Annotated in this window: 88 protein-coding genes; 45 read left to right on the top strand and 43 right to left on the bottom strand. The window is 55.3% G+C overall.

What is annotated here, in order from left to right; translation table 11 throughout:
• Positions 1 to 340: 340 nt before the first annotated feature.
• The 3 genes from FVB43_RS10050 to FVB43_RS10040 are packed head-to-tail and all read left to right on the top strand — an operon-like array spanning position 341 to position 4,169.
• On the top strand, positions 341 to 1,408 hold the full coding sequence (locus FVB43_RS10050; protein ID WP_167863886.1) for an ABC transporter ATP-binding protein: 1,068 nt from the start codon (positions 341 to 343) through the stop codon (positions 1,406 to 1,408).
• A 40-nt stretch (positions 1,409 to 1,448) separates the two neighbouring features.
• Complete coding sequence (locus tag FVB43_RS10045) at positions 1,449 to 2,426, top strand: ABC transporter substrate-binding protein (RefSeq protein WP_159337370.1); 978 nt, start codon at positions 1,449 to 1,451, stop codon at positions 2,424 to 2,426.
• A gap of 3 nt (positions 2,427 to 2,429) precedes the next feature.
• Complete coding sequence (locus FVB43_RS10040) at positions 2,430 to 4,169, top strand: ABC transporter permease (protein WP_167863885.1); 1,740 nt, start codon at positions 2,430 to 2,432, stop codon at positions 4,167 to 4,169.
• Between the two features lie 152 nt (positions 4,170 to 4,321).
• Here FVB43_RS10040 and abgT read toward each other — a convergent pair whose 3' ends face one another.
• The 3 genes from abgT to FVB43_RS10025 form a co-directional block, all read right to left on the bottom strand.
• Positions 4,322 to 5,845 carry a p-aminobenzoyl-glutamate transporter gene (abgT, locus tag FVB43_RS10035; protein WP_133843727.1) on the bottom strand — a complete coding sequence of 508 codons (1,524 nt, stop codon included), beginning with the start codon at positions 5,843 to 5,845 and terminating at the stop codon, positions 4,322 to 4,324.
• 100 nt (positions 5,846 to 5,945) lie between these two features.
• Positions 5,946 to 7,394, bottom strand: a complete 1,449-nt coding sequence (locus FVB43_RS10030) for a M20 family metallopeptidase (RefSeq protein ID WP_242462131.1) — start codon at positions 7,392 to 7,394, stop codon at positions 5,946 to 5,948.
• Positions 7,394 to 8,710, bottom strand: a complete 1,317-nt coding sequence (locus FVB43_RS10025) for an amidohydrolase (RefSeq protein ID WP_159337371.1) — start codon at positions 8,708 to 8,710, stop codon at positions 7,394 to 7,396. Before FVB43_RS10025 ends, FVB43_RS10030 begins: the two co-directional genes overlap by 1 nt.
• Before the next feature lie 129 nt (positions 8,711 to 8,839).
• Between FVB43_RS10025 and FVB43_RS10020 the strand changes: the two genes are divergently transcribed.
• The 7 genes from FVB43_RS10020 to FVB43_RS09990 all read left to right on the top strand — a co-directional run bounded on the left by FVB43_RS10020 (position 8,840) and on the right by FVB43_RS09990 (position 16,832).
• Positions 8,840 to 9,754, top strand: a complete 915-nt coding sequence (locus FVB43_RS10020) for a LysR family transcriptional regulator (protein ID WP_133843723.1) — start codon at positions 8,840 to 8,842, stop codon at positions 9,752 to 9,754.
• Positions 9,755 to 9,864: 110 nt separating this feature from the next.
• The gene (locus FVB43_RS10015) at positions 9,865 to 10,986 is read left to right on the top strand and encodes a porin (RefSeq protein ID WP_242462130.1); all 1,122 of its coding nucleotides are present in this window, start codon (positions 9,865 to 9,867) and stop codon (positions 10,984 to 10,986) included.
• 139 nt (positions 10,987 to 11,125) lie between these two features.
• Entirely contained in the window at positions 11,126 to 11,644 is a 519-nt protein-coding gene (locus FVB43_RS10010) for a GNAT family N-acetyltransferase (protein ID WP_133843721.1), read from the top strand.
• 89 nt (positions 11,645 to 11,733) lie between these two features.
• On the top strand, positions 11,734 to 12,861 hold the full coding sequence (locus FVB43_RS10005; protein ID WP_133843718.1) for an ABC transporter substrate-binding protein: 1,128 nt from the start codon (positions 11,734 to 11,736) through the stop codon (positions 12,859 to 12,861).
• Between the two features lie 230 nt (positions 12,862 to 13,091).
• Positions 13,092 to 13,817 (top strand): gluconate 2-dehydrogenase subunit 3 family protein, encoded by a 726-nt coding sequence (locus tag FVB43_RS10000; protein WP_133843716.1) that lies wholly within the window; start codon positions 13,092 to 13,094, stop codon positions 13,815 to 13,817.
• On the top strand, positions 13,814 to 15,592 hold the full coding sequence (locus FVB43_RS09995; protein WP_167863884.1) for a GMC family oxidoreductase: 1,779 nt from the start codon (positions 13,814 to 13,816) through the stop codon (positions 15,590 to 15,592). Before FVB43_RS10000 ends, FVB43_RS09995 begins: the two co-directional genes overlap by 4 nt.
• A gap of 13 nt (positions 15,593 to 15,605) precedes the next feature.
• Positions 15,606 to 16,832 (top strand): c-type cytochrome, encoded by a 1,227-nt coding sequence (locus tag FVB43_RS09990; protein WP_159337374.1) that lies wholly within the window; start codon positions 15,606 to 15,608, stop codon positions 16,830 to 16,832.
• A gap of 58 nt (positions 16,833 to 16,890) precedes the next feature.
• On the opposite strand, the gene ftnA is transcribed toward FVB43_RS09990, so the two are convergent.
• Entirely contained in the window at positions 16,891 to 17,400 is a 510-nt protein-coding gene (gene ftnA / locus FVB43_RS09985) for a non-heme ferritin (protein WP_133843710.1), read from the bottom strand.
• 395 nt (positions 17,401 to 17,795) lie between these two features.
• A complete protein-coding gene (locus FVB43_RS09980) occupies positions 17,796 to 18,773 on the bottom strand; it encodes a sugar-binding transcriptional regulator (RefSeq protein ID WP_227535700.1) in 978 nt (325 codons plus the stop codon).
• A gap of 198 nt (positions 18,774 to 18,971) precedes the next feature.
• Between FVB43_RS09980 and FVB43_RS09975 the strand changes: the two genes are divergently transcribed.
• From FVB43_RS09975 to FVB43_RS09950, 6 genes are all read left to right on the top strand, one after another.
• Positions 18,972 to 19,901, top strand: coding sequence for a tagatose-bisphosphate aldolase (locus FVB43_RS09975; RefSeq protein WP_159337375.1), 930 nt, complete (start codon positions 18,972 to 18,974; stop codon positions 19,899 to 19,901).
• Complete coding sequence (locus FVB43_RS09970; protein WP_166653728.1) at positions 19,894 to 20,475, top strand: P-loop nucleotide/nucleoside kinase family protein; 582 nt, start codon at positions 19,894 to 19,896, stop codon at positions 20,473 to 20,475. Before FVB43_RS09975 ends, FVB43_RS09970 begins: the two co-directional genes overlap by 8 nt.
• A 232-nt stretch (positions 20,476 to 20,707) precedes the next feature.
• Positions 20,708 to 21,151 carry a PTS sugar transporter subunit IIA gene (locus FVB43_RS09965; RefSeq protein WP_133843704.1) on the top strand — a complete coding sequence of 148 codons (444 nt, stop codon included), beginning with the start codon at positions 20,708 to 20,710 and terminating at the stop codon, positions 21,149 to 21,151.
• Between the two features lie 83 nt (positions 21,152 to 21,234).
• Positions 21,235 to 21,534, top strand: coding sequence for a PTS sugar transporter subunit IIB (locus FVB43_RS09960; protein WP_133843702.1), 300 nt, complete (start codon positions 21,235 to 21,237; stop codon positions 21,532 to 21,534).
• A 113-nt stretch (positions 21,535 to 21,647) separates the two neighbouring features.
• Positions 21,648 to 22,949: a PTS sugar transporter subunit IIC gene (locus tag FVB43_RS09955; RefSeq protein ID WP_340139005.1), complete on the top strand. Its 1,302-nt coding sequence runs from the start codon at positions 21,648 to 21,650 to the stop codon at positions 22,947 to 22,949.
• 16 nt (positions 22,950 to 22,965) lie between these two features.
• Positions 22,966 to 23,268 carry a hypothetical protein gene (locus FVB43_RS09950; RefSeq protein ID WP_133843698.1) on the top strand — a complete coding sequence of 101 codons (303 nt, stop codon included), beginning with the start codon at positions 22,966 to 22,968 and terminating at the stop codon, positions 23,266 to 23,268.
• A 146-nt stretch (positions 23,269 to 23,414) separates the two neighbouring features.
• Here FVB43_RS09950 and FVB43_RS09945 read toward each other — a convergent pair whose 3' ends face one another.
• Positions 23,415 to 25,601 (bottom strand): TonB-dependent siderophore receptor, encoded by a 2,187-nt coding sequence (locus FVB43_RS09945; protein WP_133843696.1) that lies wholly within the window; start codon positions 25,599 to 25,601, stop codon positions 23,415 to 23,417.
• 455 nt (positions 25,602 to 26,056) lie between these two features.
• Between FVB43_RS09945 and FVB43_RS09940 the strand changes: the two genes are divergently transcribed.
• Genes FVB43_RS09940 through FVB43_RS09920 form a run of 5 tightly spaced genes read left to right on the top strand, consistent with a single transcriptional unit; the run spans position 26,057 to position 30,860 of the window.
• The gene (locus FVB43_RS09940) at positions 26,057 to 26,902 is read left to right on the top strand and encodes an ABC transporter ATP-binding protein (protein ID WP_167863883.1); all 846 of its coding nucleotides are present in this window, start codon (positions 26,057 to 26,059) and stop codon (positions 26,900 to 26,902) included.
• On the top strand, positions 26,899 to 27,924 hold the full coding sequence (locus FVB43_RS09935; RefSeq protein ID WP_159337377.1) for a FecCD family ABC transporter permease: 1,026 nt from the start codon (positions 26,899 to 26,901) through the stop codon (positions 27,922 to 27,924). The genes FVB43_RS09940 and FVB43_RS09935 overlap by 4 nt, the downstream gene beginning before the upstream one ends.
• Positions 27,921 to 28,973: a FecCD family ABC transporter permease gene (locus FVB43_RS09930; RefSeq protein WP_167863882.1), complete on the top strand. Its 1,053-nt coding sequence runs from the start codon at positions 27,921 to 27,923 to the stop codon at positions 28,971 to 28,973. Before FVB43_RS09935 ends, FVB43_RS09930 begins: the two co-directional genes overlap by 4 nt.
• 40 nt (positions 28,974 to 29,013) lie before the next feature.
• Positions 29,014 to 29,970: an ABC transporter substrate-binding protein gene (locus tag FVB43_RS09925; RefSeq protein ID WP_167863881.1), complete on the top strand. Its 957-nt coding sequence runs from the start codon at positions 29,014 to 29,016 to the stop codon at positions 29,968 to 29,970.
• Positions 29,967 to 30,860 carry a MurR/RpiR family transcriptional regulator gene (locus FVB43_RS09920; RefSeq protein ID WP_133843687.1) on the top strand — a complete coding sequence of 298 codons (894 nt, stop codon included), beginning with the start codon at positions 29,967 to 29,969 and terminating at the stop codon, positions 30,858 to 30,860. Before FVB43_RS09925 ends, FVB43_RS09920 begins: the two co-directional genes overlap by 4 nt.
• 319 nt (positions 30,861 to 31,179) lie before the next feature.
• Here the strand turns inward: FVB43_RS09920 and FVB43_RS09915 are convergent, their stop codons facing one another.
• Both FVB43_RS09915 and FVB43_RS09910 read right to left on the bottom strand, forming a co-directional pair.
• The gene (locus FVB43_RS09915; RefSeq protein ID WP_133843686.1) at positions 31,180 to 32,622 is read right to left on the bottom strand and encodes a 6-phospho-beta-glucosidase; all 1,443 of its coding nucleotides are present in this window, start codon (positions 32,620 to 32,622) and stop codon (positions 31,180 to 31,182) included.
• A 92-nt stretch (positions 32,623 to 32,714) separates the two neighbouring features.
• Positions 32,715 to 34,142, bottom strand: coding sequence for a glycoside hydrolase family 1 protein (locus FVB43_RS09910; RefSeq protein WP_167863880.1), 1,428 nt, complete (start codon positions 34,140 to 34,142; stop codon positions 32,715 to 32,717).
• Positions 34,143 to 34,196: 54 nt separating this feature from the next.
• Here FVB43_RS09910 and FVB43_RS09905 point away from each other — a divergent pair, with 54 nt between their 5' ends.
• Positions 34,197 to 34,706, top strand: a complete 510-nt coding sequence (locus FVB43_RS09905) for a hypothetical protein (protein WP_167863879.1) — start codon at positions 34,197 to 34,199, stop codon at positions 34,704 to 34,706.
• A gap of 24 nt (positions 34,707 to 34,730) precedes the next feature.
• On the opposite strand, the gene FVB43_RS09900 is transcribed toward FVB43_RS09905, so the two are convergent.
• From FVB43_RS09900 to FVB43_RS09890, 3 genes are read right to left on the bottom strand one after another with little or no spacing between them, the layout of a single operon-like run.
• Entirely contained in the window at positions 34,731 to 35,054 is a 324-nt protein-coding gene (locus tag FVB43_RS09900) for a PTS lactose/cellobiose transporter subunit IIA (RefSeq protein WP_133843684.1), read from the bottom strand.
• Positions 35,055 to 35,056: 2 nt separating this feature from the next.
• Positions 35,057 to 36,376 carry a PTS sugar transporter subunit IIC gene (locus tag FVB43_RS09895; RefSeq protein ID WP_133843683.1) on the bottom strand — a complete coding sequence of 440 codons (1,320 nt, stop codon included), beginning with the start codon at positions 36,374 to 36,376 and terminating at the stop codon, positions 35,057 to 35,059.
• On the bottom strand, positions 36,373 to 36,696 hold the full coding sequence (locus FVB43_RS09890; RefSeq protein WP_133843682.1) for a PTS sugar transporter subunit IIB: 324 nt from the start codon (positions 36,694 to 36,696) through the stop codon (positions 36,373 to 36,375). Before FVB43_RS09890 ends, FVB43_RS09895 begins: the two co-directional genes overlap by 4 nt.
• A gap of 336 nt (positions 36,697 to 37,032) precedes the next feature.
• On the opposite strand from FVB43_RS09890, the gene FVB43_RS09885 reads away from it, so the two are divergent.
• The gene (locus FVB43_RS09885) at positions 37,033 to 38,058 is read left to right on the top strand and encodes a LacI family DNA-binding transcriptional regulator (protein ID WP_159337380.1); all 1,026 of its coding nucleotides are present in this window, start codon (positions 37,033 to 37,035) and stop codon (positions 38,056 to 38,058) included.
• A gap of 237 nt (positions 38,059 to 38,295) precedes the next feature.
• The gene (gene wzz(fepE) / locus FVB43_RS09880; protein ID WP_167863878.1) at positions 38,296 to 39,423 is read left to right on the top strand and encodes an LPS O-antigen length regulator Wzz(fepE); all 1,128 of its coding nucleotides are present in this window, start codon (positions 38,296 to 38,298) and stop codon (positions 39,421 to 39,423) included.
• A gap of 65 nt (positions 39,424 to 39,488) precedes the next feature.
• Here the strand turns inward: wzz(fepE) and FVB43_RS09875 are convergent, their stop codons facing one another.
• Genes FVB43_RS09875 through FVB43_RS09865 form a run of 3 tightly spaced genes read right to left on the bottom strand, consistent with a single transcriptional unit; the run spans position 39,489 to position 41,924 of the window.
• The gene (locus FVB43_RS09875) at positions 39,489 to 40,784 is read right to left on the bottom strand and encodes a cytosine permease (protein ID WP_133843679.1); all 1,296 of its coding nucleotides are present in this window, start codon (positions 40,782 to 40,784) and stop codon (positions 39,489 to 39,491) included.
• 19 nt (positions 40,785 to 40,803) lie between these two features.
• Positions 40,804 to 41,493: a helix-turn-helix transcriptional regulator gene (locus tag FVB43_RS09870; RefSeq protein ID WP_133843678.1), complete on the bottom strand. Its 690-nt coding sequence runs from the start codon at positions 41,491 to 41,493 to the stop codon at positions 40,804 to 40,806.
• Between the two features lie 20 nt (positions 41,494 to 41,513).
• Complete coding sequence (locus tag FVB43_RS09865) at positions 41,514 to 41,924, bottom strand: GNAT family N-acetyltransferase (RefSeq protein ID WP_167863877.1); 411 nt, start codon at positions 41,922 to 41,924, stop codon at positions 41,514 to 41,516.
• 517 nt (positions 41,925 to 42,441) lie between these two features.
• On the opposite strand from FVB43_RS09865, the gene FVB43_RS09860 reads away from it, so the two are divergent.
• Positions 42,442 to 43,893 carry a methyl-accepting chemotaxis protein gene (locus FVB43_RS09860; protein WP_133843675.1) on the top strand — a complete coding sequence of 484 codons (1,452 nt, stop codon included), beginning with the start codon at positions 42,442 to 42,444 and terminating at the stop codon, positions 43,891 to 43,893.
• A 6-nt stretch (positions 43,894 to 43,899) separates the two neighbouring features.
• On the opposite strand, the gene FVB43_RS09855 is transcribed toward FVB43_RS09860, so the two are convergent.
• The 9 genes from FVB43_RS09855 to gatZ form a co-directional block, all read right to left on the bottom strand.
• Positions 43,900 to 44,238, bottom strand: a complete 339-nt coding sequence (locus tag FVB43_RS09855) for a hypothetical protein (protein WP_167863876.1) — start codon at positions 44,236 to 44,238, stop codon at positions 43,900 to 43,902.
• A gap of 94 nt (positions 44,239 to 44,332) precedes the next feature.
• Complete coding sequence (locus FVB43_RS09850; RefSeq protein WP_167863875.1) at positions 44,333 to 46,465, bottom strand: putative bifunctional diguanylate cyclase/phosphodiesterase; 2,133 nt, start codon at positions 46,463 to 46,465, stop codon at positions 44,333 to 44,335.
• A 243-nt stretch (positions 46,466 to 46,708) separates the two neighbouring features.
• Positions 46,709 to 47,458, bottom strand: coding sequence for an NAD-dependent epimerase/dehydratase family protein (locus FVB43_RS09845; protein ID WP_167863874.1), 750 nt, complete (start codon positions 47,456 to 47,458; stop codon positions 46,709 to 46,711).
• Positions 47,459 to 47,574: 116 nt separating this feature from the next.
• Positions 47,575 to 48,429, bottom strand: a complete 855-nt coding sequence (locus FVB43_RS09840; RefSeq protein ID WP_167863873.1) for a tagatose bisphosphate family class II aldolase — start codon at positions 48,427 to 48,429, stop codon at positions 47,575 to 47,577.
• 15 nt (positions 48,430 to 48,444) lie between these two features.
• A complete protein-coding gene (locus FVB43_RS09835; protein WP_167863872.1) occupies positions 48,445 to 49,494 on the bottom strand; it encodes an alcohol dehydrogenase catalytic domain-containing protein in 1,050 nt (349 codons plus the stop codon).
• 38 nt (positions 49,495 to 49,532) lie between these two features.
• A complete protein-coding gene (locus tag FVB43_RS09830) occupies positions 49,533 to 50,903 on the bottom strand; it encodes a PTS galactitol transporter subunit IIC (protein ID WP_133843663.1) in 1,371 nt (456 codons plus the stop codon).
• Positions 50,904 to 50,907: 4 nt separating this feature from the next.
• Positions 50,908 to 51,192 (bottom strand): PTS galactitol transporter subunit IIB, encoded by a 285-nt coding sequence (gatB, locus tag FVB43_RS09825; protein ID WP_133843661.1) that lies wholly within the window; start codon positions 51,190 to 51,192, stop codon positions 50,908 to 50,910.
• Positions 51,193 to 51,228: 36 nt separating this feature from the next.
• Complete coding sequence (gatA, locus tag FVB43_RS09820) at positions 51,229 to 51,687, bottom strand: PTS galactitol transporter subunit IIA (RefSeq protein ID WP_133843659.1); 459 nt, start codon at positions 51,685 to 51,687, stop codon at positions 51,229 to 51,231.
• Positions 51,680 to 52,975, bottom strand: coding sequence for a tagatose-bisphosphate aldolase subunit GatZ (gene gatZ, locus FVB43_RS09815; RefSeq protein WP_159337389.1), 1,296 nt, complete (start codon positions 52,973 to 52,975; stop codon positions 51,680 to 51,682). The genes gatA and gatZ overlap by 8 nt, the downstream gene beginning before the upstream one ends.
• A gap of 185 nt (positions 52,976 to 53,160) precedes the next feature.
• On the opposite strand from gatZ, the gene FVB43_RS09810 reads away from it, so the two are divergent.
• Positions 53,161 to 53,946, top strand: a complete 786-nt coding sequence (locus tag FVB43_RS09810) for a DeoR/GlpR family DNA-binding transcription regulator (protein ID WP_133843655.1) — start codon at positions 53,161 to 53,163, stop codon at positions 53,944 to 53,946.
• 16 nt (positions 53,947 to 53,962) lie between these two features.
• On the opposite strand, the gene FVB43_RS09805 is transcribed toward FVB43_RS09810, so the two are convergent.
• The 3 genes from FVB43_RS09805 to FVB43_RS09795 all read right to left on the bottom strand — a co-directional run bounded on the left by FVB43_RS09805 (position 53,963) and on the right by FVB43_RS09795 (position 55,221).
• Positions 53,963 to 54,235, bottom strand: a complete 273-nt coding sequence (locus FVB43_RS09805; RefSeq protein ID WP_133843653.1) for a type II toxin-antitoxin system RelE/ParE family toxin — start codon at positions 54,233 to 54,235, stop codon at positions 53,963 to 53,965.
• Positions 54,236 to 54,237: 2 nt separating this feature from the next.
• Positions 54,238 to 54,672 carry a hypothetical protein gene (locus FVB43_RS09800; protein ID WP_133843651.1) on the bottom strand — a complete coding sequence of 145 codons (435 nt, stop codon included), beginning with the start codon at positions 54,670 to 54,672 and terminating at the stop codon, positions 54,238 to 54,240.
• An 81-nt stretch (positions 54,673 to 54,753) separates the two neighbouring features.
• Entirely contained in the window at positions 54,754 to 55,221 is a 468-nt protein-coding gene (locus tag FVB43_RS09795; RefSeq protein ID WP_133843649.1) for an Lrp/AsnC family transcriptional regulator, read from the bottom strand.
• A 145-nt stretch (positions 55,222 to 55,366) separates the two neighbouring features.
• Here FVB43_RS09795 and FVB43_RS09790 point away from each other — a divergent pair, with 145 nt between their 5' ends.
• The 3 genes from FVB43_RS09790 (at position 55,367) to FVB43_RS09780 (ending at position 57,111) form a co-directional block, all read left to right on the top strand.
• Complete coding sequence (locus tag FVB43_RS09790) at positions 55,367 to 55,789, top strand: DUF2000 domain-containing protein (protein WP_167863871.1); 423 nt, start codon at positions 55,367 to 55,369, stop codon at positions 55,787 to 55,789.
• Positions 55,790 to 55,797: 8 nt separating this feature from the next.
• Complete coding sequence (locus FVB43_RS09785; RefSeq protein ID WP_133843645.1) at positions 55,798 to 56,250, top strand: acyltransferase; 453 nt, start codon at positions 55,798 to 55,800, stop codon at positions 56,248 to 56,250.
• A 288-nt stretch (positions 56,251 to 56,538) separates the two neighbouring features.
• Complete coding sequence (locus FVB43_RS09780) at positions 56,539 to 57,111, top strand: MepB family protein (protein WP_197931272.1); 573 nt, start codon at positions 56,539 to 56,541, stop codon at positions 57,109 to 57,111.
• A gap of 88 nt (positions 57,112 to 57,199) precedes the next feature.
• On the opposite strand, the gene FVB43_RS09775 is transcribed toward FVB43_RS09780, so the two are convergent.
• Positions 57,200 to 57,526, bottom strand: coding sequence for a helix-turn-helix domain-containing protein (locus tag FVB43_RS09775; RefSeq protein WP_238337068.1), 327 nt, complete (start codon positions 57,524 to 57,526; stop codon positions 57,200 to 57,202).
• A complete protein-coding gene (locus tag FVB43_RS09770; protein WP_242462129.1) occupies positions 57,513 to 57,905 on the bottom strand; it encodes a type II toxin-antitoxin system RelE/ParE family toxin in 393 nt (130 codons plus the stop codon). The genes FVB43_RS09775 and FVB43_RS09770 overlap by 14 nt, the downstream gene beginning before the upstream one ends.
• A 532-nt stretch (positions 57,906 to 58,437) precedes the next feature.
• On the opposite strand from FVB43_RS09770, the gene FVB43_RS09765 reads away from it, so the two are divergent.
• The 6 genes from FVB43_RS09765 (at position 58,438) to FVB43_RS09740 (ending at position 63,759) form a co-directional block, all read left to right on the top strand.
• On the top strand, positions 58,438 to 59,676 hold the full coding sequence (locus FVB43_RS09765; RefSeq protein ID WP_133843643.1) for an urea ABC transporter substrate-binding protein: 1,239 nt from the start codon (positions 58,438 to 58,440) through the stop codon (positions 59,674 to 59,676).
• 9 nt (positions 59,677 to 59,685) lie between these two features.
• A complete protein-coding gene (locus tag FVB43_RS09760) occupies positions 59,686 to 60,555 on the top strand; it encodes a branched-chain amino acid ABC transporter permease (protein ID WP_133843641.1) in 870 nt (289 codons plus the stop codon).
• Positions 60,555 to 61,577 carry a branched-chain amino acid ABC transporter permease gene (locus FVB43_RS09755; protein WP_167863870.1) on the top strand — a complete coding sequence of 341 codons (1,023 nt, stop codon included), beginning with the start codon at positions 60,555 to 60,557 and terminating at the stop codon, positions 61,575 to 61,577. The genes FVB43_RS09760 and FVB43_RS09755 overlap by 1 nt, the downstream gene beginning before the upstream one ends.
• Positions 61,574 to 62,305: an ATP-binding cassette domain-containing protein gene (locus tag FVB43_RS09750; RefSeq protein ID WP_192933189.1), complete on the top strand. Its 732-nt coding sequence runs from the start codon at positions 61,574 to 61,576 to the stop codon at positions 62,303 to 62,305. The genes FVB43_RS09755 and FVB43_RS09750 overlap by 4 nt, the downstream gene beginning before the upstream one ends.
• Positions 62,298 to 63,005 carry an ABC transporter ATP-binding protein gene (locus FVB43_RS09745; RefSeq protein WP_133843637.1) on the top strand — a complete coding sequence of 236 codons (708 nt, stop codon included), beginning with the start codon at positions 62,298 to 62,300 and terminating at the stop codon, positions 63,003 to 63,005. Before FVB43_RS09750 ends, FVB43_RS09745 begins: the two co-directional genes overlap by 8 nt.
• Positions 63,006 to 63,156: 151 nt before the next feature.
• Positions 63,157 to 63,759, top strand: a complete 603-nt coding sequence (locus tag FVB43_RS09740; protein ID WP_167863869.1) for an ANTAR domain-containing response regulator — start codon at positions 63,157 to 63,159, stop codon at positions 63,757 to 63,759.
• Here the strand turns inward: FVB43_RS09740 and FVB43_RS09735 are convergent.
• Together FVB43_RS09735 and FVB43_RS09730 are read right to left on the bottom strand one after the other, a co-directional pair.
• The gene (locus FVB43_RS09735) at positions 63,740 to 64,690 is read right to left on the bottom strand and encodes a helix-turn-helix domain-containing protein (protein WP_133843633.1); all 951 of its coding nucleotides are present in this window, start codon (positions 64,688 to 64,690) and stop codon (positions 63,740 to 63,742) included. The two genes, FVB43_RS09740 and FVB43_RS09735, sit on opposite strands and share 20 nt — an antisense overlap.
• Before the next feature lie 209 nt (positions 64,691 to 64,899).
• Positions 64,900 to 66,294 carry an amidase gene (locus FVB43_RS09730; RefSeq protein ID WP_167863868.1) on the bottom strand — a complete coding sequence of 465 codons (1,395 nt, stop codon included), beginning with the start codon at positions 66,292 to 66,294 and terminating at the stop codon, positions 64,900 to 64,902.
• Positions 66,295 to 66,330: 36 nt separating this feature from the next.
• Between FVB43_RS09730 and FVB43_RS09725 the strand changes: the two genes are divergently transcribed.
• Positions 66,331 to 66,597: a hypothetical protein gene (locus FVB43_RS09725; RefSeq protein ID WP_133843629.1), complete on the top strand. Its 267-nt coding sequence runs from the start codon at positions 66,331 to 66,333 to the stop codon at positions 66,595 to 66,597.
• 166 nt (positions 66,598 to 66,763) lie between these two features.
• Here FVB43_RS09725 and lldD read toward each other — a convergent pair whose 3' ends face one another.
• The 5 genes from lldD to FVB43_RS09700 all read right to left on the bottom strand — a co-directional run bounded on the left by lldD (position 66,764) and on the right by FVB43_RS09700 (position 73,424).
• Complete coding sequence (lldD, locus tag FVB43_RS09720; protein WP_159337394.1) at positions 66,764 to 67,909, bottom strand: FMN-dependent L-lactate dehydrogenase LldD; 1,146 nt, start codon at positions 67,907 to 67,909, stop codon at positions 66,764 to 66,766.
• On the bottom strand, positions 67,906 to 68,676 hold the full coding sequence (gene lldR / locus FVB43_RS09715) for a transcriptional regulator LldR (protein WP_133843625.1): 771 nt from the start codon (positions 68,674 to 68,676) through the stop codon (positions 67,906 to 67,908). The genes lldD and lldR overlap by 4 nt, the downstream gene beginning before the upstream one ends.
• Positions 68,673 to 70,325 carry an L-lactate permease gene (lldP, locus tag FVB43_RS09710; protein ID WP_133843623.1) on the bottom strand — a complete coding sequence of 551 codons (1,653 nt, stop codon included), beginning with the start codon at positions 70,323 to 70,325 and terminating at the stop codon, positions 68,673 to 68,675. The genes lldR and lldP overlap by 4 nt, the downstream gene beginning before the upstream one ends.
• Positions 70,326 to 70,577: 252 nt before the next feature.
• Complete coding sequence (locus FVB43_RS09705; protein ID WP_167863888.1) at positions 70,578 to 71,012, bottom strand: DoxX family protein; 435 nt, start codon at positions 71,010 to 71,012, stop codon at positions 70,578 to 70,580.
• 210 nt (positions 71,013 to 71,222) lie between these two features.
• Positions 71,223 to 73,424 carry a TonB-dependent siderophore receptor gene (locus FVB43_RS09700; protein WP_167863867.1) on the bottom strand — a complete coding sequence of 734 codons (2,202 nt, stop codon included), beginning with the start codon at positions 73,422 to 73,424 and terminating at the stop codon, positions 71,223 to 71,225.
• Positions 73,425 to 73,770: 346 nt separating this feature from the next.
• Here FVB43_RS09700 and FVB43_RS09695 point away from each other — a divergent pair, with 346 nt between their 5' ends.
• The 7 genes from FVB43_RS09695 to FVB43_RS09665 all read left to right on the top strand — a co-directional run bounded on the left by FVB43_RS09695 (position 73,771) and on the right by FVB43_RS09665 (position 80,636).
• Positions 73,771 to 74,712, top strand: coding sequence for a siderophore ABC transporter substrate-binding protein (locus tag FVB43_RS09695; RefSeq protein WP_133843618.1), 942 nt, complete (start codon positions 73,771 to 73,773; stop codon positions 74,710 to 74,712).
• Positions 74,713 to 75,672: an ABC transporter permease gene (locus FVB43_RS09690; RefSeq protein WP_167863866.1), complete on the top strand. Its 960-nt coding sequence runs from the start codon at positions 74,713 to 74,715 to the stop codon at positions 75,670 to 75,672.
• On the top strand, positions 75,662 to 76,624 hold the full coding sequence (locus FVB43_RS09685; protein ID WP_133843614.1) for an iron chelate uptake ABC transporter family permease subunit: 963 nt from the start codon (positions 75,662 to 75,664) through the stop codon (positions 76,622 to 76,624). The genes FVB43_RS09690 and FVB43_RS09685 overlap by 11 nt, the downstream gene beginning before the upstream one ends.
• Positions 76,621 to 77,379, top strand: coding sequence for an iron ABC transporter ATP-binding protein (locus FVB43_RS09680; protein WP_167863865.1), 759 nt, complete (start codon positions 76,621 to 76,623; stop codon positions 77,377 to 77,379). The genes FVB43_RS09685 and FVB43_RS09680 overlap by 4 nt, the downstream gene beginning before the upstream one ends.
• 320 nt (positions 77,380 to 77,699) lie before the next feature.
• Positions 77,700 to 78,335, top strand: coding sequence for a maleylacetoacetate isomerase (maiA, locus tag FVB43_RS09675; RefSeq protein WP_167863864.1), 636 nt, complete (start codon positions 77,700 to 77,702; stop codon positions 78,333 to 78,335).
• Positions 78,336 to 78,359: 24 nt separating this feature from the next.
• Positions 78,360 to 79,322, top strand: a complete 963-nt coding sequence (locus tag FVB43_RS09670) for a VOC family protein (RefSeq protein ID WP_133843609.1) — start codon at positions 78,360 to 78,362, stop codon at positions 79,320 to 79,322.
• Positions 79,323 to 79,385: 63 nt separating this feature from the next.
• Positions 79,386 to 80,636 (top strand): MFS transporter, encoded by a 1,251-nt coding sequence (locus tag FVB43_RS09665; RefSeq protein ID WP_167863863.1) that lies wholly within the window; start codon positions 79,386 to 79,388, stop codon positions 80,634 to 80,636.
• A gap of 91 nt (positions 80,637 to 80,727) precedes the next feature.
• Here FVB43_RS09665 and yddG read toward each other — a convergent pair whose 3' ends face one another.
• The 8 genes from yddG to FVB43_RS09630 all read right to left on the bottom strand — a co-directional run bounded on the left by yddG (position 80,728) and on the right by FVB43_RS09630 (position 88,042).
• Positions 80,728 to 81,612 carry an aromatic amino acid DMT transporter YddG gene (yddG, locus tag FVB43_RS09660; RefSeq protein WP_133843605.1) on the bottom strand — a complete coding sequence of 295 codons (885 nt, stop codon included), beginning with the start codon at positions 81,610 to 81,612 and terminating at the stop codon, positions 80,728 to 80,730.
• Between the two features lie 77 nt (positions 81,613 to 81,689).
• Positions 81,690 to 82,523, bottom strand: a complete 834-nt coding sequence (locus FVB43_RS09655) for a PRD domain-containing protein (protein WP_167863862.1) — start codon at positions 82,521 to 82,523, stop codon at positions 81,690 to 81,692.
• Between the two features lie 19 nt (positions 82,524 to 82,542).
• On the bottom strand, positions 82,543 to 84,009 hold the full coding sequence (locus tag FVB43_RS09650) for a glycoside hydrolase family 1 protein (RefSeq protein ID WP_133843601.1): 1,467 nt from the start codon (positions 84,007 to 84,009) through the stop codon (positions 82,543 to 82,545).
• Positions 84,006 to 85,838 (bottom strand): beta-glucoside-specific PTS transporter subunit IIABC, encoded by a 1,833-nt coding sequence (locus tag FVB43_RS09645; RefSeq protein ID WP_159337402.1) that lies wholly within the window; start codon positions 85,836 to 85,838, stop codon positions 84,006 to 84,008. The genes FVB43_RS09650 and FVB43_RS09645 overlap by 4 nt, the downstream gene beginning before the upstream one ends.
• Positions 85,839 to 86,018: 180 nt before the next feature.
• A complete protein-coding gene (gene mdtI, locus FVB43_RS09640; RefSeq protein WP_133843596.1) occupies positions 86,019 to 86,348 on the bottom strand; it encodes a multidrug/spermidine efflux SMR transporter subunit MdtI in 330 nt (109 codons plus the stop codon).
• Positions 86,335 to 86,679 carry a multidrug/spermidine efflux SMR transporter subunit MdtJ gene (mdtJ, locus tag FVB43_RS09635; RefSeq protein ID WP_133843594.1) on the bottom strand — a complete coding sequence of 115 codons (345 nt, stop codon included), beginning with the start codon at positions 86,677 to 86,679 and terminating at the stop codon, positions 86,335 to 86,337. The genes mdtI and mdtJ overlap by 14 nt, the downstream gene beginning before the upstream one ends.
• Before the next feature lie 91 nt (positions 86,680 to 86,770).
• Positions 86,771 to 86,857, bottom strand: a complete 87-nt coding sequence (locus tag FVB43_RS24945; RefSeq protein WP_478280025.1) for a protein YdgV — start codon at positions 86,855 to 86,857, stop codon at positions 86,771 to 86,773.
• 174 nt (positions 86,858 to 87,031) lie between these two features.
• Positions 87,032 to 88,042: a LacI family DNA-binding transcriptional regulator gene (locus tag FVB43_RS09630; RefSeq protein WP_340139004.1), complete on the bottom strand. Its 1,011-nt coding sequence runs from the start codon at positions 88,040 to 88,042 to the stop codon at positions 87,032 to 87,034.
• A 151-nt stretch (positions 88,043 to 88,193) separates the two neighbouring features.
• Between FVB43_RS09630 and FVB43_RS09625 the strand changes: the two genes are divergently transcribed.
• Positions 88,194 to 89,312: an ABC transporter substrate-binding protein gene (locus tag FVB43_RS09625; protein ID WP_133843592.1), complete on the top strand. Its 1,119-nt coding sequence runs from the start codon at positions 88,194 to 88,196 to the stop codon at positions 89,310 to 89,312.
• 65 nt (positions 89,313 to 89,377) lie between these two features.
• A partial coding sequence (locus tag FVB43_RS09620) for an iron chelate uptake ABC transporter family permease subunit (RefSeq protein ID WP_167863861.1) occupies positions 89,378 to 89,645 on the top strand: 268 nt, incomplete at its 3' end.

The following is an 89,645-nucleotide window of genomic DNA, read 5'->3' as shown; positions in this document are numbered from 1 at the left end:
ATTATCAGGGTCGACCCGGCATAAAAGTGTTACCTGTGTGCCCGGTCTGATCTGTTACCTATGTACCCGGTCCTACACACGCCTGGCCCATTCCAACAACCCGCAGCATTCCGCAGGGGTCAGGCACGTCCGGCCCATTCCAACAACCCGCAGCATTCCGTAGGGGTCAGGCACGCCCGGCCCATTCCAATAACCCGCAGCATTCCGTAGGGGTCAGGCACGCCTGACCCGCCCTGGTCAGCAACGTCACTGCCGTTCGCTATCGCACTGTCACCTGCCTGTCATCTACGCTCAGTATGTTTTAACGCGTTACTGTGACTGACGGAGCTGAACTGCATTTATGTCTGCGATCCTGATCAACAACCTGTGTAAATCCTTTGGTTCGCAGCCGGTGCTGCGCGATGTGTCACTCCATATTGAACACGGTGAATTTATTGCGGTACTCGGCCCTTCCGGCTGCGGTAAGACCACTCTGTTGCGTACGCTGGCCGGTTTTGAAACCCCGGATGCGGGAACGATCAGCATAGGTGAACGCTGTTACAGCGCGCCGGGGCAGCATCTGCCGCCGGAACAGCGCGATCTGAGCATTGTCTTTCAGAACTACGCGCTGTGGCCGCATATGTCAGTGGCGGAAAACGTGGAATACGGTCTGAAAGTGAAAGGGATGGCACGTGAGCTGCGTCAGCAGCGGGTGGTTGCGGCTCTGTTACAGGTCGGGTTGGAAGGAATGGCCGAACGTAAGCCGGCCGATCTCTCAGGCGGCCAGCGGCAGCGTGTGGCACTGGCCCGCTGTCTGGTAACGCGTCCTCAGGTGGTGCTGCTCGACGAGCCTCTGGCCAACCTCGATGTGCATTTGCGCGCCACCATGGAAGAGGAATTCACCCGCTTTCACCAGCACTCTGGTGCCACGCTGTTGTATATCACTCACGATCAGCATGAAGCGATGGCGCTGGCCGACCGCATTGTGGTGATGCACGCCGGGCAGGTGATGCAGTTCGCCAGCCCACAAACTCTCTACCGCCAGCCCGCCTGTGAAATGGTGGCGCGCTTTATTGACGATGGCCGCGTGGTCACCGTCAGCGATATTGAAGCGGACGGACACGGCCGCGCCTGGGTCACGCTTTACGGACAGCGCATCTCCCTGCGTGCCAGCCCCCAACAGCCCGTACTGCCTGTTGGGAAAATCTGTTTGCATGCAGCCGATTTACGTCTGGCAACGGAAGAACAGCCGGGCTTCTGGGGCACTATTCAGCGGGTGATTTACCGTGGCGGTTACCGCCAGTTGGAGATCGCGCCGGAGGCTGACCCGGAAAACCGCCTGACCCTGATGCTTACCGATGCGCCACTGTGGCAGACGGGTGAGCGCCTGAAGCTGTCGGTCGTTGATGGCTGGGTCATTCCTGCTTAATTTTTCTCTCATTTACCATCACTTAAAGGACTTCAGGGATATGCGTAACACGATAAAAATTCTGGCGCTGCTGGTGGGCTTCTCTTCACTGTCCACCCTGGCGGCCGATGGCAAACTGGTGGTGTATACCTCGCAGGCACCGGAAATTGCCCAGCAAACCATGGATGCCTTTAAAGCGGCGAACCCCGGCATCGAGGTGTCCTGGACGCGTAACGGCACCACGCAATTGATGAACGTGCTGCGGACCGAAATGATGAGCGGTGAGGTGAAAGCCGATGTGCTGCTGGTGGCAGATGCCATTAACCTTGGCGCGCTGAAAAAAGAGGGCAAACTGATGGCCTGGCCGGATGCGCCGGTCAGCAACATCAGCCCTGATTTCTATGACAAAGATAAGACCTGGTTTGGCACCAAAATCATCGCCACGGTGATTGGCTATAACACCCAAAAGGCCAAACCGGTAAACAGCTGGATGGCGTTGACGGCGGCAGATAACCGGGGGCAGGTGGCGGTGCCAAGCCCGCTTTACTCCGGTGCGGCGCTCTATCATCTGCACACGGTGATCAATACGCCGACGATTGGCTGGGATTTTTATCAGAAGCTGGCCGCGAACGGCGTGACCCCGGAAGGTGGCAACGGCCCGGCGCTGAAAGCGGTGGCCAGCGGCATGGCGAAATATGGCGTGATCACCGATGCCGATATCATCCGTGCTAAGAAGCAGGGATCCCCGGTGGACCTGGTCTATCCGCAGGAAGGCGTGTCCTATGTGACAGAGCCGGTGGCGATCCTCAAAGGCGCACATAACGTTGCGGCTGCCAAAGCCTTCGTCAGCTTTATGCTGTCGGAGAAAGGTCAGCAGTTAGTCGCGACCCAGGGGAACCGTCCTGTCGACAAACGTGTGGCTGCGCCGGAAGGCTTTGCGCCGATGGAGAGCATCAAACTGCTGACGCTGGATACCGATAAAGCGGTGGCCGACGATAAGCAGGTGCGGGATAAATTCACTGAAATTTTTGGTGGCTAAAGGATGAGCGTGCTGCCTTCTCTGACGCGCAGCCTGCCGGGGCAGCGCAGGTTGCGTCTGCCTGGCAGCGAGCACTGGGTGCTGTGGCTGCTGGCGCTGATGATCGGCCTGCTGTCGGTGGCCCCGCTGGCGCGGCTGGTCTGGGCCGCCGTGGCGCCGCAGGGTGTGCCGGACAGTCAGCGTCTGTTTGAGCTGCTTGCCACCCCGCGGGTGCTGCGTGCAACGGGCAACACGCTGCTGATTGCGCTGGCCTCGACGGCACTGGCGCTGCTGCTGGGTACGCTGGCTGCCTGGCTGGTGGCGCTGAGTAATATGCGTGCGAAAGCGGCATGGGTCTTTGCGTTTATCCTGCCACTGATGATCCCCCCACAGGTCACGGCGCTTGCGTGGGTACAGGCGCTGTCGCCGTCCAGTCTGGTGATGCAGGCGCTGGTGGCCCTTGGGTTGCCGTTTGACAGCGGCGGGCCACCGCCGCTCTATTCACTAGGTGGTATTATTCTGCTGCTCGGCCTGCACAATGCGCCGCTGGTGTTTCTGGCGGTGCGCGCCGGGTTGCAACGTCTGCCTGCTGAACTGGTGGAGGCGGCTCGCATTACCGGCGCATCGCCGCTGCACGTTCTGTTGACGGTGGTCCTGCCGCTGGCGCGTCCGGCGATCTTTGCCGGTGCGGCGCTGTCGTTTGTGGCGGCGGCAGGCAACTTTGGTATTCAGGCTATGCTCGGTATTCCTGGCCGGGTGCCCACGTTGATCACGCTGGTTTATCAGCAGCTTAATACCAGCGGACCGGGCGCATTGCCTGATATGGCGGTGCTCTCGCTACTGCTGACGGCGATCACTCTGGGCGGTATGCTGGTCAGTAATCTGCTGGGCGGGCGACGCGATGTGCGCGTGAATGGCAGCACGCAGCCGTTCACTCAGTCCCTCGGGCGCTGGCGTCTGCCGGTGGAGTGTGCGGTATGGTTGCTGATGGTGCTGATCCTGCTGCTGCCGCTCTCGGCGCTGCTGACCACCTCGTTGACGCAGGGTTTTGGTCAGTCACTGAACCTGCAATCACTGACGCTGCTTAACTACCGCAATGCGCTGTTTGACTACCCCGCAGTGCGTCATGCTTTTCTCACCAGTCTGGGCCTGACGCTGCTGGCAGTGGCGATCCTCACGGTGATGGCGCTGTTTATGGCCTGTTTCCTCAGCTGGCGCCGCAGTCGCCTGGTACGGGTGCTGCATCTCTCCAGCGAACTGGCTTACGCTTTGCCTGGTGTGGTGACCGGGATTGCCGCGCTGCTGTTCTTCCTGAAACCGCTGCCGCTGGTGAATGTCAGTCTTTACGGCACGGTGTGGATTATTCTCGCGGCCTATCTTTCCAACTTTCTGGCGCTGGTGCTGCGGCCAACGCTGGCTGGTTTTGCCCGCATCGAGCGTTCGCTGGATGAAGCCGCACAGCTGGCGGGAGCGGGGTTTCTGCGGCGCATGCGTGACATTGTGCTGCCGCTGGTGGCGCCTTCGGCGATTGCCGGGGCGATTCTGGTATTCCTGACCGCGCTGAACGAAATTCAGGTATCGATTCTGTTGGTGACCTCTGCAACCCAGACCCTTGGGCCGACGATTGTCTTCCTCGATGAGGGCGGTTCCTCAACGCTGGCCGCCGCCGTTGGCTGTCTGATGATCCTGCTGGTGGTGCTGCTGATGCTGCTGGCGTCATGGCTGGCACGACGTCATCGTGGCGTGCTGCCGTGGCAGGTTTAAACCGTTATCTTACGGCGTTTACGGTCAACGGCAGGTCAAGATTAACGGCCAGGCCAAGGGCGTTTCGCTTTCCCACTTTGTGGGCGAAGCGACCAAAGGGCGGCAGTCGCCCCGCCCTTTGGAATCCGCGCTTGCGGCAGGCGTCACGCCCCCTACGGCAACACCGGATACACCCCTGGCCCAATCGGCAGCCCCAGCGCATACCACGCCAGCAGCAGCGCAATCCACACGGCAAAAAACACCAGCGGATACGGCATAATCAGCGTGTAATAGGTCCCGAGCTGCGCGTCTTTGCGGTAGCGTTGCAGGAAGCCAAGGAACAGCGGCAGGAACGGTGACATTGGCGACAGCGGCAACACAGCAGAGTCAGCGATGCGGAAAATCATCTGTGCGAAGGCCGGGTGGAAGCCAAGCAGCATAAACATCGGCACGAAAATTGGTGCCAGGATCGACCAGATAGCTGACCCACTGGCGATAAACATGCAAAGAAACGCCGACAGGAACATCAGCCCGATAAACGCCGGTGCGCCGGTCATGGACATTTGCTCCAGCACATCCGTCAGCCCCACCGCCATAAATGTGCCCATATTGCTCCAGTTAAACATCGCGACAAACTGGGCGAGCGGGAACACCATCACGATAAATCCGGCCATGCTTTTCATCGGTTCAATCAGCAGGGCAGGTACATCATCCGGGCGGGTGATCTGCTTTGTCGCCACGCCGTAAGTGATCGCCACCACAAAGAAGAACAGAATAATCAGCGGCACAATGCCCTGAATAAACGGCGAAGGGATGATCGCGCCGCTGCCCGGATTGCGCAGCATCGCCCCTTCAGGTACCACCATCAGCGCCACCAGACCGATAAACACGACTGCCGCCAGCGCACTCATCAGCAGGCCACGGTTCTGCAACGGTGTCAGGCTGGCGAGCTTCTCTTCACTGTCTCCCTGCCAGGCGGGCAGGCGGGGTTCAACAAACTTATCCGTCAGCAGCCCGCCCGCGAAGGTCAGCACGATCACCGAGCTGGCCATAAAGAACCAGTTATCGATGACGCTGACGTGTACGGTATCGCTCACCGCTTTGGCCGCCTCACTGCTGATGCCCGAGAGCAGCACATCGGTGGTCACAATCAGCAGGTTGGCGGTAAAGCCGGAAGCCACCCCGGCAATTGCGGCAAGCAGCCCGGCGACCGGATGACGACCGACGGCAATAAACATCAGGGCACCCAGTGGCGGCATCACCACCAGTGCAGCATCCGACGAAATATGGCTGAAGAAGGCGATAAACAGCACCATATAACTGGCGTAGCGGGCGCTGACAAACGAGGCCATCTTATTCATCAGTGCCTGCAACAGCCCGGTTTTTTCGGCCAGTCCGGCACCAATCATCAGCGCGAGGATCGAACCCAGCGGGGCAAAGCCGCTGAAGTTTTTGATGATATTCGGCAGGACCCACTGGATGCCCGCCACGCTCAGCAGGTTTTTGACCTCGACCATCTTACCGCTGGCCGGATTTTTCACCGCCACGCCGAACCAGGAGAGCAGCGCGGTCGATATCATCAGTACAGCAATCAGATAAACAAATAACAGAAACGGATTAGGTATCTTGTTGCCGATGCGTTCAATCCAGTAAAAAATCTTTCCCGGGCTTTTGTTGGCCGCTGTTGTTTCGCTCATTGATTAACCCTATTGCCTTGTCGTCGTTATGATGGTGTTTGCGTGTTATTTTTTTAACGGGGCCGGGATCGAGCCAGGCCTCCGGGAACGTCGAATATCGTTACGCCAGCGGCGTTGGTTTAACGCCTGCCGGAATGGGGCAGTAGTAAGGCTGTCTGGCCCGCTGCTGACGGAGCTCCTGCTGCGCCTTATCCAGGACATCCGCATCGCTGAATAATGCCAGCGCGGTTGCCGCCAGGGTTTTACCTGCAAGACACATGCCTTTATGGGCAATCGGGGTGCGGCCCTGGGCCACTAACTGCCAGCTGTGCAGTGCCGTGCCGAAGGCAAAACAGGGGGTAAAACACTGTGCGGTCGGTGCCACCCAACTGACGTCACCCACATCGGTTGAGCCGTACAGCACCTCTTCGCTGGCGCAGTACGGAGCAACGCTCTCCATCAGCACGCGATCGCCCAGCGCCTCTACCCAGGCGTGGCCCGCACTCCCCCCGGTACGCGCAGCGTTCAGCCGGGCGTTACGCAGATCGTCGGCGTTCAGCGTCTGGCGAATATCGGCGGCAAACTGGCGTTCTTCGTCGGTATAATCGGGCAATCCAAAATGCGTGAGCTGGCGATACATCAGCTGTTCCAGCACCCGGTTGGGCTGATAGTTGGAGCAGGCTTTTTCAAAGCGCACGCTCATCTGCGTACCTGTCATCAGTGCGGCGCCACGGGCGATATCGGTTACTCGCTGGTAAATATCCTCCAGCTGCTCAAGCTGCGGTGCGCGCACCAGATACAGTACTTCAGCCTCCGCCTGCACCACATTGGGGGAACTGCCGCCGCTGTTGGTCACCGCATAGTGCAGCCGCGCTTCAGGAATAATGTGTTCGCGCAGGAAGTTAGCGCCGGTATTCATCAATGTGACGGCATCCAGCGCGCTGCGTCCGAGGTGCGGTGCATTGGCCGCATGAGAGGCGACGCCGCTGAAGTGAAACGCCGCCTGGATATTGGCGAGGGTGGCGGTATTAAACATGCCGCTGAAGCCCTCCGGGTGCCAGGTCAGCGCGGCATCGACATCGTCGAACAGCCCTTCACGCACCATAAAGGTTTTACCGGAGCCACCCTCTTCGCCGGGGCAGCCGTAAAAGCGGATCGTGCCTGTTGCGCTGTTCTGTTGCAGCCAGGCCTTGACCGCACAGGCCGCCGCCAGCGCGGCAGTGCCCAACAGATTGTGGCCGCAGCCGTGGCCGTTGCCATCCGTGACCAGCGGCGTGCGCGTGCTGCATCCCGCCTGCTGGCTCAGCCCGGCCAGCGCGTCATACTCACCCAGCAGGGCAATCACCGGCTGACCCTTCCCGTAGCTGGCGATAAACGCAGTTTCAATGCCACCCGCCGCCTGTTCAATGCTAAAACCTTCCTGTTCCAGTGCCCCGGAGAGCAGCCCGGCGGCGAAGGTTTCGGTAAAGCGCGTTTCTGGCTGGTCCCAGATGGCATCGCTTAATGCGCTGAATCGCGCCTGGTGCTGGTCGATGTAGTGCGCCACAAAGTCATTCATTGCCTGGTTCATCACGCCTCCGCTTCGAATTCAGCAATATTGAGTGCAATCGCCGCGAGGGTTTTCACCGCCACCGCCATCACCTGCTCATTGAAGTCGAATTTTTCGTTGTGGTGCCCGGCGCTCAGTTCGGTGCCGAAAATGATGTAGGAAGCCTGCCCGCCGTGCTGCTTGACCCGCTCCATCATGTAGGTGGCATCTTCCGATCCGGCCGCCACACCGCGCTTGTCGACCCGCGAGGTCAGCTCGGGAATATGCCTCGCCTGGTGGCGAATATAACGCACCCATGGGGCGGTGGGCTGGCTGCTGCGCGCCGCGCCCATCAGCGTGACCTGATGCTCCACGCCGTACATCTCTGCCGCCCCTTTCAGGGTTTGCAGCGCACGCTGGTAGATAAAATCGTTGATTTCATTGGTTGCGCCACGGGTTTCCACTTTCATCATTGCACGGTCAGCGACGACGTTACGCCCGGTACCTGCCTGCAAGACGCCAACGTTGACACGGGCGCTGCCGCCGCTGTGCTGGGTCAGGGTGTGCAATCCCAGCGTGGCCTGTGCGGCGGCCAGCAGCGCGTTGCTGCCCTCTTCGGGGCGAGCACCCGCATGGGCAGCATTGCCACGGAAGCTGACGTCGAGCTTGGTGGTGGCCATAAAGTTATCGCTGCCGCACACCAGTTCACCCGCTGGAACGCCGGTGCCGATATGGATGGCGGTAAAGAAGTCGACGTCATCGACCACGCCCGCTTCGACCATCGATTTTGCGCCGCGAGTGCCTTCCTCTGCTGGCTGGAAAATCAGCTTGATGGTGCCGCTCAGTTCGGCTTCGAACTGCTTCAGGACCTGCGCCAGGCCAAGGCCGATGGTGGTGTGGCCGTCGTGGCCGCAGGCGTGCATCATGCCTGCATTGACGGAGCCAAAGCCCTCGGCGTGCGGGCGATGCTCCTCCGTCTGGTTTTCAATCACGTCCAGCGCATCCATATCCACGCGGAATGCCATCACCGGGCCGGGGCGGCCAGTCGCCAGCGTGGCGACAATCGCGCAGAAACCGCCGGAGAAGTGCGGCAGCCACTCCGGCAGCGCCCCCTGTTCCCGTGCACGCTGTTCGTGTTGCGCCAGTACCTCCGGCGCAGGCAGGCCCATGCGCGCTTCGGCCTTCACCACCTCTTTACCCAGCTGGAGCTGATAGCCAAGTCGATGGAGTTCGGCGGCCACGAGGGTGGCGGTGCGGAACTCCAGCCAGCCGGATTCGGCAAATTTATGCAGGTCACGCCGCCGCGCCTGTAGACGGGGTGCAATCTCTTTCACAAAGTCAGCAATAGCCTGGTGCATGGGTCATCCTTCTGATTGGGCATCATGATTTCAGTGTTATTACTTTCTGTTCTACACAATGGAATCCACGGGCAGAAGATGCCAATATCTTGTGACTGATAATCAGCGGTTATCACATAAGGAAAACCTATGCCTGCCTCCATCAAGTTACACCAGCTACGCGCTTTTGTTGACGTTGCCCGTCACGGCAGCATTCGTGCTGCCAGCCGGGCAGCCGGATTGTCACAGCCCGCGCTGACTAAATCGATTCAGGAGCTGGAGGAAGTGCTGGGTGCAAGGTTGTTTATCCGGCGCAGTCAGGGCGTGGCGCTCACCGAGATTGGTGATAACTTTTTTCAACATGCGAGCCTGGTCCTTGAAGAGTTGCGCGTTGCGCAGGAGGACATTCAGCAGCGGCTGGGGCTGGCGGGTGGCACGGTGAACATCGGTGTGGGCGGCAGCATTGCGCGAACGCTGATGCCACAGGTGATCACCCAGTTTCGTCGCCAGTTTCCCAATGTGAAGATCCGCATTGTGGAAGGGCAACTGGTCTCAATGATCCCTGAGCTGCGACAGGGCGAGCTGGATTTCACTATCAACACATCCTATCCCGGTCATCTGGACAGCGAGCTGAGCTATGAAAGGCTGATGGAGCGCGAATATCGCGTCGTGGTGCGCAAAGGGCATCCGTGTGAGCACGTGACGTCGCTGGCGGAATTGCAGCACTGCGACTGGACGATGCCAACGCCACGCGGTAGCTATTATCGCCTGCTGCATGATCTGCTGCACGATATGGGCATGGCCCCGGCGATCAGCGTCACCTGCGAAACCTTTATGGCCTGCACCAGCCTGATCGCACAGAGTGATTTTGTCAGTATTCTCTCCAGTGATGTGATCGGCGACCCGATCCTCGGCAACCAGCTGGTGGCGCTGAATATTAAAGAGGTGCTGCCCAATGCCACGTTTTATCTCATTCAGCGGAAGGACAGTACGCTGACGCCGATGGGGGCAGAGCTGGCGCGCTTATTCCGTCTTCATTGCTGCCATTCACAAAAAGAGAACTAAGCACCGCACATCCCACTAAAACACACGCGGGAAAAACGCTATTTATTGATGATGTCGCCTGGCAGAACTCCCGGCAGTGGGCTGGTTGGAGCAATAAGGTGATATTCAGGATGCAAAAAACAGGGAAGGCGCTGGCTATCGTAATGCTGGTTCTTGCGTCATCTTCGGCCAGTGCGACGATCACCGTGCTGAAAAAAAACACCTTCACCGATCCGTGGTTATCCCCACTGAGTCTTGGCATCAGCGGCAGTATTCGCCCGGAGTTTATCTGGCATAAGGGAGAAGATAACCACGGTGGGCATGATGGCGGTACGCGTTTTCGCTTCAGCGTCGATTACCTGCTCAGGCCCGGCACATCGGTTATCGGCTTCTATTCACTGGGTGTGGATACGGCACATGTACTCGGGCTGAAGCACCACTACGATCATGACAATAACTGGGGGATTCAGCGTAAGCTGTTTGGTGGCATTAAAGATGACCGCTACGGTACGCTCACTTTTGGACACCAGTACAGCGTCTATTACGACACGATTGGGATAAAAAGTGACGTTTGGGACAATGACGGGCATGCCAGTGCTAACTGGATTGGCGTCGGTGGGGACTATGACGGGGGAGAACGCCCACGCAATAGTCTGAAGTACACCAACATCTTCGGTGACCTGACGCTCTATGTTGACTATTTGCTGCCGCAGGATGAACTGGTGTTGGGTGACAGCCAGTATTACCGACGCAAACGCGGTGGTGGCATTGGTGTTGACTATCAGATGGCAAAAGATCTGACGATGAGCGCCAGCTGGAATCAGACCAACGCCACGGTCAGAGGTTCGGGCAGAAAACAACGCGGTTATCGCCAGCAGTTTAGCGGCGCTGCCATGACCTGGCAGCCGGGCAACTGGTATCTGGTCGAAACTGCCACCCTGTATCGACATTATGTTCCTGCCACGATACGGCAGAGCACCGACAACTATTTTGCGCGACGCGGTTATGGGCTGGAGGCCTTTGCCGGTTATACCTTTCCGATCGACAAGCGTTATCTTCACTCCGTTCAGCCCTATTTTGCGGTGGATACGCTGCGCTTGCAGGGAAATGAAAATTATCATGCGAATCATGGATATCTGGGGGTTTACACGCAGCTGGCTTATGGCTTCTCCATTTATCTGGAACACACCTTCACCGCAGCGTCTGACAATGACCCAGACCAGACCTGGCTATCGGTTTACTATGATTTTTAAGCGCCCAACAATGAGTCGCGAACAGAATAGCCGGAGAGCATTTAATCTCCCTGTGGGGATTTTTCATTCGCCAAGGTATTAGTAAAAGCGATAGATTAATCTGCATCGCCGAATGATCTTAACCCCAGCGGAGCCACGCATGATGCCCACCGAGCTTATCACTATCCAGCGCTACCGATCGGAATACCAGCCTGGCGTCGTACAGCTTATCCTGCCGATCCAGAATGAGGAGTTTGGCATTGCCATCACGGCAGCACAGCAGCCGGATCTCAGCGATATCGGCCATTTTTATCAGCAGGGAAACGGTGATTTCTGGCTGGCGCAGATTGGTGAACGCGTGGTGGGCTGTATTGGTCTGAAAGATATAGGTCAACAGCAAACGGCGCTGCGTAAGATGTTTGTTGCCGCGCCGTATCGCGGGCGGGAGTGGGGGGTGGCGTCTGCGTTGCTTAACACCCTGATGATGCATGCACGACACCGGAGGGTGGACGATATCTTCCTTGGAACCACCGCAAAGTTTCTCGCGGCACACCGTTTTTACGAGAAAAACGGTTTTAGCGAGATCCCGGTGACGGAGCTACCCGTCAGCTTCCCGGTGATGACGGTGGACACGAAGTTCTACCGTTTTACCTTCTCATCCTCATGCGAAATTTCCTGACACATATTGTAATAACCCCGGCCTCGTCGTAGCATTCCTCAGCAAAATTGAGATTGAGAATAATTATTATTTCCTCTGTGGAGAGTGCTATGACGTTCTGGGGTAAAGCAGTGATCTTTGCTGGCGGTTTGTTCGCGTCGGCCAGCCTGCTGGCGGCACCGTTTGTGGTGGAAGATGTCAGCGGCCGTAAGGTCGAAATCAAATCCGAAGTGAAACGCGTGATCCTCGGTGAAGGGCGGCAGATCTACCTGCTGGCGGCCTTTGATACCGATGCACCGTTCCAGCGTGTGGTGGGCTGGCGCGACGATCTGCCAAAAGCGGATTTTGACAGCTATCAGATCTACGCCAAAAAATATCCGTCCATTACTTCACTACCGACCTTCGGCGGCGCGAAAGATGGCACCTTTAACGTTGAGCAGGCGCTGACGCTGAAGCCCGATCTGGTGTTGATGAACCTGGAATCGAAAGCGGCCACCGATGAATCTAAACTGACGGAAAAACTCGACAAGCTGGGCATCCCGGTGGTGTTTATCGATTTCCGCGAAAAGCCGTTTGAGAACGCGGTGAAAAGCATCCGCATTATGGGGCAGCTGGTTGGTAAACCTGAACGTGCGGAAGAGATCATCGCCTTCCGTCAGCAGCAGATCGATATCGTCACCGAACGCCTGAAAAACTATCAGGGCCCGCGTCCTAAAGTGATGCTGGATCGTGCCGGTGGCTATACCGAAGAGTGCTGCATGTCCTTCGGCGACGAAAACTTCGGCCGTATGGTCGAAGTGGCAGGGGGAACGAATATTGCCAAAGGGCTGATCCCAGGCACCTTCGGTACGCTGAATCCTGAGCAGATTATCGCTTCGCGTCCGGATGTGGTGGTGGTGACCGGTGCGAACTGGAAAAACTACAATACGGCCGGTGGCTGGGTGGGTGTCGGGCCAGGTGCGGATGTGACGCTGGCGACCCAGCGTTTAACCGCCCTGATGGCGCGTCCGGCATTCCGTACGTTGCCGGTGGCCACCAACGGTAACGCACACGCTATCTGGCATCAGTTCTACGACAGCCCTTATCAGTTTGTCGCGATTCAGATGCTGGCAAAATGGCTGCATCCGGAGTTGTTTAAAGATATCGACCCGGACGCTACGTTCCGTGAGTTCCATCAGCGGTTCTTGCCGATTGATTATCAGCCAGGTTACTGGGTTACCCTGAAACCGACGCCATAAATCTCTGAACAAAGGGTGCGATTCGCACCCTTTGTTCATTATGGAGGTTATCAATGAGCTGAAGCGATTATCCTGGAATAATCTTTATCCAAACTCATATCTGCTAACACGTTTCCCGCCCCCGTCGTCTTCCTTTGTCGCCTATTCTATCCCCCGCAGAAAATAAGGTTTTATGCTGCAGCACTGGCCCCTGTGCGGGCTGAATACCGACTATTCACAGGAAGAAGACAATGGTAGATCATGATGATGTTGCCCGTGGCAGGCGACGTTTCCTGCAACAATCGCTGGCGTTTATCCCGCTGGCTACGGTGGTGGGACGCGGAGTCGCTCCCCTCAGTGCGCAGGCTGCCCCGGCGCAGGGCGTCTCTCCTGGCCCGGTTCCTTTGTGGTTTAACCCCCGTGAATGGCGCTTTATTATTGCCGCCTGCGGCCGACTGATCCCGGAGGATGCGCTAGGCCCCGGTGCCGTTAGCGAAGGGGTGCCGGTTTTTATCGACAGACAGATGGAACAACCCTACGGCCACGGTCAGCTGTGGTATATGCAGCCACCGTTTGCGGAGGCGATCCCGGAGTTGGGATATCAGTCACCGCTGGTACCGCGCGAGATCTACCGCCGGGGAATCGCCGCGATAGACCAGCACTGCCAGCAGCATGAGCAGGCAGACTTTGCCGACCTGAAACCCCGGCAGCAGGATGCCCTGTTAACGCAGCTGGAAGCCGGTGAACTTAACTTTAGCGGATTGCCTGGCGCGCTGTTCTTTACCCAACTGCTGGATAACACCAAAGAGGGCTATTTGGCTGACCCGCAGCACGGCGGAAATCAGACGCTGGCCAGCTGGACGCTGATCGGTTTCCCCGGTGCACGTGCCGATTATCAGGATCAGATGGATAACCCGAATAAACCCTATCCGCTGCCTCCGGTCAGTATTTCTGGCTATCGGGGGCGCAGCGCATGAGTACAATCAAACACCCCCCGGTTGACGTTGTGATTGTTGGGTTTGGCTGGACGGGGGCGCTGATGGCCCGCGAGTTGGCGGAAACCGGGCTGAATATCCTGGCACTGGAGCGCGGTGAACAGCGCGATACCTGGCCGGATTTTGCTTATCCGCGCATAACGGATGAACTGACCTACGGTATCCGGCTAAAGCTGTTCCAGAACCCGGCGCGTGAGACGGTGACGGTGCGCCACACCTCAGCCGACCATGCCATGCCTTACCGCCGCTTTGGTTCTTTCCTGCCCGGTAACGGCGTAGGCGGGGCGGGGGTTCACTGGAACGGGATGCTGTGGCGGCCTCGGGAAACCGACCTGAAGATGCACAGTACCGTCACCGAACGTTACGGGGCCAGCGTGATCCCGGCGGATATGACGTTGCAGGACTATCCGGTGAGTTATCAGGAGCTGGAACCCTTCTTTGAGAAATTCGAAAAAATCTGCGGCACAGCAGGGCAGGTGGGTAACCTCCGTGGGGAGACCGTCGCCGGGGGCAATCCGTTTGAAGCGCCACGGCGTGCACCTTACCCGACAAAGCCCCTGAAGCAACAGTATGCCGGGCAGCTTTTTGCCCGGGCGGCAGAAAGCCTGGGGTACAGCCCGTTCCCTATTCCGGCAGCCAACTGCACCGAAGCCTGGAAGAACCCTTATGGTGTGCAGCTGGGCGTCTGCAGCTACTGCGGGTTCTGTGAACGTTTCGGCTGTTTCAACGGTTCCAAAGCCTCGCCGCAGTCAACTATCCTGCCTTCACTTCGCCAGTTTTCGAACTTTTCGCTGCGCACTCAGGCACAGGTGTTGCGTATTAATACTGATGCCAGTGGGAAAAAAGCCACTGGCGTGACCTGGGTGGATGAGCTGGGGGTACAGCATGAACAGCCTGCGGATCTGGTGATCCTCAGCGCCTTCCAGCTGCATAACGTTCGCCTGCTGCTGCTGTCGGGGATAGGTAAACCCTACAATGCGCAGAGCGGAGAGGGCGTGGTTGGCCGTAACTATGCTTACCAGATGAATGGCAGCCTCAATCTGTTCTTTGGCGAGAAGCATAACTTTAATCCGTTTGCCGCCTCTGGCGTGACCGGGACGTTTATTGATGATTTCAATGCCGGGAATTTTGACCAGAGCGGGCTGGGTTTTATTGGCGGCGCCACCATCGGGGCTGCCACCAGCGGCGGACGGCCGATCCAGCAGATGCCGTTGCCTGCGGCATCCCCGCAGTGGGGCAGCGGCTGGAAAAAAAGCATCAAACAGCACTATCTGCACACCATGACCATCGGTTCATCGGGATCGGTCATGCCGTATAAACAGTGTTATCTCGACCTCGACCCGACCTACAAGGATGTCCACGGCCAGCCGCTGCTGCGCATGACGTTTGACTGGCAGCCGAATGAACTGAAAATGACGCAGTTTATGCAAGGCAAAGCGGAGCAGATAGCCCGTGTAATGGGGGCACAGCAGGTTGAATCGGGTTTTATGAAGCCCGGTGACCACTATGATGTGCGGCCATACCAGTCCACGCATACCACGGGGGGGACTGTGATGGGTGATAACCCGAAAAACAGTGTGGTTAACAAATATTTGCAAAGCTGGGATGTGCACAATTTGTTTGTGCTGGGGGCATCTGTCTTCCCTCAAAATCTTGCCTACAACCCCACCGGTATTGTTTGCGCCACTGCACTGTGGGCAGCGCACGCCATCCGTACTCAATATTTCGCCCAGCCCGGACCGCTGGTGCAGGCCTGACAGGGAGTGAGCCATGAATATCAGACAATACGGTCTGTGTGTGCTGCTGGCAGTGGCCAGTAACAGCATTGCCGCTGTGCCTGAGCGCAGCATCAGTCCGGGGCACTATCTGGCCCTGGCGGCAGATTGTGCAGCCTGCCACACCGCAGAAAAAGGCACGCCTTTTGCCGGGGGACTGAAGATGGATACCCCCATCGGGGCTATTTACTCCACCAATATTACCCCGGATGCACAAACCGGCATCGGTCAATACAGCTATCAGGATTTTGCGCGGGCGCTTCGTGAGGGGAAGGCCCGGAATGGTCATTATCTGTATCCGGCGATGCCTTATACCGCGTTCAGCAAGTTTGACGACCAGCAGCTGCACGATTTGTATGCGTACTTCACACAGGAGGTTCCTGCCGTCCGGCAGGCAAACCGAAAAAGCGATATCCCCTGGCCGTTAAATATACGCTGGCCGTTGTGGGTGTGGAATATGATGTTTCATGACGATGAACGCTATCTTAACGACCCGCTGAAAAGCGCCGAGTGGAACCGGGGCGCCTGGCTGGTGATGGCTCCGGGGCACTGCGGTAGCTGCCATACGCCACGCGGTATAGCGATGCAGGAAAAAGGGCTGGACCACAATGACAGCGCCTATCTGTCCGGAGGAACCATTAACGGCTGGCATGCACCGGATCTGCGGGGCAACAACGTTCGCGGGTTGGGGAGCTGGACGCAGCAGGATATTATCAATTTCCTGAAAACAGGGCAGAACGACCGCACAATGGCATTTGGTTCCATGGCCGATGTGGTGCAGCAGAGTACGCAGCATCTTACGCCGGCGGATCTTAGTGCTATTGCGGTGTTTCTGAAGAGCCTGCCTCCCGGTAAATTCTCTTCTTCGCCAGCCAGTGAAGATTATGCCGAAGCTCAATATCCGGGGGCGGCGCTGTATCAGGATAACTGTGCCGCCTGCCACCGTAGCGATGGTCGGGGATACACTCACACCTTCCCGGCACTGGCAAGTAACCCGGCGCTGTTGGGGGATGATCCTTCGTCACTGGTTTCAATGATTTTGCACGGAGGCCGGGCTGCGGTGACAGAAAGAGCATTGACAGGTATGCGAATGCCAGGATTTGGCTGGCGGCTGACGGATCAACAGGTGGCCGAGCTGAGTAACTATGTGCGCAACAGTTGGGGAAATCAGGCCAGCGATGTGACGGCGGAGCAGGTGAAAAAATTGCGGAAAGGGGAGTAAAAGAGCAAGAAAAGGAAAAAAACGTCGTCCCTGAAAAAGGGGCGACGTTTGTCAGCGATTACGCCTGGTGTGCACCAGGTTCGCTCAGTTTCTGCAAATCTTTATCCACGAAGAACAGGGCCTGACCGCTGTTACCCACCAGTGCCAGTTTATCCAGTACAGATTTGAACAGCTTCTCTTCTTCGTGCTGCTCAGACACATACCACTGCAGGAAGTTAAAGGTGGAGTAGTCCTGGGTGGTCATGGCTGCGTGCGCCAGTTCGTTGATTTTAGCGGTGATCAACTGCTCGTGCTGATAAGCCTGCTCCAGCACTTCGTGCAGGGAGTTGAAGGTGACCGGTGGGGCTTCAATGGTGCCCAGTACCGGCATCGCGCCCGTATCGCTCAGGTAGTTGAACAGACGCTGCATGTGCTGCATCTCTTCTGTGGAGTGCTCACGCATAAACGCAGCCGCACCCTCGAAGCCTTTGTCGTTGCACCATGCGCTCATCTGCAGGTACAGGTTGGCAGAATAGAATTCCAGATTCAGTTGATCGTTCAACTGAGCGGTCATTTCATTAGTCAGCATGGTGACTCCTTTAACATTATATTTTGCGATTTATTACTCTCAATAATTCATGTTACAGGGACAGAGTGAATGTTTCTGTAACGTGAAGTATAACGAGTAAAACAGGTGATTTCTGCGCATTATGCACGCAGATTGATAAAATAAAAACCGTTTTATATAGCATAGGCTAATTTTATTGTTATCGCCTAAGAGTATGATTGGTAAGTGATAATCATTCCATGATGAATATAAACAGTTCTGCTTTTTAAATGATTATGATAACTATTCCTATTAAAATATAAATTGGATCAATATTACGGAATGAGAATTAATCCGTAATAGGTTATTTCTTATAAGGTGTTATTTTTACAGAGAATGAACTGCCTTTATCCGCCAGGGATAAAGGCAGTTATGGTTTACTGCGGCTCGGTGACCAGACGGTCGAGGATGGCCTGAGCTGTTTTAATATCGGTCACCAGTGCGTTGATCATGCCGGAACGTACGGCACCAATAATCCCGGCGGCTTTCTCTGCCGTGGCCGCCACCCCGATGCATAACGGGGTCTGACGAAGCTGGTCTGGTGATGCTGCAATCATCCGCTGTTCGCCCTCCCAGTGCAGCACTTCCCCCTGTTCGGTCACGTAGTGGCGCAGAACATCGCCCGCTGCATGGCTGAGCGCCTGCTCATCAGGGGTGGCCGTGCTGGTTTCGCTGGGGTGGGGCGCATGATGCGTCAGGCCGACGCCCACGATGGCCACGTCCAGCTTATCCCATAGCGAGGTAATTTGTTGCACGCCCGGATCGCAGAGAAATGCATCACGCAGCACCGGCGACGAGATATAGGGCGCGTGCAGGAAATGCGGCGTTCCCTCCATCTGTTCTGCGGCCTGGCGCACAAATTCGTTAATCTGAAAATGCGCTGCCGCCTGCTGCATACCGCCGTTGAGTGCCACCGTCATCACCCCCGGCAGGCGCGGCAGGCCGGATAGCGTCACTTCACGTACCGCCCGTCCCCAGCCAATGCCCACGACCGAACCACTGACCAGGTCGGCCTGCTGAAGCAGCGAGGCCAGCGGCGCATTCAGGGCACTGAGGATATTGGCAGGTGGGGACTCCACCACGGCAGCGGTTTTTAACCCCAGCCGGGCAATCAGATCCGCCGTGATCTCCTCAGGGGACGTCAGCTCAATCACCTCTATTCGCACAATCCCCGCCGCGCGCGCTTTGGTCAGCAGACGCGAGATCGTGGCGGTGGACACGCCCAGTTTTTTAGCGATATCGACCTGCGACATATCGGACTGATAGTGCAGCTTCGCCACCATATGCATCATTGCCCGCGTGGTGGCGGGATCTTGTAAAAGTGGCTCTTTCAGGGTTGTAATTCCTTTCTGCAATGTATTACACTCAGTTCATCGGTTGGAGAATTATTGCTCAACACCAGCAAAATTGCAACGTGCACAGGTGGCTGAAACCCCTGACAGGACTGGAGATTCACCGGCAACAGCCCGGCGTCGTGCACACAGGCTAAAGGTAACTTTCGGGTCGTCTACGACGGCTTTTTTACCCTGTAATCTGTATAGGAGTTCACCCTAATGTCACACATGTCCACTTCTGAACTGCGCGGTTATCAGCAAATTTGCGGCAGCAACGGCGCGATGCTGGTGATTGCCTGCGACCAGCGCGGTGCGATGCGAACGCTGTTAAGTGCCGATCCCGACCAGCAAAAAGCCATTTCCGAGCAGCAGCTCGGCGGTATCAAGGCGGATATCACCCGCTATCTCGCCAGTCAGGCTTCCTGCGTGCTGGTGGATGCCGTCTGTGCTGTACCGGATCTGGTGGATCACGGGATCATCAATCGCGATACCGCTCTGCTGATTGGCCTGGATGCGTCGGGTTTTGATACCACCCCGGAAGGCTACCGCAATTCACGCCTTGTGGAGGGCATCAGTGCCCGCCGTGTGCGCGAGCTGGGCGCTAACGGCGGTAAAATTATGGTCTATTTACGCGCCGACCGCCCGGATGCGAATCAACATAACCTCGATATTCTGCGCCACTGCATCGAAGACTTTGCCCGCGAAGATCTGCTGCTGGTGGTGGAGTTTCTTACCTATCCCCTGCCGGAAGAGACGGACGACGCGTATAAAAGCCGTGTGCCGTCACTGATCTATGAAGGCACCAAACTGTCACTGGAGCTGGGTGCCAAAGTGCTGAAGATCCCGTATCCTGGATCGGCTAAAGCTTGTGCCGATATCACCGAGCTTGCCGGGGATGTGCCCTGGGCCGTACTCTCGGCGGGAGTGGATCATACAACTTTCCTGACCCAGGTGGCGGATGCTATGAGCAACGGCGCTTCCGGTGTGATTGCCGGGCGTGCATTGTGGAAAGACTGCATCTCGCTGGACCGCCGTATCACCCGCGAAAAACTGGAAACGCTGGCCATCCCACGCCTGCGTGAAATCCAGGCGGTGATCGGCAAGTACTTCCATGCCCGTAGCACAGAGGAAAAAACCAGCCATGCCTGAGCAGCCCGTTTTGCAGCACTCTGCCCCCCGGAACCACGGTAAACGCCTGGTGATGGTGAACGGCGTACCCGCATCGGGAAAAAGCCATATCGCCACCCGTCTGTCGACGGCGACCGGTTGGCCACTGCTGACGCTGGATCAGATTAAAGAGCCGTTTATGCGTCAGATTGACGGTATTGACCGCCCGATGAACCGTAAGCTGGGCATTGCCGCTTATCAGGTGATTTGGTCGATTATTGCCGCTGCCCCGGCAGGTAACACCTTTATTGTTGATGCGTGGTTTGGCTTCCAGCCAAAAGCGGATCTGTCAGGGTTTATCGACGCGGCGGGCATTGATCGCATTGCTGAGATCTGGTGCCAGATCCCTGGTGAGATGGCAGCGCAGCGCTACAGCAGCAGGCTGGGCGCAAGGTTGCCGGGACATCCGGGAGCGGAATACGTGGCAGAACTGCAACAACTGGCTGACCGCGCCGAACCGATGCAACTCGGGCCGGTATGGGTTGCCGATCAACGCAGCGAGATCGACTTCAATGGGTTAATTCGCTGGACGCAGGAGATCGTGAATCAGGCTTAGTTAATTTATTCGCCTCTGCCAAAAATAAACAGGATTAATCCTGAATATTTACGGCGTATTAAATAAAGAGTGTTACCACTGGTGTAATTAACCAGGGCGAAGCTATGGTTATTAATCTAATTAACTGATGTTTAATAATTTATTATTAAATAAGTCATATTGATCACGTTTTTATCATTCTGCGGAAAGTATAGTGAATTAACTTGCTGAATAATGAACAGGGCGACGATGTATGTTAACCGACTGGATTAATGACAGTAACCTGAAACTGTTAACGCATACGGATAACTGGCGTAAAGCCGTTGAGATTGCATTGCAACCGATGATCGATAATGGTGCAGTACAACCCCGATACCTTAATGCTATTTATGATATGCATGAACAGATTGGTCCCTATTATGTTCTGGGTGAAGGTATTGCGATGCCCCACGCCCGGCCAGAGGAAGGGGTGAATCATACGGCACTCTCCTTATTAATTATTTCTGAGGGTGTGAACTTTGGCAGTGAAGATAATGATCCGGTGTATGTGATATTTGCACTGGCCGCTATCGATAGCCACTCGCATATTGAAATGATCGCCAGCCTGTCGCAGCTTTTTTGCCAGGACGGCGTGGTCGAACAGTTAAGGCAGGCACGGGATAAGTCAGCGGTACTGAACATTCTGCAGCAGTTCTGAACCGCCGTCAGGGCTGGGATGCCCGTCATCATACCCGCAGTCAGAGGTCGCGGACTTACAGACACTTAATTAAGGTATGCCTGATGAAAAAGTTATCTATTCTGGCCGTATGCGGTGCCGGGCTGGGCAGTAGTTTTGCCTGTGAAATGAGTATTGAAGCGGCACTGAAAGATCTGGGTGTGGATGCCGACTTATCTCACTGTGATATTTCCAGCGCGACCTCATCGCGTGCAGATATTATCATGACCGGTGAAAATTTCCGTTCGCAGTTCCAGCATTACACCATCAATTCCACCATTATTTATCTTAAGCGTCTGGTGGATAAGAACGAAATAAAACTAAAACTAGAGCCGATCCTTAAAGAGAAAGGCTATCTTATCTAATTTTTTTTAAAAATCCGATTAAATCCAAAATGGTTTACGTCGCCTTCGGCACCTTAAATCATAAATAATATCTACCCAAAATAATTCGAGCCAACACATCTGTAGTTTGAAGTATGAAGGGTATATGTGAAAGTAAACAGGGGAGTTCTATGTCTTTCCTTACCTTTATTGTCCATGATGTTCTGGGGCAGGCGTCTATCCTGATCTCTTTAATTGCCATGATTGGCCTGATTGCTTTGCGAAAAAGCCCGGGCCAGGTGATCACCGGAACATTAAAAACGTTACTGGGTTTCTTAGTGCTGCTGTCGGGTGCCAGTATTATTGTTGCCACATTAACCTTCCTCGGCGATATCTTCCAGAAAGGCTTTAATATGCGCGGTGTGGTGACCGATGTGGGTTCCATCGCCGGTATCGCCCAGCAAACCCTCGGGCGTGAAACAGCCCTGATTATGGTGGTCGCCTTTGTCGTCAATATTCTGATCGCCCGTCTGACGCGCTACAAATATATCTTCCTCACCGGGCAGGCATCGCTGTGGATGGCGACCGTCTGCTCGGTGATTGGTTATATGGGCGGGCTGCGCGGCGTGGAGCTGATCCTGCTTGGCGGGGGCATTGCCGGGGTGATGGCGGTATTGATGCCCGCGATTGCCCAGCCGATTGTGCGTAAGATCACCGGCGGTGATGATATTGCCCTCGGCCACTTCTGTACTATCGGCTATATGGTGCAGGCGGGTGTGGCAAAAGTGACCGGCGATGTCAGCAAAAGCACTGAAGATGTGGAGCTGCCGCAGGCGCTGTCCTTCCTGCAAGACACCTATCTGTCGATGATGGTGGTGATGATCCCGATCTACTTGATTCCGGCGATTGCTGCAGGCCCGGAAGTGGTGGCCGCCTCCTCTAATGGTGTGAACTATCTGGTCTATGCCTTCCTGCAATCTATCCAGTTTGTTGTCGGTGTGTATGTGCTGCTGGCGGGTGTACGCCTGCTGCTGGCAGAAATTGTTCCGGCGTTTCGCGGTATTGCGCTGCGCATCGTGCCGGATGCGGTTCCGGCACTCGACTGCCCGGTGCTGTTCCCTTATGCGCCTAACGCGGTGATCATCGGTTTTATCTCGACCACCATTGGTGCGGTGATCGGCATGTTCCTGTTCCCGTGGGTTGGGCTGGCGATGATCCTGCCGGGAATGCTGACCAACTTCTTTGCCGGGGGCACCGCCGGGATCTTTGCTAACGCCGTGGGTGGACGGCGCGGTGCGGTGATTGGTGGCGTGTTCCATGGGCTGTTTATCACGCTGCTGCCCGCGCTGTTACTGCCGCTGCTCGGCCAGTATGGCTTCCAGAACGTGACCTTTAGCGACTCGGATGTGATCGGCGTCGGACTGGTATTCGGCCATATCCTTAACTTCTTCCATTAATGAATCAGGAGGTTTTATGGACGCAATTGAGAAGATCTTACAGCAGGAACTGCCGGCTAAAGCCTGTGCTGACGCGCTGAATGAGCTGGGTAAGCAGTTTATGGCGCAGCAGGACAGCGACAGTGCCATCCAGTGCTGGGAGCAGAGCATGGCCCGCTACGGGAAACCGGGTTTTGCCCAGGCCCAGCTGATGAAGGCCTGGAATGCGAAGCGTCGCGCCTGTTCACTGGCGGGTGACGGCAAGGGCGTGGAGCTTTACTCAGAGAAAATCGACGGGTTGATGCAGCAGAGTAAGGATGCGATCCGCTACGGTTTTTGAACACGGATTCTGTTGGGCCATCAAGGGCCGGGCATGCCCGGCCCCTACGGTTATGGTGCGGTTTTGCCGCGCGGGGCATGGTGGTCCCGATTTTCGTAGGGGTCAGGCATGCCTGACCCGTATTTCAACTGACCCAAATTTGACTATCAGAAATCCATCTTCACGGTGAACTGCACTTCACGCGGATCGCCAATCTGGTTGGACAGATTGTTGGTGGCGATCGACGAGGTATAGTACGTCTTATCGAACAGGTTCTTCACGTTTACCTGCAAGGTCACCGGGTTCTGCGTTTTGATCTTATAAGACGCGAATGCATCCGCTACCGCGTAGCCCTGTAACGAGTAATCCTCGCCATTGTCACCGGAACGACGGCTCACCGCATGACCGCCGCCGCCAACGGTCAGCGTATTGCCGCCAATCACGTTGTGGAAGTCATAGGTCAGGAACAGTGAACCGGTGTGACGCGGCACGTTAGGCAACATCTTGCCCTGATAATCCGGGTCTTCCATCACCTTGGCATCGGTATAACCGTAGCTGGCAATGACGTTGACGTTCTGCGTCAGCGCACCCGCCACATCCACTTCTACCCCACGCGAACGCACTTTCCCGGCGGTTTTCGCCACGCTCTCGCCGTTAACCGTATCGGTATACAGCACGTGGCTCTTATCGATATTGAACATTGTCACGTTAGCGGTCACACCGCTGAACAGGTCAAACTTGGCACCCACTTCATAGGCGGTCGCGGTTTCCGGCGGCAGCTCACCGATGTAGCTGGCAATCGAATACTGCGGCATAAACGAACGCGAAACGTTACCGAAGAACGAGATATTCGGTGTGGCTTTATACACCAGACCAAATTTCGGCACCCACGCGCTGTCGCGGCTATCAGTATTGACGTTGAACGGGCGGCCTTTACCGGCATATTCGGTAAAGGTGGTGTAGCGCATGGCGCTGACCGCAATCCACTTATCGGTCAGGTAGAGCGAGTCCTGCACGTAGCCGGAGTAACTGACCTGCTGGATGCGCTGGTCGCTGTCGGCGGCCGATACCGTGGTGCATTTCCCGGTAGTGCCGTAGGACGGGGTGTAAATATTGAAATCTTTCACGTTCTTACAGCGGATCATATCGGTGCGCAGCAGATCGTAGTTCTCATACGACAGCCCGGTCAGGATCTCATTATAGAAACCGCCGATGACCACGTCGCCCTGGAGATCGAAACGTGCGGAGTGCTGGCGCTGGGTCGATCCCTGGGTGGCATCGACACGACGCGTCAGGTTGCCGGTGGCGGAATCATAGGCCATCACGCGTGCCTGATTATCGCTGTATTTGTCCTGGCTGAAGCTGTAATCGAACTTCGCCGTCCACTGATTATTGATGCGGTACTCGGTATTCAACTGGGCCAGATCCGACTCACCGTCGGTAATGTTATAGGCTTCATCGAAACGGGTTTCGCGATTCACATCCACCGCATGGCCGGTATCCAAATCGAAAATGGTGCCGCGGTCGAACGGGGTGCTGTAGTTACGGTGTGAGTAAGCAACGGTCACTGTGGCATCATCGCCAAACCAGGTCAGAGACGGGGCAATAAAGCTGCTGCGTTCTTTGCCGAAATTACGCCAGTAATCTTCATGCTGATAAGAACCGATCAGGCGGTAAGCAAGATTGGTGCCTTCAATCGGGCCGGTAACATCCACGCTGCCAGTGCCGCCGCCAAAGCTGGTGGAGGTGGCCTGAATCGAGCCACCGAAGGTTTTTTCCGGGCGTTTAGTTATCACATTGATCAGGCCGCCGGGATCGAGAATACCGTACAGCGTTGATGCCGGGCCTTTCAGCACTTCAACGCGATCGGTCGCAGCGTTAAAGCTGCGCGGCAGCACGGTTTTCAGGCCGTTGGTCATCACCGAACCATCACGGTTGCTACCAAAACCACGGCGTACAAACGCGTCCTGAGTGCCGCCGAGGGTGTTGGTCTGAACCACGTTACTGACGTTGTTCAGCACTTCATCCAGCGTGGTAGCGTGCTGATCCTCAATCACCCGGTCGCTGACGGTGTTCACCACCTGCGGAATATCCAGCAGCGGGGTATTGGTCAGCGTGGCGGTGGAAGAGTTCAGCGGCTGATAGCCGGAGGTCATTGGCTGGTCTGCATCGGATACTTTCGCTTCGACCGTCAGCGTGCCGCTATCATTGCTGCTGTCGGCATCGCTTTTGTTCACGTTGCTGGCTGGCGTGACTGCTGCCATCGCTACCGGCGTTGTCAGCACCCCGATAAAGAGCATTGAAAACAGTACGCGCCCTTTTTTCCCCAGAAAAGAAGGTGATAATTCAGTCATTTATTGTATTTTCCGCAAGCTTTCTCATTCCCTGTTGAATGAGAAAAGGTGTGTTGTCTTCATTGCCCGATGGGTTGCGTCACGCGCAGTCCTATCCGTTAAACCCGGTGTTCATGGCTCGGATATGTAATTGAGAATCATTCAAACACGCCGTTATGTAGTAGTAAATGTAAAAAACATCAAAAAAACAGACAGACTGATTACCGCTGAATTATCACATTCGCATTGCGGGTATTATTTTTTAATCTTTTGATAAATAGGTTAAATAATTTCATATCCAGCATCTTTTTATGGCTTTTATAACCGGGTATCGCTCTGTCAGTAAGCTGTCTATTATTTCTTGACTACTACAGGCATTCTACGCATGATCGAGAAAACGAATGAGATTTATTTTTATTTAAGGCGTACGCGCGCGCTGGCCCGGTTGCCACGCCGTTGCGGTGCAGGAGCGGTAGATGCCACAGCGGGTGGAAAAGACAGCAGGCGCACTCCCGGCGTCCGCAGAACAGGGTATTGTCCTCGACAAACTCTCTGCCGGTTATGGCAAAAAAATCATTGTTGACGGTGTCAGCCTGACCATCGAACACGGCAAAATGACCGTACTGGTCGGCGCGAACGGTTCCGGTAAATCCACATTGCTGACCACCATTGCCCGTATGCTGGCGCCTCTCGACGGCTGCGTGCGGCTCGACGGTAAAATCATCCACGATCAGCCCACCAAAGCGGTGGCACGCCAGCTGGGCATGTTGCCGCAATCGCCGCTGTTGCCGGATGGATTAACCGTATTTGAACTGGTGTCACGCGGGCGCTATCCCTGGCAAAACTTTATGCGTCAGTGGTCAACGGAAGATGAAGAAGCGGTGCACGATGCCCTGCGGATGACCGGCACGCTGGAGTTTGCCCATCTGCCTGTCGACAGTCTGTCCGGCGGCCAGCGCCAGCGCTGCTGGATTGCGATGGCGCTGGCACAGCAAACCGCCACTATCCTGCTGGACGAACCCACCACGTTCCTCGATTTGCGTTATCAGGTCGATATTCTCGAACTGCTGCATGATCTGACGCGACTGCATGGCCGTACCGTTGTCGTCGTGCTGCACGACCTGAACTTTGCCGTGAACTATGCCGATACAGTGGTATTCCTGCGACAGGGGCGCCTGGAGGGTGTGATCCGCGAAGGAGAGCACTGTACACCCGCGTTGATCAAAGCGGTGTTTGATGTCGACGTTCAGATGTCGGTAAACCCGCTGACCGGAAAACCCTTCTTTATGCCGTTCCGGGCGCCCGGTGACCGCACCGGATGAGTGATTTTGCTGCGGTGGTACGCCGTCGTCGCGCCCGTTCGGGCGTGGCACTGATCATCCTGCTGGTGGCCCTGCTGGGCTGCGCGCTGATCCATCTCGGTCTGGGGGCGCGTTATATCGGCCCCGGAACGGTATTACAGGCGCTGCTGGAATTTAACCCACGTAACTTTGACCATAAGGTGATCGTGGATCTGCGGTTGCTGCGACTGGTTGCTGCACTGATGACCGGTGCGGTGCTGGGCGTGGCCGGAATGCTGCTCCAGGCGGTGATCCGCAACCCGCTGGGCGAACCCCATATCCTCGGGCTGAATGCCGGGGCAGCACTGGCAGTCGTCATTGCGTCCGCGCTGGGCAGTCAGTGGGGCGGGCTGCTGTTGGGTCGCCCGCTGATTGCGGCTGGGGGCGCTGCCGCGTTGTTTGCGCTGGTGATGCTGCTGGCATCCGCCGGGCGTACCGGTCTGACGCCGCTGAAGGTGACCCTCTGTGGCGTGGCGGTCTCCTCTTTTGCCTCGTCAGTCACGGCGGCTATCCTGATCCTCGATGAACAAACGCTGATGGAAATACGCACCTGGCTGGCGGGCGATCTTGCCGGGCTAAGCTGGACGTTGACGCGCGCTGCTGCGCTGCCGGGTGCGGTAGGGATGGTTCTGGCACTGTGGATTGCCCCGCGTCTGAATGTGCTGGCACTGGGCGATGTGATTGCCAGCGGGCTGGGGGTGAATATTGCCCGTACCCGGCTGCTGGGGCTGATCGCCACCGCGCTGCTGTGCGGTGCGGCGGTGTCGGTGGCAGGACCCATTGGCTTTATTGGTCTGGTGGTGCCGCATATCGTGCGGCGACTGATCACCGATGATATTCGCCTGGCAATCCCGCTGTCGGCCTTGTGCGGCGCACTGTTGTTGCTGCTGGCGGATATTGCCGCCCGCACGCTGATTGCCCCTCAGGAACTGGCGACGGGCGTGATGACGGCGCTGGTCGGTGCGCCGGTATTTATCTTTATCGCGTCGAGATTTTTTAAATGAAAATGTCGCTTCAACGGGTGGGCTATCGGCGCTGGCAGTGGGGTGCCTTTAGCCTGCTGCTGCGCCCGCGTGCACTGGCCTGCGCTGCGCTGTTGGCGTTGCTGGCGCTGGCGCTGGTGATTTTTGGCGTTACCCAGGGATCGCTGCCCGTCCCTGCATCGGCCATTGGCCGGGCACTGTTCTACCCGCAACCGTTGCCGTCACAGCAGGACTACATTGTCTGGGATATTCGTCTGCCGCGCCTGCTGATGGCCGCCCTGAGTGGAGCGATGCTGGGGATGGCGGGCGCTGCGATGCAATCCATTACCCGTAACGGGCTGGCCGATCCGGGGTTGATCGGGGTGAAAGAAGGCACCAGCGCGGTGGTGTTGACGCTGATCCTGTTGTTCCCATCGCTCGGTCTGCTGTGGCGGCCGCTGGCGGGGATGGCGGGCGGGCTGCTGGTGGCATTGCTGGTGGTGGCACTGGCGCGGGATTTCTCGCGTCCCCGTTTTATTCTGATCGGCATCGGCGTTTCCTGGGCATTCTCGGCTGGGATAGGGGTATTTATGACCACCGCCGACGTGCGCGATGTGCAGACGGCGCTGGTGTGGATGGCGGGCAGCCTGCATGCCGCGACCTGGTCACTGCTGGCCGTTGCCGCCTGCTGGGCGCTGCCGGGCGCGCTGATCCTGTTTCTTACTGCCCGTGCCTCTGATGTGGCGCTGCTCGGTAATCAGGCGGCCAGCGGTCTGGGCGTGCGGCTACAGCATCTGGCGTTGATCCGCTTTGCCGCACCAGTCCTGCTGACGGCGGCCAGCGTCTCGTGCGTGGGCAGCCTGGGGTTTGTCGGGCTGATCGCCCCGCATATGGCGCGTTTTCTGCTGCGCGGCGGGCAGGTTGCGCTGCTCAGCGGCAGCGCGCTGATTGGGGCGTTGCTGGTGCTGGTCACGGACACCATCGGGCGGCTGGCCTTTGCCCCGTTGCAAATTCCGGCGGGCATTGTGATTGCCCTGGTGGGCGGGCCGTTTTTCCTGCTGTTGCTCTGGCGCCGTCGTGATGCGCTGTAATCCGGACGAGGCGTGCCTCGCCCCTACTAAAGGAACTGCTATGCGTTTTCTCTTTTCTCTGCTGCTGCTAATCGGGGCTACCGCTGCTGCTGCGGTGCCCACGCAGTCGTTTACCGACGATCTGGGTCGCACGGTGGTAGTGCCGCTGCACCCTATTCGTATCGTCTCGCTACATGATCTGGATATCACCATTCCCCTGATTGAACTGGGTGTACCGCCTGTGGCCAGCCACGGACGCACGCGCCCGGACGGCAGCCATTTTTTGCGTTCAAGCGGTCTGCTCACCGGGGTGGATTTCGATAACTCGTCCATTCAGTTTATTGGCACTGCCGATATGGATATTGAAGCGATTGCTGCGGCCAAACCGGATCTGATCATCACCGAGCCTGCCCGCAATGTGGCGGTTGAACAGCTGGAGAAAATTGCCCCGACGGTCAGTATTGACCACCTTAAAGGGGGCGCTCCGCGTATCTACAGCAAGCTGGCGCAACTGACGGGCAGCCAGGCACAGCTCGCGATTCTGGAACGCCGCTACCAGGAGCAGATCAAACAGCTTAAACACGTGGTGGATACGCAGCACATTACCGTATCGGTATTACAGGCCAACAATGGCAAGCTAACCGTGCATCACAGCTACCATTCGCTTGGGCGGGTGCTTCGCGATGCCGGTTTTCGTTTTCCTCCGTTGGTGGACGCGATCCCTGAGGGAGGAAGAGTCGATGTCAGCGCAGAAAGACTCCCTGAATTGGATGCAGATTATATTTTTGATACCTGGCGGGCTGATACCGGAGGTAAACCTGCTGATGAGATCGCCGATATGAATCGGGTCATGCCGGGATTCTGTGATTTCTTACGCGCCTGTCGCGAAGGGCATTACATTTTATTGTCACGCGACGAAGTGATCTCGAACTCTTATGCCTCGCTGGGGCTGCTGGTGGCACAGGTGCAATCGCATCTTTCCGGGCGCACGCTGCCGGAAAAAGCGGGGCAGCCATGAGTTTGTCTACCGGGCGCAGGCGTGTGGATCTGTACGGCGAGCGTTTTCGCGCACGTGCGCATCAACTCTCCCCACGGTTATATGCGGTGGCCAGCTATATCAACGAGCACCGTCATGTGGTGCTGGAGAATACGGCGATGGAGATCGCCGCTGCGACGCAGAGTTCAGATGCGACGGTAATCCGGGCCATGCAGGCGCTGGGTTTCGCCGGGTTACGTGATTTAAAGCTGACTATCGAGCGTTTCCTGGGGCCAGGGATCAACTCAGCGGAGAAGATGAATACCACGGTCAGCGCGCTGTCCTGCGATATTAATGCCAGCATTGATTTTGTGGTGGAAGGGCATCAGCGTGCTTGTGAAGCGCTAAGTGAACCGCAGAATCGTCGGGCGATGGCACAAGCCGTCGCTCTGCTGGCCGAGGCGCGACAGGTGGCGATTTTTGGGATTGGGGCTTCCGGAATTCTGGCTGACTACACGGCGCGATTATTAACGCGTATCGGTACGCCTGCGTATGCGCTGAATCGCACCGGAATTTTGCTGGCTGAACAGTTGTTAGATCTCCAACGCGGCGATGTACTGATCATGATGGGGCAGAAATCGGCGCATCGCGAAGGGCTCACCACGCTGGCCGAAGCGCGACGGCTGGGGATCCCTGCCATCTTACTGACCAATGCGCCGGACTCCCGTTTTAGCCGGGAAGCGCATACGGTGATCACCGTGCCGCGCGGTGGGGAAAACGGCAAAGTCCCTCTGCACGGTTCCGTCCTGCTATGCCTGGAGATGCTGGTCATGTCGCTGGCGTCTACTGCCCCGCAGAAAACCATGAAGTCGATGAAGCGCATTCAGGATCTGCATCGGTCGATTGGTAAATCGGGGGGGAAGAAGGGCTGATTTATCGCTGATAAACCGTCATTCGGCCTATCAGGGCTATCCGAAACGCGGACACGCCGTAAACCCATCCCTGGGGGCTCGTGTTCGCGCATCCCTGCGCTCAACGGTCCGCTAACCCGGATAGCCCCGATTGCCATTTAGCACGGTGTTGCTGTGACTTTTTTCAACAGCGACGATGTTGTCAGACAGGGACCACAAAGGGACAGGTTAGCCGGGCCTCCGCCGCATGGATGCGGCGGCTGGAGCCTCCAGGGATGGATTTACGGCGTCCCGGCGTTCTGCCCTTTGTGGTCCTGTGACACCACATCACCGCAACACGTTACAGATCCGCACCGTTGCTGGCGATCACCTGCTTATACCAGTCGAAGCTTTTCTTCTTCGAACGTGCCATGGTGCCGGTACCGTCATCGTTTTTATCCACATGGATAAAGCCATAACGTTTGTTGTACTGGCCGGTGGTGAATGACACGCAGTCGAGGCAGCCCCATGGGGTGTAACCCATCAGATCAACGCCATCTTCCAGTACCGCAATTTTCATCTGCTCAATATGTGCCTGCAAATAAGCAATACGGTAGTCATCGTTGATCTGACCATCGGCTTCAACGGTATCGTAGGCACCAAAGCCGTTCTCAACGATAAACATCGGCTTCTGATAGCGTTCCCAGAAGGCGTTCAGCGTGTAGCGCAGGCCGACCGGGTCAATCTGCCAGCCCCAATCGGAGGCTTTTACATGCGGGTTCGGACGGCTGCCCGGGAAACCTTCAATATGACGACCGTCGTCGCTGTCCTTCGCAGAGAACTGCACCGCATTACTCATGTAGTAACTGAAGCCCAGATAGTCAGCACAGCCATCACGCAGCGCCTGCTCATCGCCCGGCTGCATCTCAATCTGGTAACCCTTACGCTCCCACTCTTTCAGAATGTACGATGGGTAGTAACCGCGCAGGTGCACATCACCGAACAGATAGCGCTCACGCATCGATTCCTGCGCGAACATCACATCATCCGGGTGGCATGACCACGGGTAGAGCGGCACAATCGCCAGCATGCAGCCGATCTGCAAGTTCGGGTTGATCTCGTGACCCAGTTTTACCACCTGCGCACTGGCAACAAACTGGTGATGCAGAACCTGATACATCGCCTGCTCGGGTTTTTCGTGGTCGTTAAAAATCACCCCGGAGTTACAGTAACCGAACAGCGGATAACGCCAGTTACGCTGGTTATTGATCTCATTAAAGGTCATCCAGTATTTCACTTTGTGCTGATAGCGCTTCAGTACCACTTCGCTGTAACGCACAAAGAAATCCACCACTTTACGGTTCAGCCAGCCGCCGTACTCTTTCACCAGATGCTCTGGCATCTCGAAGTGGGAGAGGGTGATCACCGGTTCAATATTGTATTTCAGCAGTTCATCAAACAGGTCGTCGTAGAACTGTAAGCCCGCTTCGTTTGGCTCCAGCTCGTCGCCTTTCGGGAAAATGCGCGTCCAGGCAATCGAGGTACGGAAGCATTTAAAGCCCATCTCGGCAAACAGCGCGATATCTTCTTTGTAGCGATGGTAGAAATCCACCGCCAGGTGATTCGGATAGTGATGCGCCGGGTCAATGCCATCGGTGATCACGCGGTCCACACCGTGCGCGCCGCCGGATAAGACATCGACAATACTTGGACCTTTACCGCCCTGGTCCCAACCGCCTTCAACCTGGTGTGCCGCAACCGCGCCGCCCCATAAAAAATCTTTTGGTAATTGCTGCTCTGACATAATCCATCCTTTCTGGTGAGATTAACAACGTCTTAATAATGTGGGCGAGGCGTGCCTCGCCCCTACAAATCCCCAACGATTGATGCCGGGATTTAATACTCGATATCTTTGTTTAACTTCGCCCCGTTGGTCTGGATTACGCGCTGATACCAGCTGAAGCTTTTCTTGCGGTAGCGGGCCAGATCCTTCAGATCGTGCTCATCACGGTTGACGTAGATAAAGCCGTAACGCTTGCTGATCCCCTGATGTGTACTGACCAGATCGATAGCCGACCACGGGCAGTAACCGAAGACGTCGACACCATCGCTGATCGCTAACTGGAGCTGCTCAAGATGGTCACTGAGGTAAGCAATACGGTAATCGTCATACACTTTATTCCCGGCGGCCAGCTCGTCAAAGGCACCAAGACCATTCTCAGTGACAATCAGCGGCAGCTGGTAACGATCGTAGATCTCGCGGGCAGTGATGCGGAAGCCAACCGGGTCAACATACCAGTTAAACTGATTTTTCTTCAGATGCGGGTTATTGGTGCCAACGTAAACGCTTTTATCGATACCGGCCATCTGCTGGTCAACTTTCTGGTTGCCTTCCCCTTCATCGCTCAACTCGGCGGCAACGGTCGCGGAGGCATAATAGTTGAAGGCGATAAAGTCAGGTTTCGCCTGCTTCAGCAACGCCATCTCGGCATCGGTAATCGTTGGCAGCCAGCCTTTCTCCTGCATAAAGCGCCAGGCAATGGTGTTGTAACGGCCATAACAGGCGAGGTCGAGGTACAGCCAGTTGCGAATAGAGGTGAAGTTATTCGCCGCCAGCACGTCTTCGGGCTTGGAACTGGCCGGGTAGACGCAGGAGATATTCGGTGCCGGGCCGATTTTTGCCGCAGGCAACATCTCGTGGCAGGCGATCATCGCCCGCGCCTGCGCCAGCATCATATGGTGGTTCTGTTGATACAGGGTTTTGTGCGGGTCCGGTGTGCCGGCGGGCAGCGTACCAATGACATCCCCTTTGAGGATCATCATGTTCTGCTCGTTTATGGTCAGCCAGTATTTCACCCGATCGCCGTACAACTCAAAGCAGGTGCGGGCAAAGTGCTCAAACGCCGCGATGGTGGCGGGATCGGACCAGCCACCTTTCTCCTGTAACGCCCAGGGCAGATCGAAATGGTACAGCGTGACCAGCGGCTCAATCCCTTTGTCGGTGAGTGCGGTGATCAGCTTCTGATAGAACTCAACGCCTTTGGCATTGATCTCACCGGTTCCCTGCGGGAACAGGCGGCTCCAGGAAATAGAAAGACGGTAGGTTTTCAGGCCCAGTTCAGCGAACAGTGCCACATCTTCGGCAAAGCGGTGGTAGTGATCGCTGGTCACAGTGAAGTCTGTCAGGCGCGGATCGAAACGGGCTTTATCAATGACCGAGGGTCCTTTACCGTCCTGGTTCGACGCCCCCTCTACCTGATAGGCCGAGGTGGAAGCTCCCCATAAAAAACCGTCAGGGAAGGGCGATAGCTTGCGGTATTGCATCCTGTTCTCCTTGCGTTTTTGACGGGTCAGGCATGCCTGACCCCTACGAAATACGTGCAGGGCGAGGCATGCCTGACCCCTACGAAATACGTGCAGGGCGAGGCATGCCTGACCCCTACGAAATACGTGCAGGGCGAGGCATGCCTGACTCCTGCGAAATACGTGCAGGGCGAGGCATGCATGATCCCTGCGAAATACGTGCAGGGCGAGGCATGCATGACCCCTGCGAAATACGTGCAGGGTGAGGCATGCCTGACCCCTACGAAATACGTGCAGGGCGAGGCATGCCTGACTCCTGCGAAATACGTGCAGGGCGAGGCATGCATGACCCCTGCGAAATACGTGCAGGGCGAGGCATGCCTGACTCCTGCGAAATACGTGCAGGGCGAGGCATGCCTGACTCCTGCGAAATACGTGCAGGGCGAGGCATGCCTGACCCCTACGAAATACGTGCAGGGCGAGGCATGCATGACCCCTGCGAAATACGTGCAGGGCGAGGCATGCATGACCCCTGCGAAATACGTGCAGGGTGAGGCATGCATGATCCCTGCGAAATACGTGTAGGGGCGAGGCATGCCTCGCCCAAGATTATTTGGCCTGTTTCAACGCCTGCACTTCACGATGCAGGATGATGATCTCTTCCGCTAGCTCACGGCACAGCATGGCGTTCATCAGGTGATCCTGCGCATGGACCAGAATCAGGTTCACCGGCACCTTGCCGACCCCTTCATCAGCACCAATCAGCGCCGTCTGGATCTTATGCGCGGCTCTGGCAGCGGCTGTCGCGGCCGTCAGCTGTGCGTCCGCTTCCTGCCAGTCATAAGTCCGTGCTGCACGCAGCGCCTGCATTGAGCAGGAGCGGGCTTCGCCGGCGTGAATGATGAGTTCCATTACGGTGGTTTCCATATCCATGATCAGTTCTCCACGGCTTTCAGTTCAGTATCCGACGGGGTTGGCTTCTCCTGCTTCAACAGCTCGCGCTCATACATTTTGAAGAAGGGATAGTAAATCAGCGTTGATACCACAATCAGCACGCCCACCAGAATCACGGCGCGGAAGTCCCAGCCCGTTGACCAGGCGGCACCAATCGGGCCGGGTGTGGTCCAGGGGGCCAGCGAAACCACGTGGTTCACCAGGTCAGTACGCGTGGCCACCCAGGCAATAATGGCATTGACCAGCGGTGCGGTAATAAACGGGATAAACAGCAGCGGGTTCATCACCACCGGGGAACCGAAGATAATCGGCTCATTGATATTGAACATACTCGGCACCAGACCCAGCTTGCCGATGGAGCGCAGGTGTGCCGAACGGCTCCGCAGATAGAGGAACACCAGGCCCATGGTGGAACCGGAACCGCCCACCACGATAAAGAACTGCCAGAATGGCTCAATAAAGATTTGCGTGATCGGCTGGCCTGCGTTTAATTCCTGCTGGTTAATGCCGAGGTTGGTCAGCCAGAAGGCCTGCAAAATCCCACCGACGATCACCGCACCGTGGATACCGGCAAACCACAACAGATGGCACAGCAGCACGGCAATCAGTACCGCTGGCAGTGAGTCAGACGCGGAGATAATGGGTTTGAAGATCGCCATAATCGCCTGCGGCAGCAGCATACCGAACTGATCCTGTACCAGCAGACTGAGGGGGAACAGTGTCAGGAAGATGGCAAGGATCGGGATCAGCAGATCGAACGACTGGCGAATTTTCGGCGGAACCTGCTCTGGCAGCTTAAAGCCGATATGGTGTTTTTGCAGGAAGTGCATCAGCTCAGTGGAGTAGAGGCTGACGATAATCGCCGTAAAGATCCCTTCTCCCCCCAGCGAACCCACAGGAAGTGCGCCATTGCCCTGCGGCGCGGCGACCAGCAGAAACGACATTAGCGACAGACAGGCGGCCATAAAACCGTTCATCTTATAGCTGATGGCGAGGTTATAGGAGATGGCGGCGGCGATATAGACCGCCATAATGCCCATCGTCATATTGTAGGGCATCATGATTTGCGCTGAATGACGCTCCACCATGCCCAGCCACCACTGAGCAAAAGCCCACTGGCTGTCGGCACCGAACGGTGGATGAGCGAACAACAGCATGAACGAACCCACAATCAGGAACGGCATCGACGAGATAAAGCCATCTTTGATCGCCACCACGTGGCGCTGGCTGGAGAGCCTGGCCGCGATCGGGCTGATGCGATTCTCGATCACGCCGAACAGGGACTCGCTGAAGCGACTCATTTGGCGGCCCCGCCGTTCTGGATCATCAAGAGGGCGTCTGCGAGGATTTTTTCGCCGTTCATCATGCCGTAATCCATGGTGTTGATCACGGCGATCGGCTTGTTGAGTTCATCGGCCAGCGGCTTGAAATCCACCAGCTTGTATTTGATTTGCGGGCCGAGCAGGCAGCAGTCGTAATCGGCGATCTGCTCAACAAACTCGTCCAGCCCAACCGCATTAATCTCCACGGCAATATTTTTTTCTTTAGCGGCTTTTTCCATACGCTGCACCACCATGCTGGTGGACATACCTGCGGCACAACAGAGTAAGATTTTATTCATGGTTGTTCTCCGGTCTAGGTTTCTTTAATAGATAGCTGAAACTGACCTGTTTCTGCAACCGGTTTCATATTCAATAATTTGTTCTGTGAGCGGGATCGCATCGGTCAGAGACAAAGCAGGTGAAACAGCAAAGTTGTGCGGGTAATGGATATATCGCTAATAACGTTGCAGGCAGGTTTAAACGGTTTTTTTCCGTAGAAAGAGGCAACTGACAGGTGAGATGAAAACGTCACTAACAGACACTAAAGCTAATAATTTCATTGTGTTATCATATTAGGTATGGGCGCACGATAAAACAGGTTATTATAACAAGCAGAACTTAGCTTTCAGGAAACCATGATGATTACCATGCTGGATGTCGCAAAAAAAGCCGGTGTTTCAAAAGCCACGGTTTCACGGGTGCTGGCAGGAAATAGTTACGTCAGTAAAACCACGCAGGATCGGGTATTTAAAGCGATTGAAGAAACTGGCTATCGGCCTAATTTGCTGGCACGTAATCTGGCGACCAATAAATCACAAAATATCGGGCTGGTGGTCACCAATACCTTATATAACGGTCCTTATTTTAGTGAGCTGTTATTCCAGGCGGCAACGTTAACCGAGCAGCATGGCCGCCAGCTGTTACTGGCCGACGGTAAGCATGATGCCCGTCAGGAGCGCCAGGCCATTGAGTTCCTGCTGGATCTGCGCTGCGATGCGATCATCATCTATCCCCGTTTCCTCAATACCGCCGAACTGGATGAGATTATTGAGCAAACCCGCAAGCCGATTATTGTGGTGAACCGCCAGCTGGAAAAACATCCTCAGCACTGCGTCTTTGCCGCCCATGAACAGAACACCCTGGACGCCGTTAATTATCTGGTTTCTCAGGGGCACCGTGATATTGCCTTTATTTCGGGATCCGACGGTTCGCCTACGGGCATCAGCCGCTTGAAAGGTTACCGTGAAGCGCTTCAGGCGCACCATATCGCCTTTAACCCGCAGCGGGTGGCACAGGGCAGCTGGTCGCTCCAGAGCGGCTATGAAGCCGGTCTGGAGCTGCTGGCGCGCGGCGCTGAGTTTACCGCGCTGGTTGCGAGTAACGATGATATGGCCATCGGTGCTGCCCGGGCGCTGTCTGCCGCGGGAAAACGCATTCCGCAGGATGTGTCTCTGCTGAGCTTCGATGATATTCCGATGGCATCGTTTTTTGTTCCACCGCTCACCACGGTTCATGTCCCCGTTGGAGAGATGATCCGGCATACGCTGGAAAAGTTGGTACTGATGCTCGATGGGCAGCCCGGTGAGCCGTTACCGGCATTTAACGGCCAGCTTATCGTGCGTGAATCAGTGGTGGCGGGGCCTTATCTGGGGCGAACCTGACGTTTCAGTTGTTGCAGAATGATTGGCCCGAAAAAAATCAGTAATTTTACTGATTTTTTTTGGCGCCCATTTGCGCTATTATTCAGAGCGATTTTATCTAAGCCAATATTGTTAAGAAAACATTGTTAAGTAACGATGATTTAATTATCGTTTTTATAAGTATTATCTTATCGCTAAATACTGCACTGGACTGTGTTGAGAATATTCCTACCTTACTGGCGCTACAGGAGTTATGCCATGAATCCCCCCAGAATAATAGACCCTGTGCGTTCTGCGCACGTCGGCGGATTGTCTCAACCGGATCATTCCGATGATGAAATAAATTTAATTGAACTACTGAGTATTCTGGTGAGAAGTAAATTCACCATTATGTTCTTTTGCGTTATTGCCATGTCAGGTGGCGTGGCGGTGAGCTACCTGTTGCCGCAGCGCTGGACCAGTTCAGCGGAGCTGATCATACCGCAAGCGACGCAGCTGCAAGGCATGGATAAGATGCTCGCCGCGCTGGAGGTGCTGGATATTCAGTCGGATATCTCGCCGGGTTCTTTGTTATCCGAATTTATGCGTAATTTTGACGCCTATAATCTGCGTGAAAAATATCTGGTCAGTACCGATTATTTTAAACAACTCTCTAAAAATAAAGCGAATACGCCGGAAATGCGTCATCGCTTAATCAATGCTATTCTGCAGGGGAATATTTCATCGCGCAGCTCTTTGCAGGATAAAGCCGCGAATCAGAAAGAATATCTTTACTACGATGTGACCTTTAGTGCTGAAAATCCGGTTGTCGCGCGTGACCTGCTGCAGGGCTATATTAACTATGTGACAACCGTGGTTGAAGATGATGTATATCATCGTCTTCGCTATCAGGTTGAAATGCGTAAAAGCCAGGCCATTGGGAAATATAATTTCGACAGCGCGCGCGCGGAAACGGCCTATCGTATCAATCTCGAACGCCTGCAATATGCCCTTGAAATCGCCAAGGCTGCCGGGTTGCAGAAACCGTCATGGAGCCATGGTTCATCCAATCAGGATGACCCGGATTTTCCGGTGACGCTGGGGGCAGATGGCCTCGATCGTAAGCTGAAAATCGTCGAGTCTCTTAAGACCCCGACCGTGCTGAATGCTGATTTGCAGAATCGTCATCTGTATATTGAAAAAATCAATGAGCTGAACATCGACAAGCTGATTTTCCAGCCATTTAAATATATGCGCGCTCCCATGGTGCCGCTTCAACGTGATGCACCAAAACGCTCGCTGATTGTCCTGTTATCTGCTCTGGCGGGCTTGATTGCGGGCTGTGGCTATGTGCTGTTAAATACAGCGATTAAGCAGCATCGTCTGACAACGGACAGGTTATCATAGCGCTTGAATGGTGTGTCCAACCGGGCAGAGGCGAAGCGTGCTCTGCCCGATTTTTTAAGGGTTTCTTAACGCGACGGAACCACCGCCCGGTCACGTAACGCCAGCGATAACACGTAATAAATCACGCACGACACCAGCAGCGAGTTAATCGTTGGCACACCCCACTCGGTCATCAGGCCAATCACACTGCCGACAAGCGTCGCGATAATCGCTATCCAGCCAATGGTTGGTGTTTCGCTGTCCCCAGGCAGTTTTCCTTCTGCACGGCTTTTATCCAGCGCGGCACGGTGTGTGCGCAGCAGCAGATAGTCAACCAGCATAATGCCGAGGATCGGAGGGAACACCACGCCCAGCACGGTGAGGAAGTCAACGAAGCGGTCAAGGATACCCAGCACCGAGAGCAGGGTGCCCAGCACGCCAATCACCAGCGTGGTATTCCGGTATTGTAACTTTTTACCGGAGATACCTTCGACGGCGTTAATCACCCCGAGAGAAGAGGAGTAGAGGTTTAAATCGTTCACGCGCAGTGTGGAAAGAATCACCACCAGTAACCCGACGCCGCCGGCTACCTGCGACATAATCGTCACGACATCGGCCGTTTGCAGCGTGCGGGCAATCATAATGGCCAACCCGTTCACGATAAACTCTCCGGCAATAATCGTCAGCAGAGTTACGCCGGCCACATGCCTGGATGAGCGTGAATAACGGGTCAGATCCGGCGTCATCAGGCTGGCAACAATCGCTCCGCCAACCACCATGGTGATGGCCGCGCTGATGGTCAGCGGGCTACCGGTGGGCGGCAGGTCAATAATTTGCTGAAGAGTGTGGCCGGACAACGTCTGGAAGGAGATAAACGCCACCAGACAAATAAACAGCGGCACGGCGATACGGGCGGTTACGCGCAGCGCTTTAAACCCGAAGGTCACCAGCACGGTCAGCAGCAGGCCGGAAAGACTGGCGGCCAGCGGGAACCCCAGGGCGCCACCGAGGGCAAAATTCAACGACTTGGCGAAGATGGCATTTTGAATGCCAAACCAGCCGAGGAGGCTGACGGCGACGACCAGGCCAATCAACACCGAACCGATGCGACCAAAACCGCACCAGCGCGCCAGTAAGCTCCCGGATATGCCTTCTTTCATCCCGGCATAGCCCAGCCCGAAGGTCACGATGCCAAAGATCACGCTGCCGGCCAGAATGGCCAGGAAAGCGGAGGCCAGACTCATCGAATCCCCCAGTACCGCCCCCAGCATAAATTGGTCGAGTGCGGTAAGCATACCCATATGGACCACGGCAACGCTTAAAAATGAGACGCGCTTATTTTCAGGTACGCGACTTAACGGGTAGTCTTCAATACGAATCACGGAGTTTCCTTAGCAAAAATTAAATAAACTGGATGCCCTTTTCAATCAGACGGTCCGGTATAAAATTGTCCAACCCTGCGTGGCGGCAATACTCTTCGAACTGGCTCAGGGTATGCACCCCCGCTTTTTGATAGATGTTATAAATCCGGTTCTCTACGGTGCGATGGCTGAGATTATAAATCCGCGCTATTTCTTTCGTAGATAAGCGTTGCAGCATCAAAAAAAGCGTATCCAGTTCGGAACGGGTAAACACATCGTTATCGACTTCGGTTGTCAGCACCCCGGGTTTTTGCTGAGTGATATATTTCAGCGGTGACATGGTGTTGAGCAGTTTAGCGTTCCATGCAATACCGATAAAATCCCCATTTTCTCCATACAGTGGGATTTTTTCACAGACATAGGGCGTTAAGGTTTTCTGCCCATACCAGTAGTGAGTTTCGATCACGGCAACCCGTCCGTTACACGCCTGAGTGCGACGATCGTGCTCAATAAGCTCGTCTTCACATTCGGCCCATGCGGCAGGAAAATCACTGTCGAATCGGCCTTCAATCGCAAAGTTTTTCGGCGTATTGGTATATAAGTACGCCGCTTTATTCATATACAGGTGTTCTGAATCGGGGGCCTTGATACCCCAGGGTTCGGATAAGTGTTCCATCATGGCAATCAGAGCATTGAGGCTTGATCGTGGTTTATCTTCCGGTGATTCCATTTTTCCCCCTGAGGTGTATTTCAGATCTTCTTAGCCAGATAGTGGCGCGTATGCAAATGTGCATAATCGCCGAGTTCGCCATAAGCGGAGTAGCCTAACTTCTCGTAAAATCCGACGGCCTGGAAATTGAACGTATCAACATAGGCCATATGACAGCCGCGTTGTTTTGCTTCTTGTTCTGCTGCCAGCATCAGGTCACGCCCCACACCTTTACCCCGGCAGGCATCGCTGACCCACAAATACTGCACTTCCAACCCCCCCCACCAGGTTCTTGCGACCAGGCCTGCAAAGATTTGCTGGTTTTCGTCGCGTAACGTAAGAAAAAGGGGGTGGATATCAACGGGGGTTATTTTTGCATTGTGCTGCCACAGGCTGTTGATAACAAACGCTTCATCAGCATTTTCGGGCGTATCAGTTACAGTGATTTTCATTAGCCTCATGCTCTCATTATTCGAATAACAATTAATAAGATAACTTGTATATTAACCACGCGTAATTATCATTTATTCCCAGGTATTTCAAGAGTGTTTTTCCCCCTATCCCGGAATGATAAAAATGCCTAAAGTATGAGTCATGGGCGGCGATGTGAATCAGACGATACTAATATCCTGCTGTCCTTCCAGTTTGGCAAGGCAAAATTTCGGCCTCACCAGGGAAATTTCTACATGCAGTCCTTTTTCAGCGACCCTGTCTGCGGCGGATGAGAAAGTGAATAAATAAAGAAGTCTGAAGATGACGCCGGATGTCACTTTAGTAAATCTTTTTAAAATGATGTCGTTTCAGTAAAAGGCTGCTGCTAAAGCGGCCTTTTTTACTTGTTTCCTCACAGATTGATAACGCCCCCGTAACCCCACCCGCAAGATAACGCTATATAGTTGTAAAGATCCTCGCCAATTCTGCCGTTAATGATCTTTCAGGATGCCCACTTTACTTGCCCGGGAAACAATTATGGTCGATACATCGTTACCGCCGGCTATTGGCGGGAGCAGTGAGATGGTTTCATTGGTAAAAATCTGGCAACAGGCTGATTTTTTGATGCTTTTCCTGTCGTGGGGCATGTGGGCCATTGCCTGTCTCATTGGCTGGATGATGGACTCCTTCATGCTGGCGCTCGGCGTTGGCGGGGCGCTGGCGATTGTCGCCACGCTGGTACGTTATGTCTGGCCTGGCCGCCTGATCACCCGGCTGTGGTTTGCTTTTACGTTGATCGCGTTTTCCGCGCTGTTGATTCAACTCGGTCAGGGAGAAGTTGAATACCACTTCTCCATCTTTGTCCTGCTTTCCGCATTACTCGCTTACCGCGACTTTCGTCCGCTGCTGATGGGCGCTGCCACCGCTGCCGTGCACCATGCTCTGTTCAACTATTTTCAGGAAAACGACCTCTACGGCATCGTCTGTTTTACGCATCCCGGTTTCCATATGGTGGTGTTCCACGCCATTTTCGTCGTGGCACAAACCGCTATCCTGATCTTTATCGCCCACCGTATGGCGGCGGATGCCCGCGCGGCGTGCGAAGTGGCTGAGCTGGCGGCGTGGATTAACCGCGAACCCGGGCGCCTGACGCTGGGGCAGGGAAGCAATGAAAGCAAAACGCCGTTTGCCCGCACGTTCAGCAGTACGCTGGGTACCATGCGGGGCACGCTCAATCAGGTGAGCGAAGGGGTCAGCACATTGCTGGAGGAGTCAGACAGTATTCTGCAACGTAATGCTGCGCTTTCGCAGCGCACCGATGAGCAGGCGAATGCACTGGCCGTTGCTGCAACGGCGATGGAGCAGATGAGTGAAGCCGCCACGTTGACCAGTGAAAAAGCGCATGCCGCACAGCAGCTTGCGCAGGGCGCGAACAGGGTGGCAAAACGCGGCGGAGAGAATATCGCCTCAGCGGTGAACTCGATGACGCAGATCGAGCAGGAGTCGCAACGCATTAATGTCATTCTGGAACTGATCGACGGCATCGCCTTCCAGACCAATATCCTGTCACTGAATGCGTCCGTTGAGGCGGCTAACGCGGGTCAGCACGGTCAGGGTTTTGCCGTGGTGGCGGCGGAAGTACGCATTCTGGCCGGGCGTTGCGAAAATGCGGCGAAAGATATTCGCCAACTGATCTCGACCTCTGTAGAACGCACCCACAGCGGTACTGAGCAGGTCGCCGAGGCGGGAAAAACCATGCAGGAAATTATTCAAACCATCAACGGATTGAATGACCTCGTGAAGGAGCTGGCCGATATGAACGACCAGCAGCTCACCAGTATCACGCAGATGAAAGACAGCGTGGAGAGCATTGACAGCAGCGTGCAGCACAACCTGAAACATGTGGCAGAAACGCTGGAAGTGGCTCAACTGCAACAGCGTCAGGCTGAGGCTGTTCAGCAGGCGATTGCGGTCTTCCGCTTTGCCTGAGGAGCGTCAGTGTCCGGCGGCGTTCATCACATCAATGCAGCTGGCTACATCCTTTGCGGCAGCCTTTTTTTGCTCCACGCTGAGCGCCTGGTACTTCTCAATCGACGATCGGCCCAGCCGATCGTCGTAGCTGACCTGTTTGACCGAGTAAGAGCTGTTTTCGTTAATAATAACTGTACGAATTTTATCGGCGAAGTCCTGCTCGCTGGTCGGCGTGCCCAGCACATCGACGGCGGCACAGGCAGCGGCGTCATAATGCGGATCGTGGGCCGGGCTTCTGAACATAAACCACCACAACGACAGTACGGCGGCAGCGAGCACTAACAGCGAGAACAGCTTTTTCATCACATCAACTCAATTCACCCGGAGCGGGCTATCATCAGGGGGCGCATTATACGGAGATATGCGCCCGGGGCGACCAAAATAAGCCTGACGGCGCTCAGCCATGCCTCTCGCGCAGCAGCGCATGCAGTTGTTCCGCCGGCTGTGGCTTACTGAGAAGGAATCCCTGTAAACGATCGCAACCTGCCGAGGCCAGCATCAATCGCTGCTCTTCGGTTTCCACCCCTTCGGCGGTAACGGTAATACCCAGACTGTGCCCCAGCTTGATCACCGATTCAACGATGGTGGCTGAGTTTTCGCGTACCCCTAGCGACTGAGTGAAGGCGCGGTCGATTTTAATGGTATCAACCGGGAACTGGACCAGATAGCTCAGGCTGGAATAACCGGTGCCGAAATCGTCGAGCGCAATACAGAATCCGGCGGCGCGTAGGGTCTTAATGGTTTTCAGCGCATGCTGTTCATTTTCCAGCAGCACGCCTTCGGTAATTTCCAGTTCGATTTGCTGCGGATTGATCCCATGCCGCGCCATAATCGCCATCAGATTGTCAATAAACCCAGGGGCAAGGAATTGCAGGGGTGAAACATTGACGGCAACGATCAGTTTTGGACAGGTGATCGCCAGTTTACAGGCCTGCTCCAGCACCCACTCGCCCAGAGCAATAATCAGCCCGGTCTCTTCGGCAATCGGCACAAACTCCGCCGGCGAGATGTTGCCAAGCTGCGAATGCTGCCAGCGCAATAGCGCTTCGACGGCAATGATTTTTTGGCCACTGACATCCATAATCGGCTGATACCACTGCATTAATCCCGTCTCATTTTCCAGCGCCAGATGGAGTTGCTGCGCCAGCCGCTGACGTTTTTGCAGGGCTTCATCCATGGCTGGAACAAACAGGCAGTAGCGCCCGCGTCCTTCCGCTTTGGCAGCGTAGAGGGAAATATCGGCTTTGCGCATCAGTTCCAGCCGCTCCAGCCCATGCCGTGGTGACAGTGCCACCCCAATACTGACGCCTACCCATAGCGTATGACCGCGCAGCGTCATCGGTTCGGCCAGCCGGGTAATAATTTTTTGGCACAGTTCGGCAACCTGCTGATCGTCTTCTACATCACCGATCATCACCACGAACTCATCACCACCCAGACGTCCGACAGCATCCTGTACTGGTAACAGCGACGACAGCCGTTGACCGATCTCGACGATCAGATCATCGCCCGTATGGTGGCCATAGGTGTCGTTGATCATTTTAAAGCGATCGAGGTCGAGCAGCAGCAGCGCCAGCTTCCCGCGCTTCAGAGGTAACTGATGCAATCGCTCATTGAGCTGTTCTTCTATCCAGGCGCGGTTGGGCAAGCCGGTGAGCACATCATGGCGGGCCAGATGCTGGGCGTGCGCTTCGCTGGCGGCGAGGCGGCGCATTGAGCTGGAGAGCTTGAGGGATGAATGCCACAGGCGGCGCGTCATAATGATGCACATCAGTGTGATACTCAAAATGGCCACCGCAATCAGCGGGCCTGTCACCATCAGCATCTGGCTGCCGGGGCGCATGGGTATCCAGGAGACACTGCTGACGGGAATACCGCTTGCTGAGGTCAGAAGAAAACCAGCGCTATTGGGCTGGTCTGGCACGCTGGGGGTAAAGCGAAAATGGCTGACCACACCGCGATGCTCAAGGAAATCGATAAAGCTGTAATGCAGATAGCGGATAAACACCAGTCGTCGCCCGGAATGATCCGGCAGAGTGCCGATCACCACCTCCGCAACCCGGCCACGCAGGCGGATAAAATCATGGATAAGAGCCGGCGATGCCGTGGGAAGCAGCCAATGCGATAGTGACGGGCTGAGCGCATCGTAGCTGGAAACGGGGGTCAGCTTGCCCTCCAGCCAGCTGACCACTGGACGCTGCTCTGCATCCAGAAGATACATTTCATTATCGCCAACAAGATGAAACAGCCAGCTGCCAAATTCTGTGGGCTTCGCCAGCTGTGAAATTAGATCCGGTCCATTCAATAGGTTTTTGTGCTGAAGAGTAAAGTCGACCAGGTGCTGGGCGAAAATGTTTTCAATAACCTGTTGTTGTTTTTCTTGTGCTTTGGCATTGCTTTGCACGGTGACCCAATATGCAGTAAACCCACACCCTATCAGGGCAAAAAGCACCACAGCTACAACGGGTGCAACAACGCTACGCATAAACTCGCGGCGCAGTTCAGCTACCGTGCTGTATTCGATTTTCATTGATATTCCAGGATAGTCGAGTCGTTGCCTCAGGAAATACTGGCCCTGTTAAGCGCAAACATTACCTCATTACGTATTATTGGCAAAGTCAAAGACGTTATAAAATATCCGTTTATCTGAAATTCATCTCAGGAGAGGGGGGGTTATCTCGGGCGCAATACACATCAATAATGAAAGGGTCGTCTGTCGGGGAGAGAGGCGCCCGGGAGGGTCATCAGCATGAACACCCCGGGAGCGTATTCATCAGAACGCGAGTTTCTCAGGTGTAAATTCTCTGAATGCATTATCTGAAGGGTGATAGCCCAGCACTTCCCGGGTACGGGTCAGATCAAAACGCTTGAAACGATTATCCGAAATGCCGTAACCGATGAAGAACGTTATATTCTCTGCTTCAACCGCCCCCGTCAGCAGCCTGACAGCATCTTCCGGACTGAGCCATGCACTGTAATCGCGGGCGTTATGAAGGTTGTCGGCGTGCCTTTGTTCAAACGCACCGATTCTGAGTGCGACGCAGCTCAGGCCGCGCTGCGTGGCATAAAATGAGCACAGCGCTTCACCGTAACATTTCGTGACACCGTATAAATTGGCGGGCGACACTTCCATTCCGGGATGGATCTGTACGTCGACAGGATATCCTTCAATGGTCTGTGCACTGCTGGCAAAAATGAAGCGCTGGCAGGGGGTTTCTGCCACGGCTTCCATTAAATAGGTCGTGGTCAAAATATTTGCGGGCAGCAGATCGGTGAAAGACGCATCGGCGTCAGGTATTCCCGCCAGATGAATGACCACATCAACCGGCTCTTCGGCCAGCAGTTCCGCTGCCGCACCCGCCTTTGACAGGTCCAGCGATATAAAACGGTGTGGTGAGGAGACGTCATAATCTGCTGCCACCCGGTCAGTCAGGACAAATCTGTAATGATCTTTCATCGCGCTGAAGAAGGTTCGCCCTATACGTCCACTGGCACCTGTCATCAATATTTTTTTTAACGCCATTCAGTCAAACTCCAGAGGTTGATCAGGCAGCCATTGTGCAGGGTCCAGGCCGTGCTGCAAACAGGATCCTATGCTCATTAATAAGTACAGAGACCCGCCCGTCATTCTGTGGCGTTTTACAGCCGCCCGGTGCTGCCACAAATGCGGATTTTCTCTGCCACCACCTGCTTCATCGCGGCCTTGCCCGGTGCCATATATTCTCGTGGGTCACTGGCGGCGGGATGTTCACCAAACCAGGACTTCACCGCGCTGGAGAAAGCGATTTTCAGCTCGGTGGCAACGTTCACCTTGCATATCCCCAGCGCTATGGCTTCGCGCAGCATCGCCTCCGGAATACCGGAAGCGCCGTGCAGCACCAGCGGAATATCTACCTGTTCATGGATTGCCGCCAGCCGGGCAAAATCCAGCTGAGGTTCACCCTGATACATCCCATGTGCCGAGCCAATGGCTACCGCCAGAGAATCAATACCAGTGCGCGTCACATACTCTTTCGCTTTTGCCGGATCGGTAAAGAAACTGTCCTCTTCATTGACGACCATGTCATCTTCCTGACCGCCAAGGCGGCCCAGCTCGGCTTCCACACTGGCATCGTAACGCTGACACAACGCCACGACCTGTTGTACCCGCTCAATATTCTGTGCGAAGGCAAAATGTGAGGCGTCAATCATTACCGAGCGGATACCCCCCTGCACTTTATGGCGGATATCATCGAAGGTTTCGTGATGGTCAAGGTGCAGCGCTATCGGCAGGTCGTACTGGCGTGCAGCGTCCTGACAGATGGAAACCAGATAGTTCAGCCCGGCGTACTGATAGGTGCCCGGTGTCCCGGCCATAATTACCGGGGAACGCAGTTCGGCGGCAGTTTCCGCAATGACCTGGACGGTTTCCAGGTTGTGGATATTAAACGCCGGAACGGCATAGCCCTCGCGCTGGGCTTTCTTCAACATTTCACGGTTAGACACTAAGTACATAACGCCTCCTGTTGCTTAATTATTCTGAAAATTCAGCATGATCTTGCCGTTCATCGGCTGACCATGAAGGGCACTGATGGCGCTGGCGTAGGTGTCGGCATCGCCCAGTTCGGCCATCAGCGGGGTGAGCTGAATGCACCCGGCGTTGAACAGCGCCACGGCCTGCTGCCACTCCACGCCTGGCCAGCGCCCGGAGTAGTTCATCCAGCTACCGAGAATGTGCAGCTCTTTGCGCAGGATCAGCCCAAAGGTGCTGCTGCTGAGGTTGAGATCGCGATGTAGCGTGCCGATCAACGCCAGCTGTGCCTGGGGGCCGGCCAGGGTAATGGCCAGTTCTACTGTTTGCGGGGTGCCTGCGGTTTCGAGGATCAACTGATCAAAGCGCTGATCATGCAGCAGGGACTGCATATCAGCAGCGGTCAGCTCAGCGCTGTTAAACACCCGATCGGCTCCCAGCTGCTGCGCCAGTGCCAGACGTTGCGGATTGATATCAATCGCGCTAACGCTGCGAGCGCCCAGCGCTTTTGCCGCCTGCAACGCCAGCTGACCAATGGTGCCGGCACCGATAACCAACACCTCTTTATCCTCACAGCCCCCCGCCAGCTGCATGGCGTGCAGGCTGACGGTCAGCGGTTCAAAAAAGGCCCCCGCCAGCGCGGTAGTTCCCGGAGGAAGAAGGAACAGATTACGGCGCGGCAGGACGATAAACTCCCGGTTGCCGCCATCGCTGCGTGAGCCGATAAACTGATAGTGCCGACACTGCGACCACAGTTGACGCTGGCACTCTTCACAGGCAAAACAGGGCTGCAATGGCACGCAGGCGACCCGATCGCCAGGATGTAAATCGGTAATATCGCTGCCGCAGGCGGCAACCCGGCCGCTGAACTCATGGCCGAGGATAATTGGGTAAAAGTGCGCCCCCTCGTGGAAGATGCGCGGAATATCGGAGCCGCACAGCCCGGCACATTCAACCTGTACCAGCACCTGATCGGGCTGTTCGAGATGAGGCAACGGTCTTTCTTCAACCGTAACGCTGCCTCCGGCGTGTATAACGACAGATTTCATGTTGATTACTCCGGTAACGCGGGGTTGACCCCCGCGAGTTATTTCGACGGTTCGGTGAGATCAGACGCCTCAGGTGCGGGTATCGCCTGACGTGCACGCCGCCAGGTCAGGAACACGCCGATGGCATAGACCGAGCCAATCGCCATCAGGGCCGTGACGTTTTGCCAGGTCAGTAGCTGGATGAACAGATAAGTGATCGGTGAGCCGCCCTGGTCCATGGACGCTACCATGCCGCCGGGGGTTTTCAGCGCACCGGCATTGGCCGCCAACTGGGTATGCAGGCCGATGGTTTGCGTGGCAATCCAGAGCGTGATGCTCATGATGATCACGCCGGAGATCAGTGTGCGGAACAGATTGCCCTGGTGTACCGCAACCGCCATCGCAACAAAGAAACCAATGGTTGCGAGGTCACCAAACGGCAGCACTTTGTTACCCGGCAGCAGAACCGCGACCAGAATTGTCAGTGGGATAAAGATCAGGCTGGCAGATACTACGGCGGTATGACCGAGCAGCAGGGCAGGATCGAGACCAATCAGGAACTCCTGGCCGCCAAATTTAGCCTGGAGCCGCTTGCGTGCATGTCGGGCGATCGGTGTCAGGCCGTCCATGATCGGTTTGATTACGCGCGGCATCAGCAGCATTACCGCTGCGGTTTTCACCGCCAGTTGCAGGATATCTTTCACATCATAGGAGGCCAGCACGCCAATAATCAGCCCCATGATAAAGCCCACCGTGACCGGTTCGCCAAAGGCGCCAAAGCGCTTCTGAACATCGTCGGCACTGAAGTGGATCTTGCGCAGGCCGGGGATCTTTTCGATCACGGCATCCACCAGCACGGCGAAAGGCCCCATATAAGCAGAGGTGCCGTGTGGAATGGCAATCCCATCCAGACCAAAGAAGTCACGCGTATCGCGGGCAAACCAGTCGCCCAGTTTGTAGACGAACGCGGCATGCACCACCACACCCAGAATGCCGAGCCAGTAGGATCCCGTCGCCAGATGCACGAGTGCACCGGTGAAGGTCATATGCCAGATATTCCAGATATCCACGTTCACCACGCGCGTCATGCGGGTGATCAGCATCAGGATATTCACCCCGATGGCGATTGGGATCGCCACTAACGCAATCTGTGATGCCCAGGTCATGGGGGACGATCCCGGCCAGCCCACGTCCACCACCTCCAGGCCGATCTGGAAATGCTCGGCCATGGCTTTTGCGGCCGGGCCAATGGAGTCCAGCATCAGGCCAATCACCAGCCCGATACCGACAAAGCCAATGCCGATATGCAGCCCGGATTTAAACGCATCCCCCAGCTTCATACCCAGCGCGACCGAGAAGAGAATGATCACCAGCGGCAGCATCACCGTCGGGCCGAGATCGAGGATGTAACGCATAATTTCAGTAAACATAGAATTACCCCTGCAACAGCGTCAGGATTTTTTGCCGGAGCGCATCAATTCCTACGCCGGAAACGAAAGGCATCCCATGGACCACCGGGATATCACCGAACGTGCGATCCACGCGAGCGGTCGTGCAGATCAGGTCGGCATCGTCCATATAGGTTTCGATCTCGGTGACGCGGCACTGCACCAGGTCTAGGGTGATGTCGTGCTCTTCACACAGCTCTTTGATCTCTTCTGCTGCCAGAGTGGAGGTCGCGACGGCACCGCCGCAGGCAACGATAATTTTTCTTTTCATAGGTCACTCCTGTTGTAGGGTCAGGTAAGACAAGGGTCAGGCCGCCGTCGCCAGCAGTTGCCGGTTAAAACAGGTGGCAATCTCTGCTTCCGGGACGTTAAGTAGCGTTTCAATAAATTCTGGCTGTTGCAGCTGGCTAAACAGTGCCCGCAGTAACGTCATTTGCTGTTGTGGATGGGTAACCACCAGCGCGATAATCAGCGTGGCGGCCACTTTTCCGTCGTCATCGGCCTGGTCAAATTCGATCGGGATAGTTGGGCGGATCAGATAAATGGCCGGTTCAATCGCATGGATAGCTTCACAGTGCGGGATGGCAACGGCGTGATTTTCCAGCGCAATACCCGTCGGGTAACGGTGTTCCCGCGCCAGCAGTGCCGCCGGGTAACCCGGCAGCACTACACCTTCGGCCAGCATCCGTTCTCCTATATGCGTCAGCACCTGCTGTGCGTTGTCGAAATGCACGCCTGACGTGATGAACAACCGATAATCATGCATGGCTGACCCCTTTCAGTGTCTGTGGTTGACGTTCGCAGCCAAAGGCATAGTCGCGCAGGACGTCCTGAATTTTATCGATGATTAAACGGGTCGGTGTCGGGGTGAGTTCGCCGCACAGCACGCGGGAAAACTGCTGTGGAAGATATTGGCTGAGCAAACCTAACGGGATCGCTGTCGTTGCCAGGTTATCCATCAACTGGCTGAAGGCGCGATGAATGCGCGGATGTGGCCAGTAATAACGGATGCGGTCAGACAGACTGAAATGAATATCCACCAGCGAGTCGCTGAATACCGGGCGGTAGTACTTCTTCCAGTAGCCGGGTTCGTTAAGCATGACCTGGTCAATCACGGCAAGGATCTGGCTCTGCTGTTCCGGGGCGATCAACACCTGCTCAATCGCGGCCAGAGCGAATACGGCCTCGCGCAGGGCAAAGGTCAGTGCCGGGCCGACTTTCAAAATGGCGAAGTGATCCTGCACCAGTGCACGATAGGCGCTGCGGGTTTGGTAGTCCGTTGAGTGGGCTTCATACACCAGCGGCGTGGTGGCAATGAAGTCGCGCAACCCTTGTGCCAGTGCGGGCTGATAGTGCACCACGCTGCTGTGATCGAACTCAACCCCAGGTTGCACCACGATGGCGATGATCCGCCCGATGGCGTCTTCCAGCCCTGCAGTGCGGAACGCCTGATGATGCAGCTCAATCGTCGCCGCTGCATCCGCTACGTGGGTGATATGCACTGTATTAATGGCGCTGGCTTCGCCACCCGGCACCGGAACTTCCGTGCCGATCACGTAGGTCAGTGCGGCTTTCTGCTGAGGTGTTGCGGTAATCTCGGCAATACAACACAGCTCAGCGGCACGCTGCGCCACCGTTTCCGGTGGTAACGGGTTGGGATCGTCTGCGCAGGGCATGGACGCATCAAGATGGATCTTGCTGAAACCCGCCTGCACATAGGCAGCGATCAGATCCCGGGATTTGGCCATCGCCTGCTCTGCGGGCTCATGTTGCCAGCAGTTCGGCCCAAGATGATCGCCGCCGAGGATCAGACGTTGTGACGGAAACCCCACCTGGTCGGCAATCGTCAGCACGTAATCACGAAAGCTCTCCGGCGTCATGCCAGTGTAGCCACCAAACTGATTGACCTGATTGGATGTGGCCTCGATTAATACCGCACGATCGCTGTGCAGATCCATTCTCAGTGCCGCTTCGATCACTAACGGGTGTGCAGAACAGACTGAGCAGATGCCAATCTGTGGATCTCGCTGGTGTTGTTCAATGATCTTTCTCATATACCCTCCGGTTGACTACGCAAACAATCGTTTGTTTTCGAATGTGGCGCAATTGGCTTCCTGTTCTTTTGTGATCGGAGTCATAATATTTTCGTATTCTTTCGTTGTCTTTCTTTGTCTTTATTGTCTTTTACTTTCTAATACTTCCGTTTAAGCTTTCGCCTATCATCATTTCAGGAGCCGTTATGAATACGTTTGAACGCCGGAGGAAGATTGTTGAGCTGGTCAATGCTCAGGGAAGCCTGTTGGTTAACGATATTTCGGGGAAGTTAGGCGTGACCGAAGTCACCATCCGTGCAGATTTACGGCTGCTGGAAGAGAGAGGGTTACTGACACGTTTTCACGGCGGTGCCGCCAGAGTCAGCAGTGTGCTTCAGGAGCCTGAGGCCGTGCAGTATCATGCGGAAGTCAGCCTGACGGACCGTTATCAGCTGGCCTCCTGGCCGAAAAAACGCATTGCCATTGCGGCCGCAGGGCTGGTGCAGGAAGGCGATACGCTGATCCTCGACAGTGGCAGCACCACCAAACTGATCGCCGAGGAGCTGGTGGCTTTCAGCAATATCACGGTGATCACCAACAATCTGCCCGCGGCTTTTATCCTGGCGGAAAACAAAGATATTACGCTGGTGGTGTGCGGCGGCACGCTGCGGCATAAAACCATTTCGCTGCACGGCTCCATTGCGGAATATGCCCTGCGCGACGTCTCTGCCAATCTGATGTTTGTCGGGGCCGATGGGCTGGACCCGGATAACGGCATCACCACCTTTAACGAAGGGTTTGCCATCAGCAGCGTCATGGCGGCGGCCGCGCATAAAGTGGTGGTGGTAACCGATGCCAGTAAGTTCGGCCGCAAAGGTTTTAACCAGGTCCTGCCGCTGGCAAAAATCGACACCATCATTACCGATGATGCCGCCCCGCCAGAGGTGCTGGATCAACTGATCGGCAAAGGGAAGACAGTGATGGTCGTGTAGGCGAGAATGGTGGCGGTTATGGCCATTGACGGGCAGTGTGCAGGATACGCAGTATCTGCAGGCTACAACTATCGACCTGATAAATCATGACGTAATGGGGATGTACCACCGCCTCATGAGTGCCGGGCACTCGCCCCATTTTGTACATGTCCGGGTGACGACATGCTGATTCTGCGATAATTTCAAAGCGATCATCCAGTTCAACTGCGGCCAGCGGGTTGTCTTTGGCAATATAATCCATGATGGTTTCCCTGTCCTTCAGGGCATGTGGCTTCCATACCAGTTCCATGATTATTCCTTAAGCAGAGCGCGCTTCCTCGCGGCAAAAATTTCCCGGACTTGCTGATGATCAAGGGAAGGGCTGTCATCATTCTGTGAAATCAAAACCTGTTCACTAAACCACTGCTCATACGCTGCGGCTTCATGGGCGCGTTTAAGCGCCGCAGAACGATCGGGCCGTGTACCCGTTGGTCCTATTTGTGGGTCAAAGCCTGAAGAGTCAATATCAAAGCGTTCGATGCCCAGGTCTTTCAAATAGATAACCAATGACTCCAGTCGTTTAAACAGACGCGTCTTGCGGCTGCGTTGCGTAGTCAGTTGGCTCTCTATGCGTCCATAGCGGATCAACAATATCCAGCCTCCGGGCTGAGCCACCACCTGGACGGAGTTGATTGCACCGGCTTCTGCCAACTTATTGAACGTGGCGTGATCGATTGTTTCGTTCATCGTTATGCACCTTAATTCTTGCGCGCAAATAATAATCGAATTATACGCAATTAACTGTTAATCGCAATTCTGCCGGGGTATTTACCCGGCTTTAATGGGATAGCTGACCAGCGGCTTAATCTCTTTCAGCACAAACATACTCTGCATCTCTTTGATGCCTGGCAGGCGGCGGATCACTTTCATGGCAAAGTCAGCGTAGGCATCCAGATCCTGGGCTACCACCTGTAACAGAAAGTCTGCATCGCCGCCGATACTGTAGCAGGCCACCACATCCTCCAGTGCGGTGACTTCCTGTTCAAATTTGCGTGCTTCGGCCTCGTTGTGGCTATCGATCGATACGCGGACAAAGACCATTACCCCCAGGCCAATTTTCTTGCGATTCAGCACGGCGCGATAGCCCTGAATGACTTCATCCTCTTCCAGCTTGCGCACTTTACGCCAGCATGGCGATGCCGACATACCGATATGGTCGGCCAACGTCTGATTGGTGACGCGCGCATCGTTTTGCAGCAGCGCCAGAATTTTCATGTCGATTGTGTTTAAGGTCATCAGGTCCATTTCTTCTCATATTGATATTTCAATAGGTTAATCTTGCCCTTTTTAGGCATTTTTACAACAGATTGAGACAACCTTTTCCCGCCACGCTGCGCAATAATATTCGCCTGATTATTGTGACTGACACCAGGAAATTTCGATGAAATTTGACGCCACGCAGCACCGTTGTACGATTATTATCGACAATCAACTCAGCCCCGGGCTGGCGATGAATGCTGCCAGCGTGATTGGCATCAGCTTTGGCCGCACGGTCGACAATCTGGTGGGGCCGGATCTGCAAAGTGGCGATGGGGTGAACTATCCGGGGGTGATCTATGCCCCGTTGCCTGTGCTGCTGGCAGAGGGCAGTTATGTGCAACAATTACTGTCTATCGCCAGTCAGGATGAGGATATCTACGCCATGCCGTTTAGCGCGCTGGCACAGTCGTGCCGGACGTATGAAGAGTATGGGGAACGTATTTCCACAGTCAGCAGCCCACAGATTGAGCTGGTCGCGATTGGCTTAATCGGGCCAAAGAAGAAGATCACGCAACTGACGGGGAATCTGGCGCTGTATAAGTAGAGGGTGCAATGAAGATTATCGACAGTGACATTCGCAATGTGGTCAGCGGGCAAAATGTTCGGGTGATGACCCCGGCAAACATCTATGAATGTGTGTTACAGGATGATGTGTTTGTCGGCCCGTTTGTCGAGATCCAGAAAGGGTGCGTGATTGGGCGCGGCAGTCGTATTCAGTCGCACACGTTTATCTGCGAGAACGTCACGCTGGGCGATCACTGCTTTATCGGGCATAACGTCACCTTTGCCAACGATCTGTTTCACAGCGGTAAACCGGATGCGGATGCGCAAAACTGGCTGCGCATCACGCTGGGCGACCATGTTACCGTGGGCAGCGGCGCGACCATTCTGACGGAAACGATATGCAGCGGTGCGGTGATTGGCGCGGGCAGTGTGGTCGTGAAGCCGGTGACCATCAAGGGAATTTATGCCGGCAATCCTGCCCGGCTAATCAGAACGCTGTGAACCTCTTCGCCTGTCAAGGCAACCCTTTTTCCAGACTGGCCCCATCCCCGCAAGAGAGTGCTTGCTGTGGATTTTAAAACCTCCACGGCATCTCGATCTGATGTAGGGGGCGATCATTTTTCCGATCGCCCCGTACCAACGCTGGACAGCGGCCTGATCAACGTGACCCGGAATGGAAAAGGATTATCTTCAGAACGATGCTGCCATCGGTGTTTTACTGACGGCATAATCGACTAAAGTGATTGCCGGAGTGCCTAACTGATACGTGCTTTTAACAGGGAGTGATCTGTGTCTGATACCGTTACCCACCCATTGACCTGGCAGACCGACCCGGCAAACGGCCTGCTGCCAGTGCAACTCTGCGAGTGTATTGAAAACCTTTTGCTGCCTGCCGGGCTGGTCGTGACCCATGCGCCGCAGCGCGAGGCAGAAAGTGCCGACTACGGAGCCTGCCGCCTGTCGGTCAATCATCAAACCGTGGTTTTCCGTGTTGCGCGTACTACCCCGACGAAAGTCGGTCAGTTTGTCACGCTATGGCAGCGGCCAGGCGTGGGTGATGAGATTGCCCCGCTGGACAGCGAGCAGGACATTGCCGCCGTGATAGTGGCCGTTTTTGATGAGGAGAACCGCGGTATTTTTCTGTTTGATGGCGACATTCTGGTGAAACAGGGCGTGTTCTCCCGCCAGGGCGTGGGCGGCAAGCGTGCGCTGCGGGTTTACGCGCCCTGGGTCACACCTCTGTCGCGCCAGGCGCTCAAAACACAGCAGTGGCAGAGCCGCTATTTTTATCCGCTACATTCTGAATACTCTGCGGGTGGCGATGTGTGGCGGGGGCTGAGTCGGGAGAACCGGGGAAGCTAGCCCCACGACATGATGATGTTGGCGTACGGGCCAGCTCTTTTTTCCGGTCGGCCGTGTTGATGGTGTGCACCTTCTTTTCAGCTCGACGTTACTCCGCAAAAACCTCAATCCCTTTACGATCAAGGGTGTTTAACAGGCGAAGTGCGGCACCATTTGGCTTTTTCTCTCCACGTTCCCATTTTGAGATGCTGGCTACTGTCATATTCATCGTATAGGCAAGTCCGGCCTGGCTGATCCCCAAACGGTCACGCATCGCCCGGATATCTTTGCCTTCCATTACCATGATTTTTGGCAACTTTTCGCGAATTTCCTGCGCTCTGATGCGAGCATCCAGGCGTTTCACTGTCTCATCTGAAACGGCACCTATTTCATTAAAACTGTGCGCCATTTCCTGTAGTTGTTTAAGACGGCTCATAACAATGTACCTCTCTTAATCTGCCTGTCTCTATTGCCTTATTAATAGTCTGAGCTGACATGCTGAGAAAATCGTGAGCAATATCGCGATAGGTTTCCAAATCATCATCTGGAATTTCTTTCTGTCCGCGTTTGCTGACATCGCTTTTAATCCAGCCATCAATGAAAAATAGGTTTTCGCCCAATCTGAAGGCAACAATTGAGCGCGACCCTCCGCTTTTGCCTCGCTGTAAAGGGATGCGCTTTTTGTAAACATTTCCGCCTAAATCTGCATCGAAAAGTCCGCTGACAATTTCCTGAGCGATTTTGCACAGTGTTGTGTCTGGGATATTTTGCTTCTTAAGGCTTCTTTCGAAAAGGTTGGTCACATAAATACCCACGGTTCGATTCTTCCATAATCGTTCACCACGCTGTAATGCCTCTTTTCCTTGTGGTACTGAGTACTATAGTTTTGTGAGGAGCATTCTGCAATATGGATGAACAAAAAAACATCAGTTGCAGAAGAGGAAATGACGCCTTCTTATTCATGATTAAGTGGTCTGATGGGCTTGCCGATGATGATTTTAAAACATCTTTTTCATCATAACACTGTGTTCAAAATGCCAACCTCCGTTACCTGCCTGCCATAACAATAAATAATTAAATCAATATGTTATGCACCATATCTGCACATTGCTGTGTGCCAGGATAGTGCATATATCGCTCTGATAAACACACCGACAGTGCCCACGCGGCGTACTGCCTGCCCCCGCAATCCTGGCCTGTTAATTGCTTAGTTAATCCTGCTAACCCTTTAGCCTGACAATGGCGTCAGTCAACGTTAACCATCCCAACATCCCCTTTCTCTTTCATGGCGATCATGAAGGGCTTCCCGTGGGGGAAATAAATTAAAAAACAGCATCAGGAGTGTTTATGGCTATCAGTCGGCGTTCATTTATCAGTGGCAGTGTGGCATCCGCAGTCGGCATGGCAACGCTGGGGTTACCGAAGTTCAGCTTTGCCGCGGGCGACAACCCGATCAAAGTGGCGACCATTCTCGACCTGTCAGGCGGCCTGGATATTTACGGTAAACCGATGGCCGATGCCATCAACCTCGCGGCGTCCGAAATTAACGCCAGCGGCGGCCTGCTGGGGCGGCCGTTGCAGATGATTACCTATGACGCGCAGTCGAATATGCAGCTCTATGCGCAGTACGCACAGCAGGCCGCGCTGAAAGATAAAGTGGCCGTGGTACACGCCGGGATCACCTCTGCTTCACGCGAAGTGATCCGTCCGGTACTCGACCGCTTCCGCACCCTCTATTTCTACCCGGCGCAGTATGAAGGCGGTGTCTGCGACCGTAACTACTTCTCCTCCGGCTCCACCCCGGCGCAAACCGTTGAGAAGATGGTGCCTTATGCGATGAAGAAGTGGGGCAAAAAGGTTTACATCCTGGCGGCCGACTATAACTACGGCCAGATCATCTCCTCCTGGGTGAAGAAGTATGTTGCCGATAACGGTGGGGAAACCGTGGCCGTCGAATTCTTCCCGCTGGACGTCACCGACTTTGGTGCCGCCATCTCGAAAATCCAGACGGCGAAACCGGACTTTATCTGGTCGGCGCTGGTGGGCGGGGCGCACCTGTCGTTCTACCGCCAGTGGCACGCGGCAGGCATGACCGGAAAAATCCCGATGACCTCCACCAGCTTCGGCAGCGGTAATGAACACATCATTCTCTCGCCGGAAGAGAGTAACGGCATGCTGATCTGCGCCAACTATATGCAGGAGATCAACCAGCCGACCAATATCGACTTCGTTAAGCGTTTCAAAGAGAAGTATGGCCCGAATGCCCCTTATGTCAGCGACCTGGCGATGGGCGCCTATCAGGGCTTCCTGCTATGGGCGGAAGGGGTGAGAAAAGCGGGGGATACCGATCGGATGAAGGTGATTGAAGCACTGGAAAGCGGATTGTCGATTGATTCACCCAGCGGTAAAGCGACCGTCGATGCGGGCACCCATCATCTGACGCTGGATGTGCATATCGCGGAGGTCAAAGACCACCAGATGCAGATCCTCGAAACCTATGCGCAGCAGCCACCGCTGGATACTGCAATGGTGTGCGATCTGAAAAAGAATCCGCGTGACACCAAGCAGTATCAGATACAGCTGTAAGGAGGGAATATGGACTGGATCATTATCTACAGCGTTGAAGTGCTGAACGCGATTGCCACGCTGATTGTCATGAGCCTTGGGCTGGCGGTGGTGTTCGGCATGATGAAGATCGTCAATATGGCACACGGTGAATTTATGATGCTGGGGGGCTATGTGGCGATCCTCGCGACCAATCAGTGGGGCGTGCCGATCTGGATCTCCATGCTGGTGCTGGCACCGCTGGTGGTGGGGATCTTTGGCATCGTGGTGGAGCGGGTGATCATCCGTAACCTCTACGGGCGCATCATCGACACCATGCTGGCAACCTGGGGGTTGAGCCTGGCGATTATCGGCTCGGCAACCATGGTGTTTGGCAATACGACGCTCGGCATCAGCTCCCCGCTTGGGGGCGTGACCATTGGCAGCCTGAATACCAGCGGTTATGCGCTGTTTATGATCGGCTTCTCGCTGTGTCTGATGCTGGCGCTGTGGCTGCTGCTGAAGTTCACCACCATCGGGCTGTGCGCCCGCGCTACCATGCAAAATGCACGGATGGCAGCGGCGCTGGGCACCAACCCCGGAAAAATCTACAGCCTGACCTTTGGTCTGGGGGCGGCGCTCTCCGGCCTCGGCGGGGCACTGCTGGCGCCGATCACCGGGGTGATCCCGACGATCGGCATCAGCTATATCGCCAAAGCTTTTATCACCGTGATCGGCGGCGGTAGCGCGATCATTGCCGGAACGCTCACCTCCTCAACGCTGTTTGGTTCTATTTCGCAGGTGGTCACCTTTATGTCTACGCCGGTGTTTGGTGCGGTAGCGCTGCTGCTGTCGGCCATTGTTCTGCTGCGCCTGTTGCCGCAGGGCATTACTGGTCGCTTCTTTCGGAGATCCCTGTGATGAAAACATGGCCTGAATGGGTAAAAACACTGCTGGTGGTGATCCCGGCGGCGGGGGTGACGCTGTGGTTATCCGGTGCGCTGGAGCTGTACACGCTGCTGTCGCTGACGGTATTTCTGGTGATGGCGATCCTGTCGCTCAGCCTGGCATTTATCTGGGGCTACGGCGGTATTCTCTGCTTCGGTCAGGCGGCGTTTTTCGGTATTGGCGCTTACACCTACGCTATCTGTGCGATTAACGTTGGCGACTCCACCTGGGCTGTGGTGGCAGCGATTGTCGTGCCAACGCTGTTCTCGCTACTGCTGGGGTACGTGATTTTTTACGGCGGCGTCAGCGACGTCTATCTGGGAGCGATCACCCTGGCGGTCAGCCTGGTGCTGTTTAACTGGATGAACTCCACCTCCGGCAGCGAATACCGCCTGGGTGAAGCGCTGCTCGGCGGTTTTAACGGCATGCCATCCGTGCCAACGCTGAACGGCCTGTTCAGCCCCGACGATATTCTGTCGCCGGAAGCGATTTTCACCGTCACCGGTTTCTGCCTGATCCTCTGTTACGCGCTGCTGAAGCTGACGCTGGCCAGCCGCTTTGGCAAAACCGTGGTGGCGATCCGTGAAAACGAACAGCGCGCCGGGCTGCTGGGCTATAACGTCCCGGCCCATAAGCTCGGCACCTTTGCCATCGGCGGTGCGATTGCCGGGGCGGCGGGCTGCCTGTACGTCAACTGGGGGGCATTCGTCAGCCCCGGCGTCTTCAGCATTAGCCAGTCGGCGCAGATCATTATCTGGGTGATTGTCGGCGGGCGCGGCACCTTAATCGGCCCGGTGATCAGCTGTGTGGCGTTGCAGTGGCTGGTGACCCGGCTTGGGGCGCAGCAGAGCGTCGACACCAATCTGGTACTGGGGGTGATCCTCACCGCCTTTGTGCTGCTGATTCCTGGTGGACTGCTGCCTACCTTACAGCGGCTGATACGGCGTAAAGCCAGACCACAAGCGGATGCTGAGATGTCGGAGGTGAAACTGTGAACAGCCGGATTATTCTGCAGACAACGAAAATGGGCGTCAGTTTTGGCGGCGTCCATGCGGTGAAAGAGGTGGATTTTACCCTGCGTGAGGGCGAGCTACGCTGCCTGATCGGGCCGAACGGCGCGGGGAAGAGCACCTTCTTCAAGATGCTGAGTGGCCAGGTGCTGCCTACGCGCGGCGAGTGCCGTTACCGCGACCAGGTGATCTCCGGCCTGAAACCCTGGGCCATCGCCCGGCTCGGCATCGGAATTAAAACCCAGGTGCCCAGCGTATTCGAGGGCTTAAGCGTCTATGAAAATCTGTGGCAGGCGGCAGCGGTCAAACTGCCGAAAGCGCAGATCCCGCAGCATATTGCCCAGGTGCTGGAGCAGATCGATCTGGTTGCCAGCGCCGACACGGTGCTGTCTGAGATGTCGCACGGTCAGCGGCAATGGGTGGAGCTGGGGATGATCCTGATTTCAAAACCCGATCTGGTGCTGCTGGACGAGCCTGCCGCCGGGATGACCTGGCACGAAGTGCGCAAAACCGCCGAGCTTATCAAAGAGATCAACCTCAACAGCACGGTCGTGGTGGTGGAGCATGACATGGAATTTATCAGCATGATCGCTCAGCAGGTGACGGTGTTTAACCAGGGGGAGGTACTGGCGGAAGGCACCTTCCGCGAGGTCACGCAGAACCCGGCGGTCAAAGAAGCTTACCTCGGAAATACGGAGATCAAACATGCTTGAACTGAAAGGGCTGGTTTCCGGTTATGACAAAGTGCCGGTGCTGCATAACGTTGATCTGTTTGTCGGTGCCAAAGCCTTTACTGGCATTCTGGGCCGTAACGGCATGGGGAAAACCACGCTGCTGCGCGCCATCATGGGCGAACTGCCCGGCTGGCAGGGGCAGGTGTTGCTGAACGGCATTGATATCAGCCGCTATGAGGCGCATCAGCGCGCGGTGGCGGGCATTGGCTTTGTGCCGCAGGGGCGGCAGATTTTTCCCACGCTGACGGTGGAAGAAAACCTGCGCATGGGCTGTGTGAAAAACTTCGCCAAGGCGGCACCGATGGTGGAGCGGATGCTGGAGCTGTTTCCGCGATTGAAGCGGCTGGTGGCTCAGCCCGGCGGATCGCTGTCCGGCGGTGAGCAGCAGTTGCTGGCGCTTGCCCGCTGCCTGTGCGGTGAACCGCAGCTGGTGTTGCTGGATGAGCCAACGGAAGGGATCCAGCCGAATATCTGTGAGGAGATCATCGAGACGCTACGCGTGCTGCGCCATGAAATGGATATTTCTATTATCCTGGTTGAGCAGGACATCGAGTTCCTTTATGCGCTGTCCGACCGTATTCATGTGATTGAGAAGGGGGCGATTGTTGAAGTGATTGACCCGCGCCAGACCAGCGCGCAGGCGATTGCCGAACAGCATATCGGGTTCCATGTAGCGTAGGGATGACCTTCTGTTTCGGTCTGCCCGCAAACCCTGGCGCGTTGAATATAATACCCGTCCTGCGCGGCACAGTGTGGCACAGCACAACGCGTTACCTTCTCTGATGATGGTACGGCCTGTTGTCGTGCTGCACTGACGGGAAATGCATGCGATGGGTACTGATACAACGCTGGGTGGGTTAAACGGCCTGAAGGTGTGCATGGTGCATCCGGCCAACCGCGAGATTGATGCCGTTGCCGGGCAATTGGTTGCGCTGGGCTGCACAATGTTGCACTGCTGGCCGCTGGCACAGCCGATGCCGCAGGCGGATGTGGTGGTGGTGCGCATCGATTGCCGTTATCGCCCGGCGCTGCTGGCCCTGAGCCAGGCGCTGCGCGAGCGCGAAGTGCCGCTGATAGCGCTGGTGAACTATCAGGATCTCGCCGCGCTGGCACTGATGCTGGAACTCTCCCCACAGGCAAGCATCGCCGAACCGCTTAACCCGTTCGCCCTGGCGGCACAGCTAAACGCCTGCGCGCAGGTGGCGCAACAGCTGCGTCATCTGAAGCAGGAACTGACGCAAAGCCAGCGCCGTCTGTTTCTTCACACCAAACTCAGCCGGGCCAAACTGCTTCTGATGAGTGAGCGCCATCTTGATGAAGGAAGCGCCCACCGTTTACTGCGCTCTGAAGCGATGAACCGACGTTGTACGCTGGAGCAGGTGGCCGACCGCATTATTGATGACAGCCTGAACCTCACTCGCCAGGCAGGCTGACGCTGCGTTTTTTTATCAGTGAGGTGGGCGAACAGCCAAAGGCCTTGCGGAAGGCCAGGCTGAAATGTGACATATCGTTAAAGCCGTGATCGAACGCCACTTCGGTGATGCTGCGCGCCCGTCCTTCCAGCAGCACTTTGCGGCAGGCGACCAGGCGCAGCTGCCAGAGCGTGCCGATCGGCGTACTGTCGTGGGCGGCAAACAGGCGGCTGACGGTGCGGGGGGAAACGTGGTGGGCGCTGGCGAGGCTGGCAATCGAAAGCTGCTGTTGATGCAGGTTCTGCTTCAGCCAGGCGACCATGCGGGCATACAGATCCGGTTTGCCTGACGCATCGCTTTTTTGCAGGTTAATGGCGGCGGCAATCAGTTCAAACAACGTGCTGGCAAACTGCCCGGTGTGCCCGGCACTCTCGGTATCACTGTTGTAGTCGAAGGCTTCCAGCATCATCTGCCGTAAGGTGGTGACGCCCGGACGATGGGCATCAAGCCTGACACCGGCAAGCGCATCAATCCCCGGTGCGCTGTGATCAAACACGGTGCGCGGCAGGCGGATGATATTGATCGCGGCCTGATCCATGGCGAAGTTAAACGGCCGTGCAGCATCATAAATCACCATATCCCCTGACTGCGCCGTACTGCGGTGACCATTCTGCTCCAGCTGACCGCTACCGCTACGAAATAACCCGATATAGTAGTCACTGGCCGGGTGCTGGCGGATGCACTGTGGGGTGCGCTGCCACACCAGCGCAGTGCGCGAGGTATGGCTGGCAATATCAACATCGGCCAGTGTGCTGTAGGTGAAACTACCCGAGAACTCCGTGGCCTGGGTCTGCTGTGCCCGGGCATTGATCAGCCGCGAACACACGGCATCGCGCCAGGCATCAAAACGGTGGCGGGATTCAAAATCCTCAGTGGAAAAATACTCTTTCATGCTCTTTCCTCGCAGAGTGACCGGGCATCAGCGCAATATTCTTCGCGAACTCATCACTGATACTGCAAAAACAGGGCCATAACGCGCGGACAAAGAGAAAATTAACGGTTTTTAACGTGATGATGTTAAAGGGATTTTTTCAGCATGGCAGAAGGGCAAAGCCGGGCGCACCATCGCGGGGAGCGGGTGCGCCGCAGCGGGGCGACAGGTTACAGTTCGGGGTGCATCCGGTGCCATTCGGTCACCTGTTGCCAGGCCCAGCCGCCCTGGATGGCGCGGGTTTCATCAAAGTGGGCCGCGACCAGCTGGAAGCCGATCGGTGCACCCGCGGCGGTTTTGCCGCAGGGCAGGGTGATAGTCGGGTGGCCGCTGCTGTCAAAGGCGCTGGTAAAGCGCAGCACACCCCGGAACAGCTCGTCGTCGGTGCCGAAGCGGTCCATGGTTTCCCAGGTCAGCCCGGCAAAGCTGTTGGCGGGGGCGAAGATCAGATCGACCTGCTCAAACAGCGCATTAAGGGTGCCGCGCAGGCTGGCACGGCGCAGCCACAGCTTCTGGTACTCCAGCGCACTCAGCGAGTGGCCGAGGTCGAGTAATCCGGCCAGCCCTGGCCCGTACTGGTCGCGCTGCGCCGGGAAGGTTTTTTCATGAGCGACGGCCGTTTCTACCGAGCACAGTGCGCTCCAGTCACGGGCCGCTTCATCGGTGTCTGGCATGGTGATCGGGACTATTTCTGCCCCCAGCGCGGTCAGGGTGGTGAGCACCTGAGTCAGGGCGCTGCGTGTCTCGGCATCCACACCGTCCAGCGCCCAGGCGCTGTCGAGGCCGATGCGGCATTTTTTCAGCCCTTTGGTCATCAGCGCCAGGTAGTCGGGAACGGGCTGGGTGCTGGAGGTCGGGTCTTTTTCATCGCGCCCGGCAATGGCCTGCAACATGGCGGCGGCATCGGCGACGGAACGCGCCATCGGGCCGATATGGTCAAGCGACGCGGCCAGTTCAAATGCACCGTGGCGGGTGACGCGGCCCCAGGTCGGTTTGATGCCCGTCAGGCCATTGGCGCTGGACGGGAAGCGAATGGAGCCGCCCGTGTCGGTACCTATCGCGCCAAAGCACAGCCCGGCGGCGGTGGCCACACCGGACCCACTGGACGACACGCCGGTCCACAGCGCCTCTCCCCAGGGATTGATGGGATGGGTGACCTCGGGATGGTGATCGGCAAAGGCGCTTTCTGTCTGTACCAGCTTGCCTAAGATGACCGCCCCGGCTGCCCGGAACCGTTCCACGACCGTGGAGTCTTCCGCCGGATAGAAATCTTTATGGATGCTCATACCGTGGGTGGTGGGGGCATCTTTGGTCCAGATCAGATCTTTCAGGGCGATGGGAACGCCGTGCAAGGGGCCACGGAAGTGCCCCCGGGCAATCTCATCATCGGCCTGCTGCGCCTGTTGCAGTGCGCTTTCGTTCATGACATGCAGGTAGCTGTGCAGCGTCGGGTCGAGGCGGGCGATACGTGCGAGCAGGTGTTGTGTGACCTCGACGGAAGAGAGTTCGCGTGACTGAATACGCTGGCCGACTTCTGACAGGCTGAGATAGTGCACATCGTTCATGATTGAGCTTCCCGTAGGCAAAGTGGAGTTGACCTGTTGAAGCTAAAGCAGTGGGCAACGGTGGGCTTTGTTGAGATGGACAAGAAGTGTGGCGGGGCAGCCACTGAGTTTTCATGGCGCTCCCTATGGTTTCAAAGCTGCCATAATATTGCGATAATTTGTTCTGATCGACCTGTGACGATGGCCTGCAGGATTGTTCAGGTCAACGTCAAGGGCATTTCGCTTTCCCGCTTAGAGCGTCATGTGATGGTGGTTTTAAAACTGACCGCGAGCACAGTTTTTGCGGGGATGGGGCCAGCTTGAGGTAAGCCGGACGTCACGCGGCAGGGATGCCGCGAGCCGAGGCCCGCAAGGATGCGGGTTTTGCCGATCCGGCGTGCTCAAACTGGCCTCAGACCGGAAGCCAAACTGGCAGCCACAAAAAATGACTGGGGATCTCTCAGTGGTCGGCCCTTGCGCTAAGTTGAGTTTAACCCAATCCGTTCTCCACCAGTGCCGAACGCGAAATATCCGCCACTGATTTCATGCCGGTCAGCGTCATCGCCACGCGCATCTCTTTCTCGATCAACGTCAGCAGATTTTCCACTCCAGCCTGACCTGCTGTTGCCAGCGCATAAAGATACGCACGGCCCAGCAACACGGTATCCGCGCCCAGCGCCATCATCCGCACCACGTCCAGCCCGTTGCGGATGCCGCTGTCGGCCAGAATGGCGATATCGCCTTTCACCGCATCGGCAATGGCGGGCAGCGCACGCGCCGTTGACAGCACGCCGTCCAGCTGACGGCCGCCGTGGTTGGATACCACAATGCCGTCGGCACCGAAGCGCACCGCATCGCGTGCGTCGTCAGGATCGAGAATGCCTTTGATGATCATCGGGCCATCCCAGAACTCGCGGATCCACTCCAGATCGCTCCAGCTTATAGAGGGATCGAAGTTATTCGCCAGCCAGCCAATATAATCTTCCAGCCCGGTGGGTTTCCCGAGATAGGCGGAGATATTACCCAGGTCATGCGGCTTGCCGTGCAGCCCAACGTCCCAGGCCCACTGCGGATGGGTAACGGACTGCAAGTAGCGGCGCAGGGCGGCGTTCGGGCCGCTCATCCCCGAATGCGCATCGCGATAGCGCGCGCCAGGCGTCGGCATATCCACGGTAAACACCAGCGTGGAACAGCCTGCGGCTTTGGCACGCTCGAGCGCATTACGCATAAAACCGCGATCTTTCAGTACATAGAGCTGAAACCACATCGGGCGGGAGATCGCCGGGGCCACCTCTTCAATCGGACACACCGATACGGTGGAGAGGGTAAACGGAATACCCTTCGCCGCGGCGGCTTTCGCTGCCTGCACTTCACCACGGCGGGCATACATCCCGCACAGCCCGACCGGGGCCAGCGCCACCGGCATCGACAGTGTTTCGTTAAACAGCGTGGTTTGCAGGCTGAGGGTGGACATATCGTTCAGCACACGCTGTTTTAGCGCGATCTGCGCCAGGTCATCGACGTTACGCCGCAGCGTATGTTCTGCGTAAGCGCCACCGTCAATATAGTGAAACAGGAACGGGGGCAGGATGCGTTTGGCTGCGGCACGGTAGTCGGTTCCGGCTGAAATAATCATCGATTTTCTTCCCTTGTGACATCGGTATCGTCATCCGGCAGGCGAGTGCTGCGCTGCTGCCGGGCTTCATTTTCATGCAGGGTTTTGAGCGTGGTCTGCACAAAACCCAGGTGACTTTTCGCCGCCTGGCTGGCCCGTTCCGCATCGCCCGCGAGGATCGCCAGCAGCAGTTCTTCATGCTGCTCCGTCAGGTGAGCAAAAATCGTCGGTACGGTGTACATACGCTGGCGGCTGTGTGCCACGGAGGATTGCAGCAGATCGAAGAAGCCGCGCATGGTCTGTAACAGCACCACGTTATGCGAGGCTTCAGCAATCGCCAGATGAAAGCGCACATCGGCCTGCGTGGCCATCTCCGGTGACAGACTCTCCTGCTGCTGGATGGCGTCAAAACAGCTCTGCAGCTTTTCTTTATCAGCATCGGTCGCCCGCAGCGCCGCATACCAGGCGGTGCTGGCTTCGATGGCATGACGTGCTTCCAGAATATCGTTACGGTAGTCCGGATCATCTGCCACCAGCGCTTTCAGCGGCTGGACGATGCGCTGTTCCGACCACGGTGGCGGCGCTTCACACAGGTAATATCCCCCGCCGTGGCGGCTGAACAGCACCCCTTCACCCACCAGCTTTTTCAGGGCTTCACGCAGTGAGGATCGCGACACCGTCAGTTCATCCGCCAGTTTACGCTCGGATGGCAGGCGGGCGCCTGCCATCAGCTGGCGATCGGCGATCAGCGTTCGCAGACGATCGATCAGTGAGCCTGAGGCGGTCATGGGATCATCCAGGTCAGCACGTAGGCCTGTAGCGTGGTGATCACCCCAACCATACAGGTGAAGATCAGGCTGTGTTTCACGGTAAAGCGGAACAGGTCCGACTCTTTCCCGACCAGCCCCACCGCCGCACAGGCAATGGCAATCGACTGCGGAGAGATCATCTTCCCGGTCACGCCGCCCGTAGTATTCGCTGCCACCAGCAGCAGATCGGACACGCCAATCTGCTGCGCCGTGGTGGCCTGCAAGGCGGCAAACAGGGCGTTAGACGAGGTATCCGACCCGGTCAGGAACACGCCCAGCCAGCCGAGGAACGGCGAGAAGAAGGTGAACGCAGGGCCGGTATGGGCCAGCGCCAGTGCCAGCGTGGCTGACAGTCCGGAGTAGTTAGAAATAAAGGCGAAGGCCAGAACCATGCCGATAGAGTAGATGGGCAATGCCAGTTCTTTCAGCGTGCTGCGGAACGTCGACAGGGCATCAGCAGGTTTCATCTTCAGATAGACGATGGAGATCAGCGCCGCCACGATAATCGCGGTACCGGTCGCCGACAGCCAGTCGAATTTAAACACCGCCGCGTAAGGCGTGATGGCGTTGACCACGGGGGGCATCTTCGCCACCAGCTTGTCGAGGAACGGGATGGGGATATTCACCACCAGGTTGTACAACGCACCGCCAGGTGCAAACAGCGCCTTGAACGGGGGAATACTCCACAGCGTAACGGTGGCGGTCAGGAACAGGAACGGCATCCAGGCGCGGACAATCTGCCCGGTGCGGTATTTCTCCACCACCAGTGGCTGTTCAGGGGCATTATCCGCCGGTTTAAAGCGGAAGATGCGCACCGGTTTCCACACGCGCAGGAACAGCGTCAGACATACCAGCGACACCAGCGAAGAGATGATGTCCGGCAGTTCAGGGCCGAGGAAGTTAGAGCTGAGATACTGGGCAAGGGCGAACGATCCCCCGGCCACCATCACCGCAGGCCAGGTCTCTTTAATCCCACGCCAGCCATCCATGATCGCCATGATCCAGAACAGCACGATAATGGTCAGGAACGGCAGCTGGCGGCCAACCATCTGGCCGATCTCAAAGCTGTCCAGCCCTGTGACCTGCCCGGCAACAATAATCGGTATCCCCATTGCCCCGAAGGCCACGGGGGCCGTATTGACGATCAGGCACAGACCCGCCGCATACAGTGGATTAAAACCAAGGCCGACCAGCAGCGCAGCGGTGATCGCCACCGGTGCGCCGAACCCGGCGGCCCCTTCAAGAAAAGCACCGAACGAGAAGCCGACAATCAGCATCTGCAGGCGCTGATCGGGGGTGATCGACAAAATTGAGGCACGAATAATATCGAACTGCCCGGTTTTCACCGAAATTTTATAAACAAAAACAGCAGCGATAATAATCCAGGCAATCGGCCATAGTCCGTAGAAGAAGCCATACACCACCGATGCCAGCGCGCGATCCACCGGCATGCGGTAAAGAAACAGCGCCACCATCAGCGCCAGCACCACGGTGATGGTGGCGGCGAGGTAGCCTTTCAGCTTGAGCTTAATCAGCGCAAAGAAGAAAAACAGGATAGGGATGGCGGCGATCAGGCTGGATAGCCAGATATTGTTCAGCGGGTCATACACTTGTTGCCAGGGTTGCATGCAGGGTTCTCCAGAGTTTTTCTCCCCCTGCTGATTATGGTCCTACCAATTCAGCTGTCTGGGGTTAACAGCTGCTGATAGTTAATATTTTGTTAGTTGAATACAATGATTGTTGCGCAATTTTTGCTTTTCTGTGGCCGGGATGACTGTTTTTTTACGATTGGTAGGACCATGTTGGGTGAAGAAGTGAGGTCAGAGGGGGGAGATAAAAAACGCACCCGCAGCGGATGCGTTGAACAGAAGAGGGCCCGATTAACGCCAGGCGCTGTGGCCGACGACCGAATATTTTCCGCCGCCCTGGAACAGGATCGCCAGTGAGGCGAACGCAAAGAAAGCCATGCTCTCAATCGCCCAGGCTCCGACCGGGCTCAGGCTGAAGGTGTCGCCAAGACCTGCCAGCAGCCACGCCACCACCATGGTGCCAATGATTGTCAGGGCTGAGAGGCGGCAGAGAATGCCGAAGATCAACAGCAGCGGGGCCACCACTTCTCCGATCAGCACGCCGTAACCGATGAAGGACGGAAGCCCGTGCGCGGCCAGCATGCCCTGAATGCCGCCAATGCCGGAATGCAGCTTATGCCAGCCGTGGAACAGCATCAGGCCGCCGACCGTCAGGCGCAGCAATAATTTGGCAAAATCAGGATGAGAGAGCAGCTGGTTAAAGCGGGTAAGCGTATTGGCTATCATCATTGTTATTCCCGTGTGAGGTTATCATCAGATAATACTCATTCTCATCTTTTGGCATACGGCTACTGACGGTAGCCTTGTCCAAAGTCAAAAAATGCGGGGAATAGTGGGAAGGTTTCAGGAAAGGCGTGGATGGGTCCAAGGGACTGACCGAAACAAAAGGTCAGCCCCCACAGGAACCGTGTTGCTCTGTGTTGTTGAAACCGGCTATCAGAAGCCCATCGTTACGCCCGCATAGTACGCGCGACCCGGTTCGTTATAAGTAGAAGCGCCGTCATTTTCGCGGTAAATCTGCTTATCAAACAGGTTGCTGACGCCGCCTTTCACACTCAGGTTTTTGGTGAACTTGTAGTTGAGATTCAGCCCGACAATGGAATATGCACCAATCTCGGTCGTGGACATAGGGGTTGTCCCTTCCAGACGGCTTTCCACAAATTCACGCGGCTTCTGGCGTCCGTACAGCGTCCAGTTCAGCTCGGTGGAGAACTTATCGGTAATCTGATAATCCAGCATCGAGTTGATGGTGTACTTAGGGATGATCGACAGCGGGTTGCCGGTTTTTTTGTCTTTCGACTCCAGCATATAGGTGGCATTAGTCCGCCAGTCGAGCACATCACGCACCACCGGGATCGTCAGGCTGGCTTCCAGCCCTTCCACCAGCGCTTTGCCACCATTTTCCCATTGCAGGATATTCCTGTCATCGGAGGCAGTGCCAATCAGCTCGGTGCCGGAGACAATTTTATTTTTGTAGTCATTGCGGAACCAGGTCACACCCGCGGTATAGCCATCGGCAGCAAACTCCAGCCCCAGCTCTTTATTGACGCTGACTTCGGCGTCCAGATTGGTGTTACCCAACAGGTAGCAGCCGACACCATTGTTAATGCCTGAAGGACAGCCGTTACCCCGGGTGGCCAGCAGGTAGCCTTCGCTTGACTGGTAGAGGTTCGGGGCTTTAAACACCCGCGCAATACCGGCTTTCAGTTTGAACCCTTCACCCAGGTCCTGAGAGAAGTTAAAACTCGGGCTGAAGTTACTGCCGAATTCACTGTGGTGATCAAAACGCAGGCCCGGGATCAGGAAGGTGCCTTCCCATGGCTGGATGTTGTCTTCGACGTAGAGTGCGGCCGTGGTTGCGCTGTTCTTGCTGCTGCGATCGGCGGGATCGCCCGACATATCACCAATGATCACGCCACTGGCATCGGTGGCTGACATGGAGGCGCTATCGTCCAGCTTTTCGTGATTCCACTCAGCGCCGAGGGTCACGGTCTGCTCAATCCAGCGGTCCATCGGCATATTGGCTTCCGCGCTGGCACGGTAATTTTCCAGTCGGCTGGTGCTGTACTCGTCGCTGTTAATCATCCCTTCCACGCGTCCGGTAGAACCTTCTTTCAGGCGCGTGTTATTGGTTTTTTCATAGTTGAAGGCGAGCTTAGAATCGCCCCATTCCCAGAAGCCGTTATGGGTCAGGCCGTAAGACTGACGGTACAGGCGATTCGTCTCGGAACCGTACAGCGAGTCGACCAGGCCACCGGGGCTGATGTTGCCATTGCTGTACTGGGTATCTCCGGCGTAGATATTGCCCTGGCGGCTGTAGCCATAGCTGAAGTCGAGGATCTGCGAGGGGGTCATTTTCCAGGAAACCAGCGCATTAATATCTTTGTTACGCACCCCTTCACGGCCCGCGGCATACGCGCCGTTTTGCGCCTGGTTGATATCGGCGGCATCGGCGTCGGTTTTGTTGAGGTTACCGTAGAGGCGCATGGTCAACGCGTCACCCGCCAGCGGGCCGCTCAGGCTAAAGTTGGCACGTTTGGTGTCACCTTCTTTGCTGTTTTCCGGCTGGTTGGTAAACAGCGACAGGGAACCGTGCCAGTCTTTGGTCGGGCGCTTGGTGTGAATATTGATCACGCCACCGGCGGCACCGGATCCGTAGCGGGCGGCGGCCGGGCCACGCAGCACTTCAATACGCTCGACCATTTCAGCTGGTACCCAGTTGCTGTCGCCACGGGTATCACGTTCGCCTTTCCAGCTGTAACGCACGGAGTTACGCGAGCTGACCGGCACGCCGTCAATCAGGATCAGGGTGTTTTCCGGGCCCATACCGCGAATATCAATCTGACGGTTATTCCCCCGACTGCCGTTAGCACTGTTTCCGGTCAGGTTGACGCCGGGCATTTTGCGGATGATGTCGGACAAATCGTTCACTGGCGGGTTCTTCGCGATATCCTCTGCCGTGATGATAGAAACGCCAGGCTGTTGTTTTAACTCCTGTTCTGCTGTTTTTTGTACCAGCAGCACATCTTCCACGTCACTGGCGGGGGCGGTATCGTCATCGGCACTGGCCGTCCCGGCCAGCGTGGCGGTCAGTAGCAGTGCCAGAGGGTGTAATCGAAAGCGTCCATTCCTGTTCATCGCATCATCTCAAAGTGTTCGGTGTTGTAAGAGAATGTGCATGATAACGATAATTGTTATCATTTCTATGGTGGGAAATACGAATCCTTAAAATCTCCACAATTGGCCAGTTTTGTCAGTAAAAGTCAGTGGTTATATTTAATTCGCTATAAATCAATTGATTGCATCCTTCACATTTGGCTCGCAATCTTCTTATTTGATACGGATTGTGAGGTTTGTCTGTTTTGTGAACAGCGGATGCCATGTTCTGTCTACCCATCCTGCCAGGCAGTCGTTATTATCCCGCAACAAAATCGAACGCGAATCGTTCTCATTTTTGCTACTTATCTGATTCTCAGGAGAGAAAATGCGCTTCCCTCAGGCCTTCGTTTTATCGCTGTTTTCCGCCATGCTCGCCTGTGCGCCTGCGGCTTTTGCAGCAGATGCTCCCGCACTGACGGTCGTGCACGCGCAGGGTTCCACCGCTGTGCCGAAACATCCGCAACGTGTGGTGATCCTCAGCCCGGCAACGCTGGATATTGCTGATGCCCTGGGGATTAACCCGATGGGGGTGCCACAAACCAGCGCGCACTATCCGCAGCATCTGGCGAAGTACAATGGCAAGGCGTATCTGAATGCCGGCACGCTGTTTGAACCCAACTTTGAAGCCCTGAGCAATGCCAAACCCGATCTGATTCTGGCCGGTGCCCGCGCTCATGATGCCTATGGCAAGCTGAGTGAAATTGCCCCGACCCTCTCACTGGATCTCGACCCGAAACACTTCGTGCAAAGCCTGACCGAACGTACCGAACAACTGGGAGCGATCTTCGGTAAAGAAGAGAAGGCACAACAGGTGATTGCGGCGTTTAATGCCCAGATTGCTGACGTGCGTAAAGAGTCCGCCACCGCCGGTAGCGCGATGATGCTGATGATTAACGGCGGCAAGATCAGCGCGCACTCACCGGGTTCACGTTTTGGTTTTATCTACGATGTGCTGGGATTTAAACCGGCCACGGCTTTCCCGGAAACCGGCAAACACGGTAATGCGGTGTCGCCTGAGTTCATCATGGAAGCGAATCCTGACTGGCTGTTTGTGCTGGATCGCGACAGCGCCATTGGCCGCAAAGAGGGCGTATCCGCACAGCAGGTGCTGGATAACCCGCTGGTGCGTAAAACCAATGCCTGGAAAAAACAGCAGGTGGTCTATCTCGATTCCGGTTCGCTTTATATTGCAGGCGGCATTCAGAGCTACAGCAATCTGATGACTCAGGTGAAGCAGGTGCTGGATAAAACGAAAACCCAGCCGTAAATGAAATCCGTAGCCTTTATTGCAGGCCTGGCATTACTGCTGGGCCTGATTGTTTGCAGCCTGTTTGTCGGCGTCAGCCGTGTCACTCTGCTCAGTCTGTGGTCAGATCCTGAAATGCGGGAGATCCTGCTGATCAGCCGTTTTCCCCGTACCGCCGCGTTACTGCTGGCGGGGAGCGCGATGAGCGTGGCAGGGCTGATGATGCAGATGCTGACGCAAAACCGCTTTGTTGAGCCTTCGGTGGTCGGCACCACGCAGTCTGCCAGTCTGGGACTGCTGCTGGTGATGATCATCAGCCCTGCCGCGCCGATCATGCTGAAAATGGGCGTTGCCACACTGTTTGCCCTCGCAGGCACCGCGTTGTTTATGCTGATGATCCAGCGTATCCGTATGAAATCCTCCCTGATGGTTCCACTGGCCGGCATTATGCTGGGCGCGGTTTTCAGTTCAGTCACCACCTTCCTTGCGATGAAGTTTGATCTGCTCCAGTCGCTGGGCGGTTGGGAATCAGGCGACTTTTCCAGCGTGATGCAGGGACGCTATGAACTGCTGTGGGCGGTGGGCGCGATCACACTGCTGGCAGCGGTGATGGCTGACCGCTTTACGGTGGCGGGCATGGGGCGTGATTTTTCGGTCAATGTCGGGCTGCACTATCGCCGCGTGATGCTGATGGGGATGGCAATGATCGCCATGATCAGTGGCGTGGTGGTAGTGGTGGTCGGCGTGCTGCCATTCCTGGGGTTGATTGTGCCTAATATTGTCAGCCTGGCGCTGGGTGACAACCTGCGGCGCACCGTGCCCTGGGTGGCACTGGTGGGCGCGATGCTGGTGATCGGCTGCGATATTCTCGGCCGTCTGATCATCCACCCGTTTGAAATTCCGGTCAGTGCGCTGCTTGGCGTGCTGGGCGCGATGATCTTCCTCGTGCTGATTGTGAGGTCGAAACGCCATGCGCACTGATGCTTTGTCACCCGGCAAACGCCTGTTGCTGCTGACGACGCTGCTGCTGGTGCTGATGGGGATTTTCATGACCCTCGGTCTGCACGGCAATATCGCTTATATCCTGCGGCATCGCGGGCAGATCCTCGCCACGATGGTGCTGGTCGGTTTCGCCTCCGGCATCAGTACGTTGCTGTTTCAGACCCTGACCCGTAACCGCATTCTGACGCCGTCGGTGATGGGGCTGGAGTCGCTGTTTGTGTTGATGCAGACGCTGCTGATCTTCGCGCTGGATGTCGGCGGGCTGAATATGCTGGGCAGCGTAGGGCGCTTCATCGCCGAAAGCGCACTGCTGGTGATGTTTGCCACGTTGCTGTATCGCTGGCTGTTAGGGGGCGCCGGGCTGGATCTGCACCGGGTGCTGCTGATAGGCCTGGTGTGCGGCACGCTGTTCCGCAGTATCTCGGGCCTGATGCAGCGCCTGATGGAACCGGGTGAGTTCGCGGTGTTGCAAAGCCGCATCTTCGCCACGTTTACCCGTGCCGACAGCGATGTGCTGCTGATTTCAGCCGGGGTGATTGCCGTGGTTGCCACGCTGGTCTGGCGATTGCGTCACCGTCTGGATGTGATGGCGCTGGGGCCGGATAGCGCTATTGCGCTTGGTATTGCCTGGCAACGTCATGTCACCGGTTTACTGCTGCTGATCTCGCTGCTGGTGGCGGTCTCGACCGCGCTGGTGGGGCCGATGATGTTCCTCGGCCTGCTGATCGTCAATCTGGCCTATCCGCTGATGGGAAGCTGGCGACATGCGTATCTGCTGCCCGGCTGTGTGCTGATTGGCATCATCACGCTGGTGGGCGGGCAGTTGATTTTGGAACGGCTGCTGGATATGGCCGGGACGCTGTCGGTGGTGATTGAGTTTAGCGGTGGGGCATTGTTCATCTATTTACTGCTGAGAAAGGGCGCCAAGTGATCGACATTAAGCAGGTCAGCAAACAGTACGATACTCAGCCGGTGTTACAGAACATCTGCGAAACCCTGCCATCGTCAGGCATTACCTCTATTATCGGGCCAAACGGTGCCGGCAAGTCAACGTTACTGTCGGTGATCAGCCGCCTGCTGAAAGCGGACAGCGGCGTGGTGACGGTGGACGCGCTGGACGTCAGCGATGCCAACAGTGAAAAACTGGCAAAGGTACTGTCAGTGCTGCGCCAGGAGAACCATTTTACCAGCCGTCTGACGGTGTGGGATCTGGTGAGCTTTGGGCGTTATCCCTACAGCAAGGGGCGGCTTAATGAAAATGATCGCCAGCATATTGAGCAGTCGCTGGCGTTTCTTGATTTGCTGCCGTTGCGTCATCGCTATCTGGATGAGTTATCCGGCGGTCAGCGCCAGCGCGCCTTTGTGGCGATGGTGCTGTGCCAGGACACGCAATATGTCCTGCTGGACGAGCCGCTGAACAATCTGGATATGAAGCACAGCGTGGCGATGATGAAGCAGCTACGACGCGCCGCCGATCAGTTAGAGAAATCCATCGTGCTGGTGATCCACGACATTAACTTTGCCTCGGCGTACTCCGACTTCATCCTGGCGATGAAGGACGGACAGGTGGTATTCCGCGGTACGCCTGAGCAGGTGATGGTGCCAGAGGTGATTGAGCAGATCTTCGATCTGCCCGTGACCGTTGAGCAGGTCAATGGCCAGCGTATTGCGATGTATTACCGCTAACACAGTAGGGCAGGAAAAAGTGCTGCCCTGCACATCATTTTATTGCGTACCACCATCAATCTCATCCTCATCTTCCTGCGTATACAAAATGTGTCTGTGTTATTGACAGAAACCTCACATCTCGTGAACTCATTAAATTCACCATGTCATCAATTCATTTATGAAAGTTTCACGGCGTTTTTACAATGATTACTTTTATTTCCATGTTTTTTGAATGCAAAAGCAAGATTTGGAGTGTTGTGTCGATAGGGTGTTTATATTGTTGGGGGCGGTGTGAGAATAACAACGGATATGTGTTTTGAAAAATATAAGGATATGTAATGAAACTCTACTCATTTCATTTGTCATCAGCATCAATACGCATTCGCCTTTCACTGGAATATAAGAAGCTTGATTATAAACTGATCGAAGTGGATTTATCCAAGGGGGCCCATCAGACAGGGGGGTATCATGAATTAAACCCTCAAAAACTGGTTCCAACACTGGTTGATGGTGATGTTACCTTGACTCAATCAATCGCTATTATTGAATACTTAGAAGAGAAGTACCCTGACAGATATCCACTTATTCCTGAATCTCCAGAAGATCGGGCAAGGGTGAGATCTATCTGCCAGTTTATAGCAAGCGAAATGCAACCTTTAACAAATGCCCGAGTCAGGTTGTATATGACCAGTCATCATGTAACACCGCAAGATATTCATGCATGGTGTGTACACTGGATACGGTCCGGTCTTGAAATATTGGAAGCTATTTTAGTTAATGAGTCAAAAAAAGGACGTTATTGTTATGGTGATAAACCCACCATTGCTGACGTGTTTTTAGCTTCTCAATTGTTTCTTGCTCGTCGTTTCATTTCTGATTTTAATCATTACCCCAGAATTATGTATCTGGATAATATTATTTCTCAGGTTCCCGGTTTTAAAAAAGCACTGGAAAAATCTTATCTTGGCGTTTAATGATAAAAATGCATAGGAAAAATTATGAATGCTATTAACGGGCATCTGACAGGAATCCATCATATAACCAGCGGGGTTTCTGGAGCGCAAGAGGACGTCGATTTTTTTACAAAAATACTGGGCCAAAGGATGATCAAACAAACCGTGTTGTTTGATGGTGAAAACCCTGTTTATCATTTGTATTATGGCAGTCAGGATGCTCAGGCGGGATCGATTATGACAACGCTACCCTTTAAAGATCTCGGATACAAAGGGCGAAAAGGAAGCGGCCAGATCAGTGCAGTTGCCTATGCTATTCCACCCGGATCGATGGCGTTTTGGGAACAACGTTTATCCTTGCATTTAATAAAACCCATCACGAAAAAATATAAATTTGGTGCGGAATATATTGAATTTGAACACCCCTCTGGACTTGTTTTTGAATTAACGGAATCAGAGGTTAATGATATCCAGGGTTGGGTAACTGATGAAATCCATGACGATCATGCTATTCGAGGTATTTTTGGCGTGACACTTTCTGTGCGGGATTACACTGAACAAGCACGTTTTTTCACGGATGGTCTTAAGATGACGCTGGCCGCTGAAGATGGCGCTTATCAACGCTTTCATATTGGCGCGGGCGGCCCGCAGCGTACCATCGATGTCCTGTACGATCCATCCCTACCTCAGGGAACCTGGGGATTTGCACAAGGTATCGTGCACCATATTGCATTTGCTGTTGAGACAGAGAAAGAACAGTTAGAAATTAAAGAACACCTTGTCGGATTAGGCTTTCCTGATGTGTCAGAAATTAAAGATAGAAATTACTTTCATTCTATCTATGTACGATCGCCTGGCGGTATTCTCATCGAGTTTGCTACTTCTGATATTGGTTTTTGTATTGATGAAACCCCACAGGCACTAGGCAGTAATCTGATGATTCCTCCCTGGTGGAAAGATAAGGAAAGTGAATTTATGGATAAGCTAGAGAAAATAAAAATTGATTAAACTTTTTTAAATTCAATGAGTGTAGATGTTTTTTGATGTGATTTTCAGTTAAGGCGGTCAGGTATGATGGCATCAAAGCAAGAGCGGTTGCCGCGGGAATTTAATAAGATCTCATTTTCTAATCTTTTTGCTCAACTTTCGGAACAATTGGCTTTGGCGGGTGCGTTAATGTACGCCGCTATTTATTTGAATGCATCTGTCAGCGAGATAAGTTTCTTACAGTTAACGCAAACTCTACCCTTTTTATTGATGTCTATTCCTGCAGGATTGTTGGTTGATCGACTTTCAAGAACGCTGACGATGCTCACTGCTGAAGTATTACGCGCTTTGTCGTTAGTACTTATTTGTTTTTTTATATTTAAATCAAGTCTTTCTATTCCTGTTTTGGCTGTGTTAGGTTTTATTGGTGCCACGAGTACCGTGGTATACAGTATTGCGGTGCCTTCTCTGGTTCCTGCATTAGTACCCAAACATAATATGGCCATAGCGAATGGACGAGTCGAATTAGCCCGCTGCCTTGCACTGGCTATTGGCCCCACTATTGCAGGTTATTTAATCGCTCATAGTGGAGTTTCAGTGTCCTTTGTCATTTCTGTTATATTTTCGATGGTCGCATTTATTCTTATATTAAATTTAAAAGAACCTCCTCGTGTTAAGCAAGGGAAAAAACATATTTTATCGGATTTGAAAGTTGGGGCATTGTTTGTTGCCAGGAATTTACATCTGAGGCAGATGCTGTATACATCGATTGTTTTCAACATATCATGGTTTATATTGCAATCCATATATATTATTTATGCAATGAATAAGCTGAATTTTACAACGGACTTAATTGGCAGCAGTATGGGGGTTTATGGTATTGGGATGGTTGCAGGTGCAGTGATTATGCCATTTATCAGCAGGCGTTTATCTTTTGGAACACTGCTGAAGTTGGGCCCAACAAGCGCACTCTTTGGCGCGGTTTTGATGGCGGTGACACTATTTTATCCCTCTTATCCGATTGTGATTTTGAGCTATTTTTTCTTCGGTGTAGGACCAATAATATGGACAATTTCTTCCGTGACCTTACGACAAGCTATTACACCTGAGAATATGTTAGGCCGTGTATCCTCCCTGGTGATGATGGCGACTTTCGGCGCGCGCCCTATTGGGGCGGCATTAGGCGGTGTGCTGGGAACATATATTGGTATTGATAATTGCATCTGGGTTGTTTTGATTGGTTTTCTGATTCAGTTCATTATTATTTATACGGCAGGTGTTTCAAAACTGGCGAGCCTGGAATCATTGCCTGAACCGATCCCTCTTGAAAAATGAGATCAGGTCACTTCGTCCGCGTAGCGGGGAAGCGACCGCCATTCGCGACATCGGTACACTTAGCGTTGCTGACGTGAAAGCAGGGGGGGGGTTAGGTTTTGATACGCGTTGACCACCAGCACAGCAGCGAGCCGAGACTGACCATGCCAGCGCCTTGCCAGAAGTTGACCGACAGGCTGGCGTTCAGCATCCAGGCGGCCAGCATGGCCGAAAGCACGGGAATAAAATAGGACGCGGTGGCCAGCAACGTCACATTACCGTGCAGGATGCCGATGTTCCATGCCGCATAACCCAGGCCCATTGCCAGCGCAGCCAGTGCCAGACTCACCAGCACCGGAAACGTGATGGCCATCTCTGGCTGAGGTGCAGAGAAATATTTTATCCACAACGCCAGTGCGGTCAGCATAAAGAACAGTGTGATGCCGTTACTTCCCCGGGCTATTTTTTGCGTCAGTACGCAGTAAATTGCCCAGATCACGGCGCCCGCGAGGGCCAGCCCATAACTGAGGGGATTTGAGGCGATGTTATTGCCGATCTCCGCCAGCGACAACGTATGCTCACCCGCCAGCACTTTGGCGATCCCGACGAGGGAGACCGCCATTCCCGGGACGATCAGCAGGCTGCATTTTTGCCGGGCGATAAACACGGATAACAGGACGGTGAGGCTGGGCCAGAGATAGTTCACCATGCCCACTTCAATCGCCTGCGTGCCGCTACGGGCATAGCCCAGCGAGAGAGACAGGCAGATTTCATAGCTGACAAACAGCAGGCTGCCCAACAGCAGATAGGCGCGGGGAAATGTTTTTACCTTCGGGAATCCCACCGTCAGCAGCAACAGCAGCGAGCTGAGCGTGTAGATCATCGCGGCTCCGCCGACAGCGCCGAGCCCCTCACTGACACCGCGTATCAGCCCGACAATGGCGCTCCACAGAATGATGGCGATAAGCCCGGTCAGCGTGGCTTTTTTGTGAGTCATGGTGCGGTCCCTGCTGTGATGATGTTATCCGTGAGGATTTTACAGGGTAGAGGGCCTTTTCACATCGAATTGATGGCTTATGATGTCGTATCCGCTAAACGGCTGATATGAATACCCATCCAGGTTAATTCATCATTAGGTAAGCGGTACTGATATTTTTCCTGAATATAGTCGCGTACGGTACAGGCAATCGACATTGCCTGTGGGTGGAACTTCATCATCTCGTGATAAAAGTCATCACTGTGCTGTGTTGCGATTTTTTGTGCCATCACGCGCTCGGCGAAATAACGCAGGTGGGTAATAAAGCGATTGTAATTCACGCTGTTAATATCGATATTTCTATTCAATTTATATCTGATGATTTCGGCAATACGGTTCACTAACTGAACCTGCTGATGCGCATCCCCGCTGTCCGGATCGCCGGAGGCATTAATCAGATGAAAGGCGATATGTACCGCTTCGTCATCATCCAGCACCACCCGAAAACGGTCGTTGGCGAGGTCGCGCGCCTGCACGCCGATCTGATATTCACGTGGGTAATAACGCTTCACTTCCCAGTTCAGCTTATTTGCCAGCGGATTGCCCGCTTTGCAGCGCTCAACCGCATAGAAAAGATGCTCCGCCAGGGTGAAAAACAGTACGTTGTTCAGTTTCTCAACGTACTGTTTTTGCGCCAGCGCAATGATGTCGTGGGTCAGGTCAAAATACGCTGCCGGAACCGTATCGGTGAGTGAGAGAAAGTGCTGAGTTTTAACCCCTTCCAGTGGGATAAACACCTGTTCGATGGCATCCCTATCCACATCAGCACCGGGTTTGGCACCAAAGCCGATCCCCTTGCCGAACAGAATCAGCTCGCTCTGGTCCCGTTGGACCAGCAGCATGCTGTTATTCAGCGATTTCTTCACTTTCATCGAGAGAGTTCCTTGACGGTCAGCTCAGGTCGCTGCCGTTACTGGCAATAACCTGTTGATACCAGTAAAACGAATCTTTACGCAGACGCGCCAGGCTGCCTTGTCCTTCATCATCCTGATCGACGTAGATAAAGCCGTAACGTTTGGACATCTGCGATGTGCCGGCACTAATAATGTCAATGGTTCCCCAACTGGTAAAGCCCAACAGATCAACACCTTCATCAATCGCGGCCTGCATTTGTTCAAAGTGTGATCTGAAGTAGTCAATGCGGTAGTCATCGTGTATCTGTCCCTCGACCACCACGTCTTTTGCCCCCAGGCCATTCTCGACAATAAACAGCGGTTTCTGGTAGCGGTCATACAGCTCCAGCAACGAAATTTTCAGGCCGACCGGGTCAATCTGCCATCCCCATTCTGACGCCGGCAGGTAGGGGTTTTTGACGCCCAGAACGGTATTGCCCGGAATGCGCTCGGCATCGGGCTGGGTGGATTCGGTGATCGACATGTAGTAACTGAACGACAGGAAGTCGACGGTGTGCTGGCGCAGGATCGTCAGATCGTCAGGCTGCATTTCCAGATGAATACCGCGCCGTTCCAGGTCGCGCAGGATCAGCGGCGGGTATTCGCCTTTGACCTGAACATCGGTGTAGAAGTAATTTTCCAGGTTCTTCTTCAGCGTGGCTTCCACATCCTGCGGATGGCAGGTGCGGGAATAGGTTGTCAGTTTGGTCAGCATACAACCCACCTGGCTGCCGGGGATTTTCGCATGACAGTCACGCGTCACCAGCGCCGAGGCAACAAACTGGTGATGCAGCCCCTGATAGATGTCCTGCACCGCCTGGCCGGGTGCGCATTTCTCTTCGCGGATCCCGGCGGTGGTGAACGGATGGCGATGAATACTGTCGATCTCGTTAAAGGTCAGCCAGTAGCGCACCAGATCTTTATAGCGATCAAAGCAGGCATTGCTGTAGTGCACAAAGGCATCCACCACCTTGCGATCAACCCAGCCGTTGTATTTTTCACTCAGCTTCAGCGGCATCTCATAATGAGACAGCGTGACCAGCGGTTCGATATTGTGCTTACGCATTTCACGGAACAGATCTTCATAGAATTGCAGGCCCGCTTCATTGGGCTCGGCCTCTTCGCCCGCGGGGAAGATGCGTGACCAGGCAATGGAAACGCGCAGCACTTTAATGCCCATCTCCGCAAACAGCGCGAGGTCCTCTTTATAACGGTGATAGAAGTCGATGCCGCGACGTTTCGGGTAGCGGGCGTCGTTAGTGCCGTTCAGTGCATCCTGGATGTTCTCATCGGTCAGCGCCATATGGCCGCTGTAATCCGTCAGGTCGAGATTGGATTTGTGCGCAATGGCATCGGCAACCGACGGGCCTTTACCCGCCACGTTCCATGCGCCTTCGGCCTGGTTAGCGGCAATGGCCGCGCCCCACAGAAAGTTTGGGGGGAAAACCGGGGTGTTCTGTTTCATACCGACTCCTTTAAAGTCATCACGTTCCAGGGATGGTCAACCGCAGTGGCGGAGGTGTTCGCTGACACCTGAAAACGCTCACTGTTGGTCACCACCATGACAACCACCGGATCAAATCCGGCGGCGATAATCGCCTCAAGATCGAACTCAACTAACAGATCGCCGGATTTAACCGACTGATTTTCTTTAACCTTAGGAGAGAAGCCGCGACCGTCCATTTTGATGGTGTCGATGCCAATATGGAAAATCAGCTCTGCGCCGCTGTCGGTGAGCATGCTGAGCGCGTGACCACTTTCGAACACGCTGCTGATGGTGCCGTCAGCCGGGGCAAACAGCGCGCCGCGGGTGGGGATCACCGCAATGCCGTCGCCCATCATGCCGGAGGAGAACACGTCATCATTCACCTGGGCTAAGGGGATAACGGTGCCCTCTGCCGGGCTGCTGAGCGCGAAGTCACTGACGGTCGTGGGAACGGGGCTGGCCGCCTGCTGCGGCTCTTCATGCCAGAACAGCAGGGTGGCAACAAAGGTGATGACAAATGCCAGCGCGGCACCCAGCAGGGCATAGAGGATATTGTATGGGTTATCGGCGGAGACAAACATCGAGATACTCGCCAGCCCCGGCCCCACCAGCGCAAAGGCTTCTACCGCCATCCAGCCAATAAAGCCACCGCCGATCACGCTGCCAACGATCACCGCATACAGCGCCTTTTTGTTCAGTAGCGTGATGCCATACAGCGCCGGTTCCGTAATGCCGCACAGGGCGGAAATGGCCGCCGACAGCGCGGTGGATTTTTTAATTTTGTCCCGGCTTTTGAAGTAGATGGCGAAGCAGGTCGCGGCTTCCGCTATGTTATGCGCCAGCGAAGCGGGCAGGTAGAGCATCTCCCGGCCAAACTGTGACATGGAGGCCACGACGTAAGGGATCATCGGTTTGTGCATCCCGGATGCCACCATAAAGGGCAGCACGCCTGCCAGCAGCGCGGTAGCCACAAAACCCAGTTTGCTGAACAGCCAGAAGATCACTGTGGCCATGCCTGCGCCCAACTCATAGCCCAGCGGGCCGAGGAACAGCAGCGTTACCGGCACGGTGACCATCAGCGACAGCATCGGTGAGAGAAACACCCGTACGGCAGAGGGAGAGTAGCGGTTAAACAGCTTCTCGGTTTGCGCATAGAGCAGGACGCACAGAATGGCGGGAAACACCTGCGAGGCATAAGCGACATTTTGCAGGTCGAGGGAGAGAAACTGCGCGCCCTCTGCCAGCTGTTTGGCCATCGCGGGCAGCACCATCACCGACACCGCGGAGACAGCCACCAGAATATTCACCTTCAGCTTGGTGGCGGTGGTGATCGCCACCAGGATCGGCAGGAAGTAGAGCGGGGCGGAACCGATGTTATCCAGCACTTTCCAGGTGGAGCTGCTGCGGCTGAGCCAGCCCATCAGATCCAGCAAAAGCAGCAGGGATTTCAGTACCCCGCCACCGGCAATCGCCGGGATCAGCGGCTGGAAAATGCTGATTACAAAGTCGATAAACCAGGCTCCGGGGCTGACGCGTGCAGACGCGGTTTTCGTACCCGGCTCGCGCCCGGCGGCCATGTCTCGCACGGCCTCATAAATGCCGATCACCTCTTTGCCAATGATCACCTGGCACTGCACATTGACGCGCACGCCGAGGATGCCGGGCACTTTTTCCAGCGCGCTCTGCTGGACCAGCCCGTTGTCATTGAGCGTCAGCCGCAGGCGGGTTGAGCAGTGCTCAATGTGGTCAATGTTATTGATGCCACCCACCAGGGTAATAATTTGCTTTGCCGTTTCCATGTGGTTCATCTGACGACCCTCTTTTGCGCAAAAAAAAAGACCTGAAGCCCTCCGGTGAGAGAGAGCTTCAGGTCTTGCCTGGTGGATACCAGTGACACGCCTGGGATCACTTCTATATTTTGTCGCGGTTAAAGGCAACCAGATTGCGTTTTGCAGAACAGAATTTGTGAGCGGTATGGCAGATAGAGATCAGGCCAGCTTGATCAGCACCATGCCCATCAGTAGCAGTGCCACCCCAATCCAGCCTTTGTAATTGAGGCGCTGCCCGAACATTACCCAGCCTGCTGCAATGGTCGCGACCAGCCCGAATCCACCCCATAATGCGTAAGCGACAGACAGCTCAATGCCTTTTACTGCCTGCGACAGCGCACTAAAGGCCGCCAGTACGGCCAGCAGTGACAGCACGCCCCAGACTTTATGCTTAAAACCATTCGACAGTTTAAGGAAGATATTGGCAGCGATTTCCAGCAGGGTCGCTGCGCACAGCCAGACGGCGTGTACCCATTCAAACGCTTGCATGCTGCCTCCTGCTGGTGGTACCTGATTTAATCAGGGCAATACCCGCGACCAGCGTCGCCAGACCGAGCATTTTGGCGGGCGAGATCGACTCATCGAATAACAGCACGCTGAACAGCGTAATAAATAAAATACCGATCCCTTCCCACATGGCATAGGCAACGCCGAGCGCAATTTTTTTAATCGAAACGGAAAGGGCAATATAAGAGAGGGCAATCATGATCAGCATGAGGAAATATCCCAGCTGATTATCGCTGACGCTCGACCACTTCATAAACAGCGTCCCGGTGATCTCAAGAGCGATCGCCAGTGCCAGTAACATCCAGTAAAACATGATTTTTTCCATCAACAAACACAACTACACGCCAGCCCGAAAAGAAGTCAGGCTGCCTGAAACAGCAGGGGATATGTTTTAGGAAAGGGGACTAAAGCGCGTTACGCCAGTGTTGTTCACCGGAAAGGGAATAAGCGGAAGAAAAAAGGGAAGAGCGGTTTTGCCAGGCCTTGCACATATTATCCATAATATTTACAACTTATCCGCGTTGTTGCTTCTCGTCGATGCGGAAAGAAAATTGTCCTCGGTGGTTAATGTTGCTCCTCTTTTACCCGATCATTGAGGGTTATGCTGGTTAATTTGCAATTCTTTACGCTGGTTTTTTACGTTATTTGCAGTCGATTTCACTGCCTTACATGTTGTAAGGCGTGATAACGCTGACTTTAGAAAATGGCGTCTGTTCTTCGGGAGGCGAAATAAAACCGTGAAACGCCAGAATACTGTGAAAAATGCGTCGGGCGTCCTGCTGTAATTCATGCTGGATAATCGCATCCAGCTTACCGTCACTGAGTAGCTGACGGTTTTCACTGTCGAGATCATGGCCAATAAACACCTCAATCGCGCGCCCCGCATCAGCAAAGGCGCGCAGGATCGCGGTGTTGCCTCCGCCTGCGCAGTAGACAGCGCCCAGCGATGGATGCTGTTCCAACTGCTGTGACAGGGCGCTGTAGGTCGGGGAATCAATGCCATACCCTTCACTGATCCGGCGTACTTTCAGCCCCGGTGCCATCGTCGACATCGCGGCACAGAACCCGTCTGCGCGCTCTTCCTCACCCAGAAAATGCGCACTGCCCGTGACCACCGCCACGTCCGGCTGATGCTGCCCCAGCAGGCGGGACATCAACCAGGCGGCGGTTTTACCCGCAGACGAATTGTCCATGCCCACATAGCGAATACGCTGGCTGTCCGGCAGGTCGGTCACCAGTGTGACCACCGGCACGCGCTGTTTAAGCAGCTCTTCAATCACCTGCGTCAGGTCCCGGCTGCTTTCCGCTTTCAGGATGATGCCGTAACTGTCGCTGGCGCAGCGTAGCATCAGCTGGCGGATCTTCTGCGCGCTGATCTCCTCGAAAAGATGCAGTCGCAGGGTGAGACGAAAGGGGGCAAAGCTGCCCAGCTCGGCCAGCAGCGCATCGGTGACCAGCTGGCTGAAGCGGGCGGGAGTATGCATGATGACATCAATGGTAAGGGTTCTGCCGCTGGCCAGATTCATGCGCTGCTGCTGCTCCAGATCGCGGATTGCCTGCGAGATCCTTCGTTCGGTTTGGGCATGAACGGCACCGCGATTGTGCAGGGCGCGGTCTACCGTGGCTTTACTGACGCCTGCCTGGGCGGCGATCTGTTTAATGGAAAATTTCATCATTGAGGTCTTTCTGAGGTTATCCGTTCCGTAGAGAAATAATGTAGCGGTTAAATGAGTTGCAGGAAATCGTTTAATTGTGTAAAAAACCGTGTCAAATCTAACTGATAATCATTTTTATTTGCCTTTAGTTTCTTACCAGGAACCTGCATCCATGAATACCTCTCTGTTTAACCCGCGCGCGCTGGCTTGCGCGTTATCGTTTGCTGTACTTGCGGTGACCACCTCCGTATCGGCAAAAGTCCAGACCCTGACCGATGTCATTGGCCGTGAAGTGAAAGTTGACCTGCCCGCTAAGCGCGTCGTGCTGGGCTTTTACTTTGAAGACTACATGTCCGTGGGGGGCGAAAAAGCCTATGACTCTGTCGTAGGGATTTCCCGTGAAGCCTGGGAAGGCTGGGTGCCAGCGAACTGGAATATGCACGTCGCGCATCGTCCATCGCTGAAAAACATCCCGGATGTGGGTGAAGTGGAAGCACAGAGCTTCTCGGTAGAAAAAGTGCTGAGTCTGAACCCGGATCTGGTCATTCTTGCCGACTGGCAGTTCCAGGCTCTGGGCCAGGATGTTCAGCGCATTGAAAAACAGGGTATCCCGATTGTGGTCGTCGACTACAACGCGCAGACCGTTGAGCGCCATGTGGCCTCCACCCGCGTGCTGGGCACGCTGACCGGGCAGGATGCGCGCGCCAGTGAAATGGCGGCACTGTATGCCGGTGCATTGAAGCAGGTGGCGGATCGTATTGCTGCGGCGGGTAAACCTCAGCCAAAAGTGTATGTTGAGTTCGGCAATAAAGGCCCGGAAGAGTACTCCTTTACCTACGGCAAAAATATGTGGGGCTCAATGGCAACCGCCGCTGGCGGCAATAATATCGCCACGCCGTTCGTGGAGTGGTGGGGCCCGTTGAACCCTGAGCAGGTGCTGGCTTCAAAACCGGATGCGATCTTTATCTCCGGCCGTGAGAACAACAAAAATCCGCATGCGCTGCCGATGGGCCAGGGCGTGGATCTTGCTGAAGCGCGCACGAAGCTGAAAGGCTTTGAACAACGTCGTGGCTGGAACGAGTTACCGGCGGTGAAAAATGGCAAAGTCTTTGGCGTTTATCAGGGCGCATCGCGCACGCTGTCTGACTTCGCGATGGTGCAGTATATGGCGAAGCAGCTTTATCCTGAGCTGTTTAAGGATATCGACCCGCTGGCTAACTATCTGAACTTCTACAAAAAATACCTGCCGGTTACCCCGGAAGGGACGTTTGTGGTGAGTGTAAAAGAGTAAGTTGAAGATATCCCGCAAGGGCGGCCGCTTCTGGGCCGCCCCTTGTTGTGACACAGGACCGCTGAATGAACACTCCCACCGACAACCGTGCAGCCATTGCTGCGCATCGCGCGCGTGAAGGCAAACGCTGGCGCTACGTATTCCTCTTCCTGCTGCTGACCGCTCTCTGTCTTGTGCTGGATATTGCTACCGGCCCGTCGATGCTGGCGCCCTCTGAAGTGATTCGTTCACTGACCGGCATCGGTGAACGTGCGGCCATGACCGATGCTATTGTGCGTGAGTTTCGCCTGCCGATGGCGCTGATGGCGCTGGTGGTGGGGGCCGCGCTGGGGG

This window comes from Erwinia rhapontici (genome assembly GCF_012271765.1).
In the GTDB taxonomy this organism is placed as follows: domain Bacteria; phylum Pseudomonadota; class Gammaproteobacteria; order Enterobacterales; family Enterobacteriaceae; genus Erwinia; species Erwinia rhapontici.
The sequence above is the reverse complement of the archived record's forward strand: the minus strand, read 5'-3'. Positions and strand labels throughout refer to the sequence as shown.

Coding starts and splice junctions, on each gene's coding strand:
- FVB43_RS10050 (WP_167863886.1), top strand. CDS start 341: ATGTCTGCGATCCTGATCAACAACCTGTGTAAATCCTTTGGTTCGCAG.
- FVB43_RS10045 (WP_159337370.1), top strand. CDS start 1,449: ATGCGTAACACGATAAAAATTCTGGCGCTGCTGGTGGGCTTCTCTTCA.
- FVB43_RS10040 (WP_167863885.1), top strand. CDS start 2,430: ATGAGCGTGCTGCCTTCTCTGACGCGCAGCCTGCCGGGGCAGCGCAGG.
- abgT (WP_133843727.1), bottom strand. CDS start 5,845: ATGAGCGAAACAACAGCGGCCAACAAAAGCCCGGGAAAGATTTTTTAC.
- FVB43_RS10030 (WP_242462131.1), bottom strand. CDS start 7,394: ATGAACCAGGCAATGAATGACTTTGTGGCGCACTACATCGACCAGCAC.
- FVB43_RS10025 (WP_159337371.1), bottom strand. CDS start 8,710: ATGCACCAGGCTATTGCTGACTTTGTGAAAGAGATTGCACCCCGTCTA.
- FVB43_RS10020 (WP_133843723.1), top strand. CDS start 8,840: ATGCCTGCCTCCATCAAGTTACACCAGCTACGCGCTTTTGTTGACGTT.
- FVB43_RS10015 (WP_242462130.1), top strand. CDS start 9,865: ATGCAAAAAACAGGGAAGGCGCTGGCTATCGTAATGCTGGTTCTTGCG.
- FVB43_RS10010 (WP_133843721.1), top strand. CDS start 11,126: ATGATGCCCACCGAGCTTATCACTATCCAGCGCTACCGATCGGAATAC.
- FVB43_RS10005 (WP_133843718.1), top strand. CDS start 11,734: ATGACGTTCTGGGGTAAAGCAGTGATCTTTGCTGGCGGTTTGTTCGCG.
- FVB43_RS10000 (WP_133843716.1), top strand. CDS start 13,092: ATGGTAGATCATGATGATGTTGCCCGTGGCAGGCGACGTTTCCTGCAA.
- FVB43_RS09995 (WP_167863884.1), top strand. CDS start 13,814: ATGAGTACAATCAAACACCCCCCGGTTGACGTTGTGATTGTTGGGTTT.
- FVB43_RS09990 (WP_159337374.1), top strand. CDS start 15,606: ATGAATATCAGACAATACGGTCTGTGTGTGCTGCTGGCAGTGGCCAGT.
- ftnA (WP_133843710.1), bottom strand. CDS start 17,400: ATGCTGACTAATGAAATGACCGCTCAGTTGAACGATCAACTGAATCTG.
- FVB43_RS09975 (WP_159337375.1), top strand. CDS start 18,972: ATGTCACACATGTCCACTTCTGAACTGCGCGGTTATCAGCAAATTTGC.
- FVB43_RS09970 (WP_166653728.1), top strand. CDS start 19,894: ATGCCTGAGCAGCCCGTTTTGCAGCACTCTGCCCCCCGGAACCACGGT.
- FVB43_RS09965 (WP_133843704.1), top strand. CDS start 20,708: ATGTTAACCGACTGGATTAATGACAGTAACCTGAAACTGTTAACGCAT.
- FVB43_RS09960 (WP_133843702.1), top strand. CDS start 21,235: ATGAAAAAGTTATCTATTCTGGCCGTATGCGGTGCCGGGCTGGGCAGT.
- FVB43_RS09955 (WP_340139005.1), top strand. CDS start 21,648: ATGAAGGGTATATGTGAAAGTAAACAGGGGAGTTCTATGTCTTTCCTT.
- FVB43_RS09950 (WP_133843698.1), top strand. CDS start 22,966: ATGGACGCAATTGAGAAGATCTTACAGCAGGAACTGCCGGCTAAAGCC.
- FVB43_RS09945 (WP_133843696.1), bottom strand. CDS start 25,601: ATGACTGAATTATCACCTTCTTTTCTGGGGAAAAAAGGGCGCGTACTG.
- FVB43_RS09940 (WP_167863883.1), top strand. CDS start 26,057: ATGCCACAGCGGGTGGAAAAGACAGCAGGCGCACTCCCGGCGTCCGCA.
- FVB43_RS09935 (WP_159337377.1), top strand. CDS start 26,899: ATGAGTGATTTTGCTGCGGTGGTACGCCGTCGTCGCGCCCGTTCGGGC.
- FVB43_RS09930 (WP_167863882.1), top strand. CDS start 27,921: ATGAAAATGTCGCTTCAACGGGTGGGCTATCGGCGCTGGCAGTGGGGT.
- FVB43_RS09925 (WP_167863881.1), top strand. CDS start 29,014: ATGCGTTTTCTCTTTTCTCTGCTGCTGCTAATCGGGGCTACCGCTGCT.
- FVB43_RS09920 (WP_133843687.1), top strand. CDS start 29,967: ATGAGTTTGTCTACCGGGCGCAGGCGTGTGGATCTGTACGGCGAGCGT.
- FVB43_RS09915 (WP_133843686.1), bottom strand. CDS start 32,622: ATGTCAGAGCAGCAATTACCAAAAGATTTTTTATGGGGCGGCGCGGTT.
- FVB43_RS09910 (WP_167863880.1), bottom strand. CDS start 34,142: ATGCAATACCGCAAGCTATCGCCCTTCCCTGACGGTTTTTTATGGGGA.
- FVB43_RS09900 (WP_133843684.1), bottom strand. CDS start 35,054: ATGGATATGGAAACCACCGTAATGGAACTCATCATTCACGCCGGCGAA.
- FVB43_RS09895 (WP_133843683.1), bottom strand. CDS start 36,376: ATGAGTCGCTTCAGCGAGTCCCTGTTCGGCGTGATCGAGAATCGCATC.
- FVB43_RS09890 (WP_133843682.1), bottom strand. CDS start 36,696: ATGAATAAAATCTTACTCTGTTGTGCCGCAGGTATGTCCACCAGCATG.
- FVB43_RS09885 (WP_159337380.1), top strand. CDS start 37,033: ATGATGATTACCATGCTGGATGTCGCAAAAAAAGCCGGTGTTTCAAAA.
- FVB43_RS09870 (WP_133843678.1), bottom strand. CDS start 41,493: ATGGAATCACCGGAAGATAAACCACGATCAAGCCTCAATGCTCTGATT.
- FVB43_RS09865 (WP_167863877.1), bottom strand. CDS start 41,924: ATGAAAATCACTGTAACTGATACGCCCGAAAATGCTGATGAAGCGTTT.
- FVB43_RS09860 (WP_133843675.1), top strand. CDS start 42,442: ATGGTCGATACATCGTTACCGCCGGCTATTGGCGGGAGCAGTGAGATG.
- FVB43_RS09855 (WP_167863876.1), bottom strand. CDS start 44,238: ATGAAAAAGCTGTTCTCGCTGTTAGTGCTCGCTGCCGCCGTACTGTCG.
- FVB43_RS09850 (WP_167863875.1), bottom strand. CDS start 46,465: ATGAAAATCGAATACAGCACGGTAGCTGAACTGCGCCGCGAGTTTATG.
- FVB43_RS09845 (WP_167863874.1), bottom strand. CDS start 47,458: ATGGCGTTAAAAAAAATATTGATGACAGGTGCCAGTGGACGTATAGGG.
- FVB43_RS09840 (WP_167863873.1), bottom strand. CDS start 48,429: ATGTACTTAGTGTCTAACCGTGAAATGTTGAAGAAAGCCCAGCGCGAG.
- FVB43_RS09835 (WP_167863872.1), bottom strand. CDS start 49,494: ATGAAATCTGTCGTTATACACGCCGGAGGCAGCGTTACGGTTGAAGAA.
- FVB43_RS09830 (WP_133843663.1), bottom strand. CDS start 50,903: ATGTTTACTGAAATTATGCGTTACATCCTCGATCTCGGCCCGACGGTG.
- gatB (WP_133843661.1), bottom strand. CDS start 51,192: ATGAAAAGAAAAATTATCGTTGCCTGCGGCGGTGCCGTCGCGACCTCC.
- gatA (WP_133843659.1), bottom strand. CDS start 51,687: ATGCATGATTATCGGTTGTTCATCACGTCAGGCGTGCATTTCGACAAC.
- gatZ (WP_159337389.1), bottom strand. CDS start 52,975: ATGAGAAAGATCATTGAACAACACCAGCGAGATCCACAGATTGGCATC.
- FVB43_RS09810 (WP_133843655.1), top strand. CDS start 53,161: ATGAATACGTTTGAACGCCGGAGGAAGATTGTTGAGCTGGTCAATGCT.
- FVB43_RS09805 (WP_133843653.1), bottom strand. CDS start 54,235: ATGGAACTGGTATGGAAGCCACATGCCCTGAAGGACAGGGAAACCATC.
- FVB43_RS09800 (WP_133843651.1), bottom strand. CDS start 54,672: ATGAACGAAACAATCGATCACGCCACGTTCAATAAGTTGGCAGAAGCC.
- FVB43_RS09795 (WP_133843649.1), bottom strand. CDS start 55,221: ATGACCTTAAACACAATCGACATGAAAATTCTGGCGCTGCTGCAAAAC.
- FVB43_RS09790 (WP_167863871.1), top strand. CDS start 55,367: ATGAAATTTGACGCCACGCAGCACCGTTGTACGATTATTATCGACAAT.
- FVB43_RS09785 (WP_133843645.1), top strand. CDS start 55,798: ATGAAGATTATCGACAGTGACATTCGCAATGTGGTCAGCGGGCAAAAT.
- FVB43_RS09775 (WP_238337068.1), bottom strand. CDS start 57,526: ATGAGCCGTCTTAAACAACTACAGGAAATGGCGCACAGTTTTAATGAA.
- FVB43_RS09765 (WP_133843643.1), top strand. CDS start 58,438: ATGGCTATCAGTCGGCGTTCATTTATCAGTGGCAGTGTGGCATCCGCA.
- FVB43_RS09760 (WP_133843641.1), top strand. CDS start 59,686: ATGGACTGGATCATTATCTACAGCGTTGAAGTGCTGAACGCGATTGCC.
- FVB43_RS09755 (WP_167863870.1), top strand. CDS start 60,555: ATGAAAACATGGCCTGAATGGGTAAAAACACTGCTGGTGGTGATCCCG.
- FVB43_RS09745 (WP_133843637.1), top strand. CDS start 62,298: ATGCTTGAACTGAAAGGGCTGGTTTCCGGTTATGACAAAGTGCCGGTG.
- FVB43_RS09740 (WP_167863869.1), top strand. CDS start 63,157: ATGGGTACTGATACAACGCTGGGTGGGTTAAACGGCCTGAAGGTGTGC.
- FVB43_RS09735 (WP_133843633.1), bottom strand. CDS start 64,690: ATGAAAGAGTATTTTTCCACTGAGGATTTTGAATCCCGCCACCGTTTT.
- FVB43_RS09730 (WP_167863868.1), bottom strand. CDS start 66,294: ATGAACGATGTGCACTATCTCAGCCTGTCAGAAGTCGGCCAGCGTATT.
- lldD (WP_159337394.1), bottom strand. CDS start 67,909: ATGATTATTTCAGCCGGAACCGACTACCGTGCCGCAGCCAAACGCATC.
- lldR (WP_133843625.1), bottom strand. CDS start 68,676: ATGACCGCCTCAGGCTCACTGATCGATCGTCTGCGAACGCTGATCGCC.
- lldP (WP_133843623.1), bottom strand. CDS start 70,325: ATGCAACCCTGGCAACAAGTGTATGACCCGCTGAACAATATCTGGCTA.
- FVB43_RS09705 (WP_167863888.1), bottom strand. CDS start 71,012: ATGATAGCCAATACGCTTACCCGCTTTAACCAGCTGCTCTCTCATCCT.
- FVB43_RS09700 (WP_167863867.1), bottom strand. CDS start 73,424: ATGAACAGGAATGGACGCTTTCGATTACACCCTCTGGCACTGCTACTG.
- FVB43_RS09695 (WP_133843618.1), top strand. CDS start 73,771: ATGCGCTTCCCTCAGGCCTTCGTTTTATCGCTGTTTTCCGCCATGCTC.
- FVB43_RS09690 (WP_167863866.1), top strand. CDS start 74,713: ATGAAATCCGTAGCCTTTATTGCAGGCCTGGCATTACTGCTGGGCCTG.
- FVB43_RS09685 (WP_133843614.1), top strand. CDS start 75,662: ATGCGCACTGATGCTTTGTCACCCGGCAAACGCCTGTTGCTGCTGACG.
- maiA (WP_167863864.1), top strand. CDS start 77,700: ATGAAACTCTACTCATTTCATTTGTCATCAGCATCAATACGCATTCGC.
- FVB43_RS09670 (WP_133843609.1), top strand. CDS start 78,360: ATGAATGCTATTAACGGGCATCTGACAGGAATCCATCATATAACCAGC.
- FVB43_RS09665 (WP_167863863.1), top strand. CDS start 79,386: ATGATGGCATCAAAGCAAGAGCGGTTGCCGCGGGAATTTAATAAGATC.
- yddG (WP_133843605.1), bottom strand. CDS start 81,612: ATGACTCACAAAAAAGCCACGCTGACCGGGCTTATCGCCATCATTCTG.
- FVB43_RS09655 (WP_167863862.1), bottom strand. CDS start 82,523: ATGAAAGTGAAGAAATCGCTGAATAACAGCATGCTGCTGGTCCAACGG.
- FVB43_RS09650 (WP_133843601.1), bottom strand. CDS start 84,009: ATGAAACAGAACACCCCGGTTTTCCCCCCAAACTTTCTGTGGGGCGCG.
- FVB43_RS09645 (WP_159337402.1), bottom strand. CDS start 85,838: ATGAACCACATGGAAACGGCAAAGCAAATTATTACCCTGGTGGGTGGC.
- mdtI (WP_133843596.1), bottom strand. CDS start 86,348: ATGCAAGCGTTTGAATGGGTACACGCCGTCTGGCTGTGCGCAGCGACC.
- mdtJ (WP_133843594.1), bottom strand. CDS start 86,679: ATGTTTTACTGGATGTTACTGGCACTGGCGATCGCTCTTGAGATCACC.
- FVB43_RS24945 (WP_478280025.1), bottom strand. CDS start 86,857: ATGTGCAAGGCCTGGCAAAACCGCTCTTCCCTTTTTTCTTCCGCTTAT.
- FVB43_RS09630 (WP_340139004.1), bottom strand. CDS start 88,042: ATGATGAAATTTTCCATTAAACAGATCGCCGCCCAGGCAGGCGTCAGT.
- FVB43_RS09625 (WP_133843592.1), top strand. CDS start 88,194: ATGAATACCTCTCTGTTTAACCCGCGCGCGCTGGCTTGCGCGTTATCG.